The organism is Enterobacter sp. PP-008-ECC_S150 (genome assembly GCF_045257065.1).
Classification (GTDB): Bacteria; Pseudomonadota; Gammaproteobacteria; order Enterobacterales; family Enterobacteriaceae; genus Enterobacter; species Enterobacter chengduensis.
In genome coordinates this window covers 1-115,343 of the sequence record NZ_JBJHHG010000001.1, presented here as the reverse complement: position 1 = coordinate 115,343, position 115,343 = coordinate 1, and the positions used below count along the sequence as shown (strand labels likewise).

The window sequence follows — 115,343 nt, the reverse complement described above, 5'->3', positions numbered from 1 at the left end:
ACCTTCCACCTGGGCGTGGACGGCGGTATCGAAGTGACCGCCAGCCACAACCCGATGGACTACAACGGCATGAAGCTGGTGCGCAAGGGCGCGCGTCCTATCAGCGGCGACACCGGCCTGCGCGACGTGCAGCGCCTGGCGGAAGCCAACGATTTCCCGCCGGTCAACGAGGCGAAGCGCGGTAGCTACAAAAAAATCAACCTGCAGAAAGAGTACATTGACCACCTGCTCGGCTACATCAACGTGGCGAACCTCAAGCCGCTGAAGCTGGTCATTAACTCCGGTAACGGCGCGGCCGGTCCGGTTGTCGATGCCCTGGAAGCCCGCTTTAAGGCGCTGAACGTGCCGGTGACCTTCGTCAAGGTGCACAACACCCCGGACGGCAACTTCCCGAACGGTATTCCTAACCCGCTGCTGCCGGAGTGCCGCGACGACACCCGCAACGCGGTGATTGAGCACGGCGCGGATATGGGCATCGCCTTTGACGGCGATTTCGACCGCTGCTTCCTCTTCGACGAGAACGGACAGTTCATCGAGGGCTACTACATTGTCGGCCTGCTGGCGGAAGCGTTCCTCGAGAAGAACCCGGGTGCAAAAATCATTCATGACCCGCGCCTCTCCTGGAACACCGTCGACGTGGTGTCTGCCGCAGGCGGCACGCCGGTGATGTCCAAAACCGGCCACGCGTTCATTAAAGAGCGTATGCGTGAAGAAGACGCCATTTACGGCGGCGAGATGAGCGCCCACCACTACTTCCGTGATTTTGCCTACTGCGACAGCGGGATGATCCCGTGGCTGCTGGTGACCGAGCTGCTGTGCCTGAAGGGCCAGACGCTGGGCGAGCTGGTGCGCGACCGCATGGCGGCGTTCCCGGCGAGCGGGGAGATCAACAGCAAGCTGGCGCAGCCGGCCGAGGCCATTGCCCGCGTGGAGCAGCATTTTGCGATTCACGCGCTGGAAATTGACCGTACGGACGGCATCAGCATGGCGTTCCCGCAGTGGCGGTTCAACCTGCGCTCGTCGAACACCGAGCCGGTGGTGCGCCTGAACGTGGAGTCTCGCGCTGACGCGGCGCTGATGGAAGCCCGAACGAAGGACATTCTGGCGCTGTTGAATCAGTAACAATTGCCCCTCACCCCAGCCCTCTCCCCAAAGGGGAGAGGGTGTTCAAGTTCCCTCTCCCCTTTGGGGAGAGGGTTAGGGTGAGGGGTAAGGTTTAGAACTAAAGGAACAACGATGACGAATCTAAAAAAACGCGAACGAGCGAGAACGAATGCATCGTTAATCTCTATGGTGCAGCGTTTTTCTGATATCACCATCATGGTCGGTGGATTGTGGGCAGTGTGTCGAATCAGCGGGCTGCCGTTCTTATATATGCATCTGCTGATGGCCCTGATTGCGCTGGTCGTGTTTCAGATGATCGGCGGGATGACCGATTTCTACCGCTCGTGGCGCGGCGTCAAAATGACCACCGAACTGATGCTGCTGCTGCAGAACTGGACTCTCAGCCTGATTTTCAGCGCCGGCCTGGTGGCGTTCAGCCATGATTTTGATAACCGCCTCGTGACCTACCTCAGCTGGTATCTGCTGACCAGCGTCGGCATGGTGGTCTGCCGCTCCCTGATCCGCTTTGGCGCAGGCTGGCTGCGCAACCGCGGTTATAACCGTCGCTTTGTGGCGGTGGCAGGCGATCTGCCGGTCGGGAAGGTGCTGCTCGACGGCTTCCGCAACGAACCGTGGTTAGGGTTTGAAGTGGTGGGGATTTATCACGACGCGAAGCCGGGCGGCGTGCCGTCGGACTGGGCGGGCAATTACGACCAGCTTATTGAAGACGCGAAGGCCGGTAAAATTCACAACGTCTATATCGCCATGCAGATGAGCGACGAATTCCGCATCAAGCAGCTGATGCGCGAGCTGGCGGACACCACCTGCTCGGTGATCCTGATCCCGGACGTGTTTACCTTCAATATCCTGCATTCCCGAATTGAAGAGGTGAACGGCGTGCCGGTGGTACCGCTATATGACACGCCGCTGTCGGGCATTAACCGCGTGCTCAAGCGCGTGGAAGATATCGTGCTCTCATCGCTGATTCTGCTGCTCATCTCCCCGGTGCTGTGCTGCATCGCGCTGGCGGTGAAGCTGAGTTCTCCCGGCCCGGTTATTTTCCGCCAGACCCGCTACGGCATGGACGGTAAGCCGATTATGGTGTGGAAATTCCGCTCCATGAAGGTGATGGAAAACGACAAGGTGGTGACCCAGGCCACGCAGAACGATCCGCGCGTGACCCGCGTGGGGAACTTCCTGCGCCGCACCTCTCTGGATGAACTGCCGCAGTTTATCAACGTCTTTACCGGCGGGATGTCGATTGTGGGCCCGCGTCCGCACGCGGTGGCGCATAACGAGCAGTACCGCGCGCTGATTGAAGGCTACATGCTGCGCCATAAGGTGAAGCCGGGCATTACCGGCTGGGCGCAGATCAACGGCTGGCGCGGCGAAACCGACACGCTGGAAAAAATGGAAAAACGCATCGAGTTCGATCTGGAGTACATCCGCGAGTGGAGCCTCTGGTTCGATATCAAGATTGTTTTTCTGACCATCTTCAAAGGCTTCGTGAACAAAGCGGCGTACTAAGATGAGCTTACGTGAAAAAACCATCAGCGGCGCCAAGTGGTCAGCGATGGCGACCATCGTCATCATTGGCCTCGGCCTGGTGCAGATGACCGTGCTGGCGCGCATTATCGATAACCATCAGTTCGGCCTGCTGACCGTCTCGCTGGTGATTATCGCGCTGGCCGATACGCTGTCTGACTTTGGTATTGCCAACTCGATTATCCAGCGCAAGGAGATCGGCCATCTGGAGCTGACCACGCTCTACTGGCTGAACGTGGGCCTGGGAATTTTCGTCTTTGTGCTGGTGTTCCTGTTGAGCGACACCATTGCCAGCGTGCTGCACAACCCGGATCTCGCTCCGCTGATGCGCACGCTGTCGTTTGCGTTCGTGGTGATCCCGCACGGGCAGCAGTTCCGCGCGCTGATGCAGAAAGAGCTGGAGTTCAACAAGATCGGCATGATCGAGACCAGCGCCGTGCTGGCGGGCTTTACCTTCACCGTGGTGAGCGCCCATTTCTGGCCGCTGGCGATGACCGCCATCCTCGGTTACCTGGTCAACTCTGCCGTGCGTACCCTGCTGTTTGGCTATTTCGGCCGCAAGATTTACCGCCCCGGGCTGCACTTCTCTCTGGCGTCCGTCTCGTCCAACCTGCGCTTTGGCGCGTGGCTGACGGCGGACAGCATCATCAACTATGTGAATACCAACCTGTCGACGCTGGTGCTGGCGCGTATTCTCGGCGCGAGCGTGGCGGGGGGCTACAACCTGGCCTACAACGTCGCGGTGGTGCCGCCGATGAAGCTCAACCCGATCATCACCCGCGTGCTGTTCCCGGCGTTTGCCAAGATTCAGGACGACACCGAGAAGCTGCGCGTCAACTTCTACAAGCTGCTTTCCGTAGTGGGGATTATCAACTTCCCGGTGCTGCTGGGGCTGATGGTGGTTTCAAGCAATTTCGTGCCGCTGGTGTTTGGCGAGAAGTGGAACGGCATCATCCCAATTCTGCAGCTGCTCTGCGTGGTAGGACTGCTGCGCTCCGTGGGGAACCCGATTGGTTCTCTGCTGATGGCGAAGGCGCGGGTGGACATCAGCTTTAAGTTCAACGTGTTCAAAACCTTCCTGTTTATTCCGGCGATTATCGTCGGCGGGCATATGGCGGGCGCTATTGGCGTCACGCTCGGCTTCCTGCTGGTGCAGGTAGTCAATACCGTTCTGAGCTACTTCATCATGATCAAGCCGGTGCTGGGCTCCAGCTACCGTCAGTACATTTTGAGCCTGTGGCTGCCGTTCTACCTCTCATTGCCGACCCTGGCGGTGAGCTACGGTCTGGGCATCATCCTCAGCGGTCACCTGCCGCTGGCCGCGCTGCTGGCGGTGCAGGTGGCCGCAGGGGCGCTGGCGTTTGGCGTGATGATTGTGCTGTCGCGCAATGCGCTGGTGGTAGAGATGAAGCGCCAGTTTTGCCGTAACGAAAAAATGAAAACGCTGCTTCGCGCAGGCTAGTTATTTAAGAGGCCAATATGAAATTATTAATTCTTGGCAACCATACCTGCGGCAACCGTGGCGACAGCGCCATCCTGCGCGGTTTACTGGATGCGATTAACACCCTTAAGCCTGAGACCGAAGTGGACGTGATGAGCCGTTATCCGGTCAGCTCATCCTGGTTACTGAACCGCCCGGTGATGGGCGACCCGCTCTACAGCCAGATGAAACAGCATAACAACGCCGCGGGCGTGATGGGGCGCGTGAAGAAGGTGCTGCGTCGTCGCTACCAGCACCAGGTGCTGCTTTCCCGCGTGACCGATACCGGCAAGCTGCGCAACATCGCCATCGCCCAGGGCTTTACCGATTTTGTTCGTCTGCTGTCCGGCTATGACGCGATTATTCAGGTGGGCGGTTCGTTCTTCGTCGATCTCTACGGCGTGCCGCAGTTTGAGCATGCGCTGTGTACGTTCATGGCGAAAAAGCCGCTGTTTATGATTGGCCACAGCGTGGGGCCTTTCCAGGATCCGCAGTTTAACCAGCTGGCGAACTACGTCTTCGGCCACTGCGACGCGCTGATCCTGCGCGAGTCGGTCAGCCTTGAGATGATGAAGCGCAGCGAAATTGACACCACCAAAGTTGAGCACGGCGTGGACACCGCCTGGCTGGTGGATCACCAGGACGACAGCTTCCAGGCAAGCTACGCGGTGCAGCACTGGCTGGACGTGGCGGCGAAACAGAAAACCGTCGCTATCACGCTGCGCGAACTGGCGCCCTTCGATAAACGCTTAGGCACCACGCAGGCGGCGTACGAGAAAGCCTTTGCCGACGTGGTTAACCGCGTACTGGACAGCGGGTACCAGGTGCTGGCGCTGTCCACCTGCACCGGTATTGACAGCTACAACAAAGATGACCGCATGGTGGCGCTGAACCTGCGCAACCTGGTCAACGATCCGTCCCGCTATCACGTGGTGATGGACGAGCTGAACGACCTGGAGATGGGCAAGCTGCTCTCCGCCTGCGACCTGACCGTCGGCACGCGCCTGCACTCGGCGATTATCTCGATGAACTTCGGTACCCCGGCGATTGCCATTAACTACGAACACAAGTCCGCCGGGATCATGCAGCAGCTCGGCATGCCGGAAATGGCCGTGGATATCCGTCATCTGCTGGACGGTTCGCTGGGTGCGATGGTGGGCGACACGCTTGGTCAACTGCCCGCTATCAATGAACGGCTGTCCGTGGCGGTGAAGGCCGAGCGCGAGAAGGGCATTGGGATGGTGAAATCGGTCCTCGACCGCGTGCGGGAGGGGAAATGAAGGTTGGTTTCTTCTTGCTGAAATTTCCGCTGTCGTCTGAGACCTTTGTTCTGAACCAAATCACCGCGTTTATCGACATGGGATATGACGTGGAGATTATCGCCCTGCAAAAGGGCGATACCCAAAACACCCATGCGGCGTATACCCAGTACGGGCTGGCGGCGAAAACCCGCTGGCTGCAGGATGAGCCGTCCGGGAAGCTGAGCAAGCTGCGCCACCGGGCCAGCCAGACCTTACGCGGGATCCACCGCGCGTCAACCTGGCGGGCGCTGAATGTTTCCCGTTATGGGTCCGAATCCCGCAATCTGATCCTCTCGGCCATCTGCGGCCAAACTGCGCGGCCGTATCGCGCCGACGTGTTTATCGCCCACTTTGGCCCGGCGGGCGTCACCGCCGCGAAGCTGCGGGAACTGGGCGTGATTGACGGCAAAATAGCAACCATTTTCCACGGTATCGACATCTCCAGCCGCGAGGTGCTGAACCACTATACGCCGGAGTATCAGCAGCTTTTCAGGCGCGGCGACATGATGCTGCCCATCAGCGATCTGTGGGCGGGACGCCTGAAAAACATGGGCTGCCCGGGAGATAAAATTGCCGTTTCGCGCATGGGCGTGGACTTAACGCGCTTTACCCGCCGCCCGGTGAAGGTGCCGGGCAAACCGCTGCAGATCATCTCCGTTGCGCGTCTGACCGAGAAGAAAGGCCTGCACGTGGCCATTGAAGCCTGCCGCCAGCTGAAAGCGCGCGGGGTGGATTTCCACTACCGCATTCTCGGCATTGGGCCGTGGGAGCGCCGTCTGCGGACGCTCATCGAACAGTATCAGCTGGAAGATGTCGTAGAGATGCCGGGCTTTAAGCCGAGCCATGAGGTTAAAACCCTGCTCGATGAGGCGGACGTGTTTCTGCTGCCTTCCGTGACGGGCGCCGATGGCGATATGGAAGGCATCCCGGTGGCGCTGATGGAGGCGATGGCCGTCGGTATTCCGGTGGTGTCGACCCTGCACAGCGGGATCCCGGAGCTGATCAAATCCGATCATTCCGGCTGGCTGGTGCCGGAGAATAACGCGATGGCCCTTGCCGACCGCTTAGCGGCCTTCAGCGACATCGACCAGCAGGCGCTGGAGCCCGTGCTGCACAATGCCCGCCAAAAAGTGGAAACCGATTTTAACCAGCAGGTGATCAATCGCCAGCTCGCGAGCCTGCTGCAAACGCTGTAACGCCGAGGATGTATGCTGAAAAAGATTACCCGACGCACCTTTGTCTCTTCTCTGTCCGTTCTGGCTGCCACGCCGCTGCTGTCGTCACGCATTGCGCGTGCGGCAGCCGGAAGAACGGTCTCTGTTAATCAGTACAATAACAACGACTGGATTGCCGCGTTTAAGCAGGCGTTTAATGACGGTGACACGGTCGTTGTCCCTGCCGGGCTGACCTGTGAAAACATCAACACGGGCATTTTCATTCCCGACGGAAAAACGCTGCTGATCCGCGGGGCGTTAACCGGCAACGGACGCGGCCGCTTTGTTCTGCAGGAAGGGAGCAGGGTGATCGGCGAGGGAGCCGGGCGCACGGAGAACATTACGCTTGACGTTCGCGGCTCTGACTGCGTCATTAAAGGGCTGGCGATGAGCGGTTTTGGCCCGGTGGCGCAGATTTACATTGGCGGCAAGAATGCCAGCGTGATGCGTAATTTGCTGATTGATAACATCAGCGTGAGTCAGGCCAACTACGCCATCCTGCGCCAGGGGTTCCACAACCAGGTGGACGGCGCCCGCATCATCAACAGCAAATTTAGCCATCTGCAGGGCGATGCGATTGAGTGGAACGTGGCCATTAACGATCGTAATATCCTGATCTCCGATCATGTCATCGACAACATCAACTGCACCAACGGCAAGATCAACTGGGGCATCGGCATTGGCCTCGCCGGCAGCACCTATGATAACGACTACCCGGAAAAGCAAACCGTGAAGAACTTCGTCGTGGCCAATATCACCGGCAGCAACTGTCGCCAGCTGGTGCACGTCGAAAACGGTAAGCATTTTGTTATCCGTAATATAAAGGCCAAAAATATTACCCCTGACTTCAGTAAAAAGGCGGGAATAGACAATGCCACGGTGGCCATTTATGGCTGTGATAATTTCATTATTGATAATGTCGACATGGTCAACAGTGCGGGAATGTTAATCGGCTACGGGGTGATAAAAGGCGATTATTTATCCATTCCGCAAAACTTTAAGCTCAATAATATTCACCTCGATAATCGACAGCTTGCGTATAAATTGCGCGGGATACAGATTTCATCCGGCAACGCCACCTCCTTTGTCGCAATAACCAACGTGCAAATGCAGCGTGCAACGCTGGAACTGCACAACAAGCCTCAGCATCTTTTTTTACGGAATATCAATGTGATGCAGGAAGCCGCTGTGGGTCCGGCGCTGAAGATAAATTTCGACCTGCGCAAAGATGTGCGGGGTAAATTTATGGCGAAAGACGAGACGCTGCTGTCGCTGGCGAACATAAAGGCGGTGAATGAGAAGGGGCAAAGCTCGGTGGATATTGACCGGGTCGACCAGCAGGTGGTGAATACGGAACGGCTGAACTTTGCGCTTCCGCACAGATAATCGCCAGTCGTCAATTTTGAGACTATTCCTGGCATAAAAACGTGATCTAATCAGATTACAACTACGGAAATTTGTAGTGCCAGGGCGTAACATTACCCATGAATTACGGCAAATCATGCTGGCGAAAACAGGTTTAAGAGCTATAATTCGTCAACCATTTTAAGGTGGAAGAAATAATGATTAATTTGAAAGCAGTCATTCCGGTAGCAGGCCTGGGCATGCATATGCTGCCAGCCACAAAAGCCATTCCTAAAGAGATGCTGCCGATCGTCGACAAGCCAATGATTCAATACATTGTCGACGAGATTGTTGCTGCAGGGATCAAAGAAATCGTCCTGGTTACCCATTCGTCCAAGAATGCGGTTGAGAACCACTTCGACACCTCTTACGAACTCGAAGCGTTGCTTGAGCAGCGCGTCAAACGCCAGCTGCTGGCAGAAGTACAGTCCATCTGTCCGCCGGGCGTTACCATAATGAACGTGCGTCAGGCGCAGCCGCTGGGTCTGGGACACTCTATCCTGTGTGCTCGCCCTGTTGTCGGTGATAACCCATTTATTGTCGTACTGCCGGACATCATCATTGATACCGCGTCTGCCGATCCGCTGCGTTACAACCTGGCGGCCATGGTGGCGCGCTTCAACGAAACGGGTCGCAGCCAGGTGCTGGCGAAACGCATGAAGGGCGATCTCTCTGAGTACTCCGTGATTCAGACGAAAGAAGCGCTGGAGACGGAAGGGCAGGTGAGCCGCATCGTTGAGTTCATCGAAAAACCGGATCAGCCGCAGACGCTGGACTCAGATCTGATGGCGGTGGGCCGCTATGTTCTGAACGCAGATATCTGGGCGGAGCTGGAAAAAACCGAACCAGGCGCCTGGGACCGTATTCAGCTGACCGACGCGATTGCTGAACTGGCGAAAAAACAGTCTGTTGACGCGATGCTGATGACCGGCGACAGCTACGACTGCGGTAAGAAAATGGGGTATATGCAGGCGTTTGTGAACTATGGTCTGCGTAACCTGAAGGAAGGGGCGAAGTTCAGAACTCGTATTGAGAAGTTGCTGGCAAACGACTAAGTCCTCACCACGCATTGAAAAAGCGGCACTCCGCATTGTGGTTGTTGTTACACAACCATAATGAGGATTGCCGCTTTTTGTTATTAATCCCTGTAATAACATGGAGTTATCTGATTGTGTTTTGCTCTGATTTGTAACGATTTGTGCTTGTTTCTGAGGTCGTTTAGGACGACAATTAACGCCAGTTTCTTGTCTGTATCCAGACAAGAGAAAATCATTTAATCAAAAAACGCTCAGTGCACTGGTAGCTGTTAAGCCAGGGGCGGTAGCGTGCTCAATTTCTGAAACCGTTAATAATTGTTCAGGTTTCAGAGCGCCAGTATCCAGACATATACACTAGACGGAACAGATAACGTGAAAATTCTTGTGACGGGCGGGGCCGGCTTTATCGGCTCAGCGGTTGTACGACATATTATTAAAAATACCCAGGATGACGTCGTCAACGTGGACAAGCTGACGTATGCCGGCAACCTTGAGTCGCTGAGTGAAGTCAGTAACAGCGACCGATATGCCTTTGAACATGCGGATATTTGCGACAAAGACGCTATGGAGCGCATTTTTGCAAAGCATAAGCCTGATGCGGTGATGCATCTGGCCGCCGAAAGTCACGTCGATCGTTCTATTACCGGCCCGGCAGCGTTTATCGAAACCAATATCGTCGGCACGTATGTTCTTCTGGAAGCCGCTCGTGCGTACTGGTCAACGCTGGATGAGACAGCGAAGAAAGCGTTTCGTTTCCATCACATCTCTACCGACGAAGTATATGGTGATTTACCGCATCCTGATGAGCACCCGGCATCAGCTGAGCTGCCACTCTTCACTGAAACTACCGCGTATGCACCTAGCAGCCCATATTCAGCGTCAAAAGCCTCGAGCGATCATCTTGTGCGTGCTTGGCTGCGTACCTACGGTTTCCCGACCATTGTCACCAACTGTTCAAACAATTACGGTCCGTACCATTTCCCGGAAAAGCTGATTCCGCTGGTTATCCTGAATGCGCTGGAGGGTAAGGCTCTGCCAATTTACGGTAAAGGCGATCAGATCCGTGACTGGCTGTATGTAGAAGATCATGCACGTGCACTGTACGCCGTTGTCACTGAAGGGAAACCGGGTGAAACATATAACATCGGCGGCCATAACGAGAAGCAGAATCTTGACGTAGTGCATACCATTTGTGATTTGCTGGATGAAATTGTGCCGAAAGAGGGGTCATATCGCGATCAGATTACGTATGTGGCTGACCGTCCCGGTCATGATCGTCGCTACGCCATTGATGCACATAAAATTGGCGTTGAACTGGGCTGGAAGCCAGAGGAAACGTTCGAAAGCGGAATTCGAAAGACCGTGGAATGGTATCTGAGCAACCAGGATTGGGTTAACAACGTGAAAAGTGGTGCTTATAAAAGTTGGATCGAGCAGAACTACGGGGAACGTTAATAATGAATATTCTTCTGTTCGGTAAAACAGGGCAGGTGGGGTGGGAACTTCAGCGTGCGCTTGCCCCGCTAGGTAACTTGATAGCAGTCGATGTGCATTCTAAAGAATATTGCGGGGACTTTAGCAATCCTGAAGGAATCGCGGAAACGGTCCGTGCAATTAAACCTGACGTTATCGTTAACGCCGCAGCGCATACGGCCGTAGATAAGGCAGAGTCTGAGCCTGATTTTGCCAGACTCCTCAACGCAACTAGCGTTGAAGCGATAGCCAAAGAGGCCGCTAAGCTTGACGCATGGGTTGTTCACTACTCTACCGACTATGTATTCCCGGGGGACGGTGAAAAGCCATGGCGTGAAACGGATTTGACTGCTCCGCTGAATGTTTACGGTGAGACAAAGCTCGAAGGCGAAAAGGCATTGCAGGCGCATTGTCCTAAGCACCTGATTTTCCGCACCAGTTGGGTATATGCCGGGAAGGGCAACAATTTCGCTAAAACGATGTTGCGGCTTGCAAAAGAACGTCAGGAACTCTCCGTTATCAACGATCAGGTTGGTGCACCAACGGGCGCTGAATTGCTAGCAGACTGCACAGCGCATGCTATCCGTGTCGCAATGATGCAGCCAGAAGTTGCTGGCCTTTACCATCTGGTCGCCTCGAATACAACAACCTGGTATGACTATGCAGCACTGGTGTTTGATGAAGCCAGAAAAGCGGGGGTTGAGTTGGCAATTGAAAAGCTTAATGCTGTTCCAACATCGGCTTACCCAACGCCAGCACGCCGACCGCATAATTCACGCTTGAACACCGAGAAGTTTCAGGCGAATTTTGGTCTTTTACTGCCCTCCTGGGATATTGGCGTAAAACGGATGCTCGCTGAACTTTTTACGACTCAATCCATTTAATGAGATAAATGCCCTCATATGGGCATTTGATATTTTATATAGAGAAAAAAAGATGGCTACGCGTAAAGGTATTATTCTGGCCGGTGGTTCTGGCACTCGTCTGTACCCTGTGACCATGGCGGTGAGTAAACAGCTACTGCCAATTTATGACAAACCAATGATTTATTATCCGCTGTCAACACTCATGCTGGCTGGGATAAAAGATATTCTTATTATCAGCACTCCACAAGACACACCTCGTTTTGAACAGTTGCTGGGTGATGGAAGCCAGTGGGGACTGAATCTGCAATATAAAGTCCAGCCAAGTCCAGATGGCCTGGCACAGGCGTTTATCATCGGTGAAGAGTTTATCGGTGGTGATAGCTGCGCTTTGGTGTTGGGTGACAATATCTTCTACGGACATGACCTGCCGAAGCAGCTTGAAGCTGCAGTAAATAAAGAGGATGGTGCTACAGTCTTTGCCTACCATGTTAATGATCCTGAGCGCTATGGTGTGGTGGAGTTTGATAAGGACGGGATCGCCATAAGTCTGGAAGAAAAGCCATTAGACCCTAAGAGTAACTATGCAGTTACCGGTCTTTATTTCTATGATAATGATGTGATTGATATGGCCAAAAATCTAAAGCCATCTTCTCGTGGTGAGCTGGAAATTACAGACATTAACCGCATATATCTGGAGCAAGGGCGTCTTTCTGTTGCGATGATGGGTCGTGGATATGCATGGCTAGATACCGGCACTCATCAAAGTCTTATTGAGGCCAGTAATTTCATAGCAACAATTGAAGAACGTCAGGGACTTAAGGTGTCTTGCCCTGAAGAGATTGCTTTCCGTAAAGGCTTTATAGACGCTGACCAAGTTAAAAAATTAGCGGCACCACTATCCAAAAATGCATATGGTCAGTATCTACAAAAAATGATTAAAGGTTATTAAGTGATGAAAGTAATAGAATCAGATATTCCTGGTGTTTTTATATTTGAACCTAAAATTTTTGGTGATGATCGTGGCTTTTTCTATGAAAGCTTTAGTCAAAAAATATTTGAGGAAACAGTTGGGCACAAAGTCAACTTTGTGCAGGACAATCATTCTAAATCATCTAAAGGTGTACTTCGGGGGTTACATTATCAACTAAACCCATATGCTCAAGGAAAATTAGTCCGTTGTATAGTTGGGGAGGTATATGATATTGCAGTTGATATACGAAAGTCCTCTAAAACATTTGGTCAATGGGTTGGAGTGAATTTGTCGGCAGAAAATAAACGTCAGCTCTGGATTCCAGAAGGGTTTGCCCATGGCTTTCAGGTATTAAGTGAAAGTGCAGAATTTGTGTATAAGACCACAAATTATTATCACTCTCAATCAGAGCGAGGGTTGCGATATGATGATCCACAAATTAATATAAAATGGCCCTATAAAGGTAATTTGAATTTATCATCAAAAGATCAAGGCGCTCCTCTGTTGGTAAATATTCCAGAAGATGAGTTGTTTAAATGAGTGTAATAAGAAATAGTATCTGGAATATTGCTGGATATATTATTCCTGCTATAATTACCATTCCCGCGCTAGGTATATTAGGACGAGTGTTGGGGGCAGAAATATTTGGTGTTTTTACACTCGCTATGGCAATTGTCGGATATGCAAGTATTTTTGATGTAGGACTATCTCGTGCAGTGATAAGAGAAGTATCAATTTTTCGAGATGATACTGAAGAAAAACAAAGGATTATATTCACATCATCACTATTGGTCATTATAATGGGGCTAATTGCCTCGTCGATTCTATACATATTTAGTAATGAAATAACAAATTTGCTAAAAATTAGTCAAGATAAATATTTACATGTTGTACATTCGATGGGGATATTAGCGCTGTCGATACCAATTTTTTTGGTTACTCAAATATGGCTTGCCGTACTTGAAGGAGAAGAACGGTTTGCAATACTGAATGTATATAAATCTATTACAGGTTCATTACTCTCTCTGCTTCCAGTTATTTTTATTTATTTCGTTCCATCTTTGGAATCAGCTATTTGGGGGTTGGTGTTTTCACGTATATGTTGTCTTATCGCTGCTTTCTATTTGTGTCGAAAAATAATAATTAACTCCTTGCTAAAGTTTAGCCTTACAACTCTAAAACGGCTGCTTATGTTTGGTGGTTGGATAACAGTCAGTAATATTATTAGCCCAATAATGGCGTATTTTGATCGATTTATAGTATCTAATCAGTTGGGGGCTTCAGTTGTTGCTTTTTATACTGCGCCAGCTGAAATAATTGCAAGGCTAGGTATTATACCCGGTGCTTTTGCCAGAGCGATTTTTCCGCGTCTAAGTGCATCCAATATTGCAATTGATAGAAAGAAAAATAAAAGAATAATTTCTCTAATTCTTTTGGTTGTTACTTTACCTATTTTGTTACTGGGCACTTTGCTTGGTGACAAGTTTATGACTATTTGGATGGGGGATAGTTTTTCGGGTGTTCCCTCAATAATTTTGACTATTCTTCTGGTTGGTTTTGTTTTTAATTCACTTGCTCAAATTCCATTTGCGAGTATTCAGTCTCGCGGCTTTGCAAAAATTACGGCGTATATACATATGTTTGAATTGGTGCCATACTTATTGATGCTTTATTTTTTTATAAAACATTATGGTATAATGGGTGCCGCGTTTGCATGGTCCATAAGGATGTTTGTTGACTATTTAATATTATCAATTGTTGATAAAAGCATTGATAGACGGTAATTTTATCATTAAATTACAGTGATGAAATAAAGGCTAACCATGATATATGTTTTGTTACTTGCAATCATTTCCTCTTTAGGAATATTTGTTGCGCTTTATTTTATAAAAACTAATTTAACATCTCCCTTATCACTTCATTGTTTTGCATGGTTCTTAGTTAGTATTGTTGGTCTATTTGCATATGATGATTTTAATGAGTTTTCTGAAATAAGTTTTTATGCTTTCATTATTTGGTATTCAATTCTTTATTTTATTCTGATGATAGGGGAGTTGGTTGTTCTCACTACTGATAGCAGAAGTTTATTTATCAATAAAAGGTATGTATGTAGTCGATATTGGATTGTTGTATTGCCGTTATCTCTTTATTCAGTTTGGGAGATTTATAATGTAGGTAAGGGAGGGCCGGCAAGTTTTTTCCTTAATCTCCGCTTGGCTAACATAATCGATGATTATGATGGAGTAAAGTTTACTCTACTGACGGCAGTATATCCAGTTATGGTGGCAATATTTGCTATAGTTTGTTTGGCTGATACTACGAAAAAAAATAAGTATTCTATTTTATTATGGATTTTATTATTTTGTATTGGCACTATGGGGAAGTTTGCTATCGTCACACCGATTCTAATTTACCTAATAATTCGTGAAATGACAGTTGGTTTGAACAAGAGGAAACTATTCCTCTTGGCTCCAATAATAACTGTTACTATTCTTCTTTTACATTTCATAAGAATGTCTTCTGAAGATAATGCTACTGTGAGTTCAGTTTTAGGTGTATATATATACTCCCCGCTTTTGGCATTGAGTAAGTTATCTGAATTGGATAGTAGTGGTGATTCAGGGATATATACTTTTAGGTTTATTTTTGCAATTTTATATAAATTAGGATTATCTTCTACCGAGCCTGTAAAAACAATAATGGAATATGTAAATGTGCCGGTTCCTACTAATGTTTTCACTGTGATGCAACCTTTTTTTCAGGATTATTCTTTATACGGAGTCGCTTTTGGAGCGATGTTTTATGAGGTAATATACGCTTCAGTTTATATTTGTGCAAGGCAAGACAGCCCAGTCGCGATGCTTATATATGCTGTTCTTGCTGTAGGGCTGTTTACTTCCTTTTTTGCGGAAACCTTAATAACAAATTTCTCTGGCAACATGAAATTAATTATCTGTATATATATTTTATGGCGGTTTACAGTTAAATGCAAAATAAACGAATAACTATTTTAATGGCGACTTATAACGGTGGTGAGCATATTGAGAATCAGCTCCTTTCGTTGCAGCAACAAAAGTATAAGGACTGGATACTTTATATTCATGATGATGGTTCTAAAGACAATACTGTTAGCATCATAAAGAAAATGCAGTTAAATGATAGCCGTATTAATCTTATCGAAGATGGAATAACAAGGCTTGGTACCGGAAAAAATTTCCTTTCTACAGTAAAATATGTGCAAACAGATTATGCCATTTTTTGCGATCAGGATGACATTTGGCTTGAAAATAAATTGAGTTCTATGTTCTCTTTTGCAGAGAATAAGGGGCTAGCTACCTGTGATCTACCCTGTATTATCTATACTGATGGATATGCTTTTGATGATGAAACAGGCGATATAGATTTCTCAGGCATTTCTCATAATCACGCTGATAGTCTAAAAGATTTTTTGTTTTTTAATGGTGGCTATCAGGGTTGTTCAATTATGTTTAATAAAGCAATGGTAAATATTATTACTGACTACCGTGGCTATGTTCATTTGCACGACGATATAGTAAGCTTAATTGCTCATGCTGTAGGATATGTATATTTTTTACCAAAAAAATTAATGCTTTATCGACAACATGCTGAGGCAGTGACTGGACAAAAAACATTCAATAATGGAATCCGTGCTAAATTATCTTCAAAAGTCGATTACCTACTTTCTAAAGAACACTTTATCGTAAAAAAATCATTTTATGACAATTATAAGTATCTTCTATCAAAGGAAGTGAAAAATGATTTTGATAAATTTTTTAAAATTTGTTTTGCTAAAAATAAGTTTTTACAATTGGTTTTTCTAGTAAAATATGGCTTTAGACTTAATAATAGCCGGTTAAAGTTATTATTAAAATGTATGCTTAGAAGGACCTTTAGTAAATGATTTCAATTTTAACACCCACATATAATCGTGCTTATACTCTTAAGCGATTATATATTTCATTACTTAATCAGGTAACAAAAGATTTTGAGTGGATTGTCATAGATGATGGTAGTGAGGATGACACACAAGCGTTAATAGAATCATTTCAACAAGAGAATATTATTAATATATTTTATCACAAACAGATAAATTTAGGCAAGCCACAAGCAATAAACACTGGTGTTAAATTATGTAATTCTGAATATGTATTTATTGTTGATAGTGACGATGCCTTAACTACAGATGCTATAACTTCTATTACTGATAGTCTTCAACAAGTTGAAACCGAAAACAAAGCTATATCTGGAGTTGCATTTCGTAGAGCATATTTTAATGGGGATGTAATTGGTGATAATTTAGATTCTGCCGTTACTACTGATGTCTGTTATCTTCGCGCAACTGAAGCGGGACATTTATTTGCGGGTGATTTGGCATATTGTTTTAAAAGAGAAATGTTATTAAAATTCCCATTCCCTTCTTATGAAAATGAAAAGTTTGTTCCTGAGTTGTTTATTTGGAATAAAATCACTGACTGCGCACTTATAAAATATCATAAAGTCAAAGCTATATATTTAAGCGAATATTTGGATGATGGGCTTTCTAAAAATTTTTCTGCACAACTCAAAGCAAACCCAAAAGGCTTTGGCTTATATTATTTAGATCAATTAAAGCGAGAAGTAAGCTTTTTCAAAAAAGCTAAAATGCTAATGCGCTATATACAATGTCGTTTATACGAGATTAAAAAATGAATATATTATTTGTTATAACAGGACTCGGCTTGGGAGGTGCTGAAAGGCAGTTGTGCTTATTAGCCGATAGATTCGCAGAGGAAATGCATAATGTTACGATAGTAGCTCTTTCTGGTAATGCAGTAATTACACCTGCGAGGAAGGACATAAAAATTTATTGTTTAGATATGAAGAAAACGGTTATTAGCTTTTTATCTAGCTTATTTAAACTACGTAATATAATATCAGATACTAAACCAGATGTTGTTCATAGCCATATGTTCCATGCCAATATTATGACAAGAATGGTACGTTTAATATCTGGCTGTAATTTTAATCTTATATGTACTGCGCATAGTAAAAACGAAGGCGGTAGATTTCGCATGTTAGCGTACCGTGTTACCGATCATTTATGTGATATAAATACAAATGTCAGTCAGGAGGCTCTGGAAAAATTCATTGAATTAAAATCATTTTCATCGTCAAAATCATTTGTTAATTATAATGGTATAGATACGGACGTTTTTAATTTTAGTAGCGAAGTACGTAAGATACTCAGAAAGAAATTATGTATTGAAGATGAAGAGATTATGATTCTTTCTGTTGGAAGATTAACCCCTGCTAAAGATTACCCGAATCTTCTTGATGCATTTAATTTATTGCCGAAGCACTATAAACTAGTAATTATAGGTGAGGGAGAAGTCCGTACTGTACTCGAGAAGAAGATAAAAGATTATAATTTGGCATCCCGTGTGAAATTGCTGGGAAGCATAAATGAAGTGCAAGATTACTATTCTGCTTGTGATTTATTTGTACTATCTTCCGCATGGGAAGGTTTTGGTTTAGTTGTTGCTGAGGCTATGGCTTGTCAGCGAATCGCTGTTAGTACTGATGCTGGAGGTGTGAAAGAAGTTATTGGCAATAATGATTTTATTGTACCTGTTTCAAACCCTAAGGCATTAGCAAATAAAATTATTGAAATTGAAGGGTTAACGGAAGAACGTAAGTGCATTTTACAAACTAACAATAGGAATCATATTATAAATAATTTCTCCATCGATTCTGTCGTTAGCAAATGGTTGAGCATGTATAGAATGAAACAGGATACTTAATGAAAATTTTGCTCATTGGAAATCAATCTAATACCATTATCCTTTTTAGGAAAAAACTTATCGAAAGTCTTGTTTCTATGGGAGTAACAGTTCATACATTAACCATGGATCGCGATGAGGAAAAATTCCGTCAAATTTCAATGTTCGGCGCTATACCCGATCAGTATAAATTTTCGAGATCGGGTATGAATCCTTTTTTAGATATGTTGAATACAGTAGCATTATCTAAAAAAATACGAAATATAGGACCTGATGTCGTTTTTTGTTTTTTCCCAAAACCTGTTATTTTCGGCACGCTAGCTGCTAGGTTAGCGGGTGTAAAAAATATTTATAATCTATTAGAGGGACTCGGTTTTTGTTATACAAAACACCAAGGTCAGGATTCTTATAAGAAAAAAATATTAAGATTAGTCCAAACTTTTCTTTATAAAGTGACATTGCCAAGAGCGAAGAAAGTTTTGTTTTTAAATTCTGATGATTATAACGAACTCATTATGGAAAACAAAATTTTCATCTCAGATTCTGAAGTAATTGGTGGGATTGGTGTTAATCTTAATGAGTACTCGTACAAAAAACCTAACCGGAGTAACATTCATTTTGGAATGGTTTCGCGTCTCCTTGTTGAAAAAGGAGTTAGGGAATTTGTACAGGCTGCCAGGATCATTAAAATAAAATATCCATATGTAAAATTTAGTATCGCAGGAGCGATTGATGATAACCCAGGCGGCATTACCCAAGAGCAAATAAGTGCATGGAAAAATGAAGGGCATATAGAGTTTCTTGGGCAAATTTCTGATGTAAAAAGTTATTTGGAAGGATTGAGCATTTTTGTTTTGCCTTCTTATCGAGAGGGTATCCCACGTAGCACACAAGAGGCCATGGCTATAGGCAGGGCAGTGATCACTACTGATGTACCTGGCTGCCGTGAGACTGTTCGCGATGGTCTGAACGGTTTGATAGTTCCTCCCTGGACTGTTAATGAGCTTGCTGATGCTATGGCCTTTTTTGTCAATAACCCTGAAAATATCGTATCAATGGGGTTGGAAAGCAGACGTCTTGCGGAAGAACTTTTTGACGAGAATTACGCAACAGATAAATTAATTAATATATTAATAAATCAAAGTGATTAAATACTTTGTTTTTGCTACAACGTTTCTTATTAGTATATTGTTAACTGAAAAATTAAGGGCGGAATGCATATGTCTATACTTGTAACCGGCGGAGCTGGCTATATAGGCTCACATACTGTTTTAACCCTTCTTGAGAAGGGTGAAAAAGTTATTATTATTGATGATCTTTCTAATTCATCTTATGAAGCGTTGAACAGAATTAAGACAATAACTGGTTGTGAGCCGATTTTCTATCAAGGAAATATTCTAAACAGAGAATTACTTAGGCAGATATTTTCTGAAAATAGGATAACAGATGTTATCCATTTTGCTGGTCTTAAATCAGTTAATGAATCAGTTTTGTACCCACTTAAATATTATGAAGTAAACATTGCAGGGAGTCTTTGTCTATTTGAAGAGATCATAAATGCCGGTGTCAAGAATTTGATCTTTAGTTCTTCTGCTACAGTATATGGTGAGCCGGAGTCAATTCCATTGACTGAAGCTTGTAAAGTGGGTGGAACAACCAATCCATATGGTACATCTAAGCTAATGGCGGAAATGATTCTCCGTGATTTATCAAAAGCTCATCCTAGCCTAAATGTGACAATTTTGAGATATTTTAATCCTGTTGGAGCACATCCATCGGGCCAAATTGGGGAAAGTCCTACCGGAGTCCCTAATAATCTTATGCCTTTTATATGTCAGGTTGCCATTGGCAAGCGTGAACACCTATCAGTGTATGGAGATGACTATCCAACAAAAGATGGCACTGGCGTGCGTGATTTTATCCATGTTATGGATCTAGCTGAGGGACATGTTGCAGCATTGAAGCATCGACCTGGCTCGTCAAATCTGAAAATTTATAATCTTGGCACAGGTAAGGGATATTCGGTTCTCGAACTGCTGGATGCATTCAAACGTGTAACTACGTTGTCCATACCTTATCAATTGACAGCTAGAAGGCCTGGAGATATTGCAGAGTGCTGGTCGGATCCTTCTAAGGCGCGGATAGAACTTGGCTGGGAAGCGAAGCGTAATTTGGATGACATGATTAGGGACTCATGGAAATGGCAACAGCAGAACCCTAACGGCTATTGCTAGTTATAGTAAGTAAATGGCATTTTACGCAACCAGTAATGGTTATCGGTTTTCATTATCTTGGGTTAACATAAGTGTAGCTTTTGCATGCGAGATAGTTCGCATTTATAGAAACCTGACAGGAGTATGTAATGTCCAAGCAACAGATCGGCGTTGTCGGTATGGCAGTGATGGGGCGCAACCTGGCGCTCAACATCGAAAGCCGTGGTTATACCGTCTCCGTTTTCAACCGCTCCCGTGATAAGACCGAAGAAGTCATTGCCGAAAATCCAGGCAAGAAACTGGTTCCTTTCTATACGGTTAAAGAATTCGTTGAGTCTCTGGAAACACCTCGTCGTATCCTGTTAATGGTGAAAGCGGGCGCAGGTACCGATGCAGCCATCGACTCCCTGAAGCCATACCTCGAAAAAGGTGACATCATCATTGATGGTGGTAACACCTTCTTCCAGGACACCATTCGTCGTAACCGTGAGCTGTCAGCTGAAGGCTTCAACTTCATCGGTACCGGTGTATCCGGTGGTGAAGAGGGCGCGCTGAAAGGCCCATCCATCATGCCTGGCGGCCAGAAAGATGCATACGAATTGGTTGCACCTATTCTGACCAAAATCGCAGCCGTCGCTGAAGATGGCGAGCCTTGCGTAACCTATATCGGTGCGGATGGTGCAGGTCACTATGTGAAAATGGTGCACAACGGTATCGAATACGGCGACATGCAGCTGATTGCTGAAGCGTATTCCCTGCTGAAAGGCGGCCTGAACCTCTCTAACGAAGAGCTGGCTGAAACCTTCACCGAGTGGAACAAAGGCGAGCTGAACAGCTACCTGATCGACATCACCAAAGATATCTTCACGAAAAAAGATGAAGAGGGTAAATACCTGGTTGATGTGATTCTGGATGAAGCAGCCAACAAAGGTACCGGTAAATGGACCAGCCAGAGCTCGCTGGATCTGGGCGAGCCGCTGTCTCTGATCACCGAGTCCGTCTTTGCTCGCTACATCTCTTCTCTGAAAGAGCAGCGCGTTGCGGCATCTAAAGTGCTGTCTGGCCCACAGGCCAAACCAGCCGGTGATAAAGCTGAATTCGTTGAGAAAGTGCGTCGTGCACTGTACCTGGGTAAAATCGTCTCTTACGCGCAGGGCTTCTCTCAGCTGCGTGCCGCATCAGACGAGAACAACTGGGATCTGAACTACGGTGAAATCGCGAAGATCTTCCGCGCGGGTTGCATCATTCGTGCGCAGTTCCTGCAGAAAATCACCGATGCCTACGCTGAAAACGCCGGTATCGCTAACCTGCTGCTGGCACCGTACTTCAAAAAAATTGCGGACGAATACCAGCAGGCGCTGCGTGATGTGGTTGCCTATGCTGTTCAAAACGGTATCCCGGTTCCGACCTTCTCTGCTGCAGTAGCCTACTACGACAGCTACCGTTCCGCCGTACTGCCTGCCAACCTTATTCAGGCACAGCGTGACTACTTCGGTGCGCATACTTACAAACGCACCGATAAAGAAGGCGTGTTCCATACCGAATGGATGGAATAAGTTAACACCTCGCTATTCGCAACCCGGAGCCTGTCTCCGGGTTTTTTTATGCAAAAATGTCGCCTGTTATTCGAAGTAGTCCGAATCTCATGCCGCTCGAAGCGATTACTCCTGGTTTGCCTTGACAGTTAACTTTGCCAGGAGGTACAAAGCCCAACAGTTATGTTTATCGCGATGGTCTGGCGGCCATCAGTACAGTTAACTCACAGAAGTCATTAGCGAATGAAAATAACAATCTCCGGAACAGGGTATGTCGGTCTTTCTAACGGCATTCTGATTGCTCAGAATCATGAAGTGGTTGCGCTGGATATCGTGCAGTCCAAAGTGGATATGCTCAATCAGAAAAAATCGCCGATTGTGGATAAAGAAATCCAGGACTATCTCAGCAACAAATCGCTGAATTTTCGCGCCACGACAGATAAAGAAGATGCATACCGCAATGCGGATTACGTCATCATTGCGACGCCTACTGACTACGATCCTAAAACCAACTACTTCAACACCTCAACCGTAGAAGCGGTGATCAAGGACGTTATCGCGATCAACCCAGATGCGGTGATGGTCATTAAATCGACTATTCCTGTCGGTTTTACCAAATCCATCAAAGAGAAGTTTGGTATCGATAATATCTTCTTCTCGCCGGAATTCCTGCGTGAGGGGAGGGCCCTTTACGATAACCTGCATCCTTCCCGAATCGTGATTGGCGAACGCTCTGAGCGCGCAGAACGTTTTGCCGCGCTGCTTCAGGAAGGCGCAGTGAAGAAAGATATTCAGGTACTGTTCACGGACTCCACCGAAGCGGAGGCGATTAAGCTCTTCGCAAACACGTACCTGGCAATGCGGGTTGCTTACTTTAATGAGCTCGACAGCTATGCAGAAAGTCTTGGTCTGAACACCCGTCAAATTATTGAAGGGGTTTGCCTCGACCCGCGCATTGGCAACCACTACAACAACCCGTCATTTGGCTACGGTGGCTATTGCCTCCCGAAAGACACGAAGCAGCTGCTGGCAAACTATCAGGCGGTGCCAAATAACCTGATTTCGGCGATTGTTGATGCTAACCGCACGCGCAAAGACTTCATCTCCGATTCCATCCTTGCGCGCCAGCCGAAAGTGGTCGGCGTTTATCGTCTGATCATGAAGAGCGGTTCCGATAACTTCCGCGCCTCTTCCATTCAGGGGATCATGAAGCGTATCAAGGCGAAAGGGGTGGAGGTGGTCATCTATGAGCCAGCCATGCCGGACGACCAGTTCTTCAATTCCCGGGTGATCCGCGATCTGGATGCTTTCAAGAAAGAAGCCGATGTCATCATCTCAAACCGCATGGCGGAAGAGCTGGCTGACGTGGCGGATAAGGTTTATACCCGCGATCTGTTTGGTAGTGATTGATTCTCTGTTTTATCCTGTAAAAAACCCGGCTGATATGCCGGGTTTTTTTATGTTCAGACCTTATAGTAGTCGCGGTACCAGTCAACGAAGTTTTTCACGCCATCTTTAACCGAGGTCTGCGGCTTAAATCCAATTGCGTCATAAAGTGGCTGAGTATCGGCGCTGGTTTCCAGTACATCCCCGGGCTGGAGCGGCATCATATTTTTTTCCGCTTTTTTACCCAGAGCGTCCTCCAGGGCGAGAATATAGTCCATGAGTTCTACGGGTGAACTGTTACCGATGTTGTAAACCCGGTAAGGCGCCGAGCTGGTCGCCGGTGAGCCTGTCTCCACCGTCCATTCGCTGTCTGCCTGCGGGATCACATCCTGCAGGCGAATAATCGCTTCAGAAATGTCATCGATATAAGTGAAGTCGCGCTTCATCTTACCGTAGTTATAGACGTCAATACTTTTGCCTTCAATCATCGCCTTCGTAAACTTGAATAGCGCCATATCCGGGCGTCCCCACGGGCCGTACACGGTGAAGAAGCGCAGGCCGGTGGTCGGTAGATTGTAGAGATGCGAATAGGTATGCGACATCAGCTCATTAGCTTTTTTGGTCGCGGCATAAAGAGACACCGGATGGTCAACGGAATCGTCAGTGGAGAATGGCATCTTGCGGTTGAGGCCATATACGGAGCTGGAGGAGGCATAAAGAAGATGCTGAACGTGGTTATGTCGGCAGCCTTCGAGCACGTTGAGGTGGCCAATCAGGTTGGCTTCCGCGTAAACGTGAGGGTTTTCCAGGGAGTAGCGTACCCCCGCCTGTGCGGCCAGATGAATCACGCGATCAAACTTCTCGCGGGCGAAAAGTGCAGCCATACCTTCGCGGTCGGCTAACTCCAGCTTGTGGAAGGTGAAGCTCTCGGAATTTAGCCTTTCCAGCCGCGCCAGTTTCAGATTGACATCGTAGTAGTCATTCAGATTATCAACACCAACAACCTGATGACCCGCCTCAAGGAGGCGTTTACTGACATTCGCACCAATAAAACCTGCTGCACCCGTGACCAAAAATTTCATAGCTTCCCTCATAAACCTGTCTTCTTACTGATGCCATAGCGCATCACATGGCGGCTATGATAGCGCGAAGGGTGAAAGTTACATAACCCATCTTTCCGATATTACTCATCGGATTCTTATAGAAAAATCCACGGCATTGGATAAACTATACAAACAAAATTAAGTTCGCCCTTTTTTATCAGTTAGGGATTGTATGACGCAAAACAACAATAGCCAGGTCAGTCGAAGCAATGAGCCTGAGCAAATTGATTTACTTGATTTAATGCTGCAGCTGTGGCGCGGGAAGTGGACGATAGCAATCTTTGTTGTTGTTTTTATTGCCCTGGCTGTAGGATATCTGTCTGTCGCGAAAGAAAAATGGACGTCAAGTGCGATTATCGCACAACCTGATGCGGCTCAAATTGCAACCTATTCCAACGCATTAAACATCCTATATGGGAGTGCGGCTCCCTCCATGCTGGACATTCAAACGCGCGCGATTGGGCGTTTCAACTCCTCATTTTCAGCGTTATCGCAGGCACTAGATAATCAGGCAGTACCTGAAAAACTGACTATCGAGACCACCGTGAAAGGGCAGGCGCTTCCATTAACGGTGTCCTATACCAGTACTTCTGCAGAAGCTGCCCAAAAGCAGCTGGCCCAGTACATTCAACAGGTCGATGAGCAAACGGCGAAAGAGCTTGCCCTTGACCTCAAGGATAACATTACGGAGCAGATCAAGACTCTGAACGATTCCCTGCAAAACCAGGAAAAGGTTGCTCAGGAGCAGAAAGATCTGCGTATCAAGCAGATTACTGAAGCTCTTAAGAATGCTGAAGCCGCTAAAATTAACGCCCCGCAGATTCAGCAAACCCAGGACGTAACGCAGGAAACCATGTTCCTCTTGGGAAGCGAAGCCCTTAAATCAATGATTGAAAACGAAGCCACTCGTCCACTGGTATTTTCAGCTGCATATTATCAGACCAGGCAAAACTTACTGGATATTGAAAACTTGAACGTAAACCCTGACACAGTCCACGTGTACCGTTATGTGATGAAGCCGGATCTGCCCGTTCGTCGCGATAGCCCTAAAAAAGCAATTGTTCTGATTCTTGCCGTGCTGCTGGGTGGAATGATTGGTTCAGGTGTGGTGCTGGGCCGCAACGCATTGCGCAACTACAAGCCAAAAGCCTGATTCACATCAGATATAAAAAAAAACCGGGGAAATTCCCCGGTTTTTTATTTGTGACGCTTACGAAGATTCTCTATCACCGCCGTCAAATCCAGATCCTGATCCTGCAGCAGCACCAGCAGGTGGTACATTAAATCCGACGCTTCATTCGTTAGCTCCTCGCGGTCATGCACCGTCGCGGCCAGGGCCGTTTCCACGCCTTCTTCCCCCACCTTTTGCGCAATTCGCTTAGTCCCGCTGGCGTACAGCTTCGCGGTATAGGAACTTTCAGGATCGGCCGTTTTACGCTCTGCCAGCAGCTGTTCCAGTTGATACAGGAACAGCCACTGGTGACTCGTTTCGCCGAAGCAGCTGCTGGTGCCCTTATGGCAGGTTGGGCCGATTGGGTTGGCCAGCACCAGCAGGGTGTCGTTATCGCAGTCCGGCGCCATGCTGACCACATTCAGGAAATGACCAGAGGTTTCACCTTTGGTCCACAGTCGCTGTTTGGTGCGGGAGAAGAAAGTCACCTTGCCGCTGTCGAGGGTTTTCGCCAGCGCGTCCTGGTTCATATATCCCAGCATCAGCACTTCGCCTGATACGGCATGCTGGACAACTACCGGCAGTAATCCGTCGGTTTTTTCCCAGTCCAGCTGCGCCTGTTGTTGCTCTGTTAACATACCCTGATCTCCACGCCCTGGTCTGCCAGGTACGTTTTTAACTCACCAATATTGATAATCTGCTTGTGAAACACGGAAGCGGCCAGCGCGCCGTCCACGTTCGCGTCGCGGAAGGCTTCCAGGAAGTGTTCCATGGTGCCCGCGCCGCCGGAGGCAATCAGCGGAACGTGGCAGACCGCGCGGACTTTTTTCAGCTGCTCAAGGTCGTACCCGTTACGCACGCCGTCCTGGTTCATCATGTTGAGGACAATTTCGCCCGCGCCACGCCTCTGCACTTCCTGCACCCAGTCGAGCGTTTCCCACTGCGTCACGCGCGTGCGGCTCTCATCGCCGGTATACTGGTTGACGTGGTACTTGCCCGTGGCGGCGTCATACCAGGTGTCGATCCCCACCACAATACACTGCACGCCAAAACGATCGGCGAGGTGAGTGATCAGCTCCGGGTCGGCCAGGGCAGGGGAGTTGATGGAAATCTTGTCGGCGCCAAACGAGAGAATTTTGGCGGCGTCATCAGCGGACTTAATCCCGCCCGCCACGCAGAAAGGAATGTCGATCACTTCCGCCACGCGCGCGACCCAGCTTTTGTCGACCACGCGGCCATCGCTGGACGCGGTAATATCGTAGAACACCAGCTCGTCTGCGCCTTCATCGGCATAGCGTTTTGCCAGCGGGACGATGTCGCCAACGATCTCGTGGTTGCGGAACTGCACGCCTTTCACGACCTGACCATCGCGTACGTCCAGGCAAGGAATTATCCGTTTTGCCAGCATTGAATCGCCTCCGTCACCGTAAATTTACCTTCCAGCAGGGCCCGGCCCACAATCACGCCCTTCACGCCGGTTCCGCGAAGCGCGGCAATATCGTTTAAATCACCAATTCCGCCCGAAGACTGGAACGCCACCTGCGGATAACGCGCGCAAACCTCTTCGTACAGCGAGACGTTAGAGCCCGCCAGCGTGCCGTCGCGGGAGATGTCCGTGCACAGCACGTGTTTGAGACCAACGGGAAGATACATGTCGACCAGCTCTTCCAGCATCACGCCGGAGTTTTCCTGCCAGCCGCTCACAGCCACCTGCTTATTGCCCTGTTCGTCAATGCGCACGTCCAGCGCCAGCACCAGGGCATCGGCGCCAAAGCGGCGGAACCAGCTTTTCACGATCTCAGGATTTTTCACAGCGGTTGAACCCACCACCACGCGGGCGACGCCAGCGTCGAGCAGCGCCGCGACGTCATCTTCCGTACGCACGCCGCCGCCGACCTGGACGGGCACATCAACACCGGCAACAAGGTGTTTAAGCAGCGCGATCTGGCGTTTTGCCGGATCTTTCGCACCCGTCAAATCCACCAGATGCAGCACCTGAGCCCCCTGGGCCGCATAATCCTGCAGACGCGGCAGCGGATCGTTTCCGTAGTCGCGCTGCTGGGCATAATCACCCTGATGAAGACGGACAACCGTGCCGTCAATTAAATCTAACGCGGGAATAATCATCACATCTCCAGGAAGTTTTTCAGCAGCTGCGCGCCCGCGGCGCCAGAGCGCTCCGGGTGAAACTGCACGCCGAAGAAATTGTCTTTCTGTACGGCGGCCGTAAACGCCTCGCCGTAATTGCACTGGGCGATCGTATTCACGTTCACCGGCATGGCGTAGCTGTGCACGAAGTAAAAATACGCGCCGTCTTCGATGCCGCGAAACAGCCTGTCGCCCGCTTTGGCGTAAACCCGGTTCCAGCCCATATGCGGAAGAGGCAGACCGTGGTCGGTCATTTTCGGCACGTCTTCGTCAATAATGCCCAGCAGGTCAACGCCGTTGCTCTCTTCGCTGCGGCGGCCGAGGATCTGCATCCCTAAGCAAATCCCCAGCACCGGCTGGGTACAGGCTTTGATCAGATCGATCAGCTCGCGTTCGCGAATCTGATCCATCGCCGCCTGCGCGGTGCCCACGCCCGGCAGGAATAGCTTGTCGGCGCGCAGCACCACGTCCGGGTCACGGCTCACCACCGGCTCATAGCCGTGGCGCGCAATCGCCGATTTGACGGAGTTCAGGTTGGCGCATCCGGTATCCAGAATCACCACGTTCATTACAGCACTCCTTTCGATGAAGGCAGAGCGTCACCGTCCACGCGAATCGCTTGGCGAAGGGTACGGCCAAAGGCTTTGAACAGGCTTTCCACGCGGTGATGGTCGTTCTTGCCTTTGGTCTTCAGGTGCAGCGTCAGGCCCATGGTGTAGGACAGGGAGCGGAAGAAGTGCTCCACCATTTCGGTGCTCAGATCGCCCACGCGCTGATAGGTGAAATCGGCTTTATACTCCAGGTGCGGACGGCCGGAGATGTCCATCGCGCAGCGCGCCAGACACTCGTCCATCGGCAGGACAAAGCCAAAACGATTAATGCCGCGTTTGTCACCCAGCGCCAGCTTGAGAGCTTCACCCAGCGCAAGGCCGGTATCTTCCACGGTGTGGTGATCGTCAATATAAAGATCGCCTTTTACCGCGATCTCCATGCGGAAACCGCCGTGGGTGGCAATCTGGTCCAGCATATGGTCGAAGAAACCGACGCCGGTGTGGATCTTGCTGCCGCCTTCGCGGTCCAGCCAGACCTTCACGTCAATCTGCGTCTCTTTGGTGTTGCGCTCAACGTGGGAATAGCGGTCACGCTTTGTCAGCTGCTCGCCAATCTTCGCCCAGTTAAGGCTGTTGCGGTCGTAGCGCAGCCCCGCAATGCCCATGTTTTCCGCCAGCGTAATATCGGTGATGCGGTCGCCGATGACGTAGCTGTTGGTTTTATCCAGCGCATCATCCGCCAGGTAGCGCTCGACCAGCTTCACCTTTGGCTTACGGCAGTCACACTCATCGGCCGGCATGTGCGGACAAATCAGCACGTCATCAAATACCACGCCCTGAGAGGTCAGCACCTGCATCATCAGATTATGCGGGCCGTCAAAGTCCGCCTGCGGGAAGCTGTCGGTACCCAGACCGTCCTGGTTGGTGATCATCACCAGCCGGTATCCGGCTTTTTGCAGCTTGAGCAGCACCGGGATCACGTCCGGCTCAAACGCCAGCTTGTCGAATCGGTCAACCTGAAAATCGGCGGGTGGCTCCGAAATCAGGGTGCCGTCACGATCGATGAAAAGGATCTTCTGGGTCATACTTTCTCCTCTTTCAGGGCGTCAATCACGCGCTGGCTCTCTGCACGGGTGCCGATGGTGATGCGCAGGCAGCCGCTCAGAGAAGGTTGTTTATTCTGGTCTCGTAAGATAATGCCCTGATCCCATAAAGATTTAAATACGGCGCTGGAGGCGGTGAAGCGCACCAGAATGTAGTTCGTTTCCGAGTCGAACACCTGCTCTACGCAGGGAATATCCTTCAGGGCGGTCACCAGATACTGTCGTTCCGCCAGGATTTGCGCCACGCGCTCGCGCATCGCGTTGATGCCCTGCGGCGTCAGCGCCTGAGCCGCAATATCGGCAACCGGCGTCGAGAGCGGGTACGGGGCGATCACTTTAAGCAGCAGGTCGATGACCGCTTTATTCGCCAGGGTGAATCCGCAGCGCAGACCCGCGAGGGCAAAGGCTTTCGACAGCGTACGCAGCACGACCAGGTGCGGATATTCTTCCAGCCAGCCTGCCAGCGTCGCCTGCGGGCAAAACTCGATGTAGGCTTCATCCGCGACGACCAGGGCTTTGCCGCGGGTCATCTCAAGCAGGGTGCGGAAATCCTCCTGGTTGATAATCTGTCCGGTCGGGTTGTTCGGGCTACAGACAAACACGACTTTTACGCCATCGAGACTGTCGGCAATGCCCTGCAAATCCAGCTGCCAGTTTTCCAGCGCCTGCACGTTGCGGCACGCCACGCCGAAGGTTTCTGCACTGACGCTGTACATGCCGTAGGTAGGCTGGCAGTACATGACCGCGTCTTTGCCCGGCTCGCAGAAGGCGCGGATCAGCAGCTCAATGCCTTCATCCGCGCCGCGGCTGACCAGCACCTGCTCTGGCTTCACGCCCGCGTACTGGGCGTAGTTTTCAATCACCGCCTTCGGCTGACACTCCGGATAGCGGTTCAGCGTTTGCTGCGGCAGCTCAAACTGCACCGCCGTTGGATATTCGTTAGCGTTCAGCCAGACATCGCCTTTGCCGCCCAGACGACGCGCGGACTGGTAAGGCGTCAGGCGGCGGACATTTTCGCGGGCCAGCTCTTCAATGTTCATGCTTGCTCCTTCAGGGCTGCAACGCGCAGCGTAACGGCATTTTTGTGGGCGGTCAGTCGCTCGGCGGCGGCCAGGGTTTCAATGGTGGACGCCAGGGAGGCAAACCCTTCGCGGGAGAGTTCCTGCACGGTCATGCGTTTCTGGAAATCCGCCAGGCCCAGGCTGGAACAGGTAGAGGTGTAGCCATACGTCGGCAGCACGTGGTTGGTGCCGGAGGCGTAATCGCCCGCGGACTCCGGAGACCAGTCGCCGAGAAACACCGATCCCGCGCTGGTGATGCTGTCGACCAGATCGCGCGCGTTGCGGGTCTGAATAATCAGGTGCTCCGGGCCGTACTGGTTGGAGATGGCAATGCACTGGTCCAGATCGCGCGCCACAATCAGGCGGCTGGCCGCTAACGCCTGGCGTGCCGTGTCGGCGCGGGGCAGGTCGGCAAGCTGACGCGCCACGGCGTCACCCACGCGTTTCGCCATATCGGCATCCGGCGTCAGCAGGATGACCTGCGAGTCCGGGCCGTGTTCCGCCTGAGAAAGCAGGTCGGAGGCCACGAAGTCCGGCGTTGCGCCGTTGTCGGCAATGACCAGCACCTCAGACGGACCGGCAGGCATATCGATGGCAGCGCCGTCCAGACGCTGGCTGACCTGGCGCTTGGCTTCGGTCACGTAGGCATTACCCGGGCCAAAGATTTTATCGACCTTTGGAATAGATTCGGTGCCGAACGCCAGGGCTGAAATCGCCTGCGCGCCGCCCACTTTATAGACCGCCTGCACGCCGCACAGCTTCGCCGCATAGAGGATCTCGTCGGCAATCGGCGGCGGGGAGCAGAGCACCACTTTCTGACACCCGGCAATGCGCGCGGGTGTCGCCAGCATCAGTACGGTGGAGAACAGCGGGGCAGAGCCGCCGGGAATATAGAGGCCGACGGACGCAACCGGGCGCGTCACCTGCTGGCAACGCACGCCGGGCAAGGTTTCGACATCCACGGTCTGCAGCGTTTGCGCGGTGTGGAAGGTATCAATATTTTTCACCGCCACGGCCATCGCCTGCTTGATGTCATCGCCCAGACGGTTGCTGGCATCAACGATTTCCTGTTCGGTCACCCGCAATGCGCCGACGTCCGTCTTATCGAATTTTGCACTGTACTCACGCAGCGCGTCATCGCCACGGGCTTTGACGTTCTCCAGGATCTCCGCCACGGTGCGCGAGATGCTCTCGGAGGCGGAGATCGCAGGGCGCATCAGCAGCTCGCGCTGCTCTGCGTCGCTGCAGGTATTCCAGTCGATGATTGTGTTAAAGCTCATGGCCATTACTCCATCATCTTCTCAATTGGCAGCACCAGGATGGAGCTTGCGCCCAGCGCCTTCAGTTTTTCCATGGTCTCCCAGAACAGGGTTTCGCTGCTGACCATGTGCATCGCCACGCGCTGCTGATCGCCCGCCAGCGGCAGGATGGTTGGGCGCTCGGCGCCCGGCAGCAGGGCAATCACCTCATCCAGACGCTCGGTTGGGGCGTGCATCATGATGTATTTGGATTCACGCGCCTGAATCACGCCCTGAATACGGGTCAGGAGCTTGTCGATCAGCTGCTGCTTGGCGTCGGCCATCTCGCCGTCACGCTGAATCAGGCACGCCTTAGAGCGGTAGATAACTTCAACTTCGCGCAGGCCGTTGGCTTCCAGCGTCGCGCCGGTAGAGACGAGGTCACAGATGGCGTCAGCCAGACCCGCACGCGGCGCCACTTCAACAGAGCCGTTCAGCAGGCAGGACTTGAACTGCACGCCTTTCTGGTCAAGATAACGCTTCAACAGGTGAGGGTAAGAGGTGGCAATACGTTTGCCGTTTAGCGCGGCCGGGCCGTCCCACGCTTCATCGACCGGCGTTGCCAGCGACAGGCGACAGCCGCCGAAGTCCAGACGACGCAGGGTGAAGTAACGCGGGTCTTCGCCCTGCGCGCGGCGGGTCAGCAGCTCTTCTTCGAGCACGTTTTCCCCAATGATGCCGAGGTCAACGACGCCATCCATCACCAGGCCAGGAATATCGTCATCACGCACGCGCAGAATGTCGATGGGCATGTTTTCAGCCAGAGCAATCAGGCGCTGGGTGTGCAGGTTAATTTTAATCCCGCAGCGGGCCAGCAGTTCGCGTGAATCATCACTCAAACGGCCTGATTTTTGAATAGCTATGCGTAAGCGTGAGTTATCTAACATTCTTTATTCCTCATTAACCTGTTTTAATCTGTCTGAATTCGGTCCAAAAAAAAGCCCCCGGAAGAAGATCTTCCGGGGGCTTTTTCATGCGTTCATGCACCACTGGAAGATCCAAACGTCTTCCAGCACACATCGCCTGAAAGACTAGTCAGGATGATGGTGATGATGGTGGTGTTTAAATTGAACGCGTGTCATATAAATTCTCGATGAATGCTTATTCATTTGATGTCTTTTAACCTAAACCAGTTGTGCGACATATTGCAAGGGCTTTTTTTGATCATTAATTCATTTCATATTGATGCTATGAATTGTGTGTTCTGCCGGGCTGGCGTAGCCTTATGAAAGACGAGTGAGAGTCAGGAGAATTCGCATGAAAAAGGTCGCGATTGTCGGGTTAGGATGGCTGGGAATGCCGCTGGCGATGTCGTTAGCTGCGAAAGGCTGGCAGGTGACCGGCAGCAAAACCACGAGGGATGGGGTTGAGGCAGCGCGCATGTGCGGTATTGATGGCGTTGAGCTGCGTCTTGAACCGGAGCTGGTGTGTGATGCTGACGATCTGGATACGCTGATGAACGTCGATGCGCTGGTGATCACCTTACCCGCGCGTCGCAGCGGGCCGGGCGAGTCGTTTTATCTGCAGGCGATGCAGGAGATTGTCGACAGCGCGCTGGCGCACCACGTTCCGCGCATCATTTTTACCAGCTCGACCTCGGTCTATGGCGAGGTTGAAGGCGTGGTGAAAGAGAGTTCCGCGCGCCGTCCCGTTACGGCCAGCGGTCAGGTTCTGAAAGAGCTGGAGGACTGGCTGCATAATCTCCCCGGTACGCAGGTCGATATCGTCCGTCTGGCGGGGCTGGTGGGCCCGGGCCGACATCCGGGACGCTTTTTTGCCGGCAAGTCGGCACCGGACGGCCAGCATGTCGTCAATCTTGTGCATCTTGATGATGTGGTTGGTGCAATTGAGCTACTCTTACAGGCTCCAAGAGGTGGACACATCTATAATATATGTGCACCGTCTCATCCGGCGCGCAGCACGTTTTACCCGCTGATGGCGCGTCGGCTTGGCCTGGTACCGCCGGTCTTTGGTGAGGCAAAAGAGGGCAGTAAAGGCAAAATTGTTGATGGCAATCGCATTTGTCATGAGCTGGGGTTTGAGTATCAGTATCCCGATCCGCTGGTGATGCCCATGGAATAAGTCCCGCAGCGGAGACGATCGCACACCAGAAGGGGGCGAGCATGAAACCGCTGCTGGATGTTCTTATTATTCTGGATGCCCTGGAAAAAGAGGGAAGCTTTGCCGCGGCGTCGGCAAAGCTCTTCAAAACCCCGTCTGCATTGAGCTATACCGTTCAAAAGCTGGAAAGCGATCTCAATATCCAGATCCTCGATCGTTCCGGGCATCGCGCCCGTTTTACCCGTACCGGACAGATGCTGCTGGAAAAAGGCCGCGAAGTTCTCCATACCGTTCGTGAACTTGAGAAACAGGCCGTAAAACTCCATCAGGGTTGGGAAAACGAGCTGGTGATTGGCGTGGATGACACCTTCCCGTTTTCTCTTCTGACGCCGCTGATTGAAACCTTCTATCAGCACCACAGCGTTACCCGGCTTATCTTTATTAACGGCGTGCTGGGTGGCTCCTGGGATGCCTTAACGCAGGGCAGGGCGGATATTTTTGTGGGGGCGCTTCATGAGCCTCCCCAGTTGAGTGAGTTTGGCTTTGCCCGTCTGGGCGTGCTGGAGCAGGTATTTGCCGTGGCGCCCCATCATCCGCTGGCACAGGAGCCCGAGCCCATTAACCGTCGCGTGATTAAAGGCTACCGCGCCATCGTGGTTGGTGACAGCGCCCGTCCGGAATGTTCGGTCTCCTCGCAGCTGCTTGACGAGCAGGAGGCTATTACCGTTTTCGACTTTAAAACCAAGCTGGAGCTGCAAATAAGCGGCCTGGGCTGCGGCTATTTACCCCGCTATCTGGCGCAGCGCTTCATTGATAGCGGCGCGCTTGTTGAAAAACAGGTACTTGCTCAAAGCAGTCATGAATCGGTGTGGGTGGGCTGGAATGAACAAACCGCCGGGCTGGCCAGCGCCTGGTGGCGGGACGAAATTTTAGCAAATAGTGCTATCGCCGCCGTTTACTCTCAGCCTGGCGTCCAGAAATCAGCCAGTTAGCAAAAAGAAAATTGTCCCGTGCTTTGCAAAGTATTGCCTTTTGTATCCGATGTGGGGCAAAATGCCGCCGCTGCAACCAAATGAATAATCGACGATATAAAAGGCGTCGGTTATTTTTTTTTGCATGTACGAAACGAAACTAAAAACCAAGAGGCCGGGCTTCGTACCGGATAGATATTTACTAAAATCCGACAGTTGTTGTCGCTGAGGAAGAAAGAAATGGGGCAATTTTTCGCTTACGTGGCGGTTATCACCGTAAAGGAGAATAACTATGTCGCATAACGCAACTCCAAACACCTCTCGCGTGGAATTACGTAAAACGCTTACGTTGATTCCGGTTGTTATGATGGGCCTCGCCTATATGCAACCGATGACGCTGTTTGATACATTCGGTATCGTATCAGGCCTCACCGACGGTCATGTGCCGACGGCTTACGGCTTCGCTCTGATTGCGATCCTCTTTACCGCGCTGAGCTACGGTAAACTGGTGCGTCGCTATCCGTCTGCCGGTTCTGCCTACACGTACGCCCAGAAATCCATCAGCCCGACAGTCGGTTTTATGGTGGGCTGGTCTTCGCTGCTCGACTATCTGTTCGCACCGATGATCAACATTCTGCTGGCAAAAATCTATTTTGAAGCGCTGGTGCCCTCGATTCCTTCCTGGATGTTCGTCGTGGCGCTGGTGGCCTTTATGACGGCCTTTAACCTGCGCAGCATCAAGTCTGTGGCCAACTTTAACTCCGTTATCGTTGTGCTTCAGGTTATCCTGATTGCCGTTATTCTTGGCATGGTGATCTATGGCGTGTTCCACGGTGAAGGCGCTGGCACACTGGCGAGCAGCAAGCCATTCTGGTCAGGCGACGCGCATGTGATCCCGATGATTACCGGGGCAACCATTCTCTGCTTCTCCTTTACCGGCTTTGACGGGATCAGCAACCTGTCTGAGGAAACCAAGGATGCAGAGCGCGTGATCCCGCGTGCTATTTTCCTGACGGCGCTGATTGGCGGTCTGATCTTTATCTTCTCGACCTATTTCCTGCAGCTGTACTTCCCGGATATCTCTCGCTTCAAGGATCCGGATGCGTCTCAGCCGGAAATTATGCTCTATGTTGCGGGTAAAGCGTTCCAGGTTGGCGCGCTGATCTTCTCCACCATCACCGTACTGGCGTCCGGTATGGCTGCGCATGCAGGCGTTGCGCGTCTGATGTATGTGATGGGTCGTGACGGCGTATTCCCGAAAAGCTTCTTCGGCTACGTTCATCCAACCTGGCGTACCCCGGCGATGAACATCATTCTGGTCGGCGCGATTGCACTTCTGGCGATCAACTTTGACCTGGTAATGGCAACGGCGCTGATTAACTTCGGTGCGCTGGTCGCGTTCACCTTTGTTAACCTGTCGGTGATCTCCCAGTTCTGGATCCGCGAAAAGCGTAATAAGACGCTGAAAGATCACTTCCAGTATCTGTTCCTGCCGATGTGCGGTGCCCTGACCGTGGGCGCGCTGTGGGTTAACCTGGAAGAGAGCTCGATGGTGCTTGGCCTGATTTGGGCGGGCATTGGCCTGGTTTACCTGGCCTGCGTCACGAAGAGCTTCCGTAACCCGGTTCCTCAGTACGAAGACGTCGCGTAAGACTGTTTCGGGTAACGGCTACGCTTTACCCGACCTACAAAACCCGTAGGCCCGCGTAAGCGAAGCGCCACCGGGCAAAAAAAAGCCGGAGACATCGCCTCCGGCTTTTTTATACCCATCGATCAAACTATCTCTTGCGCGTACTGGAACAGGGATTTCAGCAGCGCCTGTTTCTCAGCATTCCCTTCATACTGGCCATAAAGCGTTTCCAGTTCCTGCGCATAGGCGTGCAGATACTCCGGCGTAAACACATTTCGACGATGCTGCAGCCAGCGTTCCTGCTCCGCTTCATCCAGCGTGCCGGGGAAGTTACGCGCGCGATAGTTAAACATCAGCTTTTCGATACGGTTATCGGCGAAGGTGATATCCAGCGCTGGCAAATTACGCGGCTCGGTTTGCAGAACAATATTCATTGCCGCGCGATCGGCATCGCTGAAGAAACCGTTATAGAGCTGGGCATCCACGTTTTCTGAGGGAACGAAAGGCTCCGCCTCGGCAAAAATGGCGACCACTTTCTCGCGCACCTGCGGGTTTTCGCGCAGCACTTTCAGATTATCCAGGCAGTGCTGACGGTTAATGCCCAGCCTGTCCGCATCTTCCGGTCGCAGCGTGTTAGCCTGCGCCAGTACCGGACATTTATTGACATGCACCAGCTTGACCGGCACCGCAGGCAGATCGCCGAGCTCATTTTTCGGGGTGTAAAGCCGTTCGCGCAGGGTGTCACTGTCGAGCTCCAGCAGCGGTGAAATATCGCCGGCTAGATCGACCATGATGACCGCGTTACGGTTGTCCGGATGCCAGGCCAGCGGGGCGACCCAGCTGGTATTCCCGCGCCAGGCGCCAAACATGCCGGAAATATGCACCAGCGGCTTCATCTGGGGCACATCAATCAGCGTGGTCAACTTCTGTTTACTGCGGTGGCTCAGCAGATACTCGAACAGGCGTGGCTGCGCGTTTTTTACCAGCTTCGCCATGGCAATGGTGGCATAGACGTCCGCCATCGCGTCATGGGCATTGCTGTGCTCAATGCCGTTGGCGCGCGTCAGGTGTTCCAGCCGGAAGCTGGTCAGCCCTTCCTCATTTTCCGGCCAGTTAATGCCTTCAGGGCGCAGGGCATAACAGGCCCGCATGATGTCGAGCAAATCCCAGCGCGAATTGCGGTTCTGCCAGCTCCAGGCATAGGGATCGTAGAAGTTGCGATAGAAGATGTTGCGCGTTACTTCGTCATCGAAGCGAATGTTGTTGTAACCGACCACGCAGGTATTGGGGACGGTAAAAAGATCGTGGATGCGGCGGGCGAACTCTGCCTCGTTAACGCCTTTATCCCGCGCTTCCTGAGGGGTGATCCCGGTGACCATGACCGCCCCGGGCTGCGGCAGGTAGTCATCAGCCGGTTTGCAGTAAAAGACCTCGGGCTCGCCAATGATGTTGAATTCGTCGTCGGTGCGGATGGCGGCAAACTGCGCCGGCCGGTCCAGCGCCGGGTGCGTGCCAAAGGTTTCGTAGTCGTGGAATAAAAAAGTCGGGCGAGCGGCAGAGTCAGACACCAGTAATACCATCCTGTTAAAAAATGACGTCACTATGGTAAACGATCGTGCCGTCCAGACCGAATAAAAAGCACCGCCGTGGCGCAAAATTGCGCGCCAGCTTCAGACAAAAATCTGAGCCCTGTCACATTTTTTTGCAATTAAGCCAGGTAACGACATCAGAACTCCCGTAAAAAGGTCATCGATTTTTAATGACCTGAGGATATACCGTTGAAACGCCGTCTGTTTATTGCTGTTTCTTTACTCGCTTCGAGTATCTCATCTGCCTTTGCGGCCGAACCGCTGGATTTTTCGCCGCCGCCTCCGGCCATTCAGGCGGGTTCCTGGGTGCTGATGGATTACACGACTGGTCAGATCTTAACGGCGGGCAACGAACATCAACAGCGTAATCCGGCGAGCCTGACCAAGCTGATGACGGGGTATGTGGTCGATCGGGCCATTGACAGCCACCGCATTACGCCGGACGACATCGTTACCGTCGGGCGCGATGCCTGGGCAAAAGGGAACCCGGTGTTTGACGGATCGTCGCTGATGTTCCTGAAAGAGGGCGATCGCGTCTCCGTGCGCGATCTGAGCCGCGGCCTGATCGTCGATTCTGGCAACGACGCCTGCGTGGCGCTGGCCGATCACGTGGCGGGCGGGCAGCCGCAGTTTGTGAAGATGATGAACGACTACGTGCAGAAGCTGAACCTGCGCGATACGCACTTTGAAACCGTCCACGGGCTGGACGCGCCGGGCCAGCACAGCTCGGCCTATGATCTGGCCGTACTTTCCCGGGCCATCATTCACGGCGAGCCCGAGTTTTATCATATGTACAGCGAAAAGAGCCTGACCTGGAACGGGATCACACAGCAGAACCGTAACGGCCTGCTGTGGGATAAAACCATGAACGTGGACGGGCTTAAAACGGGGCACACCTCGGGGGCAGGGTTTAACCTTATTGCCTCCGCCGTGGACGGCCAGCGCCGCTTAATCGCGGTGGTGATGGGGGCCGACAGTCCGAAAGGGCGCGAAGACCAGGCCCGGAAACTGCTGCACTGGGGGCAACAGAATTTCGATACGGTGCAGATCCTGCATAGCGGCAAAAAAGTGGGGACGGAGCGCATCTGGTACGGCGATAAGGAGCAGGTGAAGCTGGGCGCAGACCAGGACTTCTGGCTGGCCATGCCAAAAGCGGAAGTGCCCAACATCAAAGCCAAATACGTGCTGGATAAAAAAGAGCTGGAAGCGCCGATTGCCGCACATCAGCGGGTTGGGGAGATCCAGCTTTATGACCGCGACAAAGTGGTGGCGCACTGGCCGCTGGTGACGCTGGAAGCCGTTGAGAAAGGAGGCGTGTTCTCCCGCATGAGCGATTATCTTCACCACGTGCTCTGACGGCAAATGAGCAGACTGGCAGGGTTGCGAGTCTGCTCACATAATAAACACTTCACGTTTGCTGAACGCTCAGAATTCACCTTATAGTGTATATATATACAGTAATAAGTGGAGGCAGCATGGACTACAGCATCAAGCAGCAAAAGAAACGTAAGATTGCCGGTTTTCATTTGGTGGGGCCGTGGGAACAAACGGTAAAACAGGGCTTTGAACAGCTGGTCATGTGGGTGGACGGGCGTCACATTGAGCCGCTGGAGTGGGTGGCGGTCTACTACGATAACCCGGATGAAGTCCCGGCAGAAAAACTGCGCTGCGACACGGCCGTGACGGTAGCGGATGATTTCGTTATTCCGGAAAACAGCGAAGGCGTCATGATGACGGAAATCGCGGCCGGGGATTATGCCGTGGCCACGGCGCGCGTGGAAAACTACGACTTTGCCACGCCGTGGTACCAGTTCTTCAACTCCCTTCTGCAGGACAATAAGTATCAGATGGCGCTTAAACCCTGCTTCGAGCGCTATCTCAATGACGGCAATGCGGACGGTTACTGGGATATCGAAATGTATATCGCGGTAGAGCATAAAACGGTTTAGGCCTGCTAAGTGAAGGGTTTTTCAGCCGGAAGCGATCCGCCCGGCTGAAAACACAGTACAATTGTGCTTTGCCGTGTAGCTGGAGAGCGGGTGTGCGTCCCGACAAATCATTAACCCCTTTTGAAATTCGGTTGTACAAACATTACCGCGTGGTGCACGGGTGTCGCATCGCGCTGGCTTTCGTGTTGACGTTTGTCCTGGTGCGTTTGCTGGATGTTCCCGAAGGGACGTGGCCGCTGATCACCCTGGTGGTGGTGATGGGGCCTATCTCGTTTTGGGGAAACGTTGTCCCGCGCGCCCTGGAGCGCATTGGCGGGACCGTGTTAGGTTCGGCTCTGGGGCTTATTGCCCTGAAGCTGGAGCTCATCTCGTTCCCGGTCATGCTGGCATGGTGCGGTGCCGCCATGTTCCTGTGCGGCTGGCTGGCGTTGGGCAAAAAGCCGTATCAGGCGCTGCTGATTGGGATTACGCTCGCGGTGGTGGTCGGTGCGCCCGCCGGGGATATGACCACGGCGCTGTGGCGAAGCGGGGACGTCATTCTGGGGTCACTGCTGGCGATGCTCTTCACCGGTATCTGGCCGCAGCGTGCTTTTCTGCACTGGCGTATTCAGATGGCTAATTACGTTACCGCCTTTAACCGCGTCTATCAGGCCGGTTTTTCTCCGAACCTGGTAGAGCGCCCGCGGCTGGAAAAGCACCTGCAAACCATCCTCAACGACGTGGTCAAAATGCGTGGACTGATCACGCCCGCCAGCAAAGAAACCCATATTCAGAAAGCGATTTTCGAAGCCATCCAGACGGTAAGCCGCAATCTGGTCTGCATGCTTGAGCTGCAGATCAACGCCCACTGGGTCTCTCGCCCCAGCCATCTGCTGATGCTTAACGCGCAGACCCTTAAAGAGACCCAGCAGATGACGCAGCAAACGCTGTTGACCATCGCCCACGCGCTCTATGAAGGGAACCCGCAGCCGATACTGGCCAACAGCGAGCGATTGAATGAGATCGTTGCGGAGCTCAAGCTGTTAATCAATGAACGCCAGAGCGACAACGTGGCGGAGACGCCCATTCATGGCTATGTCTGGCTGAGCATGGAGCTGGCGCGACAGCTTGAGCTGTTATCGCATCTTATTTGTCGGGCGCTGCGCAAATAAAAGGCGTATGTGACGCCTGCTGCTTCGATTCAGCAGCAATTGGGGTTATGATAGCTTTAAACGATATAGTCATTGTCATTCGCGACCGCTGTCAGTAAGGTTATTGTTACAACGGTTGCTTTAACGAATCCGAATCTCACATTATCAGGGGTGTAAAAATGGAAACTACCAAGCCTTCGTTCCAGGATGTTCTGGAATTCGTCCGCCTGTTCCGCCGCAAAAACAAGCTGCAGCGTGAAATCCAGGACGTAGAGAAGAAGATCCGTGACAACCAGAAACGCGTTCTGCTGCTCGACAACCTGAGCGACTACATCAAGCCAGGCATGAGCGTTGAAGCTATTCAGGGCATCATCGCCAGCATGAAGAGCGACTATGAAGACCGCGTTGATGATTACATCATCAAAAATGCCGAGCTGTCCAAAGAGCGTCGCGACATCTCCAAGAAGCTGAAAGTGATGGGCGAAATCAAGAACGGCGAAGCAAAAAGCGAGTAATCGCAGCGAACAGTGAAAAAGGCTCTCTTGTGACAGAGAGCCTTTTTTATTTCCTGCAGCCCGCGCTTCGCTGGTTTTAGTCGGTCGGGTAAGGCGCAGCCGCCACCCGACAATCTTTCCAGACGCAGAAAAGCAAAAAGCCTGCTCTAAAAGCAGGCTTTTTAAATGTGGCTCCTCTGACTGGACTCGAACCAGTGACATACGGATTAACAGTCCGCCGTTCTACCGACTGAACTACAGAGGAATCGTTGTGGAGGCTTATCTTAGCGGCGAAAAAAGTTTTGTCAAACCTGATCTTAGGGAAAATCGACCGATTGCTGATTCTGTCGTCAGTTTGTTGTAAATCCACACATCTTTTTCTGGAAAATACTTTGCAGGATGAGCATTTCTCCCCCATCATTTGAAATGGAGTTTCAACTTTTCTCGCTAAGGTCCATTTTGAACGTCACTGCCTCCTTACGCCAGGCGATAGCGCGCACGCCATGGTATGCAAAACGTAAAAGCTATCGTGTCCTGTTCTGGCGTGAAATCACCCCTCTTGCCGTGCCTATCTTCCTGGAAAATACCTGCGTACTGCTGATGGGGGTGCTGAGTACCTTCCTGGTGAGCTGGCTGGGAAAAGAGGCGATGGCGGGGGTCGGGCTGGCGGACAGCTTTAACATGGTGGTGATCTCGTTCTTTGCCGCCATCGATCTCGGGACGACGGTGGTGGTGGCCTTTAGCCTCGGCAAGCTGGATCCCAAACGTGCGCGCGAGGCGGCACGCCAGTCGCTAATGATCATGACCGTCTTTTCGACCGTTCTGGCGGCGGTGATCCACTATTTCGGTAAAGAGATTATCGACGTTGTCGCCGGGGATGCCTCGAATCAGGTAAAAGACCTGGCGCTGACCTACCTTGAGATGACCGTCATCAGCTATCCGGCGGCGGCCATCGCGCTGATTGGCAGCGGTGCGCTGCGCGGGGCGGGTAACACGAAAATCCCGCTGCTGATCAACGGCGGGATGAATATCCTGAATATTATCATCAGCAGCGTACTGATCTACGGCGTGTTCTCGTGGGACGGACTGGGCTTCGTCGGTGCCGGACTGGGGCTAACCATTTCACGCTATATCGGTGCGGCGGCCATCATTGGAGTGCTGATGGCGGGGATCGCGCCTTCGCTGCGCCTGACGCTGAAGAGCTATTTCCGCCCCTTTAACTTCGCCATTATCTGGGAAGTGATGGGGATTGGCATTCCTGCGAGCATTGAATCCGTGCTGTTCAACGGCGGGAAGCTGCTCACGCAGATGTTTGTTGCCGGGATGGGGACCGACGTTATCGCCGGTAACTTTATCGCCTTTTCGATTGCCTCGCTGATTAACCTGCCGGGTAACGCGCTGGGGTCGGCGTCGACCATCATCACGGGTAAACGGCTCGGGAAAGGGCAGATAGGTCAGGCGGAGCGGCAGCTTCGGCACGTGTTCTGGCTGTCGACCATTGGGCTGACGCTGATCGCCTGGGGAACCGCGCCGTTTGCCGGGCTGATGGCCTCGTTCTATACCCATGAAGACGACGTTAAAGAGGTGGTTAAGATCCTCATCTGGCTCAATGCCGCCTTTATGCCCATCTGGGCGGCCTCCTGGGTATTGCCCGCCGGGCTGAAAGGGGCGCGCGACGCCCGCTTTGCGATGTGGGTATCGATGTTCGGCATGTGGGGATGTCGCGTTGTCGCGGGCTATACGCTCGGGGTGATGCTCGGATGGGGTGTGGTCGGCGTCTGGCTGGGGATGTTCCTCGACTGGGCCGTGCGGGGCGCGCTGTTCTACTGGCGAATGGTCAGCGGGCGCTGGCTGTGGAAATACCCGCGGAAAAATGCCTGACAATTGCGCGAAATGAAGAATAATTCGGCAAACGATCGGAAAACTGCATTCTGCCTTTGACATCCAGGGGGAGCATCGATAATATGCGCCCCGTTCACACGATTCCTCTGTAGTTCAGTCGGTAGAACGGCGGACTGTTAATCCGTATGTCACTGGTTCGAGTCCAGTCAGAGGAGCCAAATTTAAAAAGCCTGCTTTAAAAGCAGGCTTTTTGCTTTTCTGCGTCTGGTGAAATTGCCGGGTGGCGGCTGCGCCTTACCCGACCTACAAAACCCTCGAATCGTAGGCCGGGTAAGGCGAAGCCGCCACCCGGCAAAAGTCGCACTATCCGTTCACACGAATCGGCGCCGTCGCCTCTTCCAGCCACGCACGCGCATCGCTGTTCACCAGCGGTGCCAGCGCCTTGCGTACCTGCTGGTGGTATGCATCCAGCCACTCTTTTTCCTGCTCGCTCAGCAGATGCAGCTCAACCTGGCTTAAATCGATCGGGATCAGCGTCAGCGAGGCAAATCTACAGAACCCCGGATGGCTCTCCACAATCTCCACCTGGTTTTCGATACGAATACCGTGGCTGTCGCCCAGATAGTATCCCGGCTCGATAGTCATGATGTTGCCCGCCACCAGCGGCCACGGGTTGACCTTTTTGGCGATGCGATGCGGGTTCTCGTGGATCAGCAGCTGGTGCCCCACGCCGTGTCCCGTGCCGTGATCGTAATCCAGTCCCATCTCCCACAGCGGGCGACGCGCAAACGCATCCAGCTGATGCCCCTGAGTCCCGGAAGGGAACTGCAGGGTAATCAGCGACAGGAAGCCTCTCAGCACGGCAGTGTAGTGCAGGCGCTGCTGCGGATCGACGTTACCCCACGCCAGCGTGCGCGTGGCGTCGGTGGTGCCGTTGTGATACTGACCACCGGAATCATTCAGATAAAAACTATCGCGTCTGAGGGGCTTATTGCTGGCCTCGCTTGAATGATAGTGGCACATCGCCGCATTGCTCGAAGAGGCGGAGATAGTCGCAAAGCTCTGCTCGATAAAGCCGGGCTGCTGCTGACGGAACGCAAGCTGCTGCGCCTGGACTTCCAGCTCGGTTAGCGGATTACCTTCCGCCTCACGTCGCGGCACTTCACGGCTCAGCCAGGCCAGGAAGTTAACCCACGCGGCGCCATCCTGGTGATGACATTCGCGATATCCTGCCAGCTCGACCGGGTTTTTGGCGGCTTTCATCAGGGTGATGGGATCGGTTTGCCAGACAATTTCTCCCCGAGGTTCTATGGCGAAGCGCAGGGCCACCGGCGCGGAATCGGCATCAAGCATTACCCGTTTGCCTTCAGCAATCTGCTGACAGCGCTCAATAAAGGTATCCTGCGGCGCAAGGGAGAATGCGTTGCGGACGCTGTCAGGCAGAGCGCTGAGTTTATTGTCGTTAACAAACCATTCGACGTGGCCGTTACGCCCCAGCAGGGCAAAGGAGAGCGGTACCGGGCTGTAAGGAATATCCGCGCCGCGCACGTTTAACAGCCAGGCAATGTTATCCGGCAGGGTAATGGCGAGATAATCGGCACCCTTTGCGGCCAGCACGGCGGCGACGCGCTGACGTTTGTCCGCGCTGCGTTCGCCGCTGTGTTCAACCGGCATTTCACGGATAAGCCCCGCCGGTGCGGCAGGGCGGTCGGTCCATAAGGCGTCAAACGGACTGGCCTTCAGGGGCACCAGTTCGCACGGCGTGGCAGACAATTGTTCAAACTCCGTATTGGTCATCAGCAGCGCGTCAAAACCGATGCGTGTGCCTGCCGCAACGTTTTCCGCCAGCCATTGCGCCAGCGGCTCGTTGTGCAGGTGGTGGATCTCAATCTCATCCGTATTAACCTGGACGCGCGCCTGAACCTGATAGCGCCCGTCAACGAACAGCAGCGCTTTGTTTTTCAGCACCAGCGCCACGCCGGCCGAACCGTCAAATCCCGTCAGCCAGGCCAGCTTTTCGTCGTAGGGCGCGCAGTATTCACTCTGCCAGGCATCCGCACGCGGGACGATCATCCCGTCAAGATGGCTGGCCTCAAGCCAGTGGCGCAGGGCAGAGAGCGGAGATGTGCTGGACATTATTTTTCCTTATTGTTATTAGCGGAACGGCGGCTCGTTGAAAGTACGCAGCTTGCGGGAATGGAGCTTGTCACCTTCCGCCCGCAGCAGGTCAATGGCGCGAATGCCAATTTGCAGGTGCTCTGAGATAGCCCCTTCGTAGAAACGGTTGGCCTGACCGGGCAGCTTTATTTCACCGTGCAGGGGCTTATCGGAGACGCACAGCAGCGTGCCGTAAGGAACGCGGAAGCGATACCCCTGCGCGGCGATGGTGGCGCTCTCCATATCGATCGCTACCGCGCGGCTCAGGTTGAACCGCAGCGCGGAGGCGGAGTAGCGCAGCTCCCAGTTGCGATCGTCCGTCGTGACGACCGTACCGGTGCGCAGGCGCTGTTTCACCTCTTCACCCGGCATGCCGCTGACCTCCTTGGTAGCGTCGTACAGCGCGCGCTGGACTTCGGCGATGCTCGGGATGGGGATGTCCGGCGGCAGCACCGCATCCAGCACGTGGTCATCGCGCAGATAGGCGTGGGCCAGCACGTAGTCGCCAATCAGCTGGCTTTCGCGCAGGCCGCCGCAGTGGCCAATCATCAGCCATACGTCCGGACGTAGCACTGCCAGATGGTCGCAGATGGTTTTGGCGTTTGACGGGCCTACGCCGATGTTGATAAGCGTAATGCCCTGGCCGTCGGCGGTGATCAGGTGCCAGGCGGGCATCTGATGTTTTTTCCACGCGAGGTCGGAAATAGCCTGCTCTGGCGCCTCGGTCTCTGCGGTGATCCAGATCCCGCCCGCGCAGGAGAGCGCGATGTAGGGGCTTTCCGGGTCGAGGATCTGGCTGCAGCCCCAGCGGACAAACTCGTCAACGTAGCGGGTGTAGTTAGTAAAAAGCACGAACGGCTGGAAATGTTCGACGGGCGTGCCGGTGTAGTGGCGCAGGCGCGCCAGGGAGAAATCCACCCGGCGGGCGTCAAAGTGCGACAGGGGAGAAAATTCTGCCGGATGATAAATCCCGTCAGCCGTCTCGTCGCCAATTTGTGAAAGCTCGGTGGTCGGGAAATGACGCGTCAGCCCCGCGCTCATGGAGCGGTCCAGCGTCAGCGCCGAGCCGTCAATCACGTAGGGATACGGGATCTCATGCTGCGAAGGCTCAACGGCAATGTGCGCACCGTAATCCTGGTACAACAGCGTGAGCTGTTCTTCAAGATAGGGGCGGAACAGCGCGGGGCGGGTGACGGTGGTGCTGTAGCAGCCGGAGTGGGTAAAACGGGCGTAGGCGCGGGTTTTCGGCGTCGTGCTGGCGCTACCGTCCCAGGTCACAGAGAGCGATGGATAAACAAAAAGGCCCTCGGATCTGGCCTTTTCGTCGGGAAGTTTCCCTGTTTCAATATATTCGCTGATGGCGTTGCGCAGCGCGTTGACGGACTGTTCATACAGCGCGTCGAGTTGTTCCAGCGCCTGAGCCGGGGTCAGGCTGGAGCCCTTATTATTCATCTCTGTCTCCTTGTTCCACAGGTGTGCGACTCTACCCGATAGTATGTCACACGCCTGTGAAACAAAAGGGAGATCAGCCGTGGCGCGTCTCTTTCATCAGCAGCGCCGTCGCCGCCGACAGCAGACAACCGGCCAGCAGATAAATCGCCACGCTGTGCCAGTTACCGCCGGAGAAGGTCACCAGCGCGGCGGCAATAAACGGCGTAAACCCACCGCCGACCACGCTGGCGACCTGGTAGCCCACGCCCGCGCCGCTGTAGCGATAGCTTGCGCCGAACAGCTCGGTAAACATCGGCTGCTGCACGCAGACCACCATATCGTGAGCGATATTCGCGAGCATGATGGCGAAGAAGACGATCCAGAAGACGGACTGCGCCTCCAGCGCCATAAAGAACGGCCAGGCGCTGAGGGTGCCGATCAGCGCCCCGGTGATGTAAACGCGACGGCGGCCAAACCGGTCCGCCAGCCAGGCGAAGCAGGGGATGGTCAGGCAGCTGATCCCGCCGACCAGCAGGCCGATATTCAGGAACAGTTCGCGCGGCAGGCCGAGATTTTGCGTCGAGTAGTTCAGGGCAAACGCGGTGACGATATACATCGTCAGCAGTTCGCACAGACGCAGGGCGATAATTTTCAGAAAAGCGCCAGGGTGCTGAATCAGGGCTTCCATCACCGGCAGCCGTTTTTTGGCGGCCGGTTTTTCCTGCTGCTTTTCGAACTCAGCGGACTCCTCCATCCCGTTACGGATCCACAGGGCGGCAATCACCAGCACGATGCTGAAGATGAACGGAATGCGCCAGCCCCAGCTCAGGAACTGCTCGTCGGTGGTGAGCTGGCTGATGAACGATACCAGCCCGGTGGAAAGCAGCAGGCCTACGCCGTATCCAACCTGAACGCCGCTGCTGTAAAACGCTTTCCTGTTCTTCGGCGCGCTCTCAACGGACAGCAGCGCCGCGCCGCCCCATTCACCGCCTACCGCGAAGCCCTGGACGGCGCGCAGGGTGACCAGCAGTACCGGTGCCCACCAGCCAATGGCGGAAAACGACGGGAGAACGCCTATCAGCGCGGTGGCGATCCCCATCATCCAGACGGTGAGCATCAGCATGCGCTTGCGGCCGAGACGGTCGCCGAAGTGGCCGAAGATCACCCCGCCCAGCGGGCGAAACAGAAACCCGACGCCAAAGGTGGCAAAGGCGGCGAGCGTGCCCATCGCGGGGCTGACCTGCGGAAAGAACTCGCGGTTAAAGACCAGAGCGGCAGTGATGCCGTAAAGCAGAAAATCATACCAGTCGACGACGGCACCCGCGAAGCTGCCGAGGGCTGCGCGGCGGGCACGATTGAGCGAAGGTGTCTCCTCGTTGGGATGTGTGGAGGCGAGAGTGGAGTCCATAGTTGTCCTGTCTGCACTGATTTTTAATTATTGGTATAAGAAAAGGTCACTCACATAGCGGCCGTCATATAAACGGAACCTATGAGACTACCGCGCCTGTGAGCCTGTGCAAACTGATTTTATTTCCTGATGGGTAATGCAAAACGGCTACGCTATGCTTAACAAAGAGCGAAGCGACTGGGGAAGGGAAGATGCGTCGTAAAGAGGCGTTGGGCTGTCTTGCTGCGTTACTTATCAGCCAGAGCGTGCAGGCGGTGAGCTATCCTTTACCGCCGGAGGGCAGTCGTCTGGTGGGGAGCCCGCAGGCTATCACCGTGCCGGACCATAATACGTTACCGCTTGAGGCGTTTGCCGCGAAATACGGGCAGGGGCTAAGCAATATGCAGGAAGCCAACCCCGGCGTGGATCCTTTTCTGCCTAAACCCGGCACCCGGCTGGTCATCCCCCAGCAGCTCATTTTGCCCGACACCGTCCGTGAGGGGATTGTGGTGAACGTGGCGGAAATGCGTCTTTACTATTACCCGCCGGGCAGCAATACCGTGGAAGTGCTGCCCATCGGCATCGGCCAGGCCGGGCGCGAAACCCCGCGAGACTGGGTGACGGCGGTTGAGCGTAAGCAGGAGGGGCCAACCTGGTCTCCGACGCCGAATACGCGGCGCGCCTATGCGGCTGAAGGGAAAACGCTTCCGGCCTTCGTGCCGGCGGGGCCGGATAACCCGATGGGGCTGTACGCGATTTATATCGGCAGGCTGTATGCCATTCACGGCACCAACTCGAATTTCGGCATCGGGCTGCGCGTGAGCCAGGGCTGTATTCGTCTGCGTAATAACGACATCAAATACCTGTTCGATAATGTCCCCGTCGGAACCCGCGTGCAGCTTATCGATCGGCCCGTCAAAGTGACCACCGAGCCGGACGGCAGCCGCTGGGTGGAAGTGCATGAGCCATTATCACGCAATCGCGCGGAGTTTGAATCAACCCGCAAAGTGCCTCTGCCGATGTCAGCCGCGCAGCGGACGCAGCTGATAAACGAGGGCGCGGGTGCCGAACTGGAGCGGCGCTCGGGAATGCCGGTCAAGCTCAGTCAATAAGTTCGTTTCGCCCGGTGGCGCTGCGCTTACCGGGCCTACAATCCCGTAGGTCGGGTAAGGCGAAGCCGCCACCCGGCAATTTCACCAGACGCAGAAAAGCAAAAAGCCTGCTTTAAAAGCAGGCTTTTCAAATTTGGCTCCTCTGACTGGACTCGAACCAGTGACATACGGATTAACAGTCCGCCGTTCTACCGACTGAACTACAGAGGAATCGTGTGAACGGGGCGCATATTATCGACCTGCGTTCGCCTTGTCAAAGGGTGGAGCAACGCCTTTTGATCGTTTGCTGACAAAATCGGCAAAGTGATGTTTTTGGCAGCGAAATGCACCGCTTTGGTGCGACTGTACCCCTAATGGGGCAGATCGGAAACTGCTGTTTCGGTAATAAAACCCCCGTCTATGATTAGCTTTCCTTATTTTCAGGCGCTTAGCGGCCAGTCCAGAGCGCCTGGTAAAAGTGGCATTCATATTGCAAAACCTGTTCAACAACGACAGCCGGATACGGCACCGCATTTCGAACAGGGGGCAAAATGAACTTAAGACGACTGAAATACTTCGTAAAAATCGTCGATATCGGCAGCCTGACTCAAGCAGCCGAAGTGCTGCATATCGCGCAGCCTGCGCTGAGCCAGCAGGTGGCTACTCTGGAAGGCGAGATGGATCAGCAGTTGCTGATACGCACCAAACGCGGCGTCACGCCAACGGAAGCAGGCAAGATCCTGTATACCCACGCCCGCACCATTCTTCGCCAGTGTGAACAGGCGCAGCTGGCGGTGAATAACGTGGGACAGACCCTGAGCGGACATGTTTCCATCGGTCTGGCACCGGGTACGGCCGCATCGTCTATCACCATGCCGCTGCTGCAGGCCGTCCGCGCCGAGCTGCCGGAAGTGCTGGTGTACCTGCATGAAAACAGTGGCTCCGTCCTGAATGACAAACTGCTGAGCGGCCAGCTGGACATGGCGGTTCTGTACGATCGCTCGCCTGTTGCCGGGATCACCAGCCAGCCGCTGCTGAAAGAAGATCTCTACCTCGTGGGCACCCGCGACTGTCCGGGCCAGAGCGTCGACCTTACCGCCGTGGCAGAGATGAACCTTTATCTGCCGCGCGACTACAGCGCCGTGCGCGTGCGCGTGGACGAAGCGTTCTCCCTGCGCCGCCTGACGGCCAAAATCATTGGCGAAATTGACTCCATCTCCACGCTCACCGCGGCCATTGCCAGCGGCATGGGCGTTACCGTTCTGCCGGAATCCGCCGCGCGCTCGCTGTGCGGTGCGGCAAACGGCTGGATGGCCCGCATCACCACGCCGTCGATGAGCCTGCCGCTGTCGCTGAACATGTCTGCACGCGGTTCGCTGTCGCCGCAGGCGCAGGCGGTAAAAGAGATTTTGATGTCGCTGGTCAGCAAGCCATCGCTTGAGAACCGTGAACTCCAGCTCGTGAGCTGATATTCCATAAAAGCATAAGATGCTGGTTTTTATTATTTGTTCTGCAGCTCGGCTGACTCTAACAATAGAGCTATGTCAGATGCGCCGGAGTGAATCGTGAATTTCCAGCAACTTAAAATTATCCGTGAGGCGGCCAGGCGGGACTACAACCTGACCGAAGTCGCCAATATGCTTTATACCTCTCAGTCCGGCGTTAGCCGCCACATACGCGAGCTGGAAGAGGAGCTGGGTATAGAGATCTTTATCCGCCGCGGCAAGCGGCTGCTCGGCATGACGGAGCCGGGTAAGGCATTGCTCACCATCGCGGAGCGGATCCTCAACGAGGCCAGCAACGTGCGTCGCCTGGCGGATCTCTTCACCAATGACGCCTCGGGCGTGCTCACCATCGCCACCACCCACACCCAGGCGCGCTACAGCCTGCCGCCGGTGATAAAAGCGTTCCGCGAACTCTTTCCTGACGTCCGTCTGGAGCTCATCCAGGGCACGCCGCAGGAAATTGAAGTGCTGCTGCAAAACGGTGGGGCGGATATCGGTATCGCCAGCGAGCGCCTGAGCAACGACCCGCTGCTGGTGGCGTTCCCCTGGTTCCGCTGGTACCACAGCCTGTTACTTCCCGTCGATCATCCGCTGAATCAGGTCTCTCCCCTGACGCTGGAAGATATTGCGAAATGGCCGCTGATTACCTACCGCCAGGGGATCACCGGACGCTCGCGCATTGATGAAGCCTTCAACCGCAAAGGGCTGACGCCCGACGTGGTGCTGAGCGCGCAGGATTCTGACGTGATCAAGACCTACGTCGAGCTGGGCCTGGGCATTGGCCTGGTGGCGGAACAGTCCAGCGGCGAGCGTGAGGACGGGAACCTGGTGCGTCTTGACACGCGTCATCTGTTTGACGCCAACACCGTCTGGCTTGGCCTGAAGCGCGGACAGCTGCAGCGCAACTATGTGTGGCGCTTTATCGAGCTGTGCAACGCCGGGCTGTCGGTGGATGAGATTAAACGCCAGGTCATGGAGCCGGAAGAAGTGGCGATTGATTATCAGATTTAGGTGCGGGTTTGCCCGGCTGCGCTGCGCTGACCGGGCTCCTGGGCTTTTTTCGATGTTGCTCGTAACAAAATGAATATCCGATAAGAGATACATAGAAATACTCCGGCACGCATTCAGTATTCACATAACCCCACAAGAATCTTCTTTTCCCTCTCAGCATAATCATCGCTATAGCTTTGCATGTATATAGCTTTTGATCTATATTTGATGGAGGTCTTGTGTGGACAATTAACACGACGGACAGATTTGATCGCTGGTTTACTGCGCTTGATGATACCGATCGCGCCTGCGTACTTGCAGCGCTGCTTGTATTGCGAGAGAAAGGGCCGGGTTTATCGAGACCCTACGCTGATAGGCTTAAAGGGTCCCGTCACAGCAACATGAAAGAGCTTCGCATTCAGAGTAAGGGCTATCCATTGCGGGCGTTTTTCGCATTTGACCCAAACCGCACGGGTATCGTGCTTTGTGCTGGCAATAAAGTCGGCAATGAAAAGCGGTTCTACGATGAGATGCTCCTCGTTGCTGACCTGGAATTCACTCACTGGCTGAATACATTAAAAGAGAGGGAATAATGCGATGGGAAGAACCCTTGAGCAGCTTATAGCGGATGAAAAGCCGGAGGTTGTCGCCAGTGCTGAGGCGATAGCGACGGATATTCTTCTCAACATTCATCTGGCTGAGTTACGTGAGAAAGTAAATAAAACGCAGGTTGAAATGGCGCAGGCGTTGGGTATCAGGCAGCCTACCGTTGCGGTAATGGAAAAGCCAGGGCGCGATTTGAAACTCTCTTCACTCAAACGCTACGTTGAGGCTGCGGGCGGAAAGCTGCGGCTTGATGTTGAACTGCCAGATGGCTCGCACTATGACTTTGTGCTGTAGGGCAGAAGAGCGAAAAGCATGCTTCAAAATCGCCAGCATAACCGTCAATCGGCGATGATGAGCGAATAGATGTTGTTACTTCCTGGTGGAAGTGGGGACGTGCTGCTGCATCAGTTCAACGATCCAATCAATAAAAACGCGCAGTCTGGCGTTGACATGGCGGTTCGGCGGAAATGCCAGGTAAAGGGGCATTGGCTTAATTCGCCAATCCTCAAAGAGCGGAATTAATGCGCCACAAGCCTGATGCGCTGCCGCCATATAGACGGGTAGCGCAATCACGCCTAATCCCGCTAGCCCAGCGTCGAGATAAGCGTTGCCATCATCCACGGCGAGCACATAGCTGCCCGTGATTTCAATTTGTTCACTCTCACCGTGCATTATCAGAGGATCAATCCTGCCGGTGCGCGAGGACAAGAATCCCACTATGCGATGGTCCGTGTTTTCCAGCTCTTGCGGATGCACAGGGGCGCCGAGGCGTTCCACATAGCTCGGTGCGACGTAAACGCCGATTCGCAAATCGCCGACGTGGCGGGCAATCAGGGACTGGTCGTTGATTTCCCCTCCCCGCAGGACGCAATCCACGTTATCGCCGATCAGATCCACCACCCTGTCACTCACGCCCATGTCGAACTGGATATCAGGATAGCGCGCGTGAAAAGCCGGCAGCGCGGGCACCAGCACAAGTCGAGCGAGAGGAGTGGGCACATCTACCCGTATTCTTCCCCTGGGCGTTATTGCCGCACTGGACAGGCTGTTCTCAGCATCCTCCATGTCCGCCAGCAGGCGAACGACGCGCTCATAGTAAACCGCGCCATCAGGCGTGACGCCAAGCCTACGGGTCGTGCGGTGGAGCAATTTGACGCGCAGGCGCGCTTCCAGCTGCTGAATAAGCTGCGTCACCGTGGTTTTGCTCATATGAAGCGTTTGGGCAGCCTTGGTGAAACTGCCTGCCTCCACCACGCGAGCAAAGGCGCGCATCGCATCGAAACGATCCATTCCTTATCCTCTCTTAATGCCGATTGTTTGGATATTACAAACAATGATGGACAAAGTCGCTTGTTTATCTGCCCGATCCCGCGCCTGTAAAGTGTCTTCATGTTCACCGGGCAGATTTCGCCCCATAACAAAGGTACAAACATGACAGCACGCGAAGCGGTTTTTCCCCTCGGGCGCCAGGCGCTCTATGAACGCAATCGGTATTCACCCGCCATTAAATCTAACGGTTTCCTGTTTGTTTCGGGGCAGGTAGGTAGCCGCGAGGATGGTTCGCCTGAAGAGGACCTTAATGCGCAGGTTCGGCTGGCATTCGATAACCTTAATGCTGTGCTCACCGCTGCGGGCTGCACCTTCGATGACGTGGTTGACGTGACCCTCTTTGTCGTCGATCCCGAGTCAAACCTCGACGCTATCTGGAGTGTCCTGCCAGAATATTGGGGGGAAGCGCCTTACCCTACCTTGACGGGGATAGGCGTGACGTGGCTGTACGGATTCCAGTTTGAGATTAAGGTGATTGCCCGGCTGCCCTAGGGTTACGGGTCTTTCCGCCGGTCGTGCGGTAACTTGATGACAGCAGCGGTTTATTGCCCGGTGGCGCTGCGCTTATCGTGCCTATGGTCCCGTAGGTCGGGTAAGGCGCAGCCGCCACCCGACAATCTTTCCAGATGCAGAAAAGCAAAAAGCCTGCTCTAAAAGCAGGCTTTTCAAATTTGGCTCCTCTGACTGGACTCGAACCAGTGACATACGGATTAACAGTCCGCCGTTCTACCGACTGAACTACAGAGGAATCGTGTGAACGAGGCGCATAGTAGCGACCTCAGTACGCCTTGTCAAAGGGTGAAAACGCGCTTTTTGTTCGTTTGCTGACAATTTCAGCAAATTGCTGATTTTATAGTAAATTCGCGTTCAAATTACACAGCAAATGCGCCGCCCGCAGGCGGCGCGCAGGATTAGAACAGCACGGAGTAGTTCAGACCAAACGTTCGTCCGCGGCCTTTATAGGTATACAGGCCCGGTGCACCGTAGGTTGGGCTATACAGCCCCGGCGCGCGCTGGCCCCAGGCGGTGGTGTAGTCTTTGTCCAGCAGGTTTTCCACGCTGAAGCTGACTTTCCCCACCGGCAGGGCGTAGCTGCCCAGGAAGTCGACCGTGTTATAGCCATCGATCTTCTTGCCGTCGGCGTCAGAGACGTCAAAGGTCTGCGTGCTCTGCACGCGCAGGGTCCAGTCGCCCGGCGCCCAGTTGACCCACGCGCTGGCTTTCGACGGGCTGGCGCTGTCGACCGTCAGCTTCTCCCATTTGCCGTTTTCGCGGGTTTCAGACTTGATGGCGTTAAAGTTCGCGCCGGTGCTCCAGTCGCTGTCGGTGAAGAAATAGTCCACCTGGCCTTCCACCCCGTAGATACGACGCTTGTCGTCTTCCAGGTTGATGGTCATGTCCGTCTTGTTGATGGTGATGGTCTTATCCGAGAGCGAGTAATACGCCGCAACCTGCGTGCGCAGGTTATCCCCGGTATAGCGCCAGCCCAGCTCGTACGCGTTGACCTTGATACCGTCCAGCGTTGAGTCGTTCACGTTGACGCTGTTCAGCAGGCGATAGTGGCCGTTGCTGAGCTGATAGGTACCGGAGCCGTAGTACTTCGCCAGGTCCGGAATTTCGAAGCCCTGGGAGAAGTTAAACCACACCTGCTGCTGTTCGGTCAGGCGACCGAGGATCCCGGCGTTAAACAGGAAGTTGTTGTAATCGGTTTTCCCGCCCGGCACCGCGTCGGCGGAGGTGGCTTTCCCGGTAGCGATGGCCTGCTGCTGGGCGTAGCCGACAAAGTCGTCCACCTTGTTCTCGGTGTACTGGTAGCGCACGCCGCCGCTCAGGGTGATGGCGTCAATGTCGTAGCTGGCCTGCAGGAACGGGGCGAGGTTGGTGATGCTGTAGCCCGGGTAGCGGCCCACGTTGTAGGCGTTATCCAGCTCCATGCCGCCGCTCGCCGCGGCTTTGCTCAGGTTAAAGAACTGCTGGTTGGCGTCAAAGGTTTCGTGGTCGGCATCCACGCCCCAGGTCAGCGTTAAATCGTCGACCGGCTTGCTGTTCAGCGTCAGCTTGCCGCCGTAAAAATCGGTTTTCTGCTGCGACGCGCCGATGCTGCTCACCACGCCTTTGGTCAGGGTTGGGAACGGATAGTAGGTCAGGCTTTCGTCGCGATAGTAAATCTGCGCGACCAGATCCTGGCCCCAGAAGTCGGTATTGGAATACTGCAGGTTGATCAGGTGGCGCTCGGTGCCCGGTACGCGGTCAGAATCGAGGTTCCCTTTGTTATAGGCGGTGGCATCCCCCGTGACCGCCGAGAAGTTCTTGCCGAGATACAGCCCGTGCTTGCCGTCGGACTCGCTCTTGTAGTACTGGGTCGTCAGCTGCAGCTGCTGGTGCTCGTCAATATTGAGGGTGCCGGTGCCCATCACGTCGATACGGTCGGAATACTGCAGGCCGGTCTGGGTGTTATCAATGATCACCTCGTCGCCGTTGCCGTCGTACCAGCCGCCGTAGCGCTGATACGACACCGACAGGCGGCCGGAGGCGTTATCGTTGCCGCCGCTGACCGCTGCCGACACGTTCTCATCGTGGTCGTTATGGCTGTTAAACCCGCTCTTTGCCCCGGTCTGGAACTCCACTTCGGTTTCCGGCTGGCCCTTTTTGGTGACGATGTTCACCAGGCCGCCGGTGCTGCCGCCGCCGTACAGTGACGTGGCGCCGGAGATCACTTCGATACGGTCAATGTTGAACGGATCGATGGAGTCGAGCTGGCGGCTGTCGCTGCGGGAGGAGTTCAGGCGGACGCCGTCCACCATCACCATCATCGAGCGGCCGCGCAGGTTCATGCCGTAGTTGGTACGCCCCTGGCTGCTGACGTCCATGCCCGGGATCAGCTGCGCCAGCACCTCTTTAATCTCTTTCCCGCCCTGAACCTGCTGCTCAATTTCAGCCCGCTCAATGACCCAGGTGGTCTGCGCCATCTCCGCCACGCTGCGGTGCGCGCGGCTGGCGGAGACAACGATATTTTCTTCCTTTTGTTCTTCCGCCCACGCAGAGGTAGAAAGCATTGCAAGCAAGCAAGGATTTAAAACCCAAAGATGAGAACGTTTCATTGTTATGTTGACCCTGATTGTGTGTGTCAGTACTCGGTGGTTTTTGCTAAGGATTTAAAAACCTGGCTGTTCTCCGGGCGGGTCGTGCTTCGCCAGTGGATAACGCCAGGGGTGGTTGCCAGCTCAAACGGCTCGTCGGGGTGGGCGCGATTCAGAATGCGCGCCGCGCGCCAGGCCATCAGGCTGAGCTGGGGTTCGGCAATGCCGAGACGGTGCATCCCGGCATTCACGGCGAACAGGCGGTTGCTCTGCGGGCCGTCCCATTCGAGGGTGAAATCGTTGTTGATGCAGAAGGCTTCGTCCGCATCCAGCTGCAGGCGGTGGGACAGCGGCGCGAGGAACGCGGGCTGAACGGCGCGGTAGCCGGTGGCGAAAATCACCACGTCGGTATCCAGCTGCTCGCGGCCGCCGTCGAGGTGATGCTGAATGCTCAGGCGCTGACCATTTTCCTGACGCGCCAGCGACGTCACCGAACGGGACGGCAGAAGGTGCGCCCACGGTTTTTCACGCAGCACCTCAAAGCGGTGGTACATGGCGCGGTAAATCGCCAGCAGGGACTCGGTGGTGATGCCGTCGGAGGTCATCTTCTGCTCGTGCAGCATCTGGCGACGCGCTTCTTCACCCAGCGTGCAGAAGCTGTCCACGTACTCCGGCGTGAAGTACTCGTTGGCAAAGGCGGCCTCATCCAGCGCGTTGTAGTTGTTGCGGCGCGAGATCCAGTTCAGGCTCAGCGGCTGGCCCCACTCGCCGCGGAAGATATTCAGGAACAGATCGGCGCCGCTCTGGCCGCCGCCAACGACGGTGACGCGCTTGCCCGCGAGATCCGGGGTACGCAGCATCATCTCGCTGGCGTGGAAGCAGGTATCGTCCTGCGTCGTAACGCAGTCCGGGAGGTTGATCTGTTTGCCAATCCCCACGCAGACGTGGCGCGCCAGGAAGCGATCGCGCTGGGTCACGACCTCAAACAGGCCGCTTTCCTCGTCAAAGTTCACCTGCTGCACCTGCTGGCTGAAGGCGAGATTGGTGAGGTTGTCCGCTGCCCAGCACAGGTAATCGGCAAACTCTTCCCGCGAAACGGTGCGCTGCTCGGTGGTCAGAAAGCGGTAGAACTTTTTACGCTGCACCAGGTAGTTCAGGAAGCTGTGACGGTTGGTAGGCTCCACGGCGCTGACCAGATCCTTCAGGAAGCTGGTCTGCATGTGGCAGTCCGGCACCATCATCCCCGGGTGCCAGGAGAAGTGCGGTTTACGCTCAAGAAACAGCGAGCTAAAGCCGTCCAGCCCTTCCGCCAGCGCGGCGATGCTGAGGTTAAACGGGCCAATACCAATGCCGATGAAATCATAGGTTTTCATTGCGCGGACTCCCGGGAGGCGAGAAACAGAGGGTTATCAAGGTCGGTAACGTAGTTCGGCAGCATGCGGCTGCCGCCGTCGTGTTCGGAGAAGGTCAGCTTGACCGGGTTGAGGATCACGCGAATAATTTGCGGCTTAAACAGGTCGAACGTCGCGAAGCGTTCAGCAAGCTCAGGGTGCGCGGCCATATAGCGGTGCAGAACGCCGGCGAGGATCTGATAGAAGCGCGCTTCGCTGACGCCGCTTTGCTGGGTGAGGCGTGAGATAAAGCGCAGCACCGTGACAAAGTTGCCGGTTTGCAGGTCGTGAATAATGTAATCCGCGCTCAGGCGCGCCGTGACGGCCTTTACCTGCTCCGGCAGGCTCTGCGCCTGCGGGAAATCTTCATCTACCAGGCGCATATCGCCCTGGAAATCCTTCAGCAGGACGCGCTGCGGCACGTAGTCCTTCATCACCAGCGTCACGTTCTGCCCGTGGGCGATCAGCGCCACCCCGTAGCGGCAGAGCAGGTGATAGAACGGGATCACCGATGCCTCAAACAGCTTTTCCAGCCACGCGTCGGCGCTTAAGCCGGAGTGCGCGATCCACGCGTCAATCAGCGGACGCCCTGCGTTGTCGGTTTCCATCAGCGCCGCCAGCAGGACCGCCTGTTCGCCGTCCTGCAGATAGCAGGACGGGTTCTCGCGCCAGATCACCCCCAGCATCTCCTGGTAGCGGTAGGGCGCTTTCGGCAATGCGGCATAGCCAGGATGCGACACGTAGCCGGCGGCGGGTTCGCCAAGCACCTGCGCGCCAGAGCGGGCAAGCGTAGCGTCGGCGGTGAACTGCTGCTGTAGCCAGCGAGAGGCCAGCGGCCCGGCGGCAATGTATTTGCCCGGGATCCCGCGATAGCAGGAGGTATTGTAGATGGTCAGCGGCAGCTTGATGTCATACGGCGCGCGACGGCTGGCGTTGGTGAGCGTGCGCAGAGACTGCTGCGCCAGATACTCATCGCCAAACTCGCCCAGCTCAACCATCTCACCGCGCGCCAGCTGCGCCACGAAGTGAATGGCTATTTTTTGCTGCCACTGCCACGGGTGCAGCGGCACCGGCAGCCAGCCGTCGTCGAGACCCAGCGCCTGCCAGCGGGCATCAAACCGTGCGCGCTCGGCATCGTCCATGGCGCTGGACAGCAGGCTGTGAATGTCGCAATCGACGTCGCTGCTCCAGACCAGATGCTCCCGCGGCACGGCGATCCAGTGCAGGCGAAAGCGCCCTCGGTACTCCGGGGCGTAATGGCGCAGGGCGTCCAGCCCCCAGCCGCGGCGACCCTTGTTGAAAATAAACTTCGGGTGGCCGCTCATCAGACACTGTAATTCGTCCGGGTCGAGGTGGATCAGCGCGTCCGCGTCCAGTCCTTCACGCGCCTGCAGCAGCTGCATGTCGCCGCGCAGCGTGGCGTAGAGATCTTCCATGTGCTCCGCCGTTTGCGCGTCGCTCATCTCCAGCACCGTCGCCAGCTGCAGCAGCGCGCTTTCCGCCTCCACGGCATTGCCGCTGGCGGCGATCAGGCTGTCCGGGTCGATATGCAGCCAGCCCCAGATCCCGCGCGCGGCGCGAAACTGCCATGTTTCGCTGCCCATGGTGATTTGCCAGCGGTCCACGTCCAAGGGTTCGGCGCGCAGCGTGCGTTCGTATTCCAGCTCGGCGAGGATCTTCCCTACCATCTCGCGGTTCACTTTTTGCCAGCGCGCGTTCACAGGCCCACCTCGCTGAAGAAGCGGTGACGCTGGCTCATGATGAGGCGCGAGCGTTTGTGCGGGAAGTCAAATTCTTTCACCGTGTCGAAACCGGCGGAGTCCAGATGGCGGAACAGGCGCTGGTTGTCGAAGCGCGGCTCGGCGACAATCCGCGTGGTGCGCGGCTCGTCGAGATACAGATAGTGGCTCAGGCCGCGCAGCCAGCTGCGGATGTACTGCGCCCCGCGCCAGCTCTCTTCGCCCACCAGCATGTGCAGCCCGCGGTCAAACGGCTGCCAGCGGTAGTGGCGGCCAATGCGATCTTCCGGCGCCCAGTAGAGTTCAAAATAGCCGAACGGCTGGTCGTCGAAGCAGCCAATGACCGGGTAGCAGTACGCTGAGTCGAGCTGACGGCGCAGGTAGCTTTCCTGCTCGGCCTGCGGGCCCGCCATCTCCCAGAAGGCGTTCACGCGCGGGTTATTCATCCATTGGGTAAAGCGCTCGCCGTCCAGCGCCACGTCGGCCACGCGGAAGCTCAGCGTGCGCTTAATTTGCGGATCGTAACGACGATATACCTCGCCCTCGGGGCGGTGAGGGCGCAGCGGGAAGTACAGCTGGCGGCTCTCGTCAAACTGCATACCGCCGCTGGGCTGCGGCTGCTCGCCTTTCAGCCACAGCGGCAGCTGCCAGAAGGTTTCACGCGCCAGATAGTCCCCGTGGGCGAGGCTAAACAGCGCCTTTGCCTGGGGTTCATCCTGCCAGGAAGCCCACGGCAGGGTAATGCCGGTCAGCGCGGGGGCCGCTACAAACAGCTGATCCAGGGCTTCCACCAGCCAGCCGTCCGGGATCGCATTCAGACGCTCCAGCACCGCGCTGCCGTCGAGACCCAACGTCAGCGGCAGGGCGCGATCCGTTGCGGTGCAGCGAAAGCCGTAGCCGGAATGGACGATATTCGCGATAGCCATTACGCCTTCTCCTTGTAAAACGGGTTGCTAAAGTCGAAATAGATCACCGCCGGATCGGCGATGGTGTTTTCATTGCGGTCGTGCAGATAGCAGAAGAAGTTGCCTTTGCAGTTCCAGGTCGGGCTGTCGAGCACGTAGTCGAGGCAGCGGGTCTGCTTCGCGGTCTGGCGCAGACCCGCCAGCGCATCGCGCACGCGGGACATCAGGTTCTCCTCGCTGTCGAAACCGGCGGCGGCGAGGGCGGCGGTGACGGCAAGGGTAGAGTTCAGCAGGAGGTAGTAAGGGAAGTAGCGCAGCAGCTGACTCTCACCGAAGCGGTTTTCCACGTCGGTTTCGCCAGCCTCTTTCAGCCATGCGTCGGCCCCTTCGGTCCAGGCGCTGCCCTGGCAGTCGCGGTAGATAAGTCCGACCGGGAAATCCTGCTGCATCTCGACGAGGATATTTTGCTGGTGCGCCAGCAGGACCAGACCGTAGTCCGCCTCGGCGCTGAACAGCGGCAGCAGCACGCGGTCGCAGTAGGCGTCCAGCCAGCAGCGGGCGGCCTGAGCGAGCGGTAAATCCAGACGCTGGCTCAGGCGTCGCACCGCGGAGGCAAGCAGGCTGTCGCCGCCGTCCGGCGCGGCCTGGGTCAGGCTGACCAGCACGTTGGTCTGGGTGTCAGGCGTGTCGAACAGCAGGTTGACGCGCAGGGCCATCAGGCTCTCTTCCTGAACCGTGCCGCTTTCGTCACGCAGCCCCGCCCAGCCGTCTTCCTGCATCACGCGCATGGTCGGGTAGCGCGCCTGTAAATCCTGCCAGCGTTCCGTTTTCGCCAGACGCGCCAGGCGCATTCCGCGCTTAACCTCTTTGACCGACAGCGTGCGCACGGAGTTGGTCAGACGCACGCTGAGGGAGAACTTAATCATGTCGCTGTTGCTTTCGCTGTACAGCGAGCGGGAGGAGCTGGTGGGCAGCCACTGCGCGCCCGCCTCGCCCAGGTCCTGCAATGCACCGTTTTCCACCAGACGCTGGCACCAGGCCTGCTCCAGCAGATAGTCGGCCTGCCACGGATGCATCGGCAGCAGCCAGCGGGTGTCGGTGAAGTGGCCGAGCAGCTCGGGCGCGCTCTGGGCCGCGAAGCGCAGCAGGCGCTCACGCAGGGAGACGTTCAGGCTGTCACCGGCCACGAGCGTGCTCTCAACGGCAAACCAGCGCAGCGGAAAGCGGGAGGCGAAGTCGGGCAGATAGCGACGCGCCTCGGTTTCGCTGAACGGCTCGTGCGACTTCGGCGCCGGGTGAAACGCGTGGCCAACCAGCAGCGCCTGTTCGGCTTCGGCAAACGTCAGCGGCTTATCGCGCAGGGTTGCCCAGCCGTGGCGCAGATCGATCGCCTGCCAGGTGTGCGCATGGCTTTCAAGGACGCGCTGCTTAAAGCGCGCCAGCGTATCGACATCCAGCGAGCCTTTCACGGACGGTTTTTCAAGAATTAAATCAACCAGTTGGGTAAATGTGACAGCGTCACCATCATCTTTGTTGCGTTGAATAAGCGTTGCCGGAAAACGGTACTGATGATGCTGAGTGGGAGAGAAATAGCGTACCGGCACCCGAAGCGCCTGGGTTTGGGAAAGCGGGATATGGATCTCAGATAGCGCATCCGCGGCGGTAGCGGGGAGATAGCGCCAGTCCTTCGTTTCGCGCAACAGGGCGTTTAAAAAACACTGGGCCGCAACGTCTGTACCGGCAGAGCGGGGCAGAGCACGCATAGGTGTACCTCATTCCATGATTGATAATAATTCTCGTTATGATATTCATTCTGTTTACAGTCGCAACCATTTTTGCAATATTTGTTTTCATAAACTTCATGATTTCCACACATTTATTGACACTATGTTCACATTCTTATGCGCGCTGACTCTGAAACCCTGACGGAAAACGTCTCCTCAAAAGCTAACTGGACCCTGGCGCTATCTGCGGGTTTACTGGGTATCGGGCAAAACGGCCTGCTGGTGATGCTCCCGCTGCTGGTGACCCTGACCGGGCTGTCGCTCTCGGTCTGGGCCGGGCTGCTGATGTTTGGATCCATGCTCTTTTTACCGGCATCGCCCTGGTGGGGACGCCAGAGCGAGCGGAGAGGGTGCAAGGCGGTGATGCTGGCCTCGCTGAGCGGCTACCTGGCCAGCTTCGCCGTCATGGCGCTGGTGGTCTGGGCGTTGGCGGCCGGCAGGCTGGACCCGGACTGGGGGCTGGCGGGGCTGATCTTCTCGCGCCTGCTCTATGGGCTGACGGTTTCAGGGCTGGTGCCTGCGGCCCAGACGTGGGCGATTCAGCGTGCGGGGCTGGATAAAAGAATGTCGGCGCTGGCGACGATAAGCTCCGGCCTCAGCTGCGGACGCTTGCTCGGCCCGCCGCTGGCGGCGCTGATGCTCAGCGTCAGCCCTGTGGCGCCGCTCTGGCTGATGGCGATCGCGCCGTTAATTGCCCTGCTGCTGGTGCTACGCGAAGCCGCAGATCCGCCGCTGCCGCCGGTGGCGCACCAGGCGACCCGCCTGCAGGCCTCCATGATGCCGTTCCTGCTGCTGGCGCTGCTGCTGGCGGCGCTGGTGAGCCTGATGCAGCTTGGCCTGTCACCGCATCTTAGCCCGCTGCTGGACGGCAACGCCCGCGAGATCGGCCATCATGTCGCGCTTCTGCTGAGCATGGCCGCGCTGGCGACGCTCGCGGCGCAGTTTCTGGTGGTTCGCCCGCAGCATTTCACCCCGATGACGCTGCTCTGCATCGCGGCGGTGCTGATGGTGGCAGGGCTTGGGCTGATGTCCGTCGCGGGTTTAACGCTGTTCTACGTGGGTATCGTTATTACGTCACTCGGGGCGGCGATGGCCACGCCGGGCTACCAGCTGCTGCTGAACGATCGGCTCACCACCGGGAAGGGCGCGGGCGTCATCGCCACCAGCCACACGTTAGGCTACGGCCTCAGCGCGCTGCTGGTGCCCGTGGTGACGCGCTTTTTCTCAGAGCAATCTTTGACGGTGGCCGCATGGGGAATGGCGTTGCTGTTTTTAGCGGTGAGCATCGGGGTACGGTCAACCGCGCGTACCCGTCCTGAAAAACCTTAATGGATCTGGCGGGAGGCCTGCCCGTCAGACGCTTCATTTTGCCGCAGGCGCTGCAGGGGAGCCTGCTGATAGAACTGGCAGAAACGCTGCCACAGCGCCGGGAAACGGGGCGCGAAGAGCTCGGGCGCGCTGAAGAAATACTCCGAAAGCACCGCAAAGCACTCGGCCGGGTCGGTTGCCGCGTAGGCGTCAATGCTGGCCGCGCTTTCGCCCACCAGGTCTATTTCATCCTGGATGTTATCCATCGCCGCATGCAGGTCGTGCTCCCAGCCTGCCACCTCGCGAAGCGGGATCAGCGGGACGCCGCTGGCGCGATCGCCGTTGCGGGTATCCAGCTTGTGCGCCACCTCATGAATAACCAGGTTAAAACCGGAGGCGTCGAACGAGTCCTGAATATCGAGCCAGTTGAGGATAATCGGCCCCTGCTGCCAGCTCTGTCCGGACTGCACCACGCGCTGGTTGTGCACCAGCCCGATATCGTCCTGCCACTCATCGTCGACGATGAACGGCGCAGGGTAGATCAGCACCTCGTGGAAACCGTCCAGCCACTCAATACCGAGCTCAAGCACCGGCAGGCAGAAAAGCAGGGCGATGCGCGCGTTTTTCAGGGGATCGAGTTCAAACCCCTGCAGCGGCACCAGGCGTTTTTGCTGCAAAAAACGATCCGCCAGCTGAACCAGCTTCGCTTGTTCATCCGGGTTTAGATTCGCCAGAACCGGGATCGTCAGCGCCTCATCCCACGGCAGCGCCATATCCCGGCCAGCCTCATTCGTTTTCCAGGGCCACTTTATCATCGCTTTGCTCGCAAACTCGTCACTTGAACAAAAATGGGAAAGTCAGATTAGGTTAAGATGCCAGAAAATTGCTCGCGGCGACAATTCCAGCCCGAATAAACTATCATTCGTACGTAGCGGTGGGTAGCGGTTTGCGGGCATCACCTTCATTTTGTGACGTCTGTCGTAGCCTTAACCCACAGGTTCAGTGAAGAAATCAGTACGGTATTGAAAAGATGAGCGATTTCAAAGGTAACAAGCGGGACCTGCCCAGTCGACCGTGTGTGCACTGCCAGCGGCCCATGACGTGGCGCAAGAAGTGGGCGAAATGCTGGGATGAGGTCAAATACTGTTCCGAGCGCTGTCGCAGGAGCCACCGTTGACCGAGCTGCGCCTGATCCTGGGCGATCAGCTTAATCCGCACCACAGCTGGTTTGATAGCCGCGATTCGAACGTCATTTACGTGATGCTCGAACTTCGGGCGGAAACCGCCTACGTGCTTCATCACGCTCAGAAAGTGATTGCCATCTTCGCGGCCATGCGCGCGTTTGCCGCTGCGTTAAAGGAGAAGGGACATCGGGTGAGGTATGTCCGGCTCTCTGACCGCTCAAACCGCGGCGCGCTGGAAGACAATCTCAACGCGCTCGTCGCGCATTATGGCGCAGACAGGGTGGTGTGGCAGGAGCCCGACGAATGGCGTCTTGATACGCAGCTGCAGACGTGGGCGAAAACGGCGTCCGTCGAAACCGCCTGCGTCAGCAGCGAGCATTTCTTCACCACCCGTGAACAGGTGGGGGCGTTCTTTGCGTCGCGCAAAAGCTGGCGCATGGAGTACTTTTACCGGGAAATGCGCCGTCAGCACGGCATACTGTTGACCGCGGAAGGCGAGCCCGAAGGGGGGAAATGGAATTTCGATGCTGAAAACCGCAGGCGCTGGTCCGGTGAACCGCCCGCACCGGACGACGCTCGCCTCCGCCACGATCGCACGGCGCTGTGGGAAGAGATCCAGCGCTGTGGCGTAAAGACCTTCGGCGAACCGCAGGCCGACAATTTTCGCTGGCCGCTCAATCGTGCGGAAGCCAAAGCCCGGCTGGACGACTTTATCACGCACGTGCTGCCGCAGTTCGGCGCCTGGCAGGATGCGATGCACGCGGAAGAGCCCTTTCTCTTCCACTCATTAATTTCATTCGCGCTGAACACCAAAATGCTTAATCCGCGGGAAGTGGTGGTGGCCGCCCAGCAGGCGTGGCGTTCGGGCCACGCGCCGCTGCCTGCCGTTGAGGGCTTTATCCGCCAAATACTCGGCTGGCGGGAGTACGTGCGCGGGATCTACTGGTCGCAGATGCCTGGCTACCGGGAGCTGAACGCCTTAGACCAGCACGCCCCGCTGCCGGACTGGTTCTGGACCGGCAAGACGCAGATGCGCTGCCTGGCGCATGCCGTTGGGCAGTCGCTCACCGAGGCTTACGCCCACCATATCCAGCGCCTGATGGTCATCGGGAACTTTAGCCTGCTCGGCGGCCTCTCCCCGCAGGCGGTTCATGAATGGTATCTGGGGGTCTATATTGATGCCTTTGAGTGGGTGGAGCTGCCCAATACCCTCGGCATGAGCCAGTTTGGCGATGGCGGGCTACTGGCCAGTAAGCCCTACGTCTCAAGCGCGTCGTATATTCATAAGATGAGTAATTACTGCCAGGGGTGTCGGTATCAGCACAACCAGCGCACCGGCGAGCTGGCGTGCCCCTTCAATGCCCTTTACTGGGATTTCTTTGCGCGCAATCAGGCGCGTCTGGGTAACAATCCCCGGCTGGGCATTGTCTTTAAACAGCTTGCGGACATGCAGGACGGGGAACGGCAGGCTATTGCCGATCGCGCCCGCTACATCCGCCTTAATCTCAACGATCTCTGACCCCCGACAGGACATCCAGACGCTATGCCCGTGAATTTTGACCTTAACGATCTTTATGCTTTCAGAGCGTTAGTGGAATACGGTAACTTCCGTGTCGCCGCTGAATCTATCTGCCTGTCCCAGTCGGCGCTGAGCCGCAGGATTGAAAAGCTGGAAGCCGCGCTGGGAAACCGGCTGTTCGATCGTACCACCCGCCGCGTGGCCTTAACGTTATACGGTCAAAACTTTGCTGAACGCTCCGCGCAGCTGCTCGACAACGTGGAGTCCATGCTGGCGGATGTCGATAAAGCCAGCGAAGAGCGGACGGGGCTGATTGCGGTTGCCGCGGTACCCTCTGCGGCCTGCTATTTTATGCCTGATGTGATCCGACGCTTTCAGTCTCGCTATCCGCGCGTGCGCATCAAGCTCATCGACAGCAGCGCGGGGAATGTGATTGACGCCGTGGCCCGCAGCCAGGCGGATTTTGGCATCTGCTTCGCCGGAAACCTGCCGACTGAGATCGAATTTTTCCCGCTGGTGGAGGATGTCTATGTCGCCGCGTGCCGAAAGGATCACCCGCTGGCGCAGAAGAGCCACCTGACGTGGCAGGCTTTTTACCAGCAGGACTATATCTCCCTCGATAAAACGTCAGGCAACCGTAACCTGCTCGATCGGATGCTGGGGGAGATCGTTCCCGAACGCCCGAGCGTCTGCGAAACGCGTCACGTCACCACGATGCTCGGCATGGTCGAGGCGGGGATCGGCATTGCTGCCGTTCCCGCCATGTCGATGCCTACGTCAGCGCACACGCCGCTGACGCATCTGCCGCTGGTGGCACCGGAAGTGAAGCGCACCGTGGGGCTTATCCGGCGCCGGGGGCGCATCCAGTCCTACATTGCGGCTGAACTGGAAAAGCAGATCACCGGGCAGTATCGCCGGACGTAACGGGGGTCATCCCCGTCTCGCGGATGACTTCCCCTGATGGCGGCGAGGCGAGATAGGTCAGCAGCGCTTTACCCTCCGTAGGATTTTCCGCGTCACGGGTAACCGCACCCGCGAAGCGCGTGATGTATTGCAGCGTATCCGGGATTTTCCCGATAAAGGTGACGCCCTGAACCGGCAGCAGCTCGCTGACCTGCTGGAAGCCCACCGCGTATTTACCTTTCGCCACTTCCGAGGCGACCGGAATACGCTCGACCATGGTCGCTTTGCCCGCCACCTCTTTTTCAATCCCCAGCTTTTTAAACAGCGCCTGGCTGACGTACCTGCCGCTGGCGCTGTCGGAGTAGGCGATGGAGCGGGCCTGCAGCAGAGTATTGCGCAGCATCGCCTCGCTGCTGATGTCCGGGATATCCGCCCCTTTTTTTACCACCATGCCCACGGGAGAGTCCGCGAGCTCCGTTCGCGAGCCGGGCCGGGTCAGGCTGGCTTTTTCGAGCGTCGCCAGCGCATCGCCCACCATAATCACCACGTCGGCCTTCTCGCCGCGCGCCAGTCGGTTTGGGATCGCCTGCGGCGTCGTGCCCATCGAGGGACCGGGAATAATCACAATTTTATCCCCGGTGCGGCGTTCATACTCCGGGGCCAGCTTTTCCAGGGCGGCTTTGAAGCCGCCCGAAATCATGACCTTTACGTCTTTAGCACCGGCATTGACGCTCAGGAAGGCCAGCATCAGCGCGATGGCGGGATAAGCAGTGCGTTTCATACGGCCTCCTGTGACTTGACGGTGTTTTGTAGCGATACCGCACGGCGGCGGTAGAGGTAGAGCGTGGCCAGCAGGGCGCACACGGCAGCGAAGCTCATCCAGTAGCCGGGGGAGGCTTTGTCGCCGGTGTATTCGATCAGCGCGGTGGACATGACGGGGGTAAAGCCGCCGAAGACCGCCGTTGCCAGGCTGTAAGCCAGAGAGAATCCCGCCACCCGCACTTCAGCAGGCATAATCTCCGTCAGCGCCGGGATCATCGCGCCGTTATAGAGGCCATAGAGGAAGGAGAGCCACAGCAGGACGCCCAGCATCATCGAGAAGCTGGGGGCGTTCGCCAGCAGCGTCAGGGCAGGGTAGCTGGTGGCCAGCGCCAGCAGGGCCATGGCAATCAGCACCGGCTTGCGCCCGAAGCGGTCCGACAGCGCGCCGCCCACCGGCAGCCAGATAAAGTTAGCGATAGCCACCAGCAGCGTCACCAGCAGGCTATCTGACGCGCTCAGCATCAGCACCTTTTTGCCAAAGGTGGGGGCGTATACGGTGATCAGGTAGAACGCGGTGGTGGTCATCGCCACCATCAGCATGCCCGCGACCACCACCTGCCAGTTGGCAAGCAGGGTTTTAAAGACCTGACGCATGTCCAGATGCTGGCGGCGCGCGCTGAACGCTTCCGTCTCCTCCAGCCTGCGGCGCAGGAAAAAGATAAACGGCACGATTAAACAGCCGAACAGGAACGGGATGCGCCAGCCCCATTCGCGTATGGCGCTCTCCGCCATCAGGGCATTCAGGGCAAAGCCCATCGCCGCGGCGACCATGATGGCAACCTGCTGGCTGCCGGACTGCCAGCTGGTGTAAAAACCCTTGCGGCCCGGCGTGGCGATTTCAGCCAGATAGACCGACACGCCGCCAAGCTCCGCCCCGGCGGAAAAGCCCTGCAGCAGGCGGCCCGTCAGGACCAGCAGCGGCGCCCACAGGCCGATGCTCTGATACGACGGAATGAGCACGATCAGAAACGTCCCGGCGGCCATGATCGACAGGGTGACAATCAGCCCTTTACGGCGGCCAACCTTATCAATGTAAGCGCCGAGCACGATGGCCCCAATCGGGCGCATCAAAAAGCCCGCGCCGAAGACGGCGAAGGTCATCATCAGCGAGGCAAATTCACTGCTCGCCGGAAAGAAGGTGTGGGCGATGTAGGTGGCATAGAAGCCGAACAGAAAGAAGTCGAACTGCTCAAGAAAGTTGCCCGAGGTGACGCGAAAAATCGCGCCTGCTTTCGCACGGACCGTTGCAGGTGAGGTTGAGGAAACCATGATTATCTCCAGTTTTTATCGTGACGTTATGCTCGTCTGTTTCTGAAAACTGGATCAGGAAGCGGAAATTAATAAGCGCAAATCGCGAATGAATCGATGCGTGCTGCGCATCAATGACGCGGCATTGACCAGGATTTACATGACTAACAATAACTTAACAATTTTGTGATTTTTTATTCACGGTAATTCGCTAAGTGGCTGATATCGCTGTTTTGTGACATGGCGCAGAGGGGAAGCCAGGCAGCGCCTGGCTATGAGCATTAGCGCAGCGCGTTGGCTATGGCGCTAAACATTAACGACGCCTCCAGCGGCTGGGCGCTGAATGACGGCTCCGCCTGTGGCCAGGTGGACCACTGGACGATGACCAGGTTCTCTTTCTGATTCACCATTATCATCTGACCAAAAATCCCCAGCGCCCAGAGCGACCCTTTGAGGGAGTTTTCCGCCTTCGGCTCGACGCTGGCGGCATTGACCGGCACTTCGTTGTTCCACCACTGATAGCCATACAGCCCGTCCGGATGGGCGTTTGACACCGATCCTTTTGCCTGCGTCCAGTCCGCGGACTGTTTCACCCAGCCTTCGGGCAGGAGCGGCTTCCCGTTCGGCAACGTGCCGTTATGGAGGATAAACTGACCGAAGCGGCCCCAGTCTTCCAGCGTGGCGTTAAAGCCGTGGGCGCCGACATCATGCTCGCCTTTGCTGTAGGCGTGCCAGACGCCGTCGCTCGCCATACCGTACGGCTGCCAGATGCTCTTTTCCAGATACGCCGCGAGCGTCATGCCGGTTGCGCGTTCAAGCACGTCACCCAGCAGCCACGCGCCGCCCGAGGAATAGGACCAGCTTTCGCCCGCAGGATGCGCGCGGTGTAACCCTTTTACTAACGTTCGCACGCATTCGTAGGTGCCCGGCCTGGCCTCGCATTCCGTCAGCTTTGCGAAATCGGATGTCGGATTCGTGTAGTCCTCATTCCACGCCACGCCGGAGGTGTGGGTGATAAGCTGTTTCAGCGTCACGCCGTCCCAGGCCGTGCCTTTTAAATCGGGTTCATATTGGGTGACGAGATCGTCGAGGGAGTGGATTTTTCCCTCTTTAATTGCCACCCCTACCAGCGCAGAGACCACCGATTTACCGACGGAGCGTGAGGTCCAGAGCGTGCTGTCGGTATTGCCTTCGCCCAGATACTTATAGGCAACCTTACCGTCTTTTAATACCAGCATGCCGCTAACGTTCTGGCGCTTCAGGTAATCATCAAGATTGTAGGTTTGGCCATTAACCTGGTAGCGGGCATCGGTCAGCGGTTTCTCCGCGGCCAGCAGCGGCGAGGCGTTGCCGTGGCGGAACACGTCGCCCGCGTAGTTGCGGTAGTCATTGCGAAATCCCACGACGCGGTCGGCCTGGCTCCAGGTGAGCATGGTATGCGCGTCCGGCAGTTTTGCGTCAAAAGGGGCCGGACAGGTTTCAAGTACGGTATCGTTGCAGGCGGCCATGACGGCAGGGGAAATTAGGCTGCCGACAACCAGCGCCGCGAGCAGAGTGCGGTTTGTTTTGTTTTTCATGTTTTTCTCGTATGGCTCAGGAAGGGCTTCAGTTTATGAACCCGCGGCCTATAATAAAAAACGCGTTATGGGGGAAAATCCCCCGAAAAGTCGCTGTGGAGGATGCTGTGGCGTCACTGATCTATTCATTTGCCCAGCTTGAGGCGTTCACCGCCGTGGCTGAGCACGGCAGCCTGGTGAAGGCGGCCGGTAAACTGGGTAAAGACCGCACGACCCTGCGCGATCTGATTGATTTTCTCGAAGATGGTCTGGGTTACGCGTTGTTTATTCGCGAGGGGCGCGCCCTGCGGTTGACGCTGGAAGGGGAGCAGCTCCAGCGGCAGGCGCATCTGCTGATGCGTCAGGTAAAAGCCTTTGAGGCGTTTGCCAGAGCCGTTCCGGAAAGCGCGACGCAGGATATTGCGCTCGTCTACGATCCGTTCACACCGCGCGCTTTTTTGCAGGCGCTAATCGCAAAAATGGCGAGCCAGAATATTCGGCTGAGCCTGACCAGCGCCTCGCGCGATGAAGCGGAAGCGATGCTCGCCAGCGGTGAGGCCGATGTGGGGATCTGTCAGGCGCGCAATCGCAGCGTCGGCAACGAGATGGAATGGCGGGCGTTAGGGGCGATTGATATGGATTTCTACGCCTCGAAGACGCTATTCAGGGATATTACGGCACCGGTTTCGCTTCTCGATCTCTCTCTGGTGCCGCAGGTGATTATGCACGCGGCGTCTGACGAGCCGGTGGCGCGCCGTCTGCAAATCTCCGGGCATACCCTTTTTACCAACGAGCTCGAGATGCTGCGCGGTCTGCTGGAAAAGGGGTGCGGCTGGGGATTTTTGCCGACTCACCTTCGTGCGGCGCGGTGGAAGGATGTAAAAAGGCTGCACACCGAGGTGGGCAGCCAGGGGATAGCTCAGACGATGGTCACCATCTGGAAGCCGGGTAGCGACAAGCGCGGGCTCATCAACGAAACGCTGTCGCTGTTACCGGCGTTGTGGAAGGACTCAGCGCTGTGAGCAGCCTTTGCACTGTTGATTCTGGATCTGCTGGAAGAAATCGTTGCCTTTGTCATCCACCAGGATAAACGCCGGGAAGTTCTCCACTTCGATCTTCCAGATGGCTTCCATACCCAGTTCAGGATACGCCACGCACTCCAGGCTCTTAATGCTGTTTTGCGCCAGCACCGCAGCCGGGCCGCCAATGCTGCCGAGGTAGAAGCCGCCGTGCTTATGGCAGGCGTCGGTTACCTGCTTGCTGCGGTTGCCCTTCGCCAGCATGATCATGCTCGCACCGTGGGATTGCAGCAAGTCTACGTACGAATCCATGCGTCCTGCGGTGGTCGGGCCGAGTGAGCCAGAGGCATAGCCTTCCGGCGTTTTGGCCGGGCCCGCGTAGTAGATCGGATGATCTTTAACGTACTGCGGCAGTTCCTCACCGTTGTCGAGCAGCTCTTTCAGCTTCGCGTGGGCGATGTCGCGCGCCACGATGATGGTGCCGTTCAGCGACAGGCGGGTAGAAACCGGGTGCGCGGAAAGCTGCGCCAGGATCTCGTTCATCGGCTTGTTCAGGTTGATGCTGACCACGTCGCCTTCACCCTGCTGGCGCAGTGATTCAGGAATATACTGACCCGGGTTGTGCTCCAGTTTCTCAATCCAGATCCCGTCGCGGTTGATTTTCGCTTTAATGTTGCGGTCTGCGGAGCAGGAAACCCCCATGCCGATCGGGCAGGACGCGCCGTGGCGCGGCAGGCGGATCACGCGGATATCGTGAGCGAAATATTTACCGCCGAACTGTGCGCCCAGGCCGAGGTTCTGCGCTTCCTGGAGCAGCTCCTGTTCGAGCTTAACGTCGCGGAACGCCTGGCCGTGTTCGTTACCTTCGGTTGGCAGCGCGTCGTAGTAGCGGGTAGAGGCCAGCTTCACGGTTTTCAGCGTGGCTTCTGCAGAGGTCCCGCCAATGACGAAGGCAATATGGTACGGCGGGCACGCGGCGGTGCCGAGCGTGCGCATCTTCTCAACCAGATAGTTTTTCAGCTTCGCCGGGGTGATCAGTGCTTTGGTTTCCTGATACAGATAGGTTTTGTTGGCAGAACCGCCGCCTTTTGCCATGCACAGGAATTTGTACTCGTCACCGTCCACGCTGTAGAGGTCAATCTGCGCCGGCAGGTTGGTACCGGTATTCACCTCTTTATACATATCCAGCGCGGCGTTCTGGGAATAACGCAGGTTATCTTCAATGTAGGTGTTGTACACGCCCTGGCTCAGGGCGGCTTCGTCACCGCCGCCGGTCCAGACGCGCTGGCCTTTTTTACCCATGACGATCGCGGTGCCGGTGTCCTGGCAGGTTGGCAGCACGCCCTTAGCGGCAATTTCAGAGTTACGCAGGAACTGCAGAGCAACATATTTGTCGTTCTGGCTGGCTTCCGGGTCGTTCAGGATCGCGGCAACCTGCTTCTGATGCGAAGGACGCAGCATAAACGCCGCATCGTGGAAGGCCTGCTGCGCCAGCAGGGTCAGGGCTTCGGGCTCTACCTTCAGCACTTCCTGGCCGTCGAACTCGGCAACGGAAACGTGCTCTTTGGTCAGCAGATAGTATTCGGTGTCGTCATGGGAAAGCGGGAAGGGGTTTTGGTACACAAAGGGCTTATTCGACATACTCAACTCCAAAATCTGTTTTTGCCTGATGGCGCTTCGCTTATCAGGCCTACAAAATCAAAGCATGATGAGAACGAGTAGGCCCGGTAAGCTTGCGCCACCGGGCATTGTTCTTAGAACATCATGGACATCCACGGATAACCAATCAGCAGCAGGGCCGCCAGGAAGATGGCACCAAAGATGGTGCCGAGGCGCCAGTAGTCTTTGGTTGGCAGGTAGCCGCTGCCGTAGTAAATCGGGCTTGGGCCAGTACCGTACGGGGTGATGATCCCCATTACGCCGAGCGAGGTCACCATCAGCAGGACAAACACTTCCATATTCATGCCCGGAATAGTGGAGGCGATGGTCAGCATCGCGGGCAGCAGCGCCGTGGTGTGCGCGGTGGTGCTGGCAAACAGGTAGTGCAGCAGGTAGAACGCCAGCAGCAGGACGATGGTCGCCACGCCCGGAGAGATACCGCTCATTAACAGACCGCCTTCTTTACCCAGCCAGCTGATAAAGCCGGTAGAGGAGAGGCCGTCCGCCAGCGCCACCAGGGTGGCGAACCAGACGAAGGTGTTCCATGCGGCCTTGTTGCCGGTGATATCGTTCCACTCCAGCACGCCGGTCCACAGCATCAGGCCGACGATGAGCAGGGCAGCCATGGCAGGCTCAATCCACGCGGCGGCGAAGATCCACATCAGCAGCGCACAGCAGACGAACACCAGCAGCAGGATTTCATTGCGGGACAGTTTGCCCAGTTTTTCCAGCTCGCGGGTCGCCCACAGCGGTACTTCGTTATTCACTTTCACTTCTGGCGGGTAGAACCAGTAGGCCAGCAGCGGCATGGTCAGAATCAGCAGGATGCCCAGCGGCAGGAACGCGAGGAACCAGGTGCCCCAGGAGATGTCGATCCCAACCGTGCTTTTCACCAGCGCCAGCGCCAGCAGGTTCGGCGCCAGTGCGGAGAGGAACATGGAGCTGGTGATACAGGCTGCGGTGATCGCCACCCACATCAGATACGAACCAATTTTGCGCGCGCTTGGGTCATTCGGTTTTGAACCGTACAGCGGCGGCAGGTTAGCGATAATCGGATAGATGGTCCCGCCGCTGCGCGCGGTGTTGGACGGCGTGAACGGTGCCAGCAGCAGGTCAGCAAACGTAATCGCGTAACCGAGCGTCAGGCTGCGACGACCGAGGTACTTCACCAGAATCAGCGCCAGACGGCGGCCGAAGCGGGTTTTGTCGTAGCCTGCGGCGAACATAAAGGCACCGAAAATCAGCCAGACGGTCGAGTTACCAAAGCCGCTCACCGCCCATTTAAAGGAGGCGCCCGCCAGCTTAAATTTCGGATCCGCCAGCTGTTCCGGGCTGAACAACACCCACTGGCTGCACAGGGCAATGGCGACCACGCCGGTCAGGCCGATCACCGCACCCGGCAACGGCTCGAAGATCAGACCGACGATCACGCCGACAAAGATGGCGAAGTAGTGCCATGCGTAAGGAGGCAGTCCTTCCGGTACCGGGACAAACAGCAGCAGTACGGCGACGATGACGGGCAATGCCATCATCAGCAGACGTTTTGCGTTTCCGTTTGATGCCTGGTTCGCCACGGGGGGCGTTACAGCAGTTTTTGTATTCATAGTTTCACGTCTTAAGTTGTTAAGAATTCGGTGGTACAAAAAAGCCAAACGCGGTTTTTTAAGTTTCTTTGCTTTTTTTAGTTATAAAAGATGCGGTTTGGTTTTTCTGTTAATAACGATTTAACGCTTTTTTGTGTGCGCTAAATTAAAAATTGATGATGTTTTTATATTGCGCTTTTGGATGCCAGAACTATTGATCAGGATCAAAAAAACAGAATTGCAGGATTATTTTTGTGCTTTTAATAATAACCACTCAGGCGTATGTGGTTATTATCTGTTTTTTGCTGTTTTCTTTATCATTTTTGTAACAATTGTAATTCTGGTATTTGTTCATTGTGTTGAATTTAATGGATTTTCAAGTGATTTGTGAAAATGGTCTTACCAATAAAAATTTAACGTATTTTAAATTATTGTGAATGAGTGAATTATTCTCGCTAACACCATTGTGTTATTTCTGTTATCCCGGGTATTAAATAGTTTTTTAACTAATGTAATAGCTTTAGAAACTAAAAAAATCATTATATTAATATCATAACATCGGCAAATAACGGCGAACTAAAAAATACATCCGATAACGAATTCTTAATTTTTAAAGTTTGGAGTTTCTATTATGAGCACTAACGAACGTATTCTTAGCCCCTTCACATTACCGAATGGTACTGAACTGAAAAACCGTTTGTTAATGGCCCCGATGACCACCTGTACCGGCTACTATGACGGTACCGTCACCAGCGAGCTGGTGGAGTACTACCGGGCCCGCTCCGGCAGCATCGGCACCATCATCGTGGAGTGCTGCTTCGTCGACGATCTCGGTCTCGCCTTCCCGGGCGCGATCGGTATTGATAATGACGAGAAAATTGCCGGGCTGGCGAAAATTGCAGAGGCCATTAAATCTAAAGGATCTAAGGCGCTGCTGCAGATCTACCACGGCGGCCGCATGGTCGACCCTAAGCTGATCGGCGGCCGTACCCCGGTTGGCCCAAGTGCCGTAGCCGCACCGCGCGAAGGTGCCGCAACGCCGGTTGCGCTGACCGCTGAAGAAGTCGAAGGCATGATCGGCAAGTTTGGTGAGGCCGTGCGCCGCGCCATTCAGGCCGGTTTCGACGGCGTGGAAATCCACGGGGCGAACACCTACCTGATTCAGCAGTTCTACTCACCGAACTCTAACCAGCGCGATGACGAGTGGGGCGGCAGCCGCGATAATCGCGCGAAGTTCCCGCTGGCGGTGCTGGACATCACCCACAAAATGGTGCGCCAGTATGCGGACGACGCCTTTATTATTGGTTACCGTTTCTCCCCTGAAGAGCTGGAAGTCCCGGGCATCCGTTTTGAAGACACCATGTACCTGCTGGAGAAGCTGGCCGCGCGCGGCGTAGACTATCTGCACTTCTCCGTCGGCGCGACCCTGCGTCCTTCCATTGTCGACACTCAGGACCCGACCCCGCTCATCGAAAAATACTGCGCGATGCGTTCTGAAACGCTGGCGCAGGTTCCGGTCATGGGCGTGGGCGGCGTGGTAAATGCTGCAGACGTGAATGAAGCGCTTGACCACGGCTACGACCTGATTGCGGTTGGCCGCGCCACCATCGCGTATCCGGACTGGACAGACCGCATCGCGGCCGGCGAAAGCCTCGAGCTGTTTATGGACAGCACCAAACGTGAAGCGCTGAGCATTCCGGAACCGCTGTGGCGCTTCTCGCTGGTAGAAGCGATGATCCGCGACATGAGCATGGGCGAATCCAAATTCAAGCCGGGCACCTTCGTCGAGAAAGTGCAGGACGACGCCAACGAGCTGGTGATTAACGTCAGCCTGGAAACCGACCGCATCGCGGACATCGAGCTGGCCTCCGGCCCGAGCGAAGACGTTGAGTTTGTGACCAGCTTTGAAGAGATCCGTACCCGCATTCTGGACGCCAATACTCCGCACGTGGACGCCATTACCGGCGCAACCAGCCAGAGTGAAGCGGTGAAGAAAGCGGTCTCTAAAGCGATGCTGAAATCCAGCAAAGCGCTGGCCGCGGAAGAGGGCGTTGACCCGAACGAAACCCGCAGCGTGGACGTGGTCGTTGTCGGCAGCGGCGGTGCCGGTCTGGCGGCGGCAATTCAGGCTCACGACGAAGGCGCGAGCGTGCTGATCGTCGAGAAAATGCCGACCATCGGCGGGAACACCATTAAAGCCTCTGCCGGGATGAACGCCGCTGAAACCCGCTTCCAGCGCGTGAAGGGCATCCAGGACAGCAAAGAGCTGTTCTACCAGGAAAGCCTGAAGGGCGGCGGTAACAAGAACAACCCGGAACTGCTGCGTCGCTTTGTTGAGAACGCGCCGCAGGCGATTGAGTGGCTGGCAACGCGCGGCATTATGCTGAACGACATCACCACCACCGGCGGGATGAGCATTGACCGTACTCACCGTCCAAAAGACGGTTCTGCGGTGGGCGGCTATCTGATCAGCGGCCTGGTGCGTAACGTCAACAAACGCAACATCGAGGTGATGCTGGATACCTCCGTCAGCGACATTATCTTTGAAAACGGCGAAGTCACCGGCGTGCGCCTGACCACCGAAGAGAACGAAACCGTCACTGTGGCAACCAAAAGCGTGATTGTCGCCACCGGTGGGTTCAGCGCCAACAGCCAGATGGTAGTGAAATACCGTCCGGATCTGGAAGGGTTTGTCACCACCAACCACAAAGGGGCCACCGGGGGCGGTATCGCGCTGCTGGAACGCATCGGGGCGGGCACCGTGGATATGGGCGAAATTCAAATTCACCCAACCGTGGAGCAGAAAACCTCGTACCTGATTTCCGAATCCATTCGCGGCGGCGGGGCGATTCTGGTCAATCAGAAAGGGGAACGCTTCTACAACGAAATGTCGACCCGCGATAAAGTCTCGGCGCAAATCATCGCGCTGCCCGAGAAATACGCTTACATCGTCTTTGATGAGCACGTACGCGCCAAAAACAAAGCCGCGGATGAATACATCGCGAAAGGCTTCGTGACCAGCGCCAGCTCGCCAAAAGCCCTGGCGGAAGCGCTGGGTATGGATCATCACGCCTTCCTGGCCACGCTGGAACGCTACAACGGCTTTGTCGAAAAACAGCACGACGATGATTTTGGCCGCACCACCGCGCTGCGTGCGCCAATCAATGAAGGGCCGTTCTACGCCATTCAGATTGCGCCGGGCGTGCACCACACCATGGGCGGCGTGACCATCAACACCGACACCTGCGTGCTGGACAGCAACCACAACGTGCTGCCGGGCGCGTTTGCGGCCGGGGAAGTGGTCGGCGGGATCCACGGCGGTAACCGTATCGGCGGTAACGCAGTGGCAGACATCATTATTTTTGGTACCCTTGCCGGACATCAGGCGGCGATGCGCGCAAAAATGGCATAAAGCACCTGTGCTGTAGGCCGGATAAACGCAACGTTATCCGGCAATTTCCCCGGCGGCGCGGTGCCTGCCGGGGCTACATCTGAGGAAACGTGCCATGTCTGATAACCGTGTTTACAGCTACTCCGCCGTTCTGATGGGCTCGCCCATCCTCCTGAAACTCTTCTCCCACGACGAAGCCCTCGCATCCCGCGTGTTTCGCCTGATCAAACAGTATGAAGATCTGCTCACCGTCAACCGCGCGCGCTCGCAGGTGATGGACATCAACCATGCGGCTGGGCAACATCCGGTCGTCGTCAGCCGGGCGGTGTTTGAGCTGATCCGCTGCGCAAAAGCGGCAAGCCTGTTTCAGGACAGCGCCTTTAACCTGGCGATTGGTCCGCTGGTGAAGCGCTGGAAAATTGGCTTTCAGGGCGACAGCGTTCCGCCCGCAGACGAAATCGCGGCGCTGCTTGAGATAACCCATCCTGAAGATGTCATTCTTGACGAGGCCCGGAGCAGCGTGTTTCTGACCCGAGCAGGGATGGAGATCGATCTGGGGGCCATCGCCAAAGGGTATATTGCCGACCGGGTGCGGGATTATCTTCACAAAGAAGGCACCGAGCGGGGGCTGATCAACCTCGGCGGAAACGTTCAGACGTTAGGCTCGCCGGAAGGGGGCTGGAGCGTGGGGCTGAAAAAACCGTTCACCGGTGAGGCGCTGATTGGCGCAATGACGGTGGAAAACCGCTCCGTGGTAACGTCGGGCACGTATGAGCGGTACTTTGAGCAAAACGGCAGGCGCTACCACCATATTCTCGATCCGCGTACCGGGTATCCGCTGGACAACGAGCTGGACAGCGTGACCATCATTTCAAAAGATTCCATCGACGGCGATATCTGGACCACGCTGATGTACGGCATGGGCGTGGAAAAGGGCTGCGCGGTGCTGCGCTCTCGCCCGGATATTGAAGCCATTTTTGTGACCAAAACAAAAGAAGTGGCGATCTCTTCGATGCGCCACTTCCGCTTTACGCTGCTGGATAATACCTACCGCGTTACTGACAGTACTGCTTGAGCAGCGCCGTTTGCTCCGGCTGGAGGCGGTAGCGATACACCGGACGGCCGGTGGCGCCGTAGTGGATGCTGGTGAACAGTATGTTGATTTGCGCCAGCCAGATCAGGTATTTGCGGCAGGACACGCGGGAGATATTGACCGCGTTTGCCAGATCGTCGGTGGAAAACTCCGTTTCCGGATGAGCGTCAATCCACTGGCAAATCGTACGCAGCGTTTGCGGCGTTAGCCCCTTCGGCAGCTTTTTACTGTCCGCCAGCTCCGGCGCGCCGCCGTGGATCAGCCGGTCGACGTCGGCCTGTTCATAATACGAGTGCGACTCCATCAGAGTATGCTTTGCCTTCCAGCCGTTCAGCGCCTCTTCAAAGCGCGGGAACTGGAACGGTTTAATCAGATAATCCACCACGCCGTAATGGATGGAGGTCTGGATCGTGGCGGCGTCGGCAGCCGACGAGATCATAATCACGTCAATGGGGCGGCCGGATGCGCGAATCACGGGCAGCAGATCCAGCCCGTTATCCTGCTGCATATAGACGTCCAGCAGCACCAGATCGACAGGCTGGCTGGGGTTATTAATGATGGCCTCGGCCTGGTTGAGCGTGGAGGCGACGCCGCAGCAGCTAAAACCTTCAACACGGTTGACGTACAGACGGTTGAGGTCGGCTACCATGGCGTCATCATCGACAATTAATACATTTATCACGCGATATTCCTCTCGCTATCCCAGGGGATGTGAACAAAAAATTGGGTAAATACGCCAGGCTCAGACTCGACGGTGATATCGCCGCCGAGATTCTGGATTTGCTGGCGAGCAAGGAACAGCCCAACGCCGCGGTTTTCACCTTTTGTTGAGAAGCCCTTTGTAAAAATAGCCTCCAGCTGAGTGGGATCAATGCCGGGGCCATCGTCGCTGACTTCGCAGCTGAGCCAGCCGTTCTGATAATGCAGCAGCAGGCCGATCTCACCGTCCTGCTGTCCTTCCATCGCGTCGAGCGCGTTTTCAATGAGGTTACCCAGCGCGGTGATCAGCACCGCGACCTGCTCTTCACTGGCGGTATCGGGTATCTGGCATTCATCCGCCAGCGTCAGGGTGACGCCCGCCTCTTTCGCCCGATTGATTTTACCCAGCAGGAAGCCGGCGATAACCGGGGATTTTACCTTGCTCTGTATTGTACCGATATCCGTCTGGTAATGATGCGCCGTCTGGAGGATGTACTCCTCCAGCTTGTCGTAGCGCTTCATGTGCAGCAGGCCCAGGATCACATGCAGCTTATTCATAAACTCGTGCGTATGGCTCCGCAGGGCGTCCACGTAGTTCACCATGCCATCAATGCGCTGCATCAGCTGGCTGATTTCCGTTTTATCGCGGAAGGTGGTGATAGCGCCGATTACCCGATCCTGACTTTTCACGGGCACCATATTGCACAGCAGCAGACGCCCGTTGCAGCTAATCTCCTGATCCTTTCGCGCAACGCCCGTCTTTGAGACGTCACGCAGGCTGGCCAGCAGGGGCGCGCTGGCGTTTTCGGTCTGCTTGCCGGAAGGGAGAAGCAATATTTCTCTGGCAGTCTGGTTGATCATCGTCACGCGCCCGTGAATATCGACGGCCAGCACCCCCTCGCGCAGCGACTGCAGCATCGCCTGACGCTGTTCGAACAGGGCGGAAATTTCGTACGGTTCAAGCCCGAACAGGATGCGCTTCAGTACCCGCACCAGGCCCCAAATCGCCATGGAGCTCATAAAGATGCTGAATAAAATCGTCCACAGCGCATTAAGCCGCCCGCGGGCAATCTGGTCTTCCACCTTTTTAAGGGAGATACCGACCACCACCACCCCAATCTGGTCGTGCTGGCTGTCATAAACCGGCGTGAAGACGCGGAGCGCTTCGGCGAGAGCGCCGCGGTTGACGGAGACATTCTCTTTACCTTCCAGCGCGGGTTCCAGGTCGTTACCAATAAAGTGCAGGCCGATGAGCGCTTCGTTCGGGTGCGAGTAGCGAATCCCCCGCATGTCGGTCACCACGGTGAGCAGCAGATCGTTGCGCTGGGTGACGGCTCTGGCGATGGGCTGAATGATGTCAGCCTGCGGGGGCTGCATCAAACCGCGCTTGATTTCGGGGCTGTCGGCCAGCGTGCGGGCGATACCCAGCGCCGTATCTTTCACATCGTCGCGGGTCGCCCGGGTGATTTGGACAGAGTAGAGCGCAAAGACCAGCAGCAGCACAGAGGCAATAATCGCGCACACCATCAGCGTGACCAGCGTATTCAGTTTCATGGGGCGCTTGCGCGTCGGAAGGAAAGGCTGCAAATCGCTCATCAACACTCCGCGATAGTAAGAAAGGGGTAATTATCGCTGATGACGCGCGTTTCTTAAAGCCATGTAAAGCCGTGGATTGGGTCCTCTTTTCGTGACCCTCCTCGCAGGTCATCTATATAAAACACTTTATAGTGTGTGGGTACTCATAATAAGGAGGCTGTTTATGAGCATTATGCTTACCGGTTCGGTCAAGGAAAGACGGCACGCCAGCACGATGAATATTGATAGATTGTCCACGCTGGACATGCTGAAAGTCATTCACCAGGATGATGCACTCATCTCTGCTGCAATCGCCACCTGTTTACCAGCTCTCGCCCGCGTGGTGGACAACGCCGCCGCGACGCTCGGCCACGGCGGTCGCCTGGTCATCGTGGGCGCGGGGCCGTCGGGGCGAGCCGCACAGCAGGTTGCCGATGACTATGCGCCCGGCAAAACCCCTGTCATTGCCGTTACGGCGCAAGAAGGGGAAGGGAGCTACGAGCGCGGCGTTGCCGATCTGCAGGCCATCAGGTTTGGTGAACACGATATGATGCTGGCGGTCACGGTCAGCGGAAAAACGCCGTGGGTCTGGGGGGCCATGCGCCATGCGTGGTCGCTGGGTTCACCGGTCGCCATTGTTACCGGTGATGCGCAAAGTGAAGCCGCGCAGCTGGCAAGCATGGTCATCGCTCCGGAGCTGGGTCCCGCTGTGGTCGCAGGTTATATCAACACCAAAGCGGGGATTGCGCAGAAAATGATCCTCTCGACGATCGCCACCGGGCTGGCCGTCCGAACGGGCCGCGTATACAGCAACCTGCGGGTGGATCTTGAGGCAAGCAATACCAAATGGGCTGAACGACAAATCGCCATTGTGATGGAGGCGGGGGGATGCTCCCGGGCGCAGGCAAAAGCCGCGCTGGAGAGCTGTAATCATCACTGCAAAACGGCGGTATTGATGGTGCTGACGGGTCTGGACGCCTGGAAAGCCCATGAGCTGCTGGCGCAGAACAACGGATTTATCCGCGTGGCGCTGCAGGAAGCGCCATAACACAGACCGTGAAGAGATAAAAAAGGCCGCAAATGCGGCCTTTGGTATTTTTAGAGATTAGAACTGGTAGGTCATGCCGACGCCAACGATGTCGTCGGTGGAAATACCATTGGCTTTGTAGAAGCTTTCGTCGTTGTCCAGCATGTTGATTTTGTAATCAACATAGGTGGAGAAGTTTTTGTTGAAGCTGTAGGTCATGCCCAGGTCAATGTAGTTAACCAGATCCATGTCACCATGCTGACCCTGAGGGTGGCTGGCGGTGCCAGGATAAGTCATGTCTTTGCCCTTGGAGTAAACCCATGCCAGGGACGGACGCAGGCCGAAGTCGAACTGGTACTGTGCTACCGCTTCGAAGTTCTGGGTCTGATCCGCAATACCATAGTTACCGTATGGCGTCATGTTGCGGGTTTCAGCGTACATCATCGCCAGATAGATGCTATTGGCATTATATTTTGCGCCAATGGCCCATGCTTCTGCTGTTTTACCGCCGGCAAAGTGCGCGTTATTTACGCCCGCAGCCTCTTGTTCGTTGGTACGGTCAGAAGAAGAGTATGCCGCACCCAGGCTCAGGCCGGTCAGATCGCCAGAGAAGTCATAGGAGGTAGACATACCGAAGCCGTCACCGTTCTGGAAGCGCACGTCTTTATGACCGTTTTTAGTGCCTTCCTGAACATTAACAACATTGCCGTTTTGATCTTCGTGCGGGCCACCTTCGTTATTACCCTGATACTGCAGCGCGAAATTCAGACCGTTCACCAGGCCGAAGAAATCGCTATTACGGTAGGTAGCCAGACCGTTAGCACGGCCGTTCATGAAGTTATCGGTCCAGGTGTAAGAATCGCCGCCGAATACGGGCAGCATATCGGTCCAGGCTTCAACGTCATACACGACGCCGTAATTACGGCCGTAATCAAATGAACCGTATTCGCCAAATTTCAGGCCAGCATACGCCAGACGGTTATATGATTTATTTGAACCTTCGGTGTCGTTCGCGAAGACTTTATATTCCCACTGGCCGTAACCGATCAGGTCATTTGCGATCTGGGTTTCGCCTTTGAAACCAACCTGTACATAGGTTTCGTCGCCGTCATCGCCCGGGTTGTCAGAGAAGGTATGACGCGCATCAACCTTCCCGTACAGATCAACTTTGTTGCCGTTTTTGTTGTACATCTCAGCCGCATTTGCTGCGCCTGCCATTAATAATGCGGGTACCAGAATTGCCAGAACTTTTCTTTTCATTATATATTCCCTTTAAAGATAATTTATATGAATATATGTAATCACCCTCCGTAATTACGTGGTCGATACTATTCCAGGAGATAGCGTTTAGTTTCAAAAATAAATGTAATTAAGTTCTATGAAATATTGCAAAATATTTCTAATGGTCTCTATATTTTTCTCATGAATTAATATATTGAATTTATAAGGTGTAATTATTATTAAGTATTTCTTAATTCTATTTTTTAATTTGTTTGATTCGGCTGTGTTATAATTAACGCTCTTTTAAATAACAGGACATGACGATGGAACTTGCCGGGTGGCAGCACATTTTTGAGCGCTGGCTTGAGGAAAACCACAGCACCGACGATACCGCACATGATATTTCGCATTTTCGTCGGGTCTGGATGACGGCGCAAAAAATCATGGTCCACCAGCCGGTGAAGCCGCTGGTGGTTCTTACCGCCTGCTATTTCCACGATATCGTCAGCCTGCCGAAAAACCATCCCGAACGCAGCCAGTCGTCACGGCTCGCGGCGCTTAGAACGGGTGACATTCTGCGCCGCGACTTCCCGGACTTTCCGCCAGACCATGTTGCGGCCGTCGCGCACGCGATTGAAGCGCATAGCTTCAGCGCAGGGATTGCGCCGCAGAGCATGGAAGCCAAAATTGTGCAGGACGCCGATCGGCTGGAAGCGTTAGGCGCTATCGGCCTGGCGCGCGTCTTTGCCGTCTCAGGCGCGCTGGGCGTGCCGCTTTTTGATGCCAACGATCCCTTTGCCGATGCGCGTCCCCTCGACGACCGGGCGTATGCCCTCGACCATTTTCAGACCAAGCTGCTGCGATTGCCTGATACAATGCAAACGGAAATGGGCCGCGAGCTGGCGCGTCACAATGCCGATTTCCTGATCCAGTTTATGGCGAAACTCAGCGCCGAATTACGCGGTGACTGCATTGGGCTGGATAGCCAGGTGGTGAACCGCTTCCGTCGCAGTTTGCACAATTGAACTGTGGTAATCTGTTTCCAGTCTTTATTCTCCGGTTAAAAGAATGCAGGAAAATCGATCAGTGACAGAGCCCGCGCCCGAGCAGGCTGAGAAATCAACGGCAACGGTGCAGGCGTTACTGCGCCAGCTGTTGGATATCTATGATGCTAAAACGCTGGCTAATCTGCTGGTGGCGCACGGCGAGAGCCACTGGAGCCCGGCGATCCTCAAACGTCTGGTGACCAGCGAACGCGCGGGGCGTCGCCTGAGCGAAGGCGAGTTTCGTTATCTGCAAAACCTGCTTCCGCGTCCTTCTGCCGCGCACCCAAACTATGCCTTCCGCTTTATCGATCTGTTTGCCGGTATCGGCGGCATACGACACGGTTTTGAAGCTATCGGCGGACAGTGCGTGTTCACCAGCGAGTGGAACAAGCACGCCGTGCGGACCTACAAGGCTAACTGGTACTGCGATCCGCACGAGCACCATTTCAACGCGGATATCCGCGACGTGACCCTGAGCCATAAAAGCGGCGTGAGCGATGAACAGGCCGCCGAGCACATTCGTCAGACCATCCCGGCGCATGACGTGCTGCTGGCAGGCTTTCCGTGTCAGCCCTTCTCGCTGGCCGGCGTCTCCAAAAAGAATGCCCTCGGACGCGCCCACGGCTTCGCCTGCGATACCCAGGGAACGCTTTTTTTTGACGTGGCGCGCATTATTGATGCCTGCCGCCCGGCCATCTTCGTGCTGGAAAACGTTAAGAATTTAAAGAGCCACGACGGCGGGAAAACCTTCCGCATTATCATGCAAACGCTGGATGAGCTGGGCTATGACGTGGCCGACTCGCAGGATACGGGCGCGGATGACCCTAAAATCATTGATGGGAAACATTTCCTGCCCCAGCATCGCGAACGTATCGTGCTGGTGGGCTTCCGCCGCGATCTCAATCTGAAAGGCGATTTCACCCTGCGGGATATTCCTTCTCTTTATCCCGAGCGCCGCCCTACGGTGGCCGACCTGCTGGAACCGGTGGTCGACGCGAAATTTATCCTTACGCCGATCCTGTGGAAGTACCTTTACCGCTATGCCAAGAAGCATCAGGCGAAGGGCAACGGCTTCGGTTTTGGCATGGTAAACCCGAACGATCCGCACAGCGTTACCCGCACGCTCTCCGCGCGCTACTACAAGGACGGCGCGGAAATCCTGATCGACAGAGGCTGGGACAAGGCGCTGGGCGAAAAAGATTTTGACGATCCGCACAACCAGCGTCACCGTCCGCGACGCCTCACGCCGCGGGAATGCGCCCGGCTGATGGGCTTTGAGACTCCGCAAGGATATGGTTTCCGTATTCCGGTGTCGGACACCCAGGCGTACCGCCAGTTTGGCAACTCGGTGGTGGTGCCCGCATTCGCGGCGGTGGCAAAACTGCTGGCCTCGCGCATCAGACAGGCGGCGGCGCTCCGTCAGGGTAAGGCCGTCAATGACGGACGTTCACGATAAGGCCACGCGCAGTAAAAACATGCGGGCCATCGGCACGCGTGACACCGCCATCGAAAAGCGCCTTGCCGGGCTGCTGACGCTGGCGGGGTTTGACTTCCGCGTGCAGGATCCCGCCCTGGCGGGTCGCCCGGATTTCGTCATCGACGCCTGGCAGTGCATCATCTTTACCCACGGCTGTTTCTGGCACCATCACGACTGCTACCTGTTCAAAGTCCCCGCGACCCGCACCGATTTCTGGCTGGAGAAGATTGGCAAGAACGTCGAGCGGGACAAACGGGATCTCGCTGCGCTTGTTGCGCAGGGCTGGCGGGTGCTGATCGTCTGGGAGTGTGCGCTGAGAGGCAAATTAAAGCTGAACGATACCGATCTGCGCGAACGGCTGGAAGAGTGGATCTGCGGCGGCGGCCAGACCGCGCAGATCGACACGCAGGGCATTCACCTGCTTACGGTTTCTCTACCCCGCAAGGCGTAACCACCGGTTTGGCAGGCAGCAAATATTTGCCCAGCGTGACCAGCACGACGGCAAAGACAATGATCCCTAAAGCAATCCACTCCACGGGAGAGAGCGTTTCTCCCCCCAGCCCCGTTCCGAGCAGGACGGCCACGACCGGGTTGACGTAGGCGTAGCTGGTGGCGACGGCCGGAGAGACGTTGCGGATCAGGAACATATAGGCGTTGATAGCAATGATAGAGCCAAACAGCGCCAGGTAGCCTACCGCCAGGAAGCCCGACGGCGGCGGCAGGGCAGCTAGCTTCTCTCCCGTCAGCGCGGAGGCCAGCAGCAGCACAATCCCGGCGGCGAGCATCTCAATCGCACCGGCCATCATGCCGGTCGGCAGTTCGATACGCGAACCGTAGACGGAACCAAACGCCCAGCTCATGGAGCCTATCAGGATAATTACCGCGCCCCACGGATTCCCGCTCAGGTTGCCCCCGCTGTTGAGCAGAATAATGCCGGCCAGGCCAATACCAATCCCCAGCCACTCCAGCTTGCGCGTGCGGATGCCGAAAAGGCGGCTAAAGCAGAGGGTAAACAGCGGTACGGTGGCGACGACTACGGCGGCGATCCCGGACGGGACGTTCTGGTGCTCGGCAATCGTCACAAACCCATTTCCCACCGCCAGCAGCAGCAGGCCGATCAGGGCGGCATTGAGCAGCGGCCGCAGCGGGGGAAGCTTATGCCCGCGCAGCAGCAGGAACGCCAGCAGTAGGATGCCCGCCGAAAGGAAGCGAATGCCCGCCATCATCAGCGGCGGCCAGCTCTCCACGCCGATGCGAATGACAAAGTAGGTTGAGCCCCAGATGATGTACAGCGAAAAGAGTGCCCCGATGAGCGGTAGCAGTTGCCGGAAACGCATAATCCCTCACGACGAAATAAAAAGGTCGCTGATAGTAAACGCGAAAACTATCGCGCTGGCGAGACCTTTAATTGTATGGATGATGTGAAATTTCTGTTGACGTAAGGTGGGTGTTTCCGGGTTTGCGCTTTTGCTCCATACTATTCACTTAATTACCAAAAAAATGAAGGATTAAGACTTTGGCAGGAAGTAGCTTATTAACATTGCTGGACGATATTGCCACCTTACTGGACGACATTTCAGTCATGGGGAAGCTGGCGGCGAAGAAAACCGCAGGCGTGCTGGGAGATGATTTGTCGCTTAACGCCCAGCAGGTGAGTGGGGTAAGAGCAAACCGGGAGCTGCCGGTGGTGTGGGGCGTGGCGAAAGGCTCTTTCCTGAACAAGGTGATTCTGGTGCCGCTGGCGCTGCTGATCAGCGCGTTTATTCCCTGGGCCATCACGCCGCTGTTGATGATCGGCGGGGCGTTTCTCTGCTTCGAAGGCGTGGAGAAGGTGCTGCACTCCCTTAGCGCGCGCAAGCAGAGCGATACGCCGGAGGTGCGCCAGCAGCGTCTTGAGGCGCTGGCCGCGCAGGATCCGAAAACCTTCGAGCGCGATAAGGTCAAAGGCGCTATTCGGACCGACTTTATCCTGTCGGCGGAAATTGTGGCCATTACGCTGGGCATTGTCTCCGACGCGCCGCTCCTGAATCAGGTGCTGATCCTCTCCGGCATTGCCATTCTGGTCACGGTAGGCGTCTACGGCCTGGTGGGGCTGATCGTGAAGCTGGACGATATCGGCTACTGGCTGGAAGAAAAGTCGAGCGCGGTGGCAAGAGGCATCGGTAAAAGCCTGCTGGTACTGGCCCCGTGGCTGATGAAGAGTTTGTCGGTGGTGGGCACGCTGGCGATGTTCCTCGTAGGAGGCGGGATCGTGGTTCACGGCATTGCGCCTCTGCATCATGCCATCGAGCATTTCGCCTCGGCGCAGGGAGCCGTTATCGCGGCGATTCTGCCCACGCTGCTGAACCTGGTGCTGGGCTTTATCATCGGCGCTATCGTGGTCGCGGTGGTGAAGCTGGTCGAAAAACTGCGCGGCACCTCGCACTAATTGTTACCCGCTATGGGATGCAAAAAGACCATTCCTCGTCTAAATTGAAACAGTTTCACCCTGATACAGGAGGCAGGTATGGTCTTTTTGGTCAGTGATGAAGTTAAGCCTAAAAAGGGCGGCCCACGTATGATCGTCACCGGGTATTCCAGCGGAATGGTGGAATGTCGGTGGCACGATGGCTACAGCATCAAGCGGGAAGCATTTCGTGAAGATGAGCTTCAGCCGGGGGACGGGCAGCACAAGCGGGACAAGGCTTGATCACATAACGCCCGGCTTTGCCGGGCGTTTTTATCTCACGTACCGGGTGTAAGGCCGTTATCAGGGAGTGTGTGTGCAGCACGATACCTTTGTTGTAAAACAATCTTTTTTGCAATGGCTGCATAAGCGTAGCAATCCGGGATTGATTGTTAATCTCTGCTTTCTGTTCGTTCTGGTGTTCTCCACGCTCCTGACCTGGCGCGAGGTGGTGGTGCTCGAAGAGGCGTACATCTCCAGCCAGCGCAACCATCTGGATACGGTGGCGAGCTCCCTGGACAGGGAGCTGCAGAACAGCGTGGACAGAATGCTGTTCTTCCGCCAGGGCATGGGGGATGCACTCCAGACGCCGCTGGCCTTTGATGTCCTAAAGGATGCGGTGTCACGCTTTAACACCGTCCGCATGCTCCCCACCTGGCAGCTTGCCGTTGATAAAAAACGCACTCTTCCGATCAACGGGGTGTCGGATGCGTTCGTTGAAAAAACCACGCTTCTCAATCGAGACGCCGATCGCATCGGCCATGAAATTTCTGCCGCGCTGGAAGTGGGGTATCTGCTCAGGCTGGCGTCGTCGAGAGCGCAAACCGAAGCGCGGGTGATCTACGTCTCCCGCGCCGGATTTTTCATTTCAACCGATACGCCGGACCAGGCGGGTGATATTACCGCCCGCTATTACAACCTGGTGACCCAGTCCTGGTTTACCCAGCAGTCCGAGCGTAACAATCGCGCGCGCGCGGTGCGCTGGTTTATCTCTACGCCTTCATCCTGGACCCGTGACGAACGCACGATCACCGCCAGCGTGCCCATTTATTACGATCGCTACTGGTATGGCGTCGTGGCGATGGATTTCACGTTGAGCACGATGCAGCAGCTGCTGGCAGAGGCGACGGAAGACCGAACGGAGGGGGAGTACCAGCTGTACGACACCCGGCTCAATATGATTGCCACCTCTGCCCACGCGGGAAGCCCGGTTAACCATTTTGACGAACGCGAAACGGCGCAGATTGCTCAGGCGATTGAGCACGCCACCGGCGGCGGGATCCGCCTCGGAAGCCGATTTGTAAGCTGGGAGCGGCTCGATCACTTCGATGGCGTCGTCCTGCGGATCCACACCCTGCACGAAGGGGTGCAGGACGACTTCGGCAGCATCAGCATCGTGCTGGCGCTGCTGTGGGCGCTCTTTACCGCCATGCTGTTGATCTCGTGGCTGGTTATTCGCCGCATGGTCAGCAACATGTATACGCTGCAGCATTCGCTCCAGTGGCAGGCCTGGCATGACCCGCTTACCCGGCTGAATAATCGCGGCGCGCTGTTCGATCGCGCCAAAATACTGACGGAAACCTGTCGTCAGCAGTCGCTGCCCGTCTCCGTGATTCAGCTCGACCTCGATCACTTTAAAAACGTCAACGACCGTTTCGGCCATCAGGCGGGCGATAAGGTGCTCTCCCACACCGCGGGGCTGATTGCGAGCGCGTTACGCAAGAATGATGTGGCAGGGCGCGTCGGCGGGGAGGAGTTCTGTGTCGTCCTGCCGGGGATCGGCCTGGAGGAGGCGAGGGGAGTGGCGGACCGGATTCGTTGCCGGATCAACAGTAAGGAGATCCTGGTGAAGAAGAGCACGACTCTTCGCATCAGCGCGTCGCTGGGGGTGAGCAGCGCGGAAGAAGCGGGTCTTTACGATTTTGAACAGCTGCAGTCCATTGCGGACACCCGGCTCTATCAGGCCAAACAGCGCGGGCGTAACCGGGTCGTCTGGCGGGATCAGGACAGGAAGTGATCCAGCCCCTCCTGCCAGCCCGCGGGCCCCGGCTGCCGGGTGTGATAAACCCGCTCGGGGTTATCGTCCCGCAGCGTGATCCCCTGGCGGTTAATGCCCTTGATGACCACCGCGAAGTCGACGCTGTCGAGCAGCGGCGCATCGTTGGGACCGTCGCCAAGCCCCAGCGTGGTGGGGTCCATCTCCTCCTGCTCGCGGTACTGGGCAATCAGCCAGTTCACCGCCACGTCCTTGCCGCATCGGGCGTCGAGAATATGCCAGAAGCGCGCCCCCTGCAGACATTTCAGGCCGATGCGCGCCAGCTCCTCTTCAAACTGAACCATTTTCTCATCGGTATCGCGCCAGATGAGCGTGACGGATGCCTCATGCCTGCGGGCACGCGCCGAACGGTAGCGCGTTAGCCCGGTCCACTCGCTGATGACGTGGTCGTCCACGTCGTCAAAGGTGGTAAACTTAGCGCCCGTCTGCAGGCGAATGTGCTCGACGCGCGGGCGAATATCCCGATGCACCGTCCCGCGTATCTGTCGCTGGACCTTCTCCCAGCGCACGTCAGGCTGAATCACCGCGCCGTTTTCGGCAATAAACGGTAGGCCTTCCAGCCCAAGATCCTGCTGAATATCCAGTATCTCTGCCGCAGTCTTGCTGCTGCAGAGAATGACCGGAACCTGGTTATCCAGCAGCCTGTCGAGCCAGGGCATGGCGGGTTGCCAGTCATAGGTATGAATATCCAGCAACGAGCCATCCAGGTCAGAAAAAATCAGCAAGTTATCCCGCAGTGAAGGCATAGCGACTCCTCGTAAGGGGTGTCTTCCTCTCTAGGAAAATTCTTAAAAAATCACCAGGCGCGTCACCGGATAAATGGGAACAATTCCAGGCAAACCCGCATTCGGCGCGCGTTATTCCTCATAACTAAAAGCATTATGTTAAAAATATTATATTCATCCCAAGAATATATGCTTGTCAGACAAATTCGTTGGAGATAGTGTGGCTCGTACATCAGATTTCCTGGTGTAACGAATTTTCAAGTGCTTCTTGCATAAGCAAGTTTTGATCCCGGTCATCCCCATGACCGGGATTTTTTTCGTCCTACCGATTGGCTTCCGACACGCTAAAGTCGTGAATATCAAGCTCGAAGGCTTCGGCCAGCTCACGATAGGTGTGATAGTCCCTTCCGTTGACGATGACGCGGTCCGAATTGTCGTCGGTGCGGCGGACTTCTGACTCGCTGATCTCATTGATGGCGGCCAGCAGGGCATCGACATCCACCTCGACGTCGCGCTTGATGGTGTCGCTGTACGCTTTATCGGTCTTCATTACGGGGTTCCTCATTCAGCCGGGTCCAACCATAAGTATAGACTGTCGATAAAAGCGCCATTCGCGCCGGGCGGCGATGTGCGTTTTTGCGTTTTGTTCTACACTGGCTCAAAACCAGAGGAGGAATGTATGAAGGTCAACGATCGGGTAACGGTTAAAACGGACGGTGGGCCGCGCCGCCCGGGTGTGGTACTGGCAATTGAAGAGTTTAGTGAAGGCACCATGTACCTGGTATCGCTGGAAGACTACCCGCTTGGCATCTGGTTTTTTAACGAACTGGGGCATCCGGACGGTATTTTTGTTGAGAAAGCAGACTAGCACGGCGTCGGGTAGCACAGCGCGCCCGACAACCTCACGAAAGCAAAAATCTCTGGCCAGGCCAGAGATCAAAGGTAGGGTGCACAGGGTTTTAAGCGACTAACGCATGTTGACGAAAATCCCGTTCGTCACATTATCGGTCAGGCGTACCACGTGGTAGATCACTTGCTTATTATGCGTTTTAATTTTCCGTTTAATATTTCCTTTGTGTGACGAAACGGTTTTCGCTTTAATATTCATCTGGTCCGAGATCTGAATAGTTCCTTGTCCCGCCATCCACATTCGCAGCATACTTGATTCAGTCCTGCTTAATGATAGGGTGGGCAAGTTAACCGCTCCTACATTTTTAACTTCTTTATTCAAATAATCACCCAGAATGTCATCCAGCGACTCGGGTTTAATCGATTTAGAACTAATCAATAAATTTTTACGGACCAACAAATACTCATCGAAATGGATATTCGCGATCGCCATAAAAACAATAAACAGGGTTTTTGGATGCTGATTAATGATTTGCTTAATGTGCTGACTGTTGGCTGGATCGTGAATGAAACAGTCCTCATTAATAAACACCACGCCTGGTTTTAGTTCGTCACAAGCGGCTGCGAGTTCGTCAACGGTGTGCGCATCGTTGATGTCTCTCTTTCTTACCCCTCTGCTTGCCAGGTACCCGGTTAACCCTAGCCGGGTGTAGCTGCATAAATCCATAATGATCGTTGACATGGCATACCCTCACTCAATGCGTAACGATAATTCACCATCTGCCTGAGAGCTCAAAACAGCCATACGGGATGGAAAAAAATAATAAACCTGTGAGCATGACAAAGACTTTCAGGCGGACTCACTATCCCGTAAAGTTACGTATAATTTGCCAGGAATCTTCTTAAAGTAAAGTAAATATTAAGTATTGTGAGGTGGTTAGAAACAATTAAACCGCGTCAGATATATCCTGGAAGATGTTTTTCACGTTTTATTTTAGGAATATCCTCAGAAAGACAATAGCAACAGTGAGGGTTATTATTTACGTGGCAGTTCGCTAACAATATCCGCTAACAGGTTGAATATCTCGCCGAATAAATGTTCACAGAAGGGAGCGATAAGTGGCATCAGCAAGGACATTAATAAAATGCCGACCGTTAAGGTGAGTGGAAAACCAATGACAAACACCGACAGCTGCGGTGCCATTCGGTTGAGTAAACCTAACGCCAGGTTGACGGTCAGCAGGAGGGTGATGATCGGCAGCGCCAGCATCAGTCCGTTAAGGAACACCAGCCCTGCCGCGCGGGTGAGCGCCAGAAAGGCGTTGCTGTTCACGGGATTATCACCAATCGGCAGCGTATGGAACGTATCCACCAGCATGGAGATAAGCCACAGATGACCGTTGAAGGACAAAAACAGCAGCATGGCGAGCAGATCGATAATGCGCGCGATCACGGGCATATTGAGATGGCTGCCGGGGTCGACAAACGTGGCGAACGATAGCCCCATCTGCAGGCCGATCAGTTCCCCTGCGGTACGCACCGCGGCAAAGGCGAGCTGCATGGTAAAGCCGACGGCGACGCCAATCATCACCTGCTGCAAGGCCACCCATACCGCATTCGCCGAGAAAATGGGAATATCCACGGGGGGCAGAGAGGGCGCGACGATAATAGAGATGATAATGCCCAGACCCACCTTGACGCGCTTGGGTATCGATTTCTCGCTGAGGATCGGGGCGGTGGAAATCAGCGCCATGATGCGCAGCATCGGCCAGAAATAGACGCCGAGCCACTGAACCCACTGGTCGCTGGTGAAGTGCAGCATCGTCAGATCAGCCGATGATGTACGGCAGGTTGGTAAACAGGTTGCGCATATAGTCCAGCAGCAGGTTCAGCATCCACGGCCCGGCCACGATAATCGCCACGAACACGGCGATGATTTTCGGGATAAATGACAGGGTCATTTCGTTAATCTGCGTGGCGGCCTGTAAAATACTGATAATCAGACCGGTAACCAGCGCGACAAGCAGCAGCGGCGCGGCAACGGCAATCGCGATTTTCATCGCTTCCGTGCCCATCATCATGACCGATTCGGGTGTCATTGCAGTTCCTTAACTGTAGAAGCTTTGCGCCAGCGAGCTGACCAGCAGCTGCCAGCCGTCGACCAGCACAAAGAGCATGATCTTAAAGGGCAGGGCAATGGTCGCGGGCGGCACCATCATCATCCCGAGCGCCATCAGGACGCTGGCGATCACCAGGTCGATAATCAGGAACGGAATAAAGATGGTAAAGCCAATCTGAAACGCGGTTTTCAGCTCGCTGGTGACGTAAGCAGGGAGCAGAATGCGCATCGGCACCGCTTCAGGCCCCTGCAGCTCGCCGGTATTGGACAGGCGGGCAAAAAGGGCCAGATCCGCTTCGCGCGTCTGGCGAAGCATAAATTCGCGCAGCGGCTGCGCGCCTTTATCCAGCGCCTCCTGCATGGAGATTTTGTCTTCGCTGAACGGCTGGTAAGCGTCGGTGTATATCTTATCGATCACCGGCGACATAATGAAAAAGGTCAAAAACAGCGCCAGCCCCAGCAGAACCTGGTTTGGCGGGGCGGAAGGGGTACCCAGCGCGTTACGCAGCAGACCAAAGACGATAATGATGCGGGTGAAGCTGGTCATCATCAGCAGGATGGCCGGAATAAACGTCAACGAGGTGATGAACACCAGCGTCTGCACCGGCAGCGACCAGCTTTGTCCGCCGCCCGCCAGAGGGGTGGAGACCAGACCGGGCAGCTGAGCATAAACCGCGGGAGCAAACAGGCCAACGCCCGCGAGCGTCAGGGATAACAAACGGCGCATCAGGATCTCCCGGAACGCTTAAGCAAACTCTTCATGACGGACTGAAAATCCGCGGGGGCGTCTGCGCGCTCGTCCACCACGGCAGGGGCGGGCGGCAGCTTATGTAATAGGCTGATGTTTGAGGCCGTCACGCCCAGGACCAGACGCGCATCGTCCACCTCGACGATAACCACGCGTTCGCGCGGCCCCAGCGTGGTGCTGGCGCTGACCTTCAGGCCGCGGGCACCGGCGGTTTTCCCCGCCAGCCCAAAGCGCTTCGCCAGCCAGGCGGCGATAAGAATAAAGGCAATAATACCGAACAATGCCCCGCTCACCTGGAGCAGAGGCGAGCCTGGAACGGCAGAAGGTTGCGATAGCGTTGCCTGGGTTTTCATGCTTAACGGCTCAGACGACGCATACGTTCAGACGGGGTAATGATGTCGGTGATACGTACGCCGTATTTATCGGCAACCACCACCACTTCGCCCTGGGCAATCAGATAGCCGTTGATCAGAATATCCAGCGGCTCGCCGGCCAGACCGTCAAGGGCCACCACGGAGCCCTGCGTCAGGCGCAGCAGCTCTTTAATGGTCATACGGGTACGTCCCAGCTCAACGGTCAGCTTTACCGGGATATCCATAATCAGGTCGATGTCCTGCAGCGTGCCGCTGACGTCACCGCCGCCGAGCTGCTGGAATACGGCATCCGCAGCGCTTTTGGCCGGAGGTGCTTTTTGCTCGTTTAACGCGTCAGCCCACAGATCGTCCAGTGCTCCGCTGTTTTCATCGGACGGATTGTTCATGTCACTCATTTGGGCTGTTCCTCATTCAGCGAATTCAAAATCGGGTTGATCAAGTGCTCAACGCGTAACGCATACTGACCGTTAATCGTGCCGTACTGGCTTGTCAGCACGGGGACACCATCCACATGGGCAATAATGCGGTCGGGTTTTTCTATCGGCAAAACGTCACCGGGTTGTAATTTCAGGATCTGAGATAACCGCAGCGGGATATCGGCGAAGCTCGCCACCAGCTCAAGCTGCGAATGCTGGACCTGGCGGACCAGGTTCTCACGCCAGTTCTGGTCCTCGTTGCGGGAGTTCTCCAGCGGCGGGTTAACCAGCAGCTCGCGCAGCGGTTCGATCATGCTGAACGGCAGGCAGATGTTGAACTCGCCGGTCAGGTTACCGATCTCCACGTGGAACGGGGTGTTCACGACGATATCGTTCGGGGAGGTGGTGATATTGGTAAATTTCACCTGCATCTCGGAACGGACGTACTCCACTTCCAGCGGGTTAATCGCTTTCCAGGCGTCGCTGTAAGACTCCAGCGCCAGCTTCAGCATGCGGTTAATGACGCGCTGTTCGGTGTGGGTGAATTCACGGCCTTCTACCTTGGTCGGGAAACGCCCGTCGCCGCCGAACAGGTTATCCACCGCGATGAACACCAGGCTTGGGGAGAACACCACCAGACCGGTGCCGCGCAGCGGCTTCAGATGAATCAGGTTAAGGTTGGTTGGCACCGGCAGGTTGCGGGCAAACTCGTGATACGGCTGAATGCGGATCGCACCGACCGTGATGTCCGGGCTACGACGCAGCAGGTTAAACAGCCCCATACGGAACTGACGTGCAAAACGTTCGTTAATGATCTCCAGCGCCTGCAGGCGTTCACGCACCACGCGGCGCTGGGTATTCGGATCATAGGGACGAATATTGTCGTCACCCGGTAGGCCCGGTTGCGGATCATCGTTTTTATCGCTGTCGCCGTTGAGCAGCGCATCGATTTCTGCCTGAGAAAGAATACTGTCGCCCATGTCGTTACCGCAGAATGAATGCTGTATACAGAACGTCAGTGACTTCCTGCTTAGGTTGGCCGTTTACCAGCGGGGTCGCCAGCGTTTGTTTGATGGCATCGACCAGCTTTTGCTTACCCACATCGGTGGCCAGCGCCGAAGCGTCCTGACGAGAGAACAGCAGCAGGAGGCGGCTGCGCACTTCAGGAAGGTAATCGTTCAGACGTGAACGGGTGGCTTCATCTTTCAGGCGCAGCGTAATGCCCACATAAAGCACGCGATCCGCATCACCCAGATTGACGGTGAAGGTATCCAGCGGGAAGAACACTGGAGCCGGCGGAGGTGGCGCTTCAGCCTTGGCTGCAGCGGTGGTTGGTTCCTGCTGCATACGCCAGTAACTATAGCCCGCGGTGGCGCAGGCGGCGAGCGTGATCAACACCAGCAGCGGGATCCAGATGGAACGCTTACTTTTTTTGGTGATAGCGGAGTCAGTCATCTGATACGAGCTTCCTGTTTCGGTACAGCTTAATAAGGTGATTATCCCGTGTCCTGCCGTCGTCAAAGCGTGGAAAAGACGGGGATAATCACGCTACCTCTGGCGTTTAGGCGAAGATGTCTACGGCACCGTTACCGCGCGCTGCGGATTGCAGGGCGGCAGGAACAGGCAGTAATTCATCGCTCTCTTCATTAAACCCGCCGGTGTTGCCGGAACGCGAAGCCTGGTGCTGCTGCTGGAATGAGGAGTGCTGCTGCCCGGCGAAGCTCTCGCTGCTGACGCTGCTCTGCGCAAGCTGAATGCCGTTCTCCGCCAGCGAGGTCCGCAGGACCGGCAGCGCGGCTTCCAGCGCCGCACGCACGTGGCTGTGCGCGGAGACCATCTGCAGCTGCGCCTGGTTATCATCCAGCTTAAGCGAAATTTGCACCTGACCCAGATCTTCCGGGTGCAGGCGCAGCTCGGCCGTCTGCTGGCCCTGCTTAGTGAACAGGGTGATGTGCTGGCTCAGGGACTGCTGCCACTCGTGGGTGCCCAGCGGCTGGCTTAACACCGGCGCGGTGGCGACGGTGGCGGCAGGCTGGCTGGTGGCATGGCTGGACAGAATCGGTGCCGGGGTAGCCGTTGGGGAGGCCGTGGAGGAGGAGCTGGCGAGCTCCTGCTTCTCTGCCGCGGCGGGGACAACCGGTGCGGCTGGCGCATTGGCTGTCAGATCCGGGCCGCTCGTTTTCACCTGGCTCTGATAAGGTACGGCCGTCTGGCCTTTATCGTGGCTTCCCGCAGGGGCGTTCAGCGGCAGCTGGCTCGCACCACGTTGAGCGAGCGTCGCGGAACCGAGCGCCGATCGTGCCGCAATACCGTCACTGCCCGCTGCGTGAGCGGTGCTGGTCTGCTGGTGCGGCAGCATGGCCATCAGCGCGCTTAATCCGGCCAGCTCTTCTTCAGTCAGTTCGCTTTTGCCGTCATCCTTGCCGTTTGCCGCCGTCAGCGTCTTCACGGCATCGCCCTTTGACAGGGGCACCAGACCGGACATCAGGGTTTCAGGGGCGGTAAGCTGCGCGGTCTCATCGCCACTCAGAGCAGGCTGACGCGCGAGCAGATCGGCAATTTTGGCCTGCAGGGCGGTATCCCCTTTGGCGTCCTGCGCCACTTTTGACAGCTTGCTGCCGGCGGCTTTCAGGTCAGCCAGGGTCAGCGGCGCATCTTTGCCCTTGCCCGTTGCGTCCGACAGGGCGCCCGCCAGCAGGGAGAGAAAGTCCTGCGCACCGTCGGCGCCTTTCCCCGTTTGCGTGCCGCCCGACAGGTCGCTGTCGCTCATCAGCAGTTGTTGCAGTGTGATCATTCCGGTTTCCTCATTGATGCGCGCTGGGCAAACTCATCCATTTTTTTCTGATCCAGACGGTTTTCCGCCAGGGTCGAGGCTGCAATCTGCCGGTCCTGTAAGGTTTGCCAGGCCTGCAGCCGCTGTTTTTTCTCGCGCCAGAAGTTCAGCGCGGTATCGACTTTTTGGGTCCACTGGTTTAGCTGCTGGCGATGCTGTTCAATCGCCTTTTCCAGCGTCTGGATAAACTGCTGATAGTTAATCCAGCGCTGGCTGCCAATGCCCTGCGTCATATCGGTATTGAGGTTGGTGCGATACTCATGCTGATAGTCGATTAACATCTTCAACTGTTCTTCAGCCTGCTGGCACCCGCGTCGCATTGCGCCAAGCTGCAATGCGGCATCATCAACTTCTTTTTCTGCCAGATCTTTCAGCGTTGATAACGCGCTGTTTTGCGCCATGACCTTCGCCCTCCACCTGTGTTACACCTGCGGGAAAATCAGCTCCAGTGCCTGAAGTGAATCTTCCCAGTCGGCGCGTTCAAAAATGCCTTGTTGCAAAAATGCCTCCAGCTGCGGCCACAGGGTAATCGCCTTGTCGAGCATCGGATCGCTGCCTTTGGCATACGCCCCGACGCTGACCAGATCGCGGTTGCGCTGGAAGCTAGAGAGGAGTTGTTTAAAGTTACGCACGCGGGCGTAGTGCTTCTCGGTTATCAGCGCCGTCATTGCGCGGCTGATAGAGGCTTCAATATCAATCGCCGGATAGTGCCCGGCTTCGGCCAGACGGCGCGAAAGCACAATATGGCCGTCAAGGATCGCGCGCGCGGAGTCGGCAATCGGATCCTGCTGGTCATCGCCTTCCGTCAGCACCGTATAGAACGCGGTAATGGAGCCGCCGCCGCTGATGCCGTTTCCCGCGCGTTCAACGAGTGCCGGGAGCTTGGCAAAGACCGAAGGCGGGTAGCCTTTGGTTGCCGGCGGCTCGCCGATGGCCAGCGCGATTTCACGCTGCGCCATCGCGTAACGGGTCAGGGAGTCCATGATCAACAGCACGTGCTTCCCGCGGTCGCGGAAATCTTCGGCAATACGGGTGGCGTAGGCGGCACCCTGCATACGCAGCAGCGGCGACACGTCCGCCGGGGCGGCAATCACCACCGAGCGGGCGCGGCCTTCCGCACCCAGAATATTTTCAATAAAATCTTTTACTTCGCGACCGCGCTCGCCAATCAGCCCCACGACGATAACGTCGGCCTGGGTGTAGCGCGCCATCATGCCGAGCAGAACGGATTTACCCACGCCGGAACCGGCGAACAGGCCCATACGCTGTCCACGTCCCACGGTCAGCAGGGCGTTAATCGGGCGCACGCCGGTGTCCAGCACATGCTCGATAGGCGTACGCTGCAGGGGGTTGAACGGCTGGGTGATCAGCGCGCCGGTTTCGGTGGTGTCCGGGGAAGGGAGCCCGTCGAGCGGTTTCCCGCTGCCGTCCAGCACGCGGCCCAGCAGGGCAGGGCCAAGGGGCAGCTGTTTTCCGCTTTGCAGACCGTCGCCGCTGACGCTTTTCGCGTAGACGCGGGCGCCGGGCAGAATACCCTCCACCTCTTCAAGCGGCATCAGGAACAGGCGCTGGCCGTTAAAGCCGACCACTTCGCTTTCGACTTCACGCGTTTCCTGCCCGTCCTGACGCTCAATGACGCAGGTTGCCCCCAGCGGCAGCTGCAGGCCGGTGGCTTCGAGAACCAGACCGGTGGCGCGCGTCAGTCGCCCATAGCGACGAACGGCGGGCAGTTGCGTCATCTTCGTCTCGAAGTTGTCGAGCGTGGTGAGCCAGCGGGTGAGGCGCGCGGTCATCAGACGACTCCCGGTGCCGCCAGGCGGCACAGCTCCTGCCAGCGGGTGGCGACGCTGGCATCCAGATCGCCCTCATCCGCAGAGACTTTGCAGCCGCCGTGGTGTAACGACGGGTCGCCGCGCAGGCGCCAGCCGTGCAGGCTAAGCGTTGCGCCCAGGCTCTCTTCCACGCGCTGCAGATCGTCCGGATGGACGCGCAGCTGCGGTTTGCCGCTGAACAGCGGCTCCTGCTGCAGCAGACCCTGAATTTGTTTGATCAGCGCCGTGTTGTCCACCACGGGCGTCTGGCCGATCACCTGGCGCGCGGCTTCCAGCGCCATCTGCATCAGCCGCGAGGCGATCACGCTGTCCAGCGCGTCCAGCGTGTGCTGAAACTCGCTGACCAGCTGCTGCATGCGGGCGTGGAGCGGCGCCTGCTGCTGCCGCGCCTGATCGATACCGTGCTCTAACCCTTTTGCCAGACCTTCCTGATACCCGAGGTCGTGGCCTTTCTGCCGTCCTTCGTTCAGGCCGGCATTGTAGCCCTGCTCGTGCGCCTGCATTTGCAGCTGGGCCAGCATCTGTGCCTGCTGCTCCTCTTCGCTCAGCTCGGGCTGTTCGGCGTCCGGGTCAGGCGCCTCGGTCGGCATCACGGCTGGCGTGAACTCGGAGAGAGGAGGGGCCAGATCGTCCGGCGTCCAGCGCTTCCACGGCAGCTCGTTAGACATAGGTGTCGTCTCCGCTGCCAATCACCATCTCGCCGGTTTCCGCCAGGCGACGAACAATAAGCAGAATCGCTTTCTGTTCGTTTTCCACCTGAGACAGACGAACCGGGCCGCGGTTGGCAAGGTCGTCGCGCAGGATATCGGCCGCACGCTGGGACATGTTGCGCAGGAACTTCTCGCGCAGCGGCTGCTCGGCGCCTTTGAGGGCGATAAGCAGCGACTCGGAATCCACTTCCTGGAGCAGGCGCTGGATGCTGCGATCGTCCACTTCCACGAGGTTTTCGAACAGGAACATCTCGTCGATGATTTTCTGCGCCAGCTCGCCGTCGAATTCGCGAACTGCGGTAATAACGGCCTCTTCCTGCTGGGTTTTCATCAGGTTGATGATTTCCGCCGCCGTTCTCACGCCGCCCATTTTGCTGCGCTTGAGGTTCTGACCGTCGAGCAGGTTGTTCAGCACTTCGGTCAGCTCCGCCAGCGCGGCCGGCTGGACGCCGCCGAAGGTGGCAATACGCAGCATCACGTCGTGGCGCAGGCGCTCTTCGAACAGGGCCAGAATATCGGCCGCCTGACCACGCTTCAGGTGGACCAGGATGGTGGCGATAATCTGCGGGTGCTCGTCGCGAATAAGGTCGGCGGCACTCTGCGGCTCCATAAAGTTGAGCGTTTCGATACCGCTGGCGGTATCGCGGGTTTCCAGAATGTCTTCCAGCAGGCTGGCGGCACGCTCTTCGCCCAGCGCCTTGACCAGCACGGAGCGCAGGTAGTCGTTGGCGTTGACGTTCAGCGCGGCAAACTGTTCGGCTTCCTGCTCAAATTCCGACAGCACTTCGGTCAGCTGCTTGTTGGAGATTTGACGCACGTTGGCCATGGCCGCACTGAGAATTTGCACTTCTCGCTGGGAGAGGTGTTTAAACACCTCTGCCGCGCGGTCTTCGCCAATGGTCATCAGCAGGATGACGCTTTTATCGGTGCCCGTAAGCGTATTACTCATGTTCGTTACCCATCCACTGGCGGATGACCAGCGCCACGACGCGCGGATCGTTATCTGACATTTCGCGAATGCGCTGGCTCATGACCTCAGCGCCCATGCGCTGGTTAGCACGACGCTGCTGCATCTGTTCATCTTTGCTGAGGCGAACTTCAACCGCTTCTTCCGTTTCCTGACGCGTATTCATCTGCTCGCGAGCCGCTTTTTCAGCTTCCGCACGGCGCTGGAGCTGCGGACGCACGCCCTTACGCCACAGCAGCCACGCGACGATCAGCACCAGCAGCCAGCGTCCCGCGGACAGCAGCTGGTCGATAAACGCCTGCTGTTGCCAGAACGGCAGTTCACCGCCGGTCTCTTCAACCGCGTTGAACGGCGAGTTCACCACGTTGAGGGTATCGCCACGCTTCTCGGAGTAACCCATCGCTTCACGGGTCAGGTTTTCAATCTGCTTCATCTGCTCGGCGGTCAACGGCAGCGGTTTGCCATCCGCCAGCGTTTTGTAGTTCACCACCACCGCAACAGAGAGACGCTGAATATCGCCCACGTTCAGTTTAGTGTGGCGAATCGTTCTATCCACTTCGTAGTTCGTGGTTTCGTTACGGCTGCTGGTACGCGGACCGCTGGTGTTCGCCGTTGAGGTGGTCTGCTGGTTATTTTGCTGACCGTTCTGCTGGTTGGCCGGCGGCGTAGAGATCGGTGCCGCGTTAGCCGGGGCAGGCTGGTTAGACAGCGCGCCCGGCACGCCGCCCGGGTATGCACCGCCGACCTGTTCGTTCGAATTGATCTGGCGTGAACGCATCACCGCCTGAGCCGCATCGCCGTTCGGGGTGTACTGCTCTTCGGTTTGTTCTTTATTCGCGAAGTCGATCTGCGCGGTGACCTGCGCGTGCACGTTGCTGTTGCCCACGACCGGGCCGAGAATCGCTTCAATGCGGCGCTGGAGGCGGCTTTCCACATCGGCGGCGTATTTCAGCTGCGCATCGTTCAGGTCGCGACCGGCGGTATTGGACTGGGTCAGCAGGTGACCGCTCTGGTCAACCAGCGTCACGTTACCCGGCGGCAGACCGGCAACGGCGCTGGAGACGAGATGCGTCACCGCGCTGATTTGCCCTTCGTCCAGCGCGCGGCCAGGCTGCAGGTTAACGGTTACGGAAGCCGAGGGTGATTTCTGTTCGCGAACAAACAAAGAAGGTTTAGGCATCGCCAGGTGCACGCGGGCACTTTTCACCGGGCCGAGTGTTTCAATGGTGCGGGCAAGCTCACCTTCCAGCGCACGCTGGTAGTTCACCTGCTCGCTGAACTGGCTGATACCGAATTTTTCCTGATCCAGCAGCTCAAAGCCAACGGCACCGCCCTTAGGCAGACCCTGCTGTGCCAGACGCAGGCGCAGCTCATGCACCTTATCTGCCGGAACCTCCAGCGCGCCGCCGTTATCGGCAAAGCGATAGGGGATGTTCATCTGGGTCAGCTGGGTGACGATGGCGCCGCCATCCTGATCGGAAAGGTTGCTGTAGAGCGTCCGGTAGTCAGGGCTTTTCGCCCACAGAACCATCGCTACAAGGATCGCAATTGCGGCAGCGCCTGCCACGATCAACGGGATTTTAGGATTCGCGCGAAGGCGGTTCATCCACTCGAGTGATTTATTCTGCGGCGCTGTCGATGCTGTTGCACTCATTGCGCACCTCTTAAATCCTGGTGGTTTACGTTATTCGTGTAGAGAAACAAAACTGACTCCCGGGTCGGCAAACACGACAAAAGTTCCATATTGATGGCCCTGCCATTATTTGATGATTCGTGATTTTCTATGCGTCAAATAACCTGGTTTTTTCACGCTATTTACCGCCATTATCTTATTGACAAGCTGTTAGTCTTGACCGCGTAAAAAACCATCCAGGGGAGAGTCATGGCTATACAGGGCATCGAAGGGGTAATCAGTCAGCTGCAGGCAACGGCGATGACGGCCCGTAATCAGAATGTGGCTGATCAGCCGCCGAGCATCAGCTTTGCAGGGCAGCTGCATGCCGCGCTTGACCGTATCAGCGATACCCAGACCGCCGCGCGCGCGCAGGCAGAGAAGTTTACCCTCGGCGAGCCGGGCGTGGCGCTGAATGATGTGATGACCGATTTGCAAAAAGCCTCGGTTTCCCTGCAGATGGGGATCCAGGTGCGTAACAAGCTGGTCTCTGCCTATCAGGAAGTGATGGGCATGCAGGTTTAAGACCTGTCGATCTTCGCTGGCAGCCGCAGCGCTTTAATGCCACAATATTTTTTTCTTCGAATGCAGGAAAGATGATGAAAAAAATAGCAATTGCTGGCGCGCTGCTGGCACTGACCGGGTGCGTTCAGGTCGATAACTATAACGAGGTGATTAAGCATCCTGTCCCGGCGAATCTGGCCGGATACTGGCAGTCGAAAGGGCCGCAGAGCAACCTGGTCAGCCCGAAAGCGATTGCCACGCTGGTGGTGACGGAAGAGGGCGACACGCTGGACTGCCGCCAGTGGCAGCGCGTGATTGCCGTGCCGGGTAAAATCATGCTGCGTTCAGACAGTTATTATAACGTCACGCGCAAGCTGGATATCTACCCGCTGGAGCGCGATGGCGCGACGCTTGAGTACGACGGGCTGGAGCTACAGAAGGTCGATCGCCCAACGGTTGAGTGCGCGGATTACCTGAGCAAGAACCCGCTGGAGAGCAAGCTGCCCTAGCCGTTTGTTGCCGGGTGGCGCTAACGCTTACCCGGCCTACAAAAGTGCCTTCTCGTAGGCCGGGTAAGCGTTAGCGCCACCCGGCATTGTTTCTACAGCGCATCCTCAATAACCCACACGCTGACGCTTCCCCCATTGCAGGTGAAGGTCCCCTCACCATCCGCCGCCGTGGTAACCGTTTCCTGACGATTGCCGAGAAAATCCCGCCACGTTTTGTTGCCGTAGTTTTCCCCAAGGCAAATTACCTTCTCACCGTCGTCCCCGTTTGACAGCACCACCACGCACCCGGGATCGTCATCCGTGCCGCTGCGGCTGAAGGCGATGCAGTTAGGATGGTCGAAAAAAAGCGTCTGCACGCCGTGGGCAAAGCGCTGGCGGGCGAGGATCAGCTCGTGGAGCTGCTCAATAACCGGCATGTCAATATGATACGTTTCACCGTCGCCTCCCGTATCGTCATAGCTGGCGCCGAAGAGATCCGGATAAAAGACGCTCGGTACGCCATTTTCCCGCAGCAGGATCAGCGCGTAGGCCAGCGGTTTGAACCAGGCTTCGACCGGGGCCTCCAGCGCCTGCAAGGGCTGGGTGTCATGGTTGGCGACGAGCGTTACCGCATGAAACGGATCGGCTTCCACCAGGGTGCCGGTGAAGATTTGGCTCATGTCGTAATCCCGCCCCTGGCGCGACGCCTCGTGGAATTTCATCTGCAGGGGGGCATCAAAGAGCATGGTTTTGCCGTCGACCTGGTCAATGTAGGCCTGAAGCTTATCCACCTCGTGGGACCAGTATTCCGCCACGATAAACAGCGGCTGGTCGGCGACCTCCTGGACGTGCTCAATCCACTCTTTGTAGAACCAGGCGGGAATGTGTTTCACCGCGTCCAGACGAAAACCGTTGCAGCCCGTCTGTTCCATCACCCAGCGGGCCCAGTACTTGATCTCCTCGGTCACGGCTTGGTTGCGAAAATCGATGTTTTCGCCCATCAGATAATCGAAGTTGCCCATCTCATCATCAACCTGATCGTTCCAGCCTTCGCCGGTGTAGTCGTTGACGATTTTAAAGATGCCGTCTTCATCGGGGTTTTCAATATGGTCGACGCCGCTGAAGCATTTGTAATCCCAGATGAACTGGGAATACTGCCCGGCCCTGACGGGGAAGGTGTAGCGGGTCCAGGCTTCACACTCGATGACCTCGTCATCAATTTGCGTGCGGTCCTGCTGATTTACGCGCTGTACGCGAACGGGCTCTTTTTCGTCGGCGCCCATTTTGTGGTTGACCACCACGTCCAGCAGCACGGCTATGTCGTTGCTCTTGAGGGCGTCGATGGCCTCCAGCAGCTGCGCTTTATCGCCGTATTTGGTGGCGATACTGCCTTTTTGGTCAAACTCGCCGAGATCGAACAGGTCGTAAGAATCATAGCCAACAGAATACCCGCCGGACGCGCCTTTGTAGGCGGGCGGCAGCCAGATCATGTTGATGCCGATTTCATTAAGATTGGGGGCTAACGCCGTGACCTCTCGCCACAATTCACCGCCAGCAGGGTAATACCAGTGAAAACATTGTAACAGGGTGGGGTTTTTCATCGTCCGTGCTCCATTTTGAGAACACAGTGAGTATGGGCGAAATGGGGATAAAACGCGGATGAAATCACAAAATAATATTCATCCGCAAAAGATCATATCCACACTAGAGATCTGAGGGAAAGAGAACATTTCCTGATAAACGTCCATAAGTTGAGTTCAGATTATGTTGTCTCGACGTCTGCCCAACCAGTGCTTTCAGCTCTTCCATGCGCTGGTGCAGCAAGGTTTTCAACTCGATTTCATTATCGAGTATTTTTCTCAGAATAGGGCGTATTTGCGCCTGAATATGAGGCGGAATTTCGCTGGCATCCTGGAACATGGTAAGTTTTTCAACTGATGTCAGATAGTCAACCTCGTAAGCGATAAGCTCATCCCAGCGCCCTGCCTGGGTAAGAACAAGCATCGTGTTACTGGTTGTTAATAACTGCTGATAATGTTGGAGCAAGCCGAAATGGACGTCCATTAGTAATTGTCCCACATGTTTTGAGAATGAGGGCCTATCTCTTTCCAGGCATCAGCAATGTTATTGAGTAACTCCACGACTTCATTAATGGCATTAATGTCGTTGTGAAGATTTGCCTGTAAAAGACGCCTGGTCATATAGTCATAAAGACTATCAAGATTTGCCGCCAGGTCGCCACCTACCTCATGGTTTAGACCTGACTGCAAACCGTTGCTGATGATATTGATTGCTTTACTTATGGCCTGCCCTTTACCGGGAATATCACCTTGTTCAATCAAAATCGTGGCTTTCTTCATGGCGCTTAATGCGCCATCAAAAAGAAGCACAACCAGTTGATGTGGGCTGGCACTCAGAACGGCTGATTCAACACCGACCTGAGCGTATGCCTGAATTCCCGATTTTGTATACATTGTAAAACCTCAATTCATCATTTATTAACGGTTCATGGCGTTGAACTGTTGGGTCAGATAACTTCCGGTCTGATCCATCTGTGAAACAAGCTGGCTCAGGCTGGTAAATTGTGTTTTGTAACGTGCCATGGTGGCGGTGATCTGCGCATTTACGCGATCGTATTCGTCAGACAGTTGTTTCAGGGTCTTGTTGATGCCAGCGGTGGCATTCTGAACGGAACCATCAGTTCCGAGCATATCTTTCAGCAGACTGCTGGTCTGGGTGGCAAATCCGGTGGTTTTTCCATCGCCAGACAGGAACGCGACAACGTCAGCCGATTTTTCGTTCAGTGCCTTGTTAAGTTTGGTACTGTCTACCGTCAGTTTACCGGTAGTATCCTGCGTAATCCCAAGCTGCGATAAGGTGGCCAGATCGCCTGAGCCCTGACTGGCCGAAATCATCGAGCGTAGACGGGTCTGAATATTACGTAGCGTTCCGTCGCCCAACAGGTCGCCGTTGCTGCTGTCCTGGTTGGTGCTTCCCTGATCCACCGCCGTATATTTCGTCTGATTGGCAATGGTTGTTTGCAGAGAGTTATACGCATCAACAAAAGCCTGAATGGCATCGGTCATTGGCTGCTTGTCTTTGACAATTGACAATGTCTCCGGGCTGCCTTTATTGGTCTTCGTCAGGTTTAGGGTAACGCCTTCTGGTGCATCAGTGATGGCATTACTGCTACGAACGATCTCAATGCCGTTGATATTCACTTTTGCGTCGGCAGCTGGAACCTGTTCACTCATTACGTTGGTGGCGCTGGATGAGTCGTAGCTGATGTATTTCGCCAGTTGACTATCATTCGTCGTAATGGTCATCTCGTTTGCTGTACCGGTATCACGAGAAGTCAGCGCTAAGTAGTAACTGTTGTCATCCGCTTTGATGATGCTGGCGTTTACGCTTCCCTGCTTGGCGTTAATTGCGTCACGCACATCGGCAAGGCTGGTCTTATCACTCGCCAGGGTGATCGTTAACGGATCTTTCTGCCCCGGTTGAGTAATTGTGAGGGTGCGCGTGCTCATGGTGCTGTCGCCGAGTTCGGTATCCTTGCTGCCGACTTTAGGACTTAACAGAGACTGCGCTGCTGCCAGTTGCGTCACTTCAACGGAATAAGATCCCGCTGCTGCACTGCTGGCAAGCGTCGCACTAAACGCCGTGTTAGTGCTGGAAACTTTTGATTGTGCAATAGCAGAGGTATTTTTTAATGCATCTGAAGCAGTCTGTAATTTAGTGAGTGCTGTCTGCACCACTCCCCACGCTGTCAGCTTGGCTTTATATGACGTTTGCTGGGTAGTGATAGGCTTTAGCTTGGTTTGCTCAGCTGTCTGTAAATTGTCATACAACGTATTCAGGTCCAGTGAAGTGCCTGCGCCGAGTGAACTAATACTTGCCATTTTTTCATCCTTTATTGAGACAATCGCTGGATGGTCTATCGGCAGAAACGAGAAAAAGATTAGCGTTATTTAAAAAAAACAATGCGCAAATAAAGAGGGAGAAATTCAGGCAGTTTACAGGTTTAAAAAAATGATTTTTTTCCTAAAGCTTGAGAAAGGGCGGTCGATAACCTCATTGACGGTGAGAAAGCCGTAGGTAGATGCCTAAATCTGACAACTTTTTCAAAGGAATACATCATGGCTGTTATTAATACTAACACCCTGTCTCTGATGACTCAGAACAACCTGAGCAAATCTCAGTCTTCTCTGGGCACCGCGATCGAGCGTCTGTCCTCCGGTCTGCGCATCAACAGCGCGAAGGATGATGCTGCTGGTCAGGCAATCGCTAACCGTTTCACCTCTAACATCAACGGTCTGACCGTTGCTGCACGTAACGCCAACGACGGTATCTCTCTGGCTCAGACGGCAGAAGGTGCATTAGGTGAAATCAACAACAACCTGCAGCGTATCCGTGATCTGACCGTTCAGGCGCAGAACAGCTCTAACTCTGCTTCCGACATCGACTCCATCCAGGCTGAAGTTAACCAGCGTATGGAAGAAGTGAACCGCGTAACCAAGCAGACCGACTTCAACGGTATCAAAGTTCTGGATACCGGCACGGGTTCAAGCACCTACAACTTCCAGGTTGGCTCTAAAGATAACGAAACTATCGGTATCACTCTGAGTTCTAGCGATAGCTTCAACCTGGCTGCTGCTGGCAACACCGGCGCGACGCTGAACACCAAAGCGATGACCTCTGGTGATGTTGTGAACGGTAACCAACGTACGACTGCAGCAGAAGGTTTCGACGTTCTGCACGGTGCGGTAACCGGTGGTACTGGTGGTACAGCCGCAGGTTCTACCCCACTGGCAGACATCGATAAGGCAATCAAATCTGTAGACAACCAGCGCAGCCTGCTGGGTGCGTCTCAGAACCGTTTCGAGTCGACCATCACCAACCTGAACAACACCGTGAACAACCTGTCCGCTGCCCGCAGCCGTATCCAGGATTCCGATTATGCGACCGAAGTGTCCAACATGTCCCGCGCGCAGATCCTGCAGCAGGCTGGCTCTTCCGTACTGGCTCAGGCCAACCAGGTTCCGCAGACCATGCTGTCCCTGCTGCGTTAATCGCCGTTATGACAGACAAAAAGCGCCGCATGTCGGCGCTTTTTTCTTTTAAAATCAAAGTGAAATAAGAAAAGAAAAAAACATCAAAAGATCTAAAGTTTGTAAATGCCCTGTCGATAACCTTTATGAAGGCGATGAAGCCTCTGGCAGCTAGCCGGAACTCATAATCAATTAAAGGATACTTACCATGGCAGTGATTAATACTAACACTCTGTCGCTGATGACTCAGAACAACCTGAGCAAATCTCAGTCTTCTCTGGGCACCGCGATTGAGCGTCTGTCCTCCGGTCTGCGCATCAACAGCGCAAAAGACGACGCTGCTGGTCAGGCGATCGCTAACCGTTTCACCTCTAACATCAACGGTCTGACCGTTGCTGCACGTAACGCCAACGACGGTATCTCTCTGGCGCAGACCGCTGAAGGTGCGCTGAGCGAAATCAACAACAACCTGCAGCGTATTCGTGATCTGACCGTTCAGGCGCAGAACAGCTCTAACTCTGCTTCCGATATCGATTCCATCCAGGCTGAAGTTAACCAGCGTATGGAAGAAGTTAACCGTGTTACCACTCAGACCGACTTCAACGGCATTAAAGTGCTGAACACCGGCACTGGCTCCAGCAGCTACAGCTTCCAGGTAGGTTCTAAGGATCAAGAAACCATCTCTATCAGCCTGAGCAGCTCTAACGCCTACAACCTGTTCAATGCCTCCGGCGCAACCTCTGTGACCTCTGGTCAGACCATCAACGGTAATGCACGTTCTACTGCAGCAGAAGGTTTTGACGTTCTGAGCGGTACCGTGACCTCCGGTGGTACTACTGATGGTAACCCGCTGGCAGACATCGATGCGGCAATCAAATCTGTAGACAATCAGCGCAGCCTGCTGGGTGCGTCTCAGAACCGTTTCGAGTCCACCATCACCAACCTGAACAACACCGTAAACAACCTGTCCGCTGCCCGCAGCCGTATTCAGGACTCCGACTACGCGACCGAAGTGTCCAACATGTCCCGCGCGCAGATCCTGCAGCAGGCTGGCTCTTCCGTACTGGCCCAGGCCAACCAGGTTCCGCAGACCATGCTGTCCCTGCTGCGTTAATTTTGATAACGCCAAAAAGGCATCTTCGGATGCCTTTTTTATTTCCCAATCGCCAGATTTAAGCCCAATTAACCAACCTATTTTTCCTCTTAAACCGTCTTCTATCCCTCACAATATTGCATTACTGAAAATAGAACGGTAGGCGTCCTTGTGGCGGCGTTGGGGATAAAAATGCCTGTAATTCTGATAAGTGTGGACAAACTGGACGCATGGTCTGCTTCCTGCACTGAAGTGCTCGACATAGCTGATGCCCTGCTAAGACGGGAATGGCATGTGATTCTCTGTACCTCGTTTATCGGGAAGCGTCTTCAGCCAGAAGTGGCCAGACTGCAGGCAACTGGAGCCCTGACGGTTGTTACAGAGAATGCGGGAGAACTGGCCGCACGCTATGACGTTATATGGGTCGTCAAAGGCTTTTTTAGCGAGAAACTGCTTACAGCGCTACATGAGCAGAAAACGGCGGGATCTTTTATCTTCCGTCATTACAGTGATTACAATGATCTTTATATTCCATGGGGCGCCGAGCTCGAGAATGCTCTGGCAACGCGAGTGCTTGGCCTGTCGGCGTTTACCCAGACCATCCTGCTACAGACGGGGATCCAGGAAGACAAGCTACACCTGATGCCGTGGCTAGTGCCTGACGCTTACTGCGACGTTTACGCTAATCGCGAGGCGCAAGCGTTGCGTCGTATTCTCTATATCGCGGATAAAATGTCCGCTGAAATGTATGAAGTGCAGCAGCGCGCAGCTCAGTCGCAGATACGCATTGAATGGCTCGATTTAAGTGCTCAATCCGGGCGTATTGAACCGGAGTGGCTCGCGGGTTATGACGTTATTATTACGGATGAACAGTATGTTCCTAAAGCGCTTGTTCTCGGCGTACCGGTCTTTTTAGCCCACGGGAACTACGTTGAAGGGTATTTGAGCGATACAAATCTTGCGCACTATGAAGCCAACTATTTCTCTGGGGTGAATTTGCGTTTTTGCCCGGGGGCAGACGAGTGGATTCAACTGCTGACCGACGGTTATGACGATGCCAGTAAATGGGTGCAGAAAAATCATCAGACGTTCGTATCACGCTGGAGCCTTGAACAGAATATTCTCGCTGCGCTAGATTTTCCTGTGTTGCAAAGGCCTTACACGCTTTCTGAAAAAGATCGCTATGCGCTGGCATTCCACAGCAAAGCGCTGCTGCTCCAGCAGAGCGAAAACTACTCTATTACCCGCTGGATAAAGGATCGACATATCACGAACGCGCGTCGTGAGGCTTTGCATGCCTGTGCTGATGCCTTTCCGGACAGCGCCAGACTAGGTGTTGTTATCCTCGCGCAGAATAAAACGACTGAAGAGTGCCAGATTACCCGTGCATCAGCGCTCGCTCAATCACTAGTGCCGATCTCTGTAGAGGTGGCGCATTCTGTTTCCGATATTAATGCGTTAATGGAAAACAGCCCAGCTCAGGCGCTGCTGATGCTCCCTGCGGGCTACACCCTGTTAGATGACGCGCTGCTGCGGTTCGCCGAGCACCGAATTCATCATCCGGAGGCAAGTGTCGCCTATTGTGATGAAATGATGGTTGCCGAAAACGATGAACCTGTTGTCACCTTGCGCCCCGGCGTTAATATCGATCTCCTGCGCAGCAAGCCTTACATTGGACAGGCTCTACTCATTGATTGCCATGCGGCAAAGGCCGCAGGAGGGCTGGACCCACTCTTTGCTTGTACGCCATTTATCGATTTGCTCTGGCGTCTGGTCGAGCTGCAGGGGACCGGTGTATTAACGCATGTGCCTGAAGTGCTGCTCTGCAATTCTGAGCCTGCGCAACGCTGGACCGAGCTACCGGGTCTTATGGAGCAGCATCGAAACTGCGTACTGGCACACCTAACGCGACTTGGGATCTCTGCCTCCTATGAGCCGGGTGCCGTCAAAGCTCTACCGCGCCTTCGCTATCACTGGGATGCCCAGCCGATGGTCTCTATTATTATTCCCACGCGCGATCGGTTTGCTTTACTAAAGAACTGCATTGAAAGCCTGATGGAAAAGACCCGCTACGCGCGCTATGAACTGATGATCGTTGATAACAAGTCAGTAGAGAGCGATGCCTGTCAGTTCTTGAACGATCTAGCGAATCTTGGGCTGGAGCAGGTGCGGATATTGCGATATGACGCCCCATTCAATTTTGCTGAAATGGGCAACGCTGCCGCGCAGCAGGCGAGGGGAGACGTGCTCGTTTTCCTTGATAACGATTGTGAAATCATTGATGGCGCTTGGCTGGAAGCGTTACTGGAACATGCATTACGCCCGGAGGTGGGCGTGGTAGGGGCTCGCCTGGAGTTTAAGGATGGCCGGGTCCAGCATGGTGGCTATCTGACTGGCGTTCAAAACGGTGTGGAGGTTGCGTTTGCAGGAGCGGGAGGGGCTGACTCAGGTTTTCAGGACTATCTTTACGTCCCGCATAATGTAACGGCAGTGAGCGGTTCTTGTATGATGCTGCGAAAAGAGGTGTTTTTCGCGCTTAACGGATTTACGCAAGAACGTTATCCCGTCTATTTTGCCGATGTTGATCTAGGAATAAGGCTGCAAAAGCAGGGCTATTTAAACGTGTGGACGCCCTGTTCGCGCGTTCAACATATGGGCGGAGCGACACGCCTTCTGGCCGATAAGTACCATGTTCCCGAACGACCTATGCTGGAACATTACGCACAGTTGCGTAACGAGTGGAAGTCAGAGCTGCTCATAGATCCCTCTTATCATCCACTTATGCAAAAATCCGGCGCGCTTTTCACTCTGAGTGAAAACAGTGCGCGTCTGCATACCCCTTTGCCTGGACGTCCTTTACCCGTTGTGCTGGCGCATCATGTTGACTGGAATGGCTGCGGACATCACCGGGTTATGCAGCCCTTTAAAGCAATGGAGCGTCATCATATGCTGGAGGGGGGGATGATGAACAGCATCCCTTCCGTCATGGAAGCCGCGCAACTTCAGCCAGATGTGATTGTACTAGAGTCACTCACCGGGAGCCGTTTCCCGAACATTATTAAGCAGCTGCGTGAAGTCTGTAATGCTAAAGTTATCATTGAGTACGATGATTTCTTACTTAACGTGCCGTTGAAAAATGGTAATCGTGATAACTATCCGCAACACATGGTGAAGAGCTTCCGCAAAATACTCGAAAGCGCAGACAGAATTGTTGTCTCAACGGCGCCGCTTGCTGAAGCTTATAGCCGTTTCCATCATGATATTCGGATTGCGCAAAACCGCCTTGCTCCCGACCAATGGGGGCATTTGCTGAGTCAACGGGGGGT

105 protein-coding genes, 4 tRNA genes, 1 pseudogene and 1 other annotated feature (1 of these 111 running past the window's edge) are annotated in these 115,343 nt (G+C 55.0%); of the genes and pseudogenes, 57 read left to right on the top strand and 53 right to left on the bottom strand.

The window, feature by feature from the left end; all coding sequences use genetic code 11:
• The 20 genes from cpsG to ugd all read left to right on the top strand — a co-directional run.
• Nucleotides 1–1,122, top strand: partial view of a colanic acid biosynthesis phosphomannomutase CpsG gene (gene cpsG / locus ACJBF3_RS00550; RefSeq protein WP_047716180.1) — the 3' portion only. The gene continues 249 nt to the left of window position 1, outside the view; the window shows 1,122 of its 1,371 coding nt (coding positions 250–1,371); the start codon falls outside the window, past its left edge; the stop codon is at nt 1,120–1,122.
• A gap of 114 nt (nt 1,123–1,236) precedes the next feature.
• A complete protein-coding gene (gene wcaJ / locus ACJBF3_RS00545) occupies nt 1,237–2,631 on the top strand; it encodes an undecaprenyl-phosphate glucose phosphotransferase (protein ID WP_045328102.1) in 1,395 nt (464 codons plus the stop codon).
• A 1-nt stretch (nt 2,632) separates the two neighbouring features.
• Entirely contained in the window at nt 2,633–4,111 is a 1,479-nt protein-coding gene (wzxC, locus tag ACJBF3_RS00540; RefSeq protein ID WP_045328103.1) for a colanic acid undecaprenyl disphosphate flippase WzxC, read from the top strand.
• Nucleotides 4,112–4,128: 17 nt separating this feature from the next.
• Nucleotides 4,129–5,409, top strand: a complete 1,281-nt coding sequence (gene wcaK, locus ACJBF3_RS00535) for a colanic acid biosynthesis pyruvyl transferase WcaK (RefSeq protein WP_045328104.1) — start codon at nt 4,129–4,131, stop codon at nt 5,407–5,409.
• Nucleotides 5,406–6,626, top strand: a complete 1,221-nt coding sequence (wcaL, locus tag ACJBF3_RS00530; RefSeq protein WP_045328105.1) for a colanic acid biosynthesis glycosyltransferase WcaL — start codon at nt 5,406–5,408, stop codon at nt 6,624–6,626. Before wcaK ends, wcaL begins: the two co-directional genes overlap by 4 nt.
• A 12-nt stretch (nt 6,627–6,638) precedes the next feature.
• Nucleotides 6,639–8,030 carry a colanic acid biosynthesis protein WcaM gene (wcaM, locus tag ACJBF3_RS00525; protein ID WP_045328106.1) on the top strand — a complete coding sequence of 464 codons (1,392 nt, stop codon included), beginning with the start codon at nt 6,639–6,641 and terminating at the stop codon, nt 8,028–8,030.
• Between the two features lie 176 nt (nt 8,031–8,206).
• Nucleotides 8,207–9,103 (top strand): GalU regulator GalF, encoded by an 897-nt coding sequence (gene galF, locus ACJBF3_RS00520; RefSeq protein WP_032641615.1) that lies wholly within the window; start codon nt 8,207–8,209, stop codon nt 9,101–9,103.
• Between the two features lie 354 nt (nt 9,104–9,457).
• A complete protein-coding gene (rfbB, locus tag ACJBF3_RS00515) occupies nt 9,458–10,540 on the top strand; it encodes a dTDP-glucose 4,6-dehydratase (RefSeq protein ID WP_045328107.1) in 1,083 nt (360 codons plus the stop codon).
• Nucleotides 10,541–10,542: 2 nt separating this feature from the next.
• Nucleotides 10,543–11,442: a dTDP-4-dehydrorhamnose reductase gene (gene rfbD, locus ACJBF3_RS00510; RefSeq protein WP_045328108.1), complete on the top strand. Its 900-nt coding sequence runs from the start codon at nt 10,543–10,545 to the stop codon at nt 11,440–11,442.
• 52 nt (nt 11,443–11,494) lie between these two features.
• Nucleotides 11,495–12,373, top strand: a complete 879-nt coding sequence (rfbA, locus tag ACJBF3_RS00505; RefSeq protein ID WP_045328109.1) for a glucose-1-phosphate thymidylyltransferase RfbA — start codon at nt 11,495–11,497, stop codon at nt 12,371–12,373.
• 3 nt (nt 12,374–12,376) lie between these two features.
• Nucleotides 12,377–12,934 carry a dTDP-4-dehydrorhamnose 3,5-epimerase gene (rfbC, locus tag ACJBF3_RS00500; RefSeq protein WP_072049995.1) on the top strand — a complete coding sequence of 186 codons (558 nt, stop codon included), beginning with the start codon at nt 12,377–12,379 and terminating at the stop codon, nt 12,932–12,934.
• Complete coding sequence (locus tag ACJBF3_RS00495) at nt 12,931–14,178, top strand: flippase (RefSeq protein WP_045328110.1); 1,248 nt, start codon at nt 12,931–12,933, stop codon at nt 14,176–14,178. Before rfbC ends, ACJBF3_RS00495 begins: the two co-directional genes overlap by 4 nt.
• A 51-nt stretch (nt 14,179–14,229) precedes the next feature.
• A complete protein-coding gene (locus ACJBF3_RS00490) occupies nt 14,230–15,399 on the top strand; it encodes an O-antigen polymerase (RefSeq protein ID WP_274533063.1) in 1,170 nt (389 codons plus the stop codon).
• Entirely contained in the window at nt 15,381–16,316 is a 936-nt protein-coding gene (locus ACJBF3_RS00485; protein WP_406544601.1) for a glycosyltransferase, read from the top strand. Before ACJBF3_RS00490 ends, ACJBF3_RS00485 begins: the two co-directional genes overlap by 19 nt.
• Nucleotides 16,313–17,104: a glycosyltransferase family 2 protein gene (locus tag ACJBF3_RS00480; RefSeq protein WP_045328113.1), complete on the top strand. Its 792-nt coding sequence runs from the start codon at nt 16,313–16,315 to the stop codon at nt 17,102–17,104. The genes ACJBF3_RS00485 and ACJBF3_RS00480 overlap by 4 nt, the downstream gene beginning before the upstream one ends.
• Nucleotides 17,101–18,195 (top strand): glycosyltransferase, encoded by a 1,095-nt coding sequence (locus ACJBF3_RS00475; protein ID WP_045328114.1) that lies wholly within the window; start codon nt 17,101–17,103, stop codon nt 18,193–18,195. The genes ACJBF3_RS00480 and ACJBF3_RS00475 overlap by 4 nt, the downstream gene beginning before the upstream one ends.
• Complete coding sequence (locus ACJBF3_RS00470; protein WP_045328115.1) at nt 18,195–19,325, top strand: glycosyltransferase family 4 protein; 1,131 nt, start codon at nt 18,195–18,197, stop codon at nt 19,323–19,325. Before ACJBF3_RS00475 ends, ACJBF3_RS00470 begins: the two co-directional genes overlap by 1 nt.
• Nucleotides 19,326–19,394: 69 nt before the next feature.
• Nucleotides 19,395–20,408: a UDP-glucose 4-epimerase GalE gene (gene galE / locus ACJBF3_RS00465; protein ID WP_072049996.1), complete on the top strand. Its 1,014-nt coding sequence runs from the start codon at nt 19,395–19,397 to the stop codon at nt 20,406–20,408.
• 128 nt (nt 20,409–20,536) lie between these two features.
• Nucleotides 20,537–21,943 (top strand): NADP-dependent phosphogluconate dehydrogenase, encoded by a 1,407-nt coding sequence (gene gndA / locus ACJBF3_RS00460; protein WP_032641595.1) that lies wholly within the window; start codon nt 20,537–20,539, stop codon nt 21,941–21,943.
• A 222-nt stretch (nt 21,944–22,165) separates the two neighbouring features.
• Complete coding sequence (ugd, locus tag ACJBF3_RS00455; RefSeq protein WP_045328116.1) at nt 22,166–23,332, top strand: UDP-glucose 6-dehydrogenase; 1,167 nt, start codon at nt 22,166–22,168, stop codon at nt 23,330–23,332.
• Nucleotides 23,333–23,385: 53 nt separating this feature from the next.
• On the opposite strand, the gene ACJBF3_RS00450 is transcribed toward ugd, so the two are convergent.
• Nucleotides 23,386–24,390, bottom strand: a complete 1,005-nt coding sequence (locus ACJBF3_RS00450) for an NAD-dependent epimerase (protein WP_045328117.1) — start codon at nt 24,388–24,390, stop codon at nt 23,386–23,388.
• 193 nt (nt 24,391–24,583) lie between these two features.
• Between ACJBF3_RS00450 and wzzB the strand changes: the two genes are divergently transcribed.
• Nucleotides 24,584–25,564, top strand: a complete 981-nt coding sequence (wzzB, locus tag ACJBF3_RS00445) for an LPS O-antigen chain length determinant protein WzzB (RefSeq protein ID WP_045328118.1) — start codon at nt 24,584–24,586, stop codon at nt 25,562–25,564.
• A gap of 44 nt (nt 25,565–25,608) precedes the next feature.
• Here wzzB and hisIE read toward each other — a convergent pair whose 3' ends face one another.
• The 9 genes from hisIE to hisL form a co-directional block, all read right to left on the bottom strand.
• The gene (gene hisIE, locus ACJBF3_RS00440; protein WP_045328119.1) at nt 25,609–26,220 is read right to left on the bottom strand and encodes a bifunctional phosphoribosyl-AMP cyclohydrolase/phosphoribosyl-ATP diphosphatase HisIE; all 612 of its coding nucleotides are present in this window, start codon (nt 26,218–26,220) and stop codon (nt 25,609–25,611) included.
• Nucleotides 26,214–26,990, bottom strand: coding sequence for an imidazole glycerol phosphate synthase subunit HisF (gene hisF / locus ACJBF3_RS00435; RefSeq protein WP_045328120.1), 777 nt, complete (start codon nt 26,988–26,990; stop codon nt 26,214–26,216). The genes hisIE and hisF overlap by 7 nt, the downstream gene beginning before the upstream one ends.
• The gene (gene hisA, locus ACJBF3_RS00430; protein ID WP_045328121.1) at nt 26,972–27,709 is read right to left on the bottom strand and encodes a 1-(5-phosphoribosyl)-5-[(5-phosphoribosylamino)methylideneamino]imidazole-4-carboxamide isomerase; all 738 of its coding nucleotides are present in this window, start codon (nt 27,707–27,709) and stop codon (nt 26,972–26,974) included. Before hisA ends, hisF begins: the two co-directional genes overlap by 19 nt.
• Nucleotides 27,709–28,299: an imidazole glycerol phosphate synthase subunit HisH gene (gene hisH / locus ACJBF3_RS00425; RefSeq protein ID WP_045328122.1), complete on the bottom strand. Its 591-nt coding sequence runs from the start codon at nt 28,297–28,299 to the stop codon at nt 27,709–27,711. Before hisH ends, hisA begins: the two co-directional genes overlap by 1 nt.
• A complete protein-coding gene (gene hisB / locus ACJBF3_RS00420) occupies nt 28,299–29,366 on the bottom strand; it encodes a bifunctional histidinol-phosphatase/imidazoleglycerol-phosphate dehydratase HisB (RefSeq protein ID WP_045328123.1) in 1,068 nt (355 codons plus the stop codon). The genes hisH and hisB overlap by 1 nt, the downstream gene beginning before the upstream one ends.
• Nucleotides 29,363–30,424, bottom strand: coding sequence for a histidinol-phosphate transaminase (gene hisC, locus ACJBF3_RS00415; protein WP_045328124.1), 1,062 nt, complete (start codon nt 30,422–30,424; stop codon nt 29,363–29,365). Before hisC ends, hisB begins: the two co-directional genes overlap by 4 nt.
• Nucleotides 30,421–31,725 (bottom strand): histidinol dehydrogenase, encoded by a 1,305-nt coding sequence (gene hisD, locus ACJBF3_RS00410; RefSeq protein WP_045328240.1) that lies wholly within the window; start codon nt 31,723–31,725, stop codon nt 30,421–30,423. Before hisD ends, hisC begins: the two co-directional genes overlap by 4 nt.
• Nucleotides 31,726–31,730: 5 nt before the next feature.
• A complete protein-coding gene (gene hisG / locus ACJBF3_RS00405; protein WP_000886595.1) occupies nt 31,731–32,630 on the bottom strand; it encodes an ATP phosphoribosyltransferase in 900 nt (299 codons plus the stop codon).
• A gap of 45 nt (nt 32,631–32,675) precedes the next feature.
• Nucleotides 32,676–32,799, bottom strand: a sequence feature (His leader region).
• Nucleotides 32,775–32,825, bottom strand: coding sequence for a his operon leader peptide (gene hisL / locus ACJBF3_RS00400; RefSeq protein ID WP_001364200.1), 51 nt, complete (start codon nt 32,823–32,825; stop codon nt 32,775–32,777). It overlaps the preceding feature by 25 nt.
• A gap of 175 nt (nt 32,826–33,000) precedes the next feature.
• On the opposite strand from hisL, the gene ACJBF3_RS00395 reads away from it, so the two are divergent.
• The 4 genes from ACJBF3_RS00395 (at nt 33,001) to plaP (ending at nt 36,426) form a co-directional block, all read left to right on the top strand.
• Complete coding sequence (locus ACJBF3_RS00395; protein ID WP_045328125.1) at nt 33,001–33,825, top strand: SDR family oxidoreductase; 825 nt, start codon at nt 33,001–33,003, stop codon at nt 33,823–33,825.
• A 41-nt stretch (nt 33,826–33,866) separates the two neighbouring features.
• The gene (locus ACJBF3_RS00390; protein ID WP_045328126.1) at nt 33,867–34,796 is read left to right on the top strand and encodes a LysR substrate-binding domain-containing protein; all 930 of its coding nucleotides are present in this window, start codon (nt 33,867–33,869) and stop codon (nt 34,794–34,796) included.
• Nucleotides 34,797–35,015: 219 nt separating this feature from the next.
• Nucleotides 35,016–35,078, top strand: coding sequence for a membrane protein YoeI (gene yoeI / locus ACJBF3_RS00385; protein ID WP_099458931.1), 63 nt, complete (start codon nt 35,016–35,018; stop codon nt 35,076–35,078).
• Nucleotides 35,068–36,426 (top strand): putrescine/proton symporter PlaP, encoded by a 1,359-nt coding sequence (gene plaP, locus ACJBF3_RS00380; protein WP_045328127.1) that lies wholly within the window; start codon nt 35,068–35,070, stop codon nt 36,424–36,426. Before yoeI ends, plaP begins: the two co-directional genes overlap by 11 nt.
• Before the next feature lie 122 nt (nt 36,427–36,548).
• Here the strand turns inward: plaP and sbcB are convergent, their stop codons facing one another.
• A complete protein-coding gene (sbcB, locus tag ACJBF3_RS00375) occupies nt 36,549–37,985 on the bottom strand; it encodes an exodeoxyribonuclease I (RefSeq protein ID WP_371196732.1) in 1,437 nt (478 codons plus the stop codon).
• Between the two features lie 198 nt (nt 37,986–38,183).
• Here sbcB and dacD point away from each other — a divergent pair, with 198 nt between their 5' ends.
• The 4 genes from dacD to ACJBF3_RS00355 all read left to right on the top strand — a co-directional run bounded on the left by dacD (nt 38,184) and on the right by ACJBF3_RS00355 (nt 41,588).
• Complete coding sequence (gene dacD, locus ACJBF3_RS00370; protein WP_045328129.1) at nt 38,184–39,350, top strand: serine-type D-Ala-D-Ala carboxypeptidase DacD; 1,167 nt, start codon at nt 38,184–38,186, stop codon at nt 39,348–39,350.
• Nucleotides 39,351–39,469: 119 nt separating this feature from the next.
• Nucleotides 39,470–39,943: a DNA gyrase inhibitor SbmC gene (sbmC, locus tag ACJBF3_RS00365; protein ID WP_045328130.1), complete on the top strand. Its 474-nt coding sequence runs from the start codon at nt 39,470–39,472 to the stop codon at nt 39,941–39,943.
• Between the two features lie 92 nt (nt 39,944–40,035).
• Nucleotides 40,036–41,094 carry an FUSC family protein gene (locus ACJBF3_RS00360; RefSeq protein WP_045328131.1) on the top strand — a complete coding sequence of 353 codons (1,059 nt, stop codon included), beginning with the start codon at nt 40,036–40,038 and terminating at the stop codon, nt 41,092–41,094.
• Between the two features lie 158 nt (nt 41,095–41,252).
• Nucleotides 41,253–41,588, top strand: coding sequence for a DUF496 family protein (locus tag ACJBF3_RS00355; protein WP_008499467.1), 336 nt, complete (start codon nt 41,253–41,255; stop codon nt 41,586–41,588).
• Between the two features lie 168 nt (nt 41,589–41,756).
• Here the strand turns inward: ACJBF3_RS00355 and ACJBF3_RS00350 are convergent.
• Nucleotides 41,757–41,832: transfer RNA gene (locus ACJBF3_RS00350), tRNA-Asn, on the bottom strand.
• A gap of 161 nt (nt 41,833–41,993) precedes the next feature.
• Between ACJBF3_RS00350 and emmdR the strand changes: the two genes are divergently transcribed.
• Together emmdR and ACJBF3_RS00340 are read left to right on the top strand one after the other, a co-directional pair.
• On the top strand, nt 41,994–43,448 hold the full coding sequence (emmdR, locus tag ACJBF3_RS00345) for a multidrug efflux MATE transporter EmmdR (protein ID WP_080351122.1): 1,455 nt from the start codon (nt 41,994–41,996) through the stop codon (nt 43,446–43,448).
• A 103-nt stretch (nt 43,449–43,551) separates the two neighbouring features.
• A tRNA-Asn gene (locus tag ACJBF3_RS00340) sits at nt 43,552–43,627 on the top strand.
• A 145-nt stretch (nt 43,628–43,772) separates the two neighbouring features.
• Here the strand turns inward: ACJBF3_RS00340 and ACJBF3_RS00335 are convergent.
• The 3 genes from ACJBF3_RS00335 to shiA form a co-directional block, all read right to left on the bottom strand.
• Entirely contained in the window at nt 43,773–45,545 is a 1,773-nt protein-coding gene (locus ACJBF3_RS00335; RefSeq protein ID WP_045328133.1) for an aminopeptidase P family protein, read from the bottom strand.
• 18 nt (nt 45,546–45,563) lie between these two features.
• Nucleotides 45,564–47,018 (bottom strand): AMP nucleosidase, encoded by a 1,455-nt coding sequence (locus ACJBF3_RS00330; RefSeq protein WP_045328134.1) that lies wholly within the window; start codon nt 47,016–47,018, stop codon nt 45,564–45,566.
• 73 nt (nt 47,019–47,091) lie between these two features.
• A complete protein-coding gene (gene shiA / locus ACJBF3_RS00325; protein ID WP_045328135.1) occupies nt 47,092–48,405 on the bottom strand; it encodes a shikimate transporter in 1,314 nt (437 codons plus the stop codon).
• Nucleotides 48,406–48,596: 191 nt separating this feature from the next.
• On the opposite strand from shiA, the gene ldtA reads away from it, so the two are divergent.
• Entirely contained in the window at nt 48,597–49,496 is a 900-nt protein-coding gene (ldtA, locus tag ACJBF3_RS00320) for a L,D-transpeptidase (RefSeq protein ID WP_045328136.1), read from the top strand.
• 134 nt (nt 49,497–49,630) lie between these two features.
• On the opposite strand, the gene ACJBF3_RS00315 is transcribed toward ldtA, so the two are convergent.
• Nucleotides 49,631–49,706: transfer RNA gene (locus ACJBF3_RS00315), tRNA-Asn, on the bottom strand.
• A 320-nt stretch (nt 49,707–50,026) separates the two neighbouring features.
• Here ACJBF3_RS00315 and nac point away from each other — a divergent pair.
• The 4 genes from nac to ACJBF3_RS00295 all read left to right on the top strand — a co-directional run bounded on the left by nac (nt 50,027) and on the right by ACJBF3_RS00295 (nt 52,870).
• Nucleotides 50,027–50,944, top strand: coding sequence for a nitrogen assimilation transcriptional regulator NAC (gene nac / locus ACJBF3_RS00310; protein ID WP_045328137.1), 918 nt, complete (start codon nt 50,027–50,029; stop codon nt 50,942–50,944).
• A gap of 96 nt (nt 50,945–51,040) precedes the next feature.
• Nucleotides 51,041–51,991: an HTH-type transcriptional regulator Cbl gene (cbl, locus tag ACJBF3_RS00305; RefSeq protein WP_010432106.1), complete on the top strand. Its 951-nt coding sequence runs from the start codon at nt 51,041–51,043 to the stop codon at nt 51,989–51,991.
• 218 nt (nt 51,992–52,209) lie between these two features.
• Nucleotides 52,210–52,563, top strand: coding sequence for a type II toxin-antitoxin system RelE/ParE family toxin (locus ACJBF3_RS00300; RefSeq protein WP_045328138.1), 354 nt, complete (start codon nt 52,210–52,212; stop codon nt 52,561–52,563).
• A gap of 4 nt (nt 52,564–52,567) precedes the next feature.
• The gene (locus ACJBF3_RS00295) at nt 52,568–52,870 is read left to right on the top strand and encodes a helix-turn-helix domain-containing protein (RefSeq protein ID WP_045328139.1); all 303 of its coding nucleotides are present in this window, start codon (nt 52,568–52,570) and stop codon (nt 52,868–52,870) included.
• A 75-nt stretch (nt 52,871–52,945) separates the two neighbouring features.
• Here ACJBF3_RS00295 and ACJBF3_RS00290 read toward each other — a convergent pair whose 3' ends face one another.
• Nucleotides 52,946–53,866 (bottom strand): LysR family transcriptional regulator, encoded by a 921-nt coding sequence (locus tag ACJBF3_RS00290; RefSeq protein ID WP_045328140.1) that lies wholly within the window; start codon nt 53,864–53,866, stop codon nt 52,946–52,948.
• Nucleotides 53,867–54,007: 141 nt separating this feature from the next.
• On the opposite strand from ACJBF3_RS00290, the gene ACJBF3_RS00285 reads away from it, so the two are divergent.
• Complete coding sequence (locus tag ACJBF3_RS00285; RefSeq protein ID WP_045328141.1) at nt 54,008–54,397, top strand: RidA family protein; 390 nt, start codon at nt 54,008–54,010, stop codon at nt 54,395–54,397.
• Between the two features lie 180 nt (nt 54,398–54,577).
• Here ACJBF3_RS00285 and ACJBF3_RS00280 read toward each other — a convergent pair.
• From ACJBF3_RS00280 to ACJBF3_RS00255, 6 genes are all read right to left on the bottom strand, one after another.
• A tRNA-Asn gene (locus ACJBF3_RS00280) sits at nt 54,578–54,653 on the bottom strand.
• A 163-nt stretch (nt 54,654–54,816) separates the two neighbouring features.
• The gene (locus ACJBF3_RS00275; protein ID WP_032641485.1) at nt 54,817–57,006 is read right to left on the bottom strand and encodes a TonB-dependent siderophore receptor; all 2,190 of its coding nucleotides are present in this window, start codon (nt 57,004–57,006) and stop codon (nt 54,817–54,819) included.
• 26 nt (nt 57,007–57,032) lie between these two features.
• Complete coding sequence (locus ACJBF3_RS00270; RefSeq protein WP_045328142.1) at nt 57,033–58,358, bottom strand: lysine N(6)-hydroxylase/L-ornithine N(5)-oxygenase family protein; 1,326 nt, start codon at nt 58,356–58,358, stop codon at nt 57,033–57,035.
• Nucleotides 58,355–60,097 carry an IucA/IucC family siderophore biosynthesis protein gene (gene iucC / locus ACJBF3_RS00265; protein ID WP_045328143.1) on the bottom strand — a complete coding sequence of 581 codons (1,743 nt, stop codon included), beginning with the start codon at nt 60,095–60,097 and terminating at the stop codon, nt 58,355–58,357. The genes ACJBF3_RS00270 and iucC overlap by 4 nt, the downstream gene beginning before the upstream one ends.
• Nucleotides 60,094–61,041: a GNAT family N-acetyltransferase gene (locus ACJBF3_RS00260; RefSeq protein WP_045328144.1), complete on the bottom strand. Its 948-nt coding sequence runs from the start codon at nt 61,039–61,041 to the stop codon at nt 60,094–60,096. Before ACJBF3_RS00260 ends, iucC begins: the two co-directional genes overlap by 4 nt.
• Entirely contained in the window at nt 61,041–62,783 is a 1,743-nt protein-coding gene (locus tag ACJBF3_RS00255) for an IucA/IucC family siderophore biosynthesis protein (RefSeq protein WP_045328145.1), read from the bottom strand. Before ACJBF3_RS00255 ends, ACJBF3_RS00260 begins: the two co-directional genes overlap by 1 nt.
• Before the next feature lie 138 nt (nt 62,784–62,921).
• On the opposite strand from ACJBF3_RS00255, the gene ACJBF3_RS00250 reads away from it, so the two are divergent.
• Entirely contained in the window at nt 62,922–64,133 is a 1,212-nt protein-coding gene (locus ACJBF3_RS00250; protein ID WP_045328146.1) for an MFS transporter, read from the top strand.
• On the opposite strand, the gene mtfA is transcribed toward ACJBF3_RS00250, so the two are convergent.
• Entirely contained in the window at nt 64,130–64,927 is a 798-nt protein-coding gene (mtfA, locus tag ACJBF3_RS00245) for a DgsA anti-repressor MtfA (RefSeq protein ID WP_045328147.1), read from the bottom strand. The two genes, ACJBF3_RS00250 and mtfA, sit on opposite strands and share 4 nt — an antisense overlap.
• 215 nt (nt 64,928–65,142) lie before the next feature.
• Here mtfA and ACJBF3_RS00240 point away from each other — a divergent pair, with 215 nt between their 5' ends.
• From ACJBF3_RS00240 to ACJBF3_RS00230, 3 genes are read left to right on the top strand one after another with little or no spacing between them, the layout of a single operon-like run.
• Nucleotides 65,143–65,289, top strand: coding sequence for a DUF2256 domain-containing protein (locus ACJBF3_RS00240; RefSeq protein ID WP_072049997.1), 147 nt, complete (start codon nt 65,143–65,145; stop codon nt 65,287–65,289).
• Complete coding sequence (locus tag ACJBF3_RS00235; protein ID WP_088475166.1) at nt 65,286–66,815, top strand: cryptochrome/photolyase family protein; 1,530 nt, start codon at nt 65,286–65,288, stop codon at nt 66,813–66,815. The genes ACJBF3_RS00240 and ACJBF3_RS00235 overlap by 4 nt, the downstream gene beginning before the upstream one ends.
• Nucleotides 66,816–66,839: 24 nt before the next feature.
• Nucleotides 66,840–67,739: a LysR family transcriptional regulator gene (locus tag ACJBF3_RS00230; RefSeq protein ID WP_045328149.1), complete on the top strand. Its 900-nt coding sequence runs from the start codon at nt 66,840–66,842 to the stop codon at nt 67,737–67,739.
• Here ACJBF3_RS00230 and ACJBF3_RS00225 read toward each other — a convergent pair.
• The 3 genes from ACJBF3_RS00225 to ACJBF3_RS00215 form a co-directional block, all read right to left on the bottom strand.
• Entirely contained in the window at nt 67,714–68,499 is a 786-nt protein-coding gene (locus tag ACJBF3_RS00225; protein ID WP_045328150.1) for a substrate-binding domain-containing protein, read from the bottom strand. The genes ACJBF3_RS00230 and ACJBF3_RS00225 overlap by 26 nt on opposite strands.
• Nucleotides 68,496–69,809, bottom strand: coding sequence for an MFS transporter (locus ACJBF3_RS00220; protein ID WP_045328151.1), 1,314 nt, complete (start codon nt 69,807–69,809; stop codon nt 68,496–68,498). Before ACJBF3_RS00220 ends, ACJBF3_RS00225 begins: the two co-directional genes overlap by 4 nt.
• 260 nt (nt 69,810–70,069) lie before the next feature.
• Nucleotides 70,070–71,365: a serine hydrolase gene (locus tag ACJBF3_RS00215; RefSeq protein WP_045328152.1), complete on the bottom strand. Its 1,296-nt coding sequence runs from the start codon at nt 71,363–71,365 to the stop codon at nt 70,070–70,072.
• 95 nt (nt 71,366–71,460) lie between these two features.
• On the opposite strand from ACJBF3_RS00215, the gene ACJBF3_RS00210 reads away from it, so the two are divergent.
• Nucleotides 71,461–72,366 (top strand): LysR family transcriptional regulator, encoded by a 906-nt coding sequence (locus ACJBF3_RS00210; RefSeq protein ID WP_045328241.1) that lies wholly within the window; start codon nt 71,461–71,463, stop codon nt 72,364–72,366.
• Here the strand turns inward: ACJBF3_RS00210 and fumA are convergent.
• Together fumA and ACJBF3_RS00200 are read right to left on the bottom strand one after the other, a co-directional pair.
• Complete coding sequence (fumA, locus tag ACJBF3_RS00205) at nt 72,355–74,004, bottom strand: class I fumarate hydratase FumA (RefSeq protein WP_045328153.1); 1,650 nt, start codon at nt 74,002–74,004, stop codon at nt 72,355–72,357. The two genes, ACJBF3_RS00210 and fumA, sit on opposite strands and share 12 nt — an antisense overlap.
• A gap of 113 nt (nt 74,005–74,117) precedes the next feature.
• A complete protein-coding gene (locus ACJBF3_RS00200) occupies nt 74,118–75,626 on the bottom strand; it encodes an anion permease (protein ID WP_023325580.1) in 1,509 nt (502 codons plus the stop codon).
• A 610-nt stretch (nt 75,627–76,236) separates the two neighbouring features.
• Between ACJBF3_RS00200 and ACJBF3_RS00195 the strand changes: the two genes are divergently transcribed.
• Complete coding sequence (locus tag ACJBF3_RS00195; RefSeq protein WP_045328154.1) at nt 76,237–79,017, top strand: flavocytochrome c; 2,781 nt, start codon at nt 76,237–76,239, stop codon at nt 79,015–79,017.
• 94 nt (nt 79,018–79,111) lie between these two features.
• Complete coding sequence (locus tag ACJBF3_RS00190; RefSeq protein WP_045328155.1) at nt 79,112–80,071, top strand: FAD:protein FMN transferase; 960 nt, start codon at nt 79,112–79,114, stop codon at nt 80,069–80,071.
• Here the strand turns inward: ACJBF3_RS00190 and dcuR are convergent.
• Both dcuR and ACJBF3_RS00180 read right to left on the bottom strand, forming a co-directional pair.
• Complete coding sequence (dcuR, locus tag ACJBF3_RS00185) at nt 80,052–80,771, bottom strand: two-component system response regulator DcuR (RefSeq protein ID WP_045328156.1); 720 nt, start codon at nt 80,769–80,771, stop codon at nt 80,052–80,054. The two genes, ACJBF3_RS00190 and dcuR, sit on opposite strands and share 20 nt — an antisense overlap.
• Entirely contained in the window at nt 80,768–82,384 is a 1,617-nt protein-coding gene (locus ACJBF3_RS00180) for a sensor histidine kinase (protein ID WP_045328157.1), read from the bottom strand. Before ACJBF3_RS00180 ends, dcuR begins: the two co-directional genes overlap by 4 nt.
• Nucleotides 82,385–82,547: 163 nt before the next feature.
• Here ACJBF3_RS00180 and ACJBF3_RS00175 point away from each other — a divergent pair, with 163 nt between their 5' ends.
• Nucleotides 82,548–83,411, top strand: a complete 864-nt coding sequence (locus ACJBF3_RS00175; RefSeq protein ID WP_045328158.1) for an N-acetylmuramic acid 6-phosphate etherase — start codon at nt 82,548–82,550, stop codon at nt 83,409–83,411.
• 57 nt (nt 83,412–83,468) lie between these two features.
• Here the strand turns inward: ACJBF3_RS00175 and ompC are convergent, their stop codons facing one another.
• Nucleotides 83,469–84,650 carry a porin OmpC gene (gene ompC / locus ACJBF3_RS00170; protein WP_045328159.1) on the bottom strand — a complete coding sequence of 394 codons (1,182 nt, stop codon included), beginning with the start codon at nt 84,648–84,650 and terminating at the stop codon, nt 83,469–83,471.
• Nucleotides 84,651–84,934: 284 nt separating this feature from the next.
• Between ompC and ACJBF3_RS00165 the strand changes: the two genes are divergently transcribed.
• The 3 genes from ACJBF3_RS00165 (at nt 84,935) to ACJBF3_RS00155 (ending at nt 87,585) form a co-directional block, all read left to right on the top strand.
• Complete coding sequence (locus ACJBF3_RS00165) at nt 84,935–85,636, top strand: phosphohydrolase (protein WP_045328160.1); 702 nt, start codon at nt 84,935–84,937, stop codon at nt 85,634–85,636.
• Between the two features lie 61 nt (nt 85,637–85,697).
• Nucleotides 85,698–87,113, top strand: a complete 1,416-nt coding sequence (locus tag ACJBF3_RS00160) for a DNA cytosine methyltransferase (protein ID WP_045328161.1) — start codon at nt 85,698–85,700, stop codon at nt 87,111–87,113.
• Entirely contained in the window at nt 87,094–87,585 is a 492-nt protein-coding gene (locus ACJBF3_RS00155) for a very short patch repair endonuclease (RefSeq protein ID WP_045328162.1), read from the top strand. The genes ACJBF3_RS00160 and ACJBF3_RS00155 overlap by 20 nt, the downstream gene beginning before the upstream one ends.
• On the opposite strand, the gene yedA is transcribed toward ACJBF3_RS00155, so the two are convergent.
• Nucleotides 87,557–88,471, bottom strand: coding sequence for a drug/metabolite exporter YedA (gene yedA / locus ACJBF3_RS00150; RefSeq protein WP_045328163.1), 915 nt, complete (start codon nt 88,469–88,471; stop codon nt 87,557–87,559). The two genes, ACJBF3_RS00155 and yedA, sit on opposite strands and share 29 nt — an antisense overlap.
• A 179-nt stretch (nt 88,472–88,650) precedes the next feature.
• On the opposite strand from yedA, the gene ACJBF3_RS00145 reads away from it, so the two are divergent.
• The 3 genes from ACJBF3_RS00145 (at nt 88,651) to dgcQ (ending at nt 91,597) form a co-directional block, all read left to right on the top strand.
• A complete protein-coding gene (locus ACJBF3_RS00145; protein WP_047716144.1) occupies nt 88,651–89,562 on the top strand; it encodes a DUF808 domain-containing protein in 912 nt (303 codons plus the stop codon).
• A 78-nt stretch (nt 89,563–89,640) separates the two neighbouring features.
• Nucleotides 89,641–89,823: a YodC family protein gene (locus ACJBF3_RS00140; protein WP_008500307.1), complete on the top strand. Its 183-nt coding sequence runs from the start codon at nt 89,641–89,643 to the stop codon at nt 89,821–89,823.
• A gap of 73 nt (nt 89,824–89,896) precedes the next feature.
• The gene (dgcQ, locus tag ACJBF3_RS00135) at nt 89,897–91,597 is read left to right on the top strand and encodes a cellulose biosynthesis regulator diguanylate cyclase DgcQ (RefSeq protein ID WP_045328165.1); all 1,701 of its coding nucleotides are present in this window, start codon (nt 89,897–89,899) and stop codon (nt 91,595–91,597) included.
• On the opposite strand, the gene ACJBF3_RS00130 is transcribed toward dgcQ, so the two are convergent.
• The gene (locus ACJBF3_RS00130) at nt 91,582–92,382 is read right to left on the bottom strand and encodes a mannosyl-3-phosphoglycerate phosphatase-related protein (protein WP_045328166.1); all 801 of its coding nucleotides are present in this window, start codon (nt 92,380–92,382) and stop codon (nt 91,582–91,584) included. The genes dgcQ and ACJBF3_RS00130 overlap by 16 nt on opposite strands.
• 301 nt (nt 92,383–92,683) lie before the next feature.
• On the bottom strand, nt 92,684–92,911 hold the full coding sequence (gene yodD, locus ACJBF3_RS00125) for a YodD family peroxide/acid resistance protein (RefSeq protein WP_045328167.1): 228 nt from the start codon (nt 92,909–92,911) through the stop codon (nt 92,684–92,686).
• Nucleotides 92,912–93,040: 129 nt separating this feature from the next.
• Between yodD and dsrB the strand changes: the two genes are divergently transcribed.
• Complete coding sequence (gene dsrB, locus ACJBF3_RS00120) at nt 93,041–93,229, top strand: protein DsrB (protein ID WP_008500312.1); 189 nt, start codon at nt 93,041–93,043, stop codon at nt 93,227–93,229.
• Between the two features lie 99 nt (nt 93,230–93,328).
• On the opposite strand, the gene rcsA is transcribed toward dsrB, so the two are convergent.
• The 14 genes and pseudogenes from rcsA to fliF all read right to left on the bottom strand — a co-directional run bounded on the left by rcsA (nt 93,329) and on the right by fliF (nt 104,863).
• Nucleotides 93,329–93,952, bottom strand: coding sequence for a transcriptional regulator RcsA (gene rcsA / locus ACJBF3_RS00115; RefSeq protein ID WP_008500313.1), 624 nt, complete (start codon nt 93,950–93,952; stop codon nt 93,329–93,331).
• A gap of 287 nt (nt 93,953–94,239) precedes the next feature.
• A pseudogene (fliR, locus tag ACJBF3_RS00110) lies at nt 94,240–95,032 on the bottom strand (flagellar biosynthetic protein FliR); the annotation flags it as partial.
• 7 nt (nt 95,033–95,039) lie between these two features.
• Entirely contained in the window at nt 95,040–95,309 is a 270-nt protein-coding gene (fliQ, locus tag ACJBF3_RS00105; RefSeq protein WP_008500315.1) for a flagellar biosynthesis protein FliQ, read from the bottom strand.
• A gap of 9 nt (nt 95,310–95,318) precedes the next feature.
• Entirely contained in the window at nt 95,319–96,056 is a 738-nt protein-coding gene (gene fliP / locus ACJBF3_RS00100; RefSeq protein ID WP_008500316.1) for a flagellar type III secretion system pore protein FliP, read from the bottom strand.
• The gene (gene fliO, locus ACJBF3_RS00095) at nt 96,056–96,430 is read right to left on the bottom strand and encodes a flagellar biosynthetic protein FliO (RefSeq protein WP_045328169.1); all 375 of its coding nucleotides are present in this window, start codon (nt 96,428–96,430) and stop codon (nt 96,056–96,058) included. Before fliO ends, fliP begins: the two co-directional genes overlap by 1 nt.
• Before the next feature lie 2 nt (nt 96,431–96,432).
• Nucleotides 96,433–96,846: a flagellar motor switch protein FliN gene (gene fliN, locus ACJBF3_RS00090; RefSeq protein ID WP_023312308.1), complete on the bottom strand. Its 414-nt coding sequence runs from the start codon at nt 96,844–96,846 to the stop codon at nt 96,433–96,435.
• A complete protein-coding gene (fliM, locus tag ACJBF3_RS00085) occupies nt 96,843–97,847 on the bottom strand; it encodes a flagellar motor switch protein FliM (protein ID WP_045328170.1) in 1,005 nt (334 codons plus the stop codon). Before fliM ends, fliN begins: the two co-directional genes overlap by 4 nt.
• 4 nt (nt 97,848–97,851) lie before the next feature.
• Nucleotides 97,852–98,322 (bottom strand): flagellar basal body-associated protein FliL, encoded by a 471-nt coding sequence (fliL, locus tag ACJBF3_RS00080; RefSeq protein WP_023312306.1) that lies wholly within the window; start codon nt 98,320–98,322, stop codon nt 97,852–97,854.
• A 106-nt stretch (nt 98,323–98,428) separates the two neighbouring features.
• Nucleotides 98,429–99,661 carry a flagellar hook length control protein FliK gene (gene fliK / locus ACJBF3_RS00075; RefSeq protein WP_045328171.1) on the bottom strand — a complete coding sequence of 411 codons (1,233 nt, stop codon included), beginning with the start codon at nt 99,659–99,661 and terminating at the stop codon, nt 98,429–98,431.
• Nucleotides 99,658–100,101, bottom strand: coding sequence for a flagellar export protein FliJ (gene fliJ / locus ACJBF3_RS00070; RefSeq protein ID WP_006811155.1), 444 nt, complete (start codon nt 100,099–100,101; stop codon nt 99,658–99,660). Before fliJ ends, fliK begins: the two co-directional genes overlap by 4 nt.
• 21 nt (nt 100,102–100,122) lie before the next feature.
• Nucleotides 100,123–101,493, bottom strand: coding sequence for a flagellar protein export ATPase FliI (gene fliI, locus ACJBF3_RS00065; protein WP_045328187.1), 1,371 nt, complete (start codon nt 101,491–101,493; stop codon nt 100,123–100,125).
• Nucleotides 101,493–102,200 (bottom strand): flagellar assembly protein FliH, encoded by a 708-nt coding sequence (gene fliH / locus ACJBF3_RS00060; RefSeq protein ID WP_045328189.1) that lies wholly within the window; start codon nt 102,198–102,200, stop codon nt 101,493–101,495. The genes fliI and fliH overlap by 1 nt, the downstream gene beginning before the upstream one ends.
• A complete protein-coding gene (gene fliG / locus ACJBF3_RS00055) occupies nt 102,193–103,191 on the bottom strand; it encodes a flagellar motor switch protein FliG (RefSeq protein WP_008500327.1) in 999 nt (332 codons plus the stop codon). Before fliG ends, fliH begins: the two co-directional genes overlap by 8 nt.
• Complete coding sequence (gene fliF / locus ACJBF3_RS00050) at nt 103,184–104,863, bottom strand: flagellar basal-body MS-ring/collar protein FliF (RefSeq protein ID WP_045328191.1); 1,680 nt, start codon at nt 104,861–104,863, stop codon at nt 103,184–103,186. Before fliF ends, fliG begins: the two co-directional genes overlap by 8 nt.
• A gap of 228 nt (nt 104,864–105,091) precedes the next feature.
• On the opposite strand from fliF, the gene fliE reads away from it, so the two are divergent.
• On the top strand, nt 105,092–105,406 hold the full coding sequence (fliE, locus tag ACJBF3_RS00045) for a flagellar hook-basal body complex protein FliE (protein WP_045328193.1): 315 nt from the start codon (nt 105,092–105,094) through the stop codon (nt 105,404–105,406).
• Nucleotides 105,407–105,480: 74 nt separating this feature from the next.
• Entirely contained in the window at nt 105,481–105,894 is a 414-nt protein-coding gene (yedD, locus tag ACJBF3_RS00040; protein ID WP_045331636.1) for a lipoprotein YedD, read from the top strand.
• A gap of 92 nt (nt 105,895–105,986) precedes the next feature.
• On the opposite strand, the gene amyA is transcribed toward yedD, so the two are convergent.
• From amyA to fliD, 4 genes are all read right to left on the bottom strand, one after another.
• The gene (amyA, locus tag ACJBF3_RS00035) at nt 105,987–107,474 is read right to left on the bottom strand and encodes an alpha-amylase (RefSeq protein ID WP_045331634.1); all 1,488 of its coding nucleotides are present in this window, start codon (nt 107,472–107,474) and stop codon (nt 105,987–105,989) included.
• Between the two features lie 103 nt (nt 107,475–107,577).
• Nucleotides 107,578–107,937, bottom strand: coding sequence for a flagella biosynthesis regulatory protein FliT (gene fliT, locus ACJBF3_RS00030; RefSeq protein WP_045331632.1), 360 nt, complete (start codon nt 107,935–107,937; stop codon nt 107,578–107,580).
• Nucleotides 107,937–108,347: a flagellar export chaperone FliS gene (fliS, locus tag ACJBF3_RS00025; protein WP_045331630.1), complete on the bottom strand. Its 411-nt coding sequence runs from the start codon at nt 108,345–108,347 to the stop codon at nt 107,937–107,939. Before fliS ends, fliT begins: the two co-directional genes overlap by 1 nt.
• Nucleotides 108,348–108,371: 24 nt before the next feature.
• The gene (gene fliD, locus ACJBF3_RS00020; RefSeq protein ID WP_045331628.1) at nt 108,372–109,775 is read right to left on the bottom strand and encodes a flagellar filament capping protein FliD; all 1,404 of its coding nucleotides are present in this window, start codon (nt 109,773–109,775) and stop codon (nt 108,372–108,374) included.
• Between the two features lie 237 nt (nt 109,776–110,012).
• Between fliD and ACJBF3_RS00015 the strand changes: the two genes are divergently transcribed.
• From ACJBF3_RS00015 to ACJBF3_RS00005, 3 genes are all read left to right on the top strand, one after another.
• Nucleotides 110,013–110,945, top strand: coding sequence for a flagellin (locus ACJBF3_RS00015; RefSeq protein WP_047716141.1), 933 nt, complete (start codon nt 110,013–110,015; stop codon nt 110,943–110,945).
• 187 nt (nt 110,946–111,132) lie between these two features.
• A complete protein-coding gene (locus tag ACJBF3_RS00010; RefSeq protein ID WP_045326861.1) occupies nt 111,133–112,038 on the top strand; it encodes a flagellin in 906 nt (301 codons plus the stop codon).
• A gap of 171 nt (nt 112,039–112,209) precedes the next feature.
• A partial coding sequence (locus ACJBF3_RS00005) for a glycosyltransferase family 2 protein (RefSeq protein ID WP_406544581.1) occupies nt 112,210–115,343 on the top strand: 3,134 nt, incomplete at its 3' end.

Bases quoted from the DNA above. Each gene is read 5' to 3' on its own strand.
- fliL (WP_023312306.1), bottom strand. From the start codon at position 98,322: ATGACTGACTCCGCTATCACCAAAAAAAGTAAGCGTTCCATCTGGATC.
- ACJBF3_RS00010 (WP_045326861.1), top strand. From the start codon at position 111,133: ATGGCAGTGATTAATACTAACACTCTGTCGCTGATGACTCAGAACAAC.
- wcaM (WP_045328106.1), top strand. From the start codon at position 6,639: ATGCTGAAAAAGATTACCCGACGCACCTTTGTCTCTTCTCTGTCCGTT.
- ldtA (WP_045328136.1), top strand. From the start codon at position 48,597: ATGCGTCGTAAAGAGGCGTTGGGCTGTCTTGCTGCGTTACTTATCAGC.
- fliE (WP_045328193.1), top strand. From the start codon at position 105,092: ATGGCTATACAGGGCATCGAAGGGGTAATCAGTCAGCTGCAGGCAACG.
- fliK (WP_045328171.1), bottom strand. From the start codon at position 99,661: ATGATCACACTGCAACAACTGCTGATGAGCGACAGCGACCTGTCGGGC.
- fliN (WP_023312308.1), bottom strand. From the start codon at position 96,846: ATGAGTGACATGAACAATCCGTCCGATGAAAACAGCGGAGCACTGGAC.
- ACJBF3_RS00140 (WP_008500307.1), top strand. From the start codon at position 89,641: ATGGTCTTTTTGGTCAGTGATGAAGTTAAGCCTAAAAAGGGCGGCCCA.
- fliM (WP_045328170.1), bottom strand. From the start codon at position 97,847: ATGGGCGACAGTATTCTTTCTCAGGCAGAAATCGATGCGCTGCTCAAC.
- ACJBF3_RS00250 (WP_045328146.1), top strand. From the start codon at position 62,922: ATGCGCGCTGACTCTGAAACCCTGACGGAAAACGTCTCCTCAAAAGCT.
- sbcB (WP_371196732.1), bottom strand. From the start codon at position 37,985: ATGGTATTACTGGTGTCTGACTCTGCCGCTCGCCCGACTTTTTTATTC.
- fliI (WP_045328187.1), bottom strand. From the start codon at position 101,493: ATGACCGCGCGCCTCACCCGCTGGCTCACCACGCTCGACAACTTCGAG.
- ACJBF3_RS00175 (WP_045328158.1), top strand. From the start codon at position 82,548: ATGAGCATTATGCTTACCGGTTCGGTCAAGGAAAGACGGCACGCCAGC.
- fliD (WP_045331628.1), bottom strand. From the start codon at position 109,775: ATGGCAAGTATTAGTTCACTCGGCGCAGGCACTTCACTGGACCTGAAT.
- shiA (WP_045328135.1), bottom strand. From the start codon at position 48,405: ATGGACTCCACTCTCGCCTCCACACATCCCAACGAGGAGACACCTTCG.
- hisD (WP_045328240.1), bottom strand. From the start codon at position 31,725: ATGAGCTTTAACACAATCATCGACTGGAATACCTGCAGCGACGCAGAG.
- ACJBF3_RS00390 (WP_045328126.1), top strand. From the start codon at position 33,867: ATGAAACCGCTGCTGGATGTTCTTATTATTCTGGATGCCCTGGAAAAA.
- fumA (WP_045328153.1), bottom strand. From the start codon at position 74,004: ATGTCGAATAAGCCCTTTGTGTACCAAAACCCCTTCCCGCTTTCCCAT.
- ACJBF3_RS00225 (WP_045328150.1), bottom strand. From the start codon at position 68,499: ATGAAACGCACTGCTTATCCCGCCATCGCGCTGATGCTGGCCTTCCTG.
- galF (WP_032641615.1), top strand. From the start codon at position 8,207: ATGATTAATTTGAAAGCAGTCATTCCGGTAGCAGGCCTGGGCATGCAT.
- ompC (WP_045328159.1), bottom strand. From the start codon at position 84,650: ATGAAAAGAAAAGTTCTGGCAATTCTGGTACCCGCATTATTAATGGCA.
- ACJBF3_RS00295 (WP_045328139.1), top strand. From the start codon at position 52,568: ATGGGAAGAACCCTTGAGCAGCTTATAGCGGATGAAAAGCCGGAGGTT.
- ACJBF3_RS00270 (WP_045328142.1), bottom strand. From the start codon at position 58,358: ATGAAAACCTATGATTTCATCGGCATTGGTATTGGCCCGTTTAACCTC.
- ACJBF3_RS00215 (WP_045328152.1), bottom strand. From the start codon at position 71,365: ATGAAAAACAAAACAAACCGCACTCTGCTCGCGGCGCTGGTTGTCGGC.
- hisC (WP_045328124.1), bottom strand. From the start codon at position 30,424: ATGAACATTGAAGAGCTGGCCCGCGAAAATGTCCGCCGCCTGACGCCT.
- ACJBF3_RS00290 (WP_045328140.1), bottom strand. From the start codon at position 53,866: ATGGATCGTTTCGATGCGATGCGCGCCTTTGCTCGCGTGGTGGAGGCA.
- wzzB (WP_045328118.1), top strand. From the start codon at position 24,584: ATGACGCAAAACAACAATAGCCAGGTCAGTCGAAGCAATGAGCCTGAG.
- ACJBF3_RS00485 (WP_406544601.1), top strand. From the start codon at position 15,381: ATGCAAAATAAACGAATAACTATTTTAATGGCGACTTATAACGGTGGT.
- fliO (WP_045328169.1), bottom strand. From the start codon at position 96,430: ATGAAAACCCAGGCAACGCTATCGCAACCTTCTGCCGTTCCAGGCTCG.
- ACJBF3_RS00495 (WP_045328110.1), top strand. From the start codon at position 12,931: ATGAGTGTAATAAGAAATAGTATCTGGAATATTGCTGGATATATTATT.
- yodD (WP_045328167.1), bottom strand. From the start codon at position 92,911: ATGAAGACCGATAAAGCGTACAGCGACACCATCAAGCGCGACGTCGAG.
- ACJBF3_RS00155 (WP_045328162.1), top strand. From the start codon at position 87,094: ATGACGGACGTTCACGATAAGGCCACGCGCAGTAAAAACATGCGGGCC.
- fliF (WP_045328191.1), bottom strand. From the start codon at position 104,863: ATGAGTGCAACAGCATCGACAGCGCCGCAGAATAAATCACTCGAGTGG.
- hisB (WP_045328123.1), bottom strand. From the start codon at position 29,366: ATGACCCAGAAGATCCTTTTCATCGATCGTGACGGCACCCTGATTTCG.
- hisA (WP_045328121.1), bottom strand. From the start codon at position 27,709: ATGATTATTCCCGCGTTAGATTTAATTGACGGCACGGTTGTCCGTCTT.
- nac (WP_045328137.1), top strand. From the start codon at position 50,027: ATGAACTTAAGACGACTGAAATACTTCGTAAAAATCGTCGATATCGGC.
- fliS (WP_045331630.1), bottom strand. From the start codon at position 108,347: ATGTATACAAAATCGGGAATTCAGGCATACGCTCAGGTCGGTGTTGAA.
- wzxC (WP_045328103.1), top strand. From the start codon at position 2,633: ATGAGCTTACGTGAAAAAACCATCAGCGGCGCCAAGTGGTCAGCGATG.
- ugd (WP_045328116.1), top strand. From the start codon at position 22,166: ATGAAAATAACAATCTCCGGAACAGGGTATGTCGGTCTTTCTAACGGC.
- ACJBF3_RS00130 (WP_045328166.1), bottom strand. From the start codon at position 92,382: ATGCCTTCACTGCGGGATAACTTGCTGATTTTTTCTGACCTGGATGGC.
- rcsA (WP_008500313.1), bottom strand. From the start codon at position 93,952: ATGTCAACGATCATTATGGATTTATGCAGCTACACCCGGCTAGGGTTA.
- ACJBF3_RS00275 (WP_032641485.1), bottom strand. From the start codon at position 57,006: ATGAAACGTTCTCATCTTTGGGTTTTAAATCCTTGCTTGCTTGCAATG.
- ACJBF3_RS00240 (WP_072049997.1), top strand. From the start codon at position 65,143: ATGAGCGATTTCAAAGGTAACAAGCGGGACCTGCCCAGTCGACCGTGT.
- ACJBF3_RS00355 (WP_008499467.1), top strand. From the start codon at position 41,253: ATGGAAACTACCAAGCCTTCGTTCCAGGATGTTCTGGAATTCGTCCGC.
- ACJBF3_RS00220 (WP_045328151.1), bottom strand. From the start codon at position 69,809: ATGGTTTCCTCAACCTCACCTGCAACGGTCCGTGCGAAAGCAGGCGCG.
- ACJBF3_RS00470 (WP_045328115.1), top strand. From the start codon at position 18,195: ATGAAAATTTTGCTCATTGGAAATCAATCTAATACCATTATCCTTTTT.
- ACJBF3_RS00015 (WP_047716141.1), top strand. From the start codon at position 110,013: ATGGCTGTTATTAATACTAACACCCTGTCTCTGATGACTCAGAACAAC.
- ACJBF3_RS00200 (WP_023325580.1), bottom strand. From the start codon at position 75,626: ATGAATACAAAAACTGCTGTAACGCCCCCCGTGGCGAACCAGGCATCA.
- rfbA (WP_045328109.1), top strand. From the start codon at position 11,495: ATGGCTACGCGTAAAGGTATTATTCTGGCCGGTGGTTCTGGCACTCGT.
- wcaK (WP_045328104.1), top strand. From the start codon at position 4,129: ATGAAATTATTAATTCTTGGCAACCATACCTGCGGCAACCGTGGCGAC.
- ACJBF3_RS00195 (WP_045328154.1), top strand. From the start codon at position 76,237: ATGAGCACTAACGAACGTATTCTTAGCCCCTTCACATTACCGAATGGT.
- hisF (WP_045328120.1), bottom strand. From the start codon at position 26,990: ATGCTGGCAAAACGGATAATTCCTTGCCTGGACGTACGCGATGGTCAG.
- ACJBF3_RS00285 (WP_045328141.1), top strand. From the start codon at position 54,008: ATGACAGCACGCGAAGCGGTTTTTCCCCTCGGGCGCCAGGCGCTCTAT.
- ACJBF3_RS00480 (WP_045328113.1), top strand. From the start codon at position 16,313: ATGATTTCAATTTTAACACCCACATATAATCGTGCTTATACTCTTAAG.
- ACJBF3_RS00255 (WP_045328145.1), bottom strand. From the start codon at position 62,783: ATGCGTGCTCTGCCCCGCTCTGCCGGTACAGACGTTGCGGCCCAGTGT.
- hisH (WP_045328122.1), bottom strand. From the start codon at position 28,299: ATGAACGTGGTGATTCTGGATACCGGATGCGCCAACCTGAACTCCGTC.
- ACJBF3_RS00180 (WP_045328157.1), bottom strand. From the start codon at position 82,384: ATGAGCGATTTGCAGCCTTTCCTTCCGACGCGCAAGCGCCCCATGAAA.
- galE (WP_072049996.1), top strand. From the start codon at position 19,395: ATGTCTATACTTGTAACCGGCGGAGCTGGCTATATAGGCTCACATACT.
- yedA (WP_045328163.1), bottom strand. From the start codon at position 88,471: ATGCGTTTCCGGCAACTGCTACCGCTCATCGGGGCACTCTTTTCGCTG.
- wcaJ (WP_045328102.1), top strand. From the start codon at position 1,237: ATGACGAATCTAAAAAAACGCGAACGAGCGAGAACGAATGCATCGTTA.
- fliG (WP_008500327.1), bottom strand. From the start codon at position 103,191: ATGAGTAATACGCTTACGGGCACCGATAAAAGCGTCATCCTGCTGATG.
- rfbC (WP_072049995.1), top strand. From the start codon at position 12,377: ATGAAAGTAATAGAATCAGATATTCCTGGTGTTTTTATATTTGAACCT.
- sbmC (WP_045328130.1), top strand. From the start codon at position 39,470: ATGGACTACAGCATCAAGCAGCAAAAGAAACGTAAGATTGCCGGTTTT.
- ACJBF3_RS00450 (WP_045328117.1), bottom strand. From the start codon at position 24,390: ATGAAATTTTTGGTCACGGGTGCAGCAGGTTTTATTGGTGCGAATGTC.
- ACJBF3_RS00330 (WP_045328134.1), bottom strand. From the start codon at position 47,018: ATGAATAATAAGGGCTCCAGCCTGACCCCGGCTCAGGCGCTGGAACAA.
- ACJBF3_RS00335 (WP_045328133.1), bottom strand. From the start codon at position 45,545: ATGTCCAGCACATCTCCGCTCTCTGCCCTGCGCCACTGGCTTGAGGCC.
- rfbD (WP_045328108.1), top strand. From the start codon at position 10,543: ATGAATATTCTTCTGTTCGGTAAAACAGGGCAGGTGGGGTGGGAACTT.
- fliT (WP_045331632.1), bottom strand. From the start codon at position 107,937: ATGGACGTCCATTTCGGCTTGCTCCAACATTATCAGCAGTTATTAACA.
- dsrB (WP_008500312.1), top strand. From the start codon at position 93,041: ATGAAGGTCAACGATCGGGTAACGGTTAAAACGGACGGTGGGCCGCGC.
- fliQ (WP_008500315.1), bottom strand. From the start codon at position 95,309: ATGACACCCGAATCGGTCATGATGATGGGCACGGAAGCGATGAAAATC.
- fliJ (WP_006811155.1), bottom strand. From the start codon at position 100,101: ATGGCGCAAAACAGCGCGTTATCAACGCTGAAAGATCTGGCAGAAAAA.
- wcaL (WP_045328105.1), top strand. From the start codon at position 5,406: ATGAAGGTTGGTTTCTTCTTGCTGAAATTTCCGCTGTCGTCTGAGACC.
- plaP (WP_045328127.1), top strand. From the start codon at position 35,068: ATGTCGCATAACGCAACTCCAAACACCTCTCGCGTGGAATTACGTAAA.
- ACJBF3_RS00395 (WP_045328125.1), top strand. From the start codon at position 33,001: ATGAAAAAGGTCGCGATTGTCGGGTTAGGATGGCTGGGAATGCCGCTG.
- gndA (WP_032641595.1), top strand. From the start codon at position 20,537: ATGTCCAAGCAACAGATCGGCGTTGTCGGTATGGCAGTGATGGGGCGC.
- ACJBF3_RS00260 (WP_045328144.1), bottom strand. From the start codon at position 61,041: ATGGCTATCGCGAATATCGTCCATTCCGGCTACGGCTTTCGCTGCACC.
- ACJBF3_RS00475 (WP_045328114.1), top strand. From the start codon at position 17,101: ATGAATATATTATTTGTTATAACAGGACTCGGCTTGGGAGGTGCTGAA.
- ACJBF3_RS00190 (WP_045328155.1), top strand. From the start codon at position 79,112: ATGTCTGATAACCGTGTTTACAGCTACTCCGCCGTTCTGATGGGCTCG.
- ACJBF3_RS00230 (WP_045328149.1), top strand. From the start codon at position 66,840: ATGCCCGTGAATTTTGACCTTAACGATCTTTATGCTTTCAGAGCGTTA.
- emmdR (WP_080351122.1), top strand. From the start codon at position 41,994: ATGGAGTTTCAACTTTTCTCGCTAAGGTCCATTTTGAACGTCACTGCC.
- yedD (WP_045331636.1), top strand. From the start codon at position 105,481: ATGAAAAAAATAGCAATTGCTGGCGCGCTGCTGGCACTGACCGGGTGC.
- ACJBF3_RS00165 (WP_045328160.1), top strand. From the start codon at position 84,935: ATGGAACTTGCCGGGTGGCAGCACATTTTTGAGCGCTGGCTTGAGGAA.
- hisIE (WP_045328119.1), bottom strand. From the start codon at position 26,220: ATGTTAACAGAGCAACAACAGGCGCAGCTGGACTGGGAAAAAACCGAC.
- fliP (WP_008500316.1), bottom strand. From the start codon at position 96,056: ATGCGCCGTTTGTTATCCCTGACGCTCGCGGGCGTTGGCCTGTTTGCT.
- fliH (WP_045328189.1), bottom strand. From the start codon at position 102,200: ATGTCTAACGAGCTGCCGTGGAAGCGCTGGACGCCGGACGATCTGGCC.
- hisG (WP_000886595.1), bottom strand. From the start codon at position 32,630: ATGTTAGATAACTCACGCTTACGCATAGCTATTCAAAAATCAGGCCGT.
- amyA (WP_045331634.1), bottom strand. From the start codon at position 107,474: ATGAAAAACCCCACCCTGTTACAATGTTTTCACTGGTATTACCCTGCT.
- mtfA (WP_045328147.1), bottom strand. From the start codon at position 64,927: ATGATAAAGTGGCCCTGGAAAACGAATGAGGCTGGCCGGGATATGGCG.